This window comes from Polynucleobacter sp. MWH-UH25E, from assembly GCF_018687095.1.
Lineage (GTDB): Bacteria > Pseudomonadota > Gammaproteobacteria > Burkholderiales > Burkholderiaceae > Polynucleobacter.
Genome location: NZ_CP061286.1, coordinates 1,146,528 through 1,259,969, shown reverse-complemented (window position 1 = coordinate 1,259,969; position 113,442 = coordinate 1,146,528). Strand labels below are relative to the sequence as shown.

Genomic DNA, 113,442 nt, shown 5'->3' with positions numbered 1-113,442 from the left:
TGTGGCATGTGATCAACAATCGACAAGCCCATTACTAATTTACGCATTTCTGGCAGCAGATCAGAGAGATGCTTAGGCAAAATCTCGCAGGCAAGCATATCGGCTACGTAGCCACTTTTACCCTCATGAAATCCAATTAAGACTGTGCCCTTTTTAATTGAACGATTGACTGCGCTCAGACGTGCGCGATGTCGATACTCCCATGCAGGTCCACCCATAGGACGCAGAATTTCTTCTGGGGTCACTTTGGCGATGTGCCGCAAATCATCTTCGAGCACGCGCTGCTTCATTGCAACTTGCGCCCGAATATCTAAGTGCTGCATGGTGCATCCACCACAAACACCAAACGCCGCGCACTTGGGTTGAGCTCTAAAGACTGCAGGCTTCAGAATATCGCGCACTTTGGCTTTAGCAAAGCGCGCTTTATCACTGGTAATGGTGTAGGTCACTACTTCTGTAGGTAAAGCGCCTTTAATGAAAATCACTTTGCCGCTAGATTCTGGGTCATCCTGCTCGGTTGGGGTAAGACGCGCAATCCCCTGGGCATCTAAATCGAGGGAGGTAACGGTAATGGGCTCAGTCACCTCAATATTGACTGGCTTATCCCCTCTACGCATCCGGTGCGAAGCCTTGTAGATACTCTTGCCACTGTCCGCCGTTTGGCTCCTTGGCTTCTTTCTCTAAATAGGCTTTAACAAAAGTGATTTCTTCTTGGTATTCTTCTGGAGTAAATCCACCACGCAACAATTGGAAGCGACAGTACATCAAATAGGTATTCACTACGTCTGTTTCGCAATAGCGACGAATGTCATTAATCTTGCCTTCTTGATACGCTGGCCATACTTGACTGCCATCCATCCCCATCTTGCCCGGGAAACCACATAGCTTTGCCAAACCATCTAATGGTGCATTAGCTCTACCGTTAAATTTAGCCAACAAATCCATCATGTCTAGATGACGCATGTGATAACGACTGATGTAGTTGTTCCACTTAAAGTCACGACTATCGGCTTCTTGACTCTCACCCATCTCCCAATAGCGTGACGCTTGAATGTGGTTAGCTAATGCGCGGTAGTGCAAGACCGGCAAATCAAAACCGCTTCCATTCCAAGAGACTAATTGCGGGGTGTACTTTTCGATTAAGTCAAAGAAGGCTTGAACAATGACCTTCTCATCATCTTCTGGTGTGCCCAGCGTGCCCACCTTAATTTGAGGCACACCTTCTTTAGTAGTTCTGCGAATTACACAAGAAATCGCCACTACCTTTTGCAAAAATAGAGGAAGAAACTCACTACCGGTTTTCTCAGCGCGCTCTGCCATGGCCTTAGCGGCCACTTCAGCATCACTCATGGAATCGGGATAGCCCTCGACCCGACGCAGACCCGCTACATCTGGAATGGTTTCAATATCAAAGACAAGAACAGTAGCCATGACAGAGTATGAAAATTTGGCGCTACTGTATTACTGCAAATAAGGCGTTGGGTTTACCGGCTTGCCATTCACACGCAACTCAAAGTGGAGTTTTGGTGCATTGGTATCGGTATCGCCCATCTCGGCAATCTTTTGACCCTTACGCACGCTATCACCCTCTTTAACCAAGAGCTTGCTATTGTGTGCATATGCAGTGAGATAGGTGTTGTCATGTTTAACGATCACGAGGTTGCCGTAGCCACGCAAGCTATTACCTGCGTAAACCACTTTGCCATCGGCTGCGGCCAATACAGGCTCACCAACCTTGCCAGCAATATCAATACCTTTGTTGGTTTCGTTAAATTCACCAGTCACTTTACCTTTGGCTGGCCATGACAAACGAATACCAGGCTCTGCCACCATCTCTGATTTAGCAGGTTCAGGTTTAGCGGTTTCAACTGGCGCCGAAGAATCTGCTTTATCCGTTACAGGGGTTACTGTTTTTTTCTCTACCGGCTTAGCTACTTTTGCGCTTGCTGGTGCCTTAATCAAAATTAAATCACCTACTTCAATCACATTCGGATTGAAGTTCGGATTTTCTGCTTTATTCCACTGCGCTACATCGCGTGGCGCCTGACCATGATCTAAAGCAATCCGCGCTAAGGTATCGCCTTTTTTAACTCGGTAATAGCCAGGAGGGGCTGGTTCGTAGGCATTTCCACCGCTACGATCCGTTACGCTAGCAGGCTTGGTGCGAGGCGTAGAGCATCCTGTCACCAATACGAGGGAAGCAGACACTGTTGCAATCAGAAATACTCTAAATAAATGGGTCATGGAGTGGGAGCTCATCATCAATCTCATACTACCCCTGATTGTAAGGGGACGAAAAAGACCCCGTCCAGAACGGTTCTTTGATAACGCTGGGAACTCATTCTTTCTACCATCACCAATTGCTGCTCTTTTTCATTCTTGGCAACAGGGGCCACTAGGCGACCGCCAATTGCCAACTGATCCAGCAAAGCATCAGGGATGCCCAAGCCAGCGGCAGCCAAGATAATTCCGTCAAATGGTGCTGCTTGTGGCAGACCCAAAATACCATCGCCATAAATTAGGCGCAGATTATTGATTCGAAATGGGCGCAACTTCGCTCTAGCTAAATCATGTAGAGGTCGAATCCGTTCAATGGAATACACCTCATCAGCCAATAAACTGAGTACGGCCGCTTGATAGCCACAACCTGTACCAATCTCTAATACTTTACCTAAGGGATGACGCGGTTTGTGCATGAGCTCAATCATGCGCGCCACTACTGATGGTTTAGAAATCGTTTGCTCATGGCCAATGGGTAAAGCAGTATCTTCGTAAGCCTGCGCATGCAAACCCGGATCCATAAAAGCATGGCGTGGAACCGTTGCAATCGCTTCTAGTGTTTTACCGTGCTTAACGCCAGTAGCATGCACTTTGGCCGCAAGCGCCTGGCGATAGGCTGCGAATCGCTCTACTGGCTGCTTCAACCGCGGTCCCAACCATTTGCACGCATCGCTGCTAAACGCGCGTGATGCGTTAAATCTAATTGCATTGGGGTGATTGAAATACATCCATCATCAATCGCATGAAAATCCGTGCCTTCAGAATTATCTTTGACATGCCCTGCCGCACCAATCCAATAAATCTTGTCACCACGTGGGCTATCTTGCACCACTACTGGTTGTGAATGATGGCGGTTACCCAAGCGAGTTACGCGCCAACGGTACAAGTCCTCATATGGACGATTGGGAATATTGACATTCAGTAAAGCTGCCATGCCATCAGTATGATTTTGGTTCAAGCTCGACACCAGCATTTGCGCCACGATGTCGTGCGCCGCCTTAGCGGCATCGTCAATCCGATTCCAGCCACGATCAATTTGGGAAAAAGCAATCCCTGGCACGCCAAACATTACCCCTTCAATAGCGGCCGCGACTGTACCTGAGTACAGAACGTCTTCACCCATGTTCTCGCCCTGATTGATTCCGGAAATGACGAGGTCAGGTTTCTCGTCCAAGAAACCAGTCATGGCTACGTGCACACAATCTGTGGGCGTGCCATTGATAAAGAAAAATCCGTCACGCTCTCCACCGGCAACGCGATGAATCGAGAGCGGTCTTGAGAGTGTCAGAGAATTAGAAGCGCCGCTATGGTTTTGCTCTGGAGCAATCACAGTAATGCGACCCATAGGACGTACAGCATTTACTAGCGCCAGCAAGCCTGGCGCCAAATAGCCATCATCGTTAGATACCAAGATATGGGGTTGTGTTGACATGCTTATACCAATCCAGGTTTATGCTGACCGCGCGCTCTCATAGCGGCGTAAATAACTGGCAACACTAAGAGAGTCAGAACTGTTGTGGTTACCATACCCCCCACAATTACCAATGCGAGTGGGCGTTGCGCTTCCGAACCAATCGAATGGGAAAGCGCTGCAGGTAATAGACCCAAGCCCGCCAACATCGCAGTCATCAATACTGGACGAACACGCAATGCCGCACCATCCACCATGGCATCTTTCATGGCAGCATGCTCTTCGGCAACGGTCTTATTGATATAAGAAATCAGAATCACACCATCCTGAATCGCGATACCAAACAAAGATAAGAAGCCAAACAAAGCAGAAATACTCAAAGTCTCGCCACCTAGATGCAAAGCGATAATGCCGCCAATCGCAGCGAATGGGACATTAATTAAGACTATCACCGCATCACGGAAGTTCCCTAGCGCGGTTACCAATAGCAAGAAAATAGCCACTAGCGTCAATGGAATGATGACCATCAACTTTTGCTGCGCAGCTTTCATCTGATTGAACTGACCGTCCCAAACAATGTTGTAGTTCGTTGGTAAGGCAACATTCTTTTGCACTAAATACTTAGCGTCTTCTACCGCACTTCCTAGATCTCGACCACGTACGCTAAAGATCACTGCAATGTAGCGCTTACCTGCTTCACGATAGATAAAGAATGGGCCATCGGTCAGTTGCACCTGCGCAACCATGCTTAATGGAACCTTTTGTCCATTGGGCGTATCAATCAAGAGGTTCGCCACATCAGGAATATCGTTACGGCTAGCTTCATTTAAGCGCACAGCAACCCCGAAAGTCTTCTCCTCTTCCAAGAAGTTAGTAACAGGGGCGCCACCAATAGAGTTTGCAACTACCGTTTGAATGTCGCTTACGTTCACACCATAGCGTGCCGCTTGTTCACGATCAATCCGAATGTTCAATGTTGGCTGACCAAGCTCTTTAAGAATGTTCTCATCCTCGATGCCGCGAACTTTTTTGAGTTGCTCCACCACCTCATGCGCTTTTTGGGCTAGCACCTCCAAGTCTGAACCAAAAATCTTGACAGAGTTCTCGCCCTTCACGCCAGATAGAGCCTCATTGACGTTGTCTTGGATATATTGCGAGAAGCTGTACTTAACACCCGGAATCTTGTCGAGCTCCGCCTGCAAATGCTTAATCAAATCATTTTTTGATGTGCCCTTTGGCATTTTGTCAGGGGCTTTAAGGTACAAGCCGTACTCTTGGTTGAATACCCCGGTGGAATCGGTGCCATCATCAGGACGGCCAATCTGTACGGCGACGCGCTCTAGCTCAGGTTGTTTTAAGAAGGTCTCACGCAATTGATTAGCCACTTCAACCGAGTAGTTCAAATCCACTGTATTGGGCAAGACCACACGTAACCAGATATTGTTCTCTTCCAAGGTCGGCAAGAAAGCGGTACCTAAGCGAATCGCGCTTAATAAGGTCACACCCAAAATAAATAATGAGATTGCAATCACATGACGCGGGTGATCCATCCACTTACGCAATAAAGGACGGTAATGCTGCAATATCCAAGTAATAAATTTTGGTGGCTCGTGATGAAAGTTTTGACCAAAGACGTAGGACATCGAAGCGGGCAAGAAGGTCAAGCTGAGTACGATAGAGGCAATCAGCGCAAAACCCATGGTGAATGCCATAGGTTTAAAGATGATGCCCTCAACGCCGCCCATCAAAAATAGTGGTGAGTAAGCAACGATGATGATGCTCGTTGAATACACCATGGCGCGTTGCACTTCACTGGTAGCCAAGATGATGCTTTGATTAACGCGCTTGCCACCCTCTTCCATATGACGCATGACGTTTTCAGTAATGATGACAGCGGCGTCTACGATGACCCCAAAGTCAATTGCGCCCAGAGAAATCAAATTCGCGGGCACATTAAAGAGGTACATCATGATGAACGAGAAGCAAAGCGCTAGCGGTATGACTGCTGCCACCACAGCTGCTGCTCGCAAATTACCTAAGAACACGTAGAGCAATACCAAGACCATGGTGATACCAAAAAACATGGTGTGCTTTACGGTGCCCACCGTAATATCAAGCAATACCTGGCGATCGTAAAAAGGTTTTACCTGAATACCCGGTGGCAAGATGTGGTTGTTGATGTTGTCGATCTTTTCACGAACACGAGCCAATACTTCAGAAGCGTTCTCACCCCGGCGCAGATACACAATACCTTCAACTGAATCTGGATTATCATCAAACTGGAACATGCCTAAGCGAGGCGCATTACCAATCACCACAGTTGCCACATCGCCAATACGAACTGGCACACCCTTATTTACGGCAATCACCACCTGCTTGATGTCATCAATGTTGCGCAATAGGCCAACACCACGAACCACAAACTGCTGCTCGCCACTTGGCAAAATGCCACCGCCAGTATTGTCATTGGCTTTAGATAAGGCATCGATTAACTGCGGAATGGTCACCCCTTTAGATTGCAAGCTCTCTGGACTCACAATCACTTGGTATTGACGCACCTTACCGCCAAATGAAGACACATCAGCAATACCTGGTGTTTGCTTGAGCTCTTTATAGATCTCGTAGTTTTGTAAGGTCTTTAAACGTGTAGGTGATGCGTAGTCAGATGCCACCTGGTAACGCAAAATCTCGCCTGTTGCATCAGAGTCTGGGCTAACGCTAGAACTCACGCCTGGTGGGAATGCCACATTACCTAAATTGGTAATGAAAATTTGACGAACTTTAAATGGATCGGCGTTGTCATTAAATTTCAGGGTAACAACAGACAAACCAAAGAGTGATACCGAGCGAAATGCTTTAACCCCAGGAATACCAGCTAAGGCATTCTCAACCGGGATTGTGACTTGTTGCTCAACTTCAGTCGTACTCCTACCAGGCCATTGCGAAATCGCTTGAATGGTTAATGGCGCCACGCCAGGGTAAGGCTGAATCGGCAGTTGCTTAAGACTAAATGCACCCAGTATTAACAAAACGGCCGCCGCGAACAAAATCACGACGCGCTTGTCTAAGACTCCCCGAATGAAGGAGGTAACAAAACTCAATTATTCCTCCTGCTTGGCAAAACGGTCATTTAATAAGACCGCGCCATCAGTAAGCACCTTCATGCCGGGCTCAAGCCCTTCGGTGACAGCAAAGCGTTTGCCATCAAGGTCATAGCCTTTAACAGCAAATCGTCTATAGGAGTCTTTGCCAATTTTAATGATGGCATAACGCATCTCGCGCACCCGGACAATTGCAGACTGAGGCACCACCACCGCTTCCGCTTCTGCAGTCTTTAGGCGCGCGCTGACATACATATCCGGACGCAATAGACCATCTGGATTTTCTACATCGCAACGAATGAGTAATGCATGAGTCTCTGGATCGATAGTAGGTGCAATGTAGTTAGCCGTTGCCACAAACTCTTTATCAGGATAAGACTCAGTACGCAGAATCATGGTCTGCCCTTTTTGAATCTTCCGAATATCTTGCTCAAAGATATTGCCCAAGAACCACAGCTCTTTTGGATTAGCCAAAGTCACCAGCACATCACCGGCGTTCACAATTGAGCCTGGCTCTACAGCACGCTTGACAACAACACCTTGCAAAGGTGAGCGCATGATGAGGTTAGTTTGGGTTTTGCCACTCTTTTCTAACGCCTTGATATCACCATCACCAGCACCTAAGTTACGCATCCGGTTGGCGGCAGCTTGCTGAGTAATTTGTGCATCGCCCAAGAGATCACTCATCGTTTTATTACTCTCGAGCACCTTAGCGGTTTTAGATGAGAGCAAATACTCTTGCTGCGCGGAGATAAATTCTGGGCTATAGAGCTCGATGACTGGAGAGCCTACTTCAACGGCAGCCCCATCAAATGCGTAGATGCGCTCTACTCTGCCTGGCGCTCTAGCGGAGAGCACTTTAGATTTTTCTGCATTAAACGCCAAGCGACCTGGCACTTTCAATTCAACTGGCACTGTCACTAGAGTTGCGTCTTGGAACACATAAATATTCGGGTTCAGTTCCACACCAGGAAGCTTGAGCTCCATAGCGCCAGTACTTTCCACTTTTAATACTTTGTCACTCTTTTCTAATTTGACTGGGCGATTCACGTTCACGAACAAACCAATCACAATACCGAGCATCAAAATAGAAGTACAAATAATGACTAAGCGTAAACGAGCACGGGTCTCTGGAGGTAAAGCCCAGTAGGAACGATGAATCTCATTGGTATTAGCAGCAATGCGGGCAGAAAGCTTATCCCGAAGCTTTTGCACTTCTGCAATCGCTCGCTTGTAGAGGTGAATGAGTTTGTCCTTCAAAACCACTCCTTAAAAAGGTTCTTTTCCAGCAGTCACCATCAATGCGGCTTGTGCTTGCAGAAGGTTTGCTTCGGCTAGGGCCAATTGCACCTCCAAATTACGTAACTGTGTTTGGGCTGTCAATAAATCATTAAAGCCCTGACCATTATTGGAATACTGAATCAATCCCACCTTGTAAGCAGCATCTGCTTGAGGCACTTGGCGATCCTTTAAGAAGGTAGTCGCTGTTTTGGCTTGCTGATAAGCAGCATAAGCAGAGTTCACTGCCAACACGACTTGCTGACGATTCGAAATCTCACTGGCTTCAGCAGAAGCTTGATTCCGCATGGCTTGCTCGACACCATACTTTTCTTTGGTAAAGAAGTACAGCGGAATAATCAGATCTAATTCAAACTGATAAAACAAGGCGCCATTGTTTGCAGAGAATGGGCCGCGTGGCGTGTATGAAGAACCAATCACCTGAAAGTCTGGCAAGTAAGCTTTCTTTGCCAATGTGACACCTTTGCGCGCGGCATCCAGTTGCAGCGCAGAGCTCTTAAGACTGGGATGACTTGATTCGGCGTAATCTTCTAACTCCAATAGGGTGGGCACTGGTGCTAGCGCACGACGACCATCGCCTTTAAGAATCAATTTTTCTCTGGAGTGACGACCAATCAAAGTGTTGATGTTCTTAATACCCACTTCAAGCTGACGTTCTAAATTAAATTGATCTGCTTCTGCTGCGCTCTGTGCGACTTGTGCATTGAGATACTCAACATAAGCTGCTGCGTTATTGGCATAGCGCGCCTTAGCTACGTTCTTAATCATCTCTAGGCGCACTACAGATTCTTTGAGAACCTGCAATTGCTTTTGGGTTGCTAAGGTGTTGTAGTACAAGGTCGAGAGCTGCGCACCCAACTGCAAGTAAGTAGATTCAGACTGGGCTAATAAGGACTCTGCATTGGTATCAGCAATATCAGCAGCCAAACTCTTCTTGCCAGGAAACTGGAAGGGCTGCGCAACAGAAATCGAGTTATTACTGCTAATGCCTTGTGGGTTTTGCGGTGTTGGCGCGTTCGCACCCCCCAATGCAAATGGAGAATTGACCGGCATACCTGACCACACTAATCCAACTTGAGGATTTGCTGGTGCAGCGATTTGTGGAACAGTTGCTTTAGCAGATAAGTAAGACTCGCGCAGAGATGCTAACTGTGGGTTATTGAGCTTGAGCTCATTCCAAAGTTGACGCAGATCCATTTCAACAGGACCCGATGGAGCGCTCTTCACAAAGTTCTTCGGCGTATTTGCTTTAGTCACTGGTGTAAATAATTCAGAGGCCTTCGATGACTTTTCTACTGGTGCGTTTTGCGCACTGAGTTGCGCACCAATCGATGGCGGTGCTGATAAAGCATCACCGGATTGAACCGTCACACTTGCTGGTGGTGTATCACCAGTTTGCGCAGAAGCAATTAAAGAAAAAGAAAAGGCTGCAGAAAATAGTAGGGGCGCTAGCGCTAGGAAGGCAATTTCCTGATATTTGAATGCGCTAATTTTGCGTGTGCCGAATATCAACAAAGGCAGCTGTCCCTATTTATCTGTCAAATTCAAAAATGCTGTTTTTATAGCCCCTAATGCGGTTTTGCCCAAAAAGAGCGCCCAAATTAGGGGGTTCTAAGGATTATAGGGTAGAAAACGCAAATGTCGAATAATTAGCATTTCCTATCCTATTGATTCTAAAGAGAATAATCATTTATATACCCTGCCAATCGGCTATTCAGACCCTAAAACTCGGCATGAACCCTAAACGAGACCACATTTACTGGGCCGCGAGCGGCGTTATAGGCAGGATTAATGATGTGTTGATAGTTCAAACCCAAGAGTACGTTTTGCACTAACAAGGCGTTGTAATAGAACTCACTCACCCGCTCAGGTTTGTAGCTAATCGTTTGCGCTGGGCTGACATACGGATACGGCGTATCACCAACGAAGTTAGAAATGCCACCTGCTTGTAAGTAAGCGCGGCGATTCACTGAAATGCCATTGAGCATGGCTGATACACCAATCGTATCTTTTGCCCTACCCCATCGCTCACCATTAATGCCCATACCAACTGATAAGGATTGGTCTGCTTCTGCAAATGACATTGTTTCGGTATGGCCATCAGATGTGAAGGCCCTCATATAGATGCCCATATCTTTTGTTAACGCTTGCTCTGCATTCACACCAATACCCGTTTTGTATTGAAAATTATTGCGCACGTTAAATAAAGCCTGCGTACCTCTGGAATCTGGATTAGCAAGTAGGTAATTGGTAGCATCAGAGTAACGCGCCATCAGCATGCGATTGCGATAACCCAGCACACTGACCTTACCAGGTAAATCACCGATAGTATGTTGACGCTCTACTTCAATTTGGTCGCCATAAGCGTTAAAAATTTGCCAATTGAGATTGAGTTGATTTGGAATCTTTGGAGTTAGCATTCGCGATGCTCTAAACACCCAGTTATCACGGTACCATTCACCCGCCAAGCCCCAGCTGTAGCCGCGGGCATCGGCAGCATAGTCATACGCCAAGTAGGTCATATTGCCCCAGTTCATGAACTGCACACGAGGGTCTTTTGCGTAACGACTATCGTCAAAAATATCTAATGTAGAAAATTGACCAGCAGTAATGACAAAACGATTGCTGCTTACCGTCTGGGCAATCTGATTAGCATCGTTTGCTAATTCAACCTTACCACCTTCTTGATTAATTGTTTGACGCAAGAATGCTCTTGCAGAATAAAAATGGGCTTGCGCACCTTGCGCGCGAGTTGCTTCACCGTTGGTAAAACCGCCAAAACCAGTTAACCCAGAAAACGGCACGCCAGAAACCACTTCGGGATTGAAATAAATATCCGTGTCTTGCGCTAAGCGTGCGCCAAAAAATAATGTGCCAGACCAGGTGTAGCTCATCGACTTGAGTGACGATAAGCTATTCTGTCCCTGATATTGAGAATTGAAGTTGTTATAGCGCTGATTAATGTATGTAGTTTGACCATGCACGTTCACAGGTAAACCTAAGAACTCACCTTCGGTTGGCAACCAATCTAAATCATTAGCAAAACTGGCAATCTGGTCGGCACCTGACCCTGCCCTTTGCGCATGCGCAAAAGCACTCAATACACTTAGCAGGAGAATGAGCAAAAATTTGCGAGTCATTCACAGTTTTCAGATTGGGTTGCCCAGCAAACTAGAGAGGCAACAGATTGATGGAAATTCAAGCAAGTCACCGACTGGAATTGAAGCCCAACGGTGGCGCAGCCCAAATTATCCCCAAAACGGAGCAATTTACCTAGTATTTATGTCGAGGAAATGACAATTTGAAGTCATTGGGTCAATTAGTGTGCCCTTGATACCACGCTACAACCCAATGAAATCAGCGGCGATCCATCAAGGCTCTAGCAAGCGTGCCTGCATCCACATACTCAAGCTCACCGCCCACTGGAATACCACGAGCAATGCGGGTAACTTTGATGCCCTTGGTTTTAAGCACTTCACCAATGTAATGAGCAGTAGCCTCGCCCTCACTCGTAAAGTTGGTAGCGAGTACTACTTCCCGAATAGGTACACCCGTATCTGGATTTTCAATACGAGCTAGTAAGCGGTCAAAATGAATTTCATTCGGGCCCATGCCATCGAGCGGTGAAATCCGACCCATGAGTACAAAGTAATTACCTTTGAAACTCAAGGTTTGCTCAATCATTACTTGGTCAGCAGGTGTCTCAACAATACACAGCAAAGACGGGTCACGACGACCATCGGAGCAAGTGGTGCAAATGGGTGTTTCAGAAAAAGTATTGCAACGGGTGCAATGACCTACGGTTTCAACTGCTTCGCCTAAGGACTCTGCTAACACAGCAGCGCCATTGCGGTCATGCTGCAATAAATAGAAGGCCATGCGCTGCGCAGACTTAGGCCCTACTCCAGGCAGTACTCTTAATGCTTCGATCAATCGACCGAGTGCATCAGTAGGTGCTTCGTGACGCGCCATGAACTTAAATGACTAAATGAGAAAGTAAGAGTTACTAATGATTTAGAAAGGCAACTTAAAGCCAGGAGGCATTGGCATACCCGCTGTTGCGCCAGACATCATTTGCGCACTTGCGGCTTCAACTTGCTTAAATGCTTCGGTATATGCCGTCACGATGAGGTCTTCCAACATCTCTCTATCATCCATTGCACCTGGATCGATTTGTACGCGCTTGAGCTCATACTTGCCAGAGACAGTCACTTTTACCAAACCACCAGCAGCTTGGCCAGTCACTTCCAACGCAGCGAGTTCAGCTTGCGCAGTTTTCATCTTCTCTTGCATCTGCTGAGCTTGTTTCATCAAGCCAGCAAGTCCACCTTTCATCATGACTTCTTTTCCTTATTGCTTATGTGTGAATTTAAGAGATTGTCTCAGAGGAGTCTTATAGCGGCTTAACTGAGCCGCCAACCACCTTGGCGCCAAACTCTTTTTCTAATTGCTGAATAAATGGATCGGCTGCAATCATTTGTTCTGCATTTAATCTTTTCTCTTGATGAATCTGTGCATCAACCTTAGCGACGGTCTTACCTTCTACTTCACCCTTTTCAATGATGACTTTGACAGTCTTACCAAAGTGCGCAGTTAGGGCATCAGCCAAACGCGCAATTGATGCATCAGAGGCAAGCTGGGGCATTTGCGTCACAACCACCGCTTTAATGCCGTTTGGTGAATCATTCCAATCTTGCAACTCCGTCTGAAATGCCAACTGCTGTACTAAACCACGCACAGGCAATTGACGCATCAAGCCATGCCAATCAGGACGATCTACTGGGCCAGTGTTTGCTGGAGCGACTGGGGCAGAAACTTTAGCTGCAGGGGCAGCACGGTTTGCTGGCGCCGCTGACTTTGGTGCAGCAGATGTTGTTGATGCTGGACGCGCAGTATTTACTGGTGGCGCTGATGGTGCCGAGCTTCCTACAGTTCCTGCGCTTCCCGAGTTTCCAGGGCGAAACGCGAGCATGCGCAATAAGGTCATCGCAAAGCCAGTTTGCTCATCAGGTGCAAGCGATAAATCAGGACGGCTCGTAATAGTGATCTGATAAAAGAGTTGTGCCTCTTCTTTAGTGAGCTGTCCTGCCAAGCGACGAATCGCTTCGGCTTCAGGCCAATCATCCAATACAGACTCTGGCACGACTTGTGCTGCTGCAATCTTTTGCAACAAACTAGATAAGTCTTGTAATGCGAGTGAGAAAGACATGCTGCGCTCACCCATTTCATTAGCGACTGCTAGAAGACTTGCACCATCTTTAGCAATTAAGCAATCGAGAATACGAATGAGATAAGCATCATCTAATGTGCCAAGCATGCCGCGTACAGACTCTTCAGTCACCTTACCGGCAGCGTAAGCAATCGCTTGGTCAGTTAATGAGAGCGCATCACGCATCGAGCCTTGGGCTGCTTTAGCCAATACGCGCAAGGCATTGACTTCATAGGCGACTTTTTCAGCGGCAAGCACCATTTCTAGGTGCTCAACGATGAGGGGTACGGGCATTTGCTTGAGGTTGAACTGCAAGCAACGAGACAAAATAGTGACCGGAATCTTTTGGGGGTCAGTAGTTGCCAGAATAAATTTGACGTGCTCTGGCGGCTCTTCCAATGTTTTGAGCATGGCATTGAAAGCATGATTGGTGAGCATGTGCACCTCGTCAATCATGTAAACCTTATAGCGACCATTACTTGGTGCGTATGCCGCTTTCTCTAATAAAGAAGCAATGTCATCAACACCACGATTACTGGCGGCGTCCATCTCGATGTAATCCACAAAGCGACCCGCATCGATTTCCATACAGGCGGGGCATTTTCCGCAAGGCTCAGAGGTCATCTTTCCGGAACCATCGGCACCAGTGCAATTAAGTGCTTTTGCCATGATTCGAGAAATCGTGGTCTTACCTACTCCACGGGTACCGGTAAATAGCCATGCATGGTGTAAGCGACCCTGATCCAAAGCATGGGTTAAGGCCTTAACCACATGGTCTTGTCCAATAAGCTCAGAGAATGTTTTGGGGCGCCACGAACGGGCTAATGCCAGTGCTGTCATATCTTACATTCTAACAAGCTAAAATGGAATTGGATGGGCCTCCCCGCATGGTGGGTTGGATAACCTGGTCAGGTCGGGAACGAAGCAGCCAAACCCAATTTCTGCCAGTGCCGGGGGTTTGGCTCATCCACCTTCACCCCCTCACCCGCGGTTACACGTAGAGATTAATTACTGGGCTTCCCTAGGAAGCAGTAGGTTGAAAAACCCGAATTCTTGGAGCAATCTTTTTTTGCAATGTTCGCTTGGCGACTCGCATGTCGTACTCCATTTGGAGATTTAGCCAAAACTTGGGATCAATCCTAAAAAACAATCCCAATCGAATTGCAGTATCCGCAGTAATAGGTCGAGTACCGTTAACAATTTCGCTAATGCGACTTGGAGGAACGTCAATATCAGCTGCAATTTGTCTTGCGGTAATTTTCATGGGTTTCATAAAATCTTCTAGCAAGATTTCACCCGGATGAATTTCTTCTAACAATTTAGTCATCACAACCCCCATCAGTGGTAATCCACTATTGCAACACTAAAGGCACCATCTTCTTTCCACATAAAGCAGATGCGCCACTGCTGATTAATACGAATGCTGTACCAGCCCATGCGATCACCTTTTAATAATTCCAAATGATTACCAGGTGGAATTCTTAAGTCCAATAAATCTGTAGTCGCATGTAACTGCAACAGCTTTCGTCTTGCCACCCTCTCAATACTTCGGAATCTTTGAGAAACCTTGCTGTTGAATAGCGCCTCAGTTTCTCTGCATGAGAATGAATGGATCATGAAATATTATTCTATGAAATAGATTCTGTCAAACAGAATATTATTGATGGCTAGAAGACATGGGCCTAGAAGATCCTCAAAACTCTGAAGATGCCCCAAATCATCCAAATGATGAGCAAAACGACGACGGTTCGTACGTCTAACTGAATCTTGAAAAGACGCAATGTCTTATGGGTGCACTCGACAGATACTTGCAAACCGAACCCTCCTCTATATAGAAAGATTCAGCGTAGCGATTTCAATAGGAAATCAATAGAGGTGATGGATGAAATGAATGTAGGAAAGAGAGGAATATTGCTAGGTCTTATTCAATCTAGTAAAGCTTGCTCAGCAAACTTAGCCAGTTTGAGTAAGGCCTCATCATCCTGGTAATTGCCCATCAACTGAATTCCGAGCGGTAATCCATTGGCTGATTTACCTGCTGGAAGATTAATCGCTGGAATACCTAAGTAGCTACCAAGAGCACAGAACGATGGGTCGCCTGTCCATGTTAGATCTCTAGGGGCCTCGCCCGTTGCCGGCGCTAGTAAGAGCCCATCAAACTCTTTAAATATCTCGCTGACTGATTTGCGTAACTGTGCCTGCTGGCTTAATGCAGCTTCATATTCAGCCCGAGAGTAATCCGCCCCTTTGGCAGCAAGCTCTTTGATGTTTTCGCAAAGAAGTCCTGAATGATTTCGTAGATGCTCGTAGTGTATCTGCGCGGCCTCATAAGCCATAATCGTGGGCATTTGATTCACGCCATCCCAGTATTGGCTAGGTAACTCTAATGTCTCTACACTTGCACCTGCTTGTTGTAATTTTTTGATCGCCGTTTGGATCGTCTGCTCTTGCTCAGCACTCATTAAGTGATCAAACGGTGTTTTGAGCAATGCAATCTTAGGTATATGGTTGATACTCAATTGCGCTACGTCGCTTACCTTTGTTTTGGTACCCCGATAAACACTGCCCTCTTTGAGCAATTGATAGGCATATGCGACATCTTCTACCGATCGAGTAAAGAACCCAATGTGATCCAATGCATATGAAAGTGGATGAGCGCCTTCTTTGGAGATGGCACCAAAACTTGGCTTAAATCCCACGACCCCACAAAATGCAGCAGGTCTGACAACCGAGCCAACTGTCTGTGTACCCAAGGCCAGCGGGACAACACCAGCAGCGACTGCTGCCGCAGATCCACTAGATGAACCGCCAGGGGTATGAGCGGAATTGTGGGGATTGACCGTTGGGCCTGGAGTTTTCCAGGCAAATTGAGTAGTTACTGTCTTACCAAAAACAATTCCGCCTAAAGCCCTGATCTTCAGGACGATTGGCGCATCTTGCGATGGACGATGATTGGTATAGATTGGCGAACCATTGGTGGTTGGCAAATCTTGAGTGTTAATAATGTCTTTGATACCAATTGGGATGCCCGATAAAGGGCCTGGTGCAATCGACTTAATGAGATCTTCTAAGGAATGCCTAGAAACAAAAGCCTTTAAGTTTGGCTCCAATTGATTGGCCAACTCAAATGCATTCTTCAGTAAGTCCTTTGGATCAAGTTGATGCGCGTCAATTTGTTTGGCTGCCGCGATTAAACCTAAAGCTTGGTGACTATTCTTCATTTTCTGGATTGCTGCCAATCGGTAATCAGGTCTTCAAAAATTTGGGTGGCATCGGTAATTTTGTCTACGTAGCAAAATTCATCGGTTTGATGCGCCATCTCTGGCTGTCCAGGCCCCAGAATGACTGTTGGAGGATTACCAATAGCGGGCTTTAGTGCAGAAGCGTCGGTAAAGTAAGAAACTGTTTTTTCAGTTGGTCTAACACCGTTGACTTGCTCACAACGGTCAAATACTTTGGCCATCCAAGGGTCGTTTGCAGGTGTGTATACGCCTTCAATGTCAATGATGGTTTCTAGTTTCACAACCGGGCCTAGAGCTTTACATAGACAGCCGTATATATGTTTGTGACTTTGCCCCGCCACCGTACGAATATCTAAAGTCATTTCGGCAGCATCAGGCACAGAGTTGATATTTAAACCCGCTCTAGCAGTACCCACATTCAACGTACCTTGCCCCATCATGGGATGCGCCGGGGTATCAAAAGTAAATTGCTCAAGAGTGATCGCCGCTTTTGCCAATTTATAGAATGCATTGTCACCACGCTCTGGCATCGATCCATGAGCAGTAACACCCTCAGTAGAAGCTTTGAGCCAATAAGCGCCCTTGTGACCCAGCAGTGGCTCATTGGCGGTGGGCTCTGCAACAACAAAACAGCCAGCAGGGCCTAAAAATTTGAGAATCTCATCACTCGCCGCAAGATGAAACGCCCCTTCACAACCCGTCTCTTCTCCCGCAGTAATAATCATGCTGACGCCACCACCTGCTTTAGGAGTTTGCGCGGTTTTCATGGCAGCAACAATAAAAGCAGCAACGCCGCTCTTCATATCGCTAGAGCCACGACCGAATAATTTGCCATCCTCAATTACACCAGCAAATGGTTCATGCTTCCAAGACCGAGCTCCTAATGGAACTACGTCTACATGACCCGTGAAACAGATGCTTGGAGTTGCAGGAGTACAAGCGCCAATTTTGGCAACTAGACTCATCCGTCGTGGCGCAAACTCAATCTTGCGACACTCAAAACCAGCCGGCTCCAAAATACTCGCTAGAAAATTACAAATCTGGTCTTCATTACCAGGAGGATTGACTGTGTTAAATCGAATGAGCTCTTGGGTTAGTGCGATTGGATCGGGAATAGTCATCATGTGCATTCGAGCAAATTACGTTGAGGATACTTAGTTGAGGAAACTTAGTTGAATAAGCTCACCCAAAATAGGCAGCTTGTACCTCTGAATTTTCAGCAAGCTCAGTGGCGCTACCCTGTGCCACAACCTGCCCTTTCGCAATCACGTAGCCGCGATGCGAAATCGCTAAGGTTTGACGGACATTTTGCTCAACCAGTAAGACTGTCGTCCCCATTTGATTGATTTCTTTGATGATCTTGAAGTTCTCTTTCACAAATAAAGGGGAAAGACCCAAAGAAGGCTCATCAAAAATGAGAAGTTCGGGAGAGCTCATTAAGCTACGGCCAATTGCCAACATGGCTTGCTCACCGCCAGACATAGTTCCCGCTAATTGATTAGAGCGTTCAGCCAGACGCGGAAATAAAGTCTTTACCCGCTCGCGACGTTCCTGTATGACCTTTTGATCGCCGACTAGATATGCACCTGCTGATAAATTTTCATCAACTGTCATTCGAGGAAAAACACGACGCCCTTCCGGCACACAAGCAATACCTTGACCAATAATGCGGTGAGTCGCTAAATGCGTGATGTCCGCACCATTAAAAGTAATCTTGCCGCGATTAGCTGGAGTTAAACCCAGGATAGATCGAATGAGAGTGGACTTGCCGGCGCCATTAGCACCTAAGATGCAAGTGATTTGTCCACGCTCAACTTGAATCGATACGTCTTCTAAAACATCAATCCGATCATAGGCTGTATAGATATGGTCGATTTCTAATAAGGCCATAATTATTCCTGCCCCAAATAGGCAACCTGAACTTCACGGTTGCTCACGATTTCATCATAAGTGCCTTCGGCAATCTTTTTACCGTAATTCAGGACGATACAACGCTCAGTCATACGCTGAATTAAGCCCATCTCGTGCTCGATCAAAATAATCGTAAAGGGCTTGATTTTGCTTCGCACCTGCAAAATATCATTCATTACTTCCGCAGTTTCGTCATGCGTCATACCTGCGGATGGCTCATCCAATAACAAGAGATCAGGCTCGCTGATTAAGGCTCGGCAAATTTCAATACGACGTCGATCAATCATCGGCAAACTGGCAACAGGCTCAAATATTTTGGGAGCCAATTTAGGGTTGAAGGTCTTTAATAAGCTTTCTACCTGCTCGACCACCCTTTCATACTCAGCCTTAAACGCCTTGCGAGAGAGTAAGTTAAAGAGCAAACCCGTATTAAGGCGACGATTATCACCAATGGCAATATTATCAAATACCGTTAATGGCAAGGACAAGCGTGAGCGTTGGAATGTTCTAGTAATGGCATTCAGATAAACCTGCTGCGCACTTGCATCAGTCAAATCATGACCGCGAAAATGCACGCGTCCGGAACTAGCGCGATACAAGCCAGTGATGACATTAAAAAATGTTGTCTTACCAGATCCATTAGGGCCTAAAAGACCTAGAACCTCACCTTCATTCACATGTAAATTCAAGGAGTCCAGCGCTGTAACGCCACCAAAACGCATGGTGAGATCTTGTGCTTCTAGCAATTTAGTCTTGGAATTCAAAGATTGCTGGCTCATTCTTTTTCTCCCGCTTTACCAGAAGGAAAATACTGGCGAACACGCCTTGGTAATAAACCATCGGGACGGAATAGCAAAATCAAAATTACTACGATTGCGTATAGCAGAAAGCGATACTCCTGAATAAACTGCAATTTCTCCGGAAGAATCACCACAATCGCGGCTGCAGGAATAATTCCCCATGGGTTCCCAATGCCACCAAGAATCACAATTGAAACCAGGATCAAAGAATCAGCAAAAGTGAAGTTGTTTGGCGCCACATAGGCCGTCATCATGCCGTAGAGCGCACCAGCCAAGCCCGCGACAAAGTTACCCAAAGTAAATGCAACAATTTTCCAATGGGCGATATTGACCCCAAAAGTAGAAGCGGCAATCTCATCCGTACGAACCATATCCATACTTAAACCAATCCATGAGCGCTCTAAATTGCGAGTAATACGGAAGGTTGCAATCAGCAGAACTAAGGCAATCACTAAATAAGGAATATAGAAGGACAACTCAATACCGACCACCTCAAGCCCATCAGAAAGATTCCAGCCAAAAATGGTTAGCGGTGGAATTTTTAAGCCTTGCGGACCACCCAGGGTGTCGTTTACCTCTAAGAAGTTGCGGAACAAAATACCAAAAGCAATCGTTACTAGCGCAGCATAGTGACCACGCGTTCTCAGAACTGGATAAATCAGGATGGAACCAATTAAGGCCGAGATTGTTGCCGCAATGAATAGTACTAATAAGTGCGGTACTTCGGTATGAGTAGCTAAAACTGCGGCGGTATAGCTTCCAATACCAAAGAATGCGGCACCCGCAAAGTTAACAATACCTACGTAGCCAAATTGAATATTAAGTCCCAAGCAAACAATGGAGTAAATCAATACCGTTGCCAGCATCAACAAAGCAAAGTGGGAGTTATGAAACACGATCATCATGACCAGGACACCGATCACTGACGCAGTTGCTGGAAAGCTTGGATGCTGACTGACTGCAAGAGCCAGACGATCCATGAACCCAGTTTTCTTGCCAACTAAACTCGCGACAAAAGCAATCGCAACTAATGCACCGACTTCCAGTTGATTTTCAGCACCGAGCAACAAGATACAATAGATCAAGCAAACAATGAAAGTAGAGATCAACAATTTCATACTTACACCCGCTCACTGGATTTTTCTGAGATCAAACCGGTTGGCTTTAATCCCATAATGATGATGATCGCCGCAAATGCGAATACATCTTTGTATGCGCTGGGAACGCTAGGCAGTATTGCCGGTAGCAATACTGCCCCAACCGTTTGAAGAGCGGCAAATAAGAAGCCACCAACAATCGCTCCATAGAAATTACCCAAGCCACCAACAACCGCAGCAGAGAATCCAATCACCCCTAAAAGCAAGCCCATACTGAAATTGACTTCGTTGTAATACAAGCCATTCATCAAACCTGCTAGCGCAGCCAATGCAGATCCCAACATAAAAGTGATCAGCACAATTTGTCGAAAATTGATGCCCATAATGCGTGCAGTTTCACTATCTTGCGCAACTGCACGAATCGCTAATCCGATCTTGCTTTTGGTAATCAGCCTCTGCACAGCAACAATCGTAATCACACCGGTAGCTAGAAGAATCAAACTATCCGAGCGCAATATGAATTCTCCAATAGCAATTCCATCGCTCGGAAGGAGTCTTGGGAATGGTTTTGGATTGGATCCATTTGGATAAAACAAGCGAACCAACTCACGCAAAGCCAAGCCCAACATCAAAGTAACTAGCAATGTATTAATTGGGGGTGCTTTTTGGAGAGGCAGAATCAAATAGCGCGCAATGATTGCACCAAGAAATGCTGCTATCGAAAGGCTCACTAACACCAACACAAGCAGTTGTAGCCATGGAGAGTCAAAAGTTCCAGCAATGCCAATATAAGTGGTGAGGCCAGCAAAGGCCCCCACCATCAAGATATCGCCGTGCGAGAACTTAATAACGTCCAGAACACCAAAGTACAGGGTGAAGCCGACCGCCACAATTGCGTAAATGACGCCCAGCATCAACCCATTAAGAAGATACTGCAAAAAAATATCAAATGACACGCTAGAACACTTTCCTCTTAGCTTGAAAATCTATGAAGAATTATTGGCCTAGCTTACGCTGTCCTTTGGCATACAAACTATCTTCCCAAACAACCCATTTACCGTCTTGCGCAACGTATTTGGAAATCAATGGAACGATATTTTGACGATGATCGTCAAAGCTTACCTTGCCAATAATAGTTTCCACATTTTGAGTGTTGTTTAACACTGCCATTACTTTCTTGCGATCTGGTCCAGCCTTTTCGATCGCATCAATAATCAGAGTTGCTGCAGTGTAAGCAAATGGTCCGTATGCCTCTGGAGCATCAGGATATTTTTGTTGATTGTATTTAGCGATAAATCCAAGACCACCTGGCAATTTCTCCCATGGAGCGCCCTCAATAAATGAGAGCGAACCTTCAGAGAGTTTGCCCAAGCCCTCAATGTAGGCATCAGACTTAATTCCAGAGGTGCCTTCAAATACAGCCTTAATACCCAGACGATCCATCTGTGTACGAATGCGAATACCGATAGGAGTTAAACCTCCGAAATAGACTACCTCAGGCTTTAACTCTTTTACTTTGGTCAACTCCGCTGTGAAATCCTGCTGATCTGCAGTAACGCCAAAGGTTCCCAAAATCTGTCCACCATTTTTGGTGAGATATTGAGAAAAATATTTATTGTGACCTTTACCGTAGTCGGTAGTGTCATGAATGATGACCCACTTCTTGTAACCAAGCCCTGTAAGAAACTTTGCTGCAACTTCGTTTTGGTTAATCATGGTGCCATTAACACGATGTACTTCTTTGTAGTTGTTGGCGTAAGTAATTTCAGGCAAAACAGCGCCCCAAACCATGACCGGCAAGCCAAACTTGTGATAAACGTCGACCGTACTCATTGCCACTGCAGAACAGTAGTGAGTAACGCCAGCAATAATTGAACTATCTGAAGCGATCTTGGTTGCAACTTGTACACCTACGTTCGGTTTGCATTCATCATCAGCCGCAACTAGTTCGTACTTGTACTTTGCATTTGGGTCCTGGTTCTTTAATCGAACTGCCAAATCTGCTGAGTTTCGGCCACCAATACCGTTCGCAGAAACTCCCCCTGTCAGGGGTCCAATATAGGCAATTTTGACTGTATCTTTAGCAGATACATTCCCTGAAATACTGATAACTAGGGCTGCAAACAACGTAGAAATACGTGATTTCATGCTTGATCTCCTTATTTATAGGTAGTACTGCTTTTTTCTTAGTGTAGCAAAGCTCTGAGATTTAAATATACAGGGTATAAAAATCACAAAGTAGTACGGACAAGCGTAAATCTGTGCTGTACGCACTCATATAAATCACCCATTACCCAATTTGGTGAGTCCACAGAACCGATTAATTGAGTAATTAGCCAAGAAACTGGGTTTAAGTCTTAGTTTTTTAGAAAATATCCGGCTCAGGTACCGGTTTACCAAAACTGGTTTCTAGGAAATCAAAGTCGCATCCATCTTCTGCTTGCAAAATGTGACGACTAAACATCCACCCATAACCTCTTTCATATTTGGGCTCTGGTGCTACCCACTTTGCTTTTCTCTGGGCTAGCTCTTCATCACTAATCTCTAGATGTATTTTTCTGTTTGGTACATCTACAGTAATCAGGTCACCCGTTTTCACTAAAGCTAAGGGGCCACCAATATAAGACTCTGGTGATGTATGCAAGATGCAAGCGCCATAACTAGTACCACTCATGCGGGCATCAGATAAGCGCAGCATGTCACGCACACCCTGCTTTACTAACTTCACCGGAATGGGCAGCATGCCCCACTCTGGCATACCAGGACCGCCTTTCGGGCCCGCGTTTCTGAGAACCAGGATGTGATCCTCTGTGACATCGAGGTTTTCATCCTCGACGGCTTTTTTCATTTCTGGGTAGCTATCAAATACGAGAGCTGGGCCAGTGTGTTTGAGGAACCTCTCAGCACACGCACTAGGCTTAATCACTGCACCACCTGGTGCGATATTTCCCTTCAGGACTGCTAGCGCACCCTCTTGGTAAATGGCTTTATCTAATGGTCGAATGACATCATCGTTATGCACCTGCGCATCTTTTATATTCTCGCCAATGGTTTTGCTAGTGATGGTCATTGCACTTAGGTTCAGATGACCGCCCATTTGTTTTAAAAGCGCTGGCATTCCGCCTGCGTAATAAAAGTCTTCCATCAGATATTGATCGCCACTTGGCCGAATGTTGGCAATCACTGGAACTTTTCTGCTGGCCTGGTCAAAATCATTTAAGGTCACTGTGCATTCTGCACCTGCACGACGAGACATGGCAATCAAATGAATGATGGCATTGGTACTGCAACCCATCGCCATCGCTGCATTAATTGCGTTTAAGAAATTGGCTTTACTAAGCACCCTTGCAGGTGTGAGGTCTTCCCACACCATTTCAACAATTCTTCTACCGCAAGCAGCAGCCATACGCGGGTGACTCGCATCTGCTGCTGGAATACTCGATGCGCCTGGCAAAGTTAGTCCTAACGCCTCAGTAATGCCCATCATGGTGGCGGCAGTGCCCATCGTCATACAGGTGCCATGGCTACGGGCAATACCGCCCTCCACTTCCAACCACTGCGCTTCAGAGATATTGCCTGCACGGCGCTCATCCCAATACTTCCATGCATCTGAACCTGAACCTAAGACTTTGCCTTTCCAGTTCCCGCGTAGCATTGGACCAGCGGGTAAATAGACAAATGGTAGACCTGCAGATAAAGCGCCCATTACCAAACCGGGCGTAGTCTTATCACAGCCACCCATGAGAACCGCTCCGTCGACTGGATGCGAACGAATCAATTCTTCTGTTTCCATCGCGAGCATATTGCGATAGAGCATGGTGGTTGGCTTAACGTATTGCTCTGCTAATGAAATGGCAGGCAACTCCAACGGAAATCCACCAGCTTGTAATATGCCACGCTTCACATCTTCTACTCGTTGCTTGAAGTGTGTATGACAAGGATTGATATCAGACCAAGTATTAATAATGGCAATAACGGGTTTACCTGCCCAATCCTCTGGCCCATAACCCATTTGCATGGCTCTAGAACGATGTCCAAAGGAACGCAAATCATCTGGTGCAAACCAGCGAGCACTACGCAAGGATTCTTTGGTCTTTTTGGACATAGGCGCCTATGAATCAATATGAAAATAAATGTAAAAGCCTATATTAATGCTGGAAATTGCAGAAAGGGTATTCCTGCACTTGTTTTCTGCCAACCATTTAATTACCCTACTAAAAATAGAGCATCAAGACCTAAATAAAAAACCCAATAACACGGGAATGGAGACTAGATGAAGCTTTCTTTATGGATTAAAACGCTGTGCATTTGCTCTTTAGCTTGCCTTGGCTCGCTTACAGCCATCGCCCAATCGGAATACCCCAATAAGCCCGTCAAAATTATTGTTCCCTTCCCTCCCGGTGGCACCACTGATCTGATGGCACGCATTTCTGCTGAACAACTAACTAAGATCCTCAAACAAGCCTTTGTGATTGAGAACGTCGCTGGTGGTGGTGGCGTCATTGGCGCTGAACGAGCTGCTGGTGCGCAGCCTGATGGCTACACCTTAGTAATGACCGGTGTTGGTCAAAATGCGGTAGCTCACGGCCTTGACCCCAATCTCAAATATGACTCAATGAAAGATTTTGCGCACATCTCTCTCATTGATCTTGGCCCAAATGTCTTAGTAGCTCACCCAGACCGCCCTTTTAAAACACTGAAAGATATTGTTGACTTTGCAAGAGCCAATCCTGGCAAGCTCGACTATGGCTACACCTATGCGTCATCAGGTCATATGGCGATGGAGTTACTACGCCAAGCAACTGCCACCTGCGCAGATCCTAAAAAGAAACTGAACTGCAATCCATTGCCAATCGTTGGCATTCCCTATCGCGGTGGTGGCCCATTAATGAATGCCATTTTGGGCAATGAAATTCCGATGGAGTTTATCAATCAAGACGCTGCATTGCCTTACGTTGCCGCCGGCAAACTGCGCCCAATTGCGGTAAGTAGCTTACAACGCAATCCTTTGTATCCAAATGTCCCCACTGTTGCTGAAAGTGGCTACCCAGGATTTCAGGCACTCTCGTGGGCCGGTATTAGTGCACCCAAAGGAACACCTAAACCAGTGCTCGATAAATTAGAAGCTGCCATGATTCAGGCGCTGCAAACTCCTGAAGTCAGGCAACGGATTGAGTCAGTCGGTTTTGTGATTCCACCATTGGGTGCGAATGCATACAACAATTTCTTGAAATCTGAAATTGAACTCTGGACAAGTCTCATTAAGAAGTCTGGAATTAAGCCAGAGTAATTCAAGCAGAATAGTTATCAAGACAACTATTCTGCTTAGTTACTTTTAGTTATTTTTAGCTTTCAGCGCTTCTTCTAACTGATTGATCTTGTTTTGCATGGCAGCCATCTTGGCATTGAGTGCGCCTACATTTAAGAATGTCTCATCAGTGACAGGTGCTTTGAGGTTGTTACCCCAACCCAGCCAGGATGAATCGTAGACCTTTACCTTTTTAAATCCTAGACTCTTGAGAACCGTTGCCGTCTCAGAGGCACGGACTCCACTTTGGCAATACACCACTGTCTCTTTATCAGGATCTAGATTCTCGTAGAGTTTTTTCAGATCAGTTGTGTTTTTTAGTGCCATTCCTGAGTTGTCGTTTACCTGCTTTTTGCTCAACTTCACTCCTGCAGCTGGGTCCTGCCAGTTATCTTCAAATGGCACATTGATTGCATTTGGAATATGCCCGCCACGAATGGCGCGGATGTCCTTACCAGAATATTCATCAGGTGTTCTTGCATCAATGATTTGCACCGATTTGGACTGCGCCAATTTGAGCATCTCTTCATTGCTCACCACCAGCTGTTTTTGTGGCACCAAGGCTACTGATACAGGCTTGAGACTTATGCGCTCTTTCTGAATGGGTAGGCCTGCTTGCTTCCAGCCATCAATACCATCGTGATAGATCTGGGCGTTTTTTCCACCAAAGTATTTAATGGTGTACAAGCCAAAGTAGCTATAGGGATTTCCTCTTGAGCCATAGACCACTACTTCCTGATTTACATCCAGTCCAGCAGCATTGAAGACCTTCTCAATCTGCTCTATTGGAATGTAGTCTTCCTTATTGGGGTCACGCAATACAGCACCAGCATCGCCAATGTTAATTGCTCCCGGGATATGGCCATCGAGATAACTCTTTTCATCACGAACATCTCAAATGATTGCGCCACGAGCAAGTGCTTGCTGTACTTGATCTGTTTGAACAATCACTGCTGTGTCCTGAGCAAACACGCCACTGGCAATAGATGCCAAGACGATTAATAAGAGTTTTCTCACTGGGTCTTCCTTTTAACAAATAAGATCTATATAGATGATGAATGAGCCTTTACTCATCCTTCACTCATCCTTCATATTGGCGCTCTTCACGATCGGCTGTAGACGCTTACGCTCTTCGTTCAAGAACTTAATGAAGTCTGCTTGTGACCCTGGAGCTGGCTCAATACCCTGCGGAATCAATCGAGACTTGAGCGCATTGGTATCTAAAGCCGCATTAATCGCTTGGTTCATCTTGGCGATAATTTCAGGTGAGGTGCCTTTAGGGGCAAAAATACCTGACCAGTGGCCAATGAAGATATTGGGGTAACCCAACTCTTTCGTAGTTGGCACATTTGGTAAACGAGTAATACGTTTGTTCCAAGTAGAGGCGATTGGTCTGAGTTTGCCGCCTTCGATTTGTGGTAAGACCACAACGCTGGCCTCTGATGTGGCATCTACTTGTTTAGAGACCACTGCAAACACACCTTCTGATCCACTCTTGTAAGGAATGATTTCATAATTACCACCACCAGCATAAATCTTGAGCATCTCTGCCACGAAGTGTGGGGTGCTACCAGAGCCCGCTGTTGCAAATGTGACGCCTGGTTTGTTTTTAGCTTTTGCTAACAGCTCTTTAAAGTTCTGAATCGGTGACTCACTATTCACCACAATGATCGATGGGCTCACCGCCATCATGCCTACTGGCACCAAGTCTTCTTGCTTATATGGCATGCTGTTACGAAGCATCGGAATGGTCACTACGCCACCTGCTGCACCAGCGTAGAAGGTGTAACCATCCGAGGCACTCTTGGCAACGTAGTCGCCACCCAACACAGAACCTCCGCCCGGCTTGTTCTCTACGATTACCGGTTGTCCCAGTTGCTTACCTACGGCTTCCGCAACAGCACGTGCCACTAAGTCATTTGCGCCACCAGGACCAAAGCCCACTACAAATTTAATTGGGCGATTAGGCCATAGATCTGCAGCAAGCGCAGATGTAGCGATAAGTGTAGAAACAAACGCTATAAGAATTTTGGATAGTTTCATGATGGTTTTGGTGTTGGCTAGGTTAGGTTGAAATGAGTGAGGTTAGGCTTGGTTAAATCTGATTTATTTATGAGAACTTCTTTTCTAGGGCGTCAAAGTCTTCTTTTTTAACAACACTTTGACGCTGAGCAAAAGTGGCTACTAAGTTAGGATCTTCTTTGAGTTCGCCCGTTTGCTTTAAATGATTTAGGGCTTGATTCATGCCATGTACTGCGCCTTGTAAGGCAGCATTGGCATACAACACAATTCCAAAACCCATTTGAGCAAGCTCTTGCTGCGGAAGCGATGGAGTTTTGCCCCCAATCACCATATTGATGAGCTGCGGGCAATTGGTTTGCGCAGCAATGATCTTCATTTCTTCTACGCTTTCTGGCGCTTCAATGAAGGTCATATCCGCACCCGCTTGCGCGTAGGCTTGAGCTCTATCTAAAGCATCTTGTAATCCGTTAATGGATCTAGCATCTGTTCTAGCAATGATTAAAAAGTCATCATGCACTCTAGCGTCTGCTGCGGCTTTGATCTTGCCGCACATCTCTTCTTTGCTAATAATGCTTTTGCCAGCGAAGTGACCACAACGCTTCGGCATAGCTTGATCTTCTATTTGTACTGCATTAGCACCAGATCTCTCTAGCACTTTAATTGTGTGATGCACATTTACCGCATTACCAAACCCAACATCGATATCCACAATCAGGGGTAGTTGAATCACATCCCGAATGGCAGCAGTGTGCGACGCAACATCATTCAAGCTAATAAAACCTAAATCCGGAATGCCGTAAAACTGATTGGTGAGACCTGCACCACTTAAATAGACTGCCTCAAATCCAGCATCTTCGATCACTCTTGCTGCTAATGCATTGCCTGCTCCAGGAACTAGCAATCCTCTTCTCTCATTGATGAGGCGGCGCAGCTTGGTGCCCAAATGGGTTGAGCCATCTTGTTGTGGCATGGTAGTCTCCTTTTTACAGAATTATAAATACCTATTAAGAGACAATTCAGAGACAAATGTCAGAAAAATCCGCTATTACTGGCGTAGATTGCCATGCCCACATCATGGCCGTGGATCTACCCTTGGCTCCGGAGATCCATTCTCGACCTGCGCGCGATGTTGGTGCAGAAGAATATCTCGCTGTTTTAGGCTCACACGGCATCTCACATGGGGTATTAACTGCACCCAGTTTTTGTGGTGCCAATAATTCGCTTTTGCTTGATGCTCTTCGTCGTTATCCTGATCGCCTTCGTGGCACTGTGATTGTTGACCCTAGCTCGCCCCGCCTAGAGCAAGAACTAATACAGATGCGTGAGCAAGGTGTTGTTGGCATTCGCTTGAATTGGATTAAGAAAAAAGCCATTCCGGATATTGATAGTGCTGACTATAAAAAACTCCTGGGTATAGCTAAAGACTTGGATCTTCATATTGAATTGTTCCTAGAAGACCAATTACAAGAATTGGTGGTTCCTAAAATTTTGGCTAGTGGCGCCACTTTAGTGTTAGATCACTTTGGCAACCCCGATCCTAAACTTGGAGCTCAAGGCAAGCAGAGCAAGAGTTTTCAGAACACCCTGCATGGTCTCGCTGATGGCAAGGTGTGGGTCAAACTCTCAGCACCCTATCGCCTTGGCTTTTTAGATGGCGTTTCTATTCAAGGCTATGTTGATGCTCTTGTGGCAGTCAACCCCAAACAACTAGTATGGGCTAGTGATTGGCCATGGCTCAGTTATGAAAACCGCTTTACTTATGCTGACTGCATTTCTTGGATTCAATCAGCCATTCCAAATACCAAAGTGTGGAATGACATTTTGATCAATAACCCTAAATCCCTGTTTCATTTTGAATAAGGCTTGATATGCGCAATCTTTCTAAACAATCTCTTTTAAAAACTGTCTTTGCTTGTACGGCAATTTTCTTATTGCAATCGGCTTCTGCTCAGACCGTCACTAAATTGATTGTTCCTACTGCGCCTGGTGGCGGTACTGATGCACTCTTCCGAGTGGCCTCTAAAGATGCACAGCGATTTATTGGTGGCCCGATTAGTGTGCAGAACGTTCCTGGTGCTGGCGGCACGATTGGTGTTGCGCAAATGGTGAACTCTCCACCCGATGGTTACACCCTAGCTGGTGTTTGGCCCTCTCCCGTTACCGTAGTTCCACAAACGAGCAAGGTTCCTTACACCCCGAATGACTACATTCCAGTGATTCAGCTCTCTACTGCGCCTTATGTCTTTTGCGTACACCCTGATTTTCCGGCAAATGATGGCAAATCATTTATGGAAGAGCTGCGCAAGAATCCCAAGAAATACACCTACGGCACTGATGGCTTAGGTGGCCCTGCGCAGCTCGCTACCGAGCGCATCTTTAGACCACAAAATATCCAAGCTGTTGATGTTCCCTACAAAGGTGCCGGTGAAACCATTATTGGTTTTTTATCGAATCAGATAGATATCTATGTGGGTTCTATTCCACCAGTTTTGCAACACGCCAATATTGGTAAAGCCAAGTGCTTGCTAGTCTCTTCTGCAAACAGAAATGCGCAGTTTCCGAATGCCAGCTCCTTGAAAGATATTGGCCTTCCTAAAGAAGAAACCTTATTGTGGCGCGTAGTGCTCGCACCTAAAGGTACTAAGCCTGAGCGCGTTAAACAAATTGCACAGGCCTACACCCAAGCTATGAAAGAGCCCGATACCGTCCGATATTTAGATGAAGTTGGTGAATCTCCTGCCGTCCTCACAGGCAAAGAACTGCAAAACAAACTCGATCAGGAATACGCAGCCTTCAGCCAAATCGCGAAGACGCTGAATTTACGCTAACGAGATGCTAGTCGCTTTTGTTTGGCGACTAGCTGCAGTCGCTCGCAATCTGGGTTGGGCGTTCCATCCTCATTGAGAATATTAAATTCTCGGCAAGGGGTTGGACGGTTCTCATAAATAGAGCAACGCCATTCTTCTTTGGTGTGGCGTAATGCGATACAAGGGGCGCCACCCTTCTCCGTGCCTTTCATACAGGCGAGATGATCTGTGAGCTTGGTAGTCAACTCTGCGGGAACCACACCCACGCCATTACCTTCGATTTCCCCGTGATAAAAACTCACACGAAAATGTTGGCAGCACTGGCCACAGTCAAAGCAGGGATTCGATGTCATGTCGACATTTTAATTCTTTTGCTGCCCATAAAAACAAGGGAATAAGGAATCCGTGATTTCCTTATTCCCCCTCTGCTGACTTTCGCTATTGCAATTGCTTTTATTTTTTCTCTGTTATTGGTACTGACGATTGAACACGTGCTTTGTTTCGCTTTCATGACGCTTGGTATTTTTGAGCACTGCGCAGTACGACAAAATCATGATGGCCGCCAATGAGATGCCGTTGAAGTTGTTCATCAAGTTGCTTAATGTATTCATGTATTTCTCCTCTGCTGTGATTGCTTAGTTGTTGCGTTATTACAAGACTACTGAGTCAAAAGCTCACAAAATGAGCTAGTGAAAAATTGTGGTTTTTTCTGTCTTTTATTCTTATATTTAATGGGTTCTCCTAGCGTGCGATGGGCAACTCATCCCACTTGGTGGTGTAGTTAGGTGATCGATTGTTTGATCTCATTTGCCAAGCTTGTTTACTATCTTGCGTACCCGAGACTGCTGACCGAAGCGCTGCATTTCCAAAGCGGGTATTAATTTCATCCATCACCTTCATAAGGTGCGCTGACTTACCTTTGCTCTCGAGATCTTCAAAGAGTGATTGCTGTACGCTAGGTTTATCGCTAATGCAGTTCAGAATGATTCCCGCCTTCTTATAACGAAACTTCGGTTGATAAATTTGCCTCAGGCCTGCTAGTGCTGCGTTAGTTAATGTCAGCGTGTTGTCTGTTGGATTAGCCAAAGGAACGGTGATGCTTTGATGGTGCTGTGGCTCATATTGCTTAAATGGGTTTGTCTGAATAAACACCGTTAATGCACCAGTCACCCCATCTTGCCCTCTCAACTTCTCTGCGGCTCTCGCGACATGAGTCGCTACTGATTGGGCTAGCTCAGTCTGGCTGGTCACTAGCTTGCCAAAGCTGCGAGAAGCGATGATTTGCTGTTTATCTGGCGCCACTTCTTCTAACTGTAGGCAGGAAGTGCCTCGCAACTCATGGCAAAGGCGCTCCATGACCACACCATATTGCTGGCGCATAGCCTGTGGTGAAGCACACAGTAGGTCAAACACACTATGAATACCCTGCGCTTTAAGTTTTTTATTTAACTGCCGACCAATACCCCACACCTCACCAACCTCAGTCTCGCTCATCCATTGATAGAGTTCTTCTTTGGGCATTGCCTGTACATCACATACGCCAGAGAATGTAGGATGCTTCTTTGCTAAATGATTGGCCAACTTCGCCAAAGTCTTGCTAGCGCCAATGCCAACGCAGACTGGCAAGCCGGTTGTCTCTTTCACGGTTTGTCGAATCGATTGACCAAACTCAATGGTGTCGCGGTAGTGTTTTAAAACACTCTCAATTTGCAAGAAGCTTTCATCAATGCTGTAGATCTCAATCTTGGGTGTAAATGTTTTGAGTACCTGCACTACGCGATTGCTCATATCGCCATATAGCGTGTAGTTTGATGAGTAGGCAGTAATGCCGTGCTTCTTGGCCAGATCTTTCATCTGAAACCAGGGCATACCCATCTTAACCCCTAGGGCCTTGACTTCCGCGCTACGCGCTACGGCGCATCCATCATTATTTGATAGCACGACCATAGGAACGGTTTCAAGCTTGGGCTGAAAAACACGCTCACAAGAAACATAAAAATTGTTCACATCCACCAAAGCAAACAATGCTGGGGTTAAATGAGTGGTAGGTAATTTTTGTGGCGCACTCATAGCTTGATACTCTTGTTGTAACGAGTGCTCGCAGTGCTGTACTTGCGCACCACGCCAACTACTACACCCCAAATCTGCAACTCATTACCCTCACCAAATGTGATGGGCTCATAGCTCGGGTTCTCAGGTTGCAACTCAACGCGGCCACGTGATTGATATAGGCGTTTAATGGTGTACTCACCATCAACGACTGCAACCACGATATCTTTGTGTTTTGGCTTTAACGCTTTATCCACTACGACCTTATCGCCGTCACAAATTCCTGCACCCAACATCGAGTCACCCTTCACGGTGAACATGAAAGTGGCGGGCTTGTTCTCTACGAGGTACTGGTTTAAATCCAAGCCATCCTCAGCATAATCCGCCGCCGGACTAGGGAACCCAGCTGAAATACGGTGACTTAAGAGCTTGAGTTCATAAGTAGCAAAATGACCTGCCAAGGCTTGCGGTGCCTGACTTAAGGTCGTTTTTAGGGGGCTTAACTGCGTTTTCATAGTGATTAATATACTGTATGTTTATACAGTATATATAAAAACCTGAAAAATGAGGCTGTTTTTGTTGTTTTCGAGTCTTTGAGGCGGTTTTTCTAGTCATAAACCCCAATCTCCTCAGGAGGGATTTAACCCATAATGGGTCTTGAGTTTTTGATGAATTTTCATTCCAAAACAACCGATACCGGTGGGGGAGACAAATGAAGGTGTATCAGAAGGCAACTTATATCGTTGCTGGGTTTTGTTTTTTCTTAGGCCTGTGTACAGCAGCGTTTGCGCAATCCGCAGCACCCTTCCCCGATAGAACCATCCAGTACATCATTCCCTTTCCGCCTGCTGGTGAATCGGATCTAGTTGCCCGCTATCAAGCTGATATCTCTGCGAAAAAGTTTGGGCAACCCATGGTGGTAATGAATCGCGCTGGTGCTGGTGGCGCTCTTGTTTGGAGCGCGCTTAATACCTACCCCGCCGATGGCGCAACCGTAGTAGGCGTCAATATTCCGCACACCATCTTGCAGCCACTACAAGAAGGTATTCAGTACAAGACTGACGACATCAATGCGATCTACTACTACCACTTCACCCCAGATGCCTTGATGGTCTCTGCTGATAGTCCGTATAAAACCTATCAAGAATTTATTGCGGCAGCTAAGAAAGAGCCTGGCAAGATGTCCTTGGCTGGCTCGGCCCAATACTCTGCTAACCATATGGCTGTAGAGCGTCTGAATAAATTGGCAGGCGTCAAAATTAATTACGTACCCTTTAAAGGCACAGGCGATTTAATTACCGCGCTTATTGGTATGCACGTTGATGGCGCGATGGGTTATTTGCCATTAGCAATTCAGCAAAAAGGAAAAGTACGCACCCTTGCTATCGCCACCGAGAAACGCAATCCCGCCCTGCCGGATGTACCCACCTTTAAAGAGTTAGGCCTGAACTGGGTAGACGGTGCTTATCGTGGTGTAGCCGTACCGAAATCTACCCCACTAGTGCTACAACAAAAGATGTCAGATTACTTTGCCAAACTCAATGCTGATCCTGAGACTAAGAAAAAACTAGAAGAGTCTGGTTTTGTATTGGTAGATATTCCGCTAGCAAAGATGCCAGCATTTATGAAAGAGAAAACCGCGCAATCTATGGAAGATGCGAAGAATGCGGGAATGATTAAGTAAGCAGTAAGTAGACTTTTTCTTCTACCAATAAAAAACCACCGCTGAAGGTTTCTGACGCGGTGGTTTTTTTAATTTGCACTGATACGATTAGCAAAAAGCAAAAGCGAGTATCGCGGGGTCATCTAGAAATGCATTCGACAGATAAACGCTGACTCTAAAAAGCCAAGGGTTTACGGTCTCAACGATTTCTGAAAGCAGTTCCATGAGGCTATTGTAATAGCCTAGCCCCCAAGGTAGTCAGACTTACCCACCTCTACACCGTTGTGACGCAGGATGTTGTACGCAGTCGCAATATGAAAGTAGAAGTTAGGAATGATCCAGGTTAGCAGGTATTGATCACCTACAAACTCAAAGTTCCATTCTTTAATTGAGAACTTAATTTCTTTAGTCTCGCTACCCTCAAGCTGCGCAGGGGTAATTGTCTTAGCAAAAGCAATGGTTTTAGCAATACGCTCTTGCAACTGCTCAAAAGTACTTTCGTGATCATCGAATTTGGGTGGCTCAACGCCAGCAAGACGCGCCATGCCGTTCTTGACTTGGTCGCAGGCAATTTGGATTTGCTTTGATAGCGGGAACATATCTGGCGCGAGGCGATCATTGACCAACACTGTGCCATCAATATTCTTTTCCTTGGCGAAGGCCTCACCTTTTTTCAAGATGTTGGAGAGATTTGTCAGCATCTTCACAAACTGCGGAATCGATGCTTGATACATTGACATTGCCATATGAATATTTATCCTCCGATTTAAACGTCACTCATGAAATCGCCACCACCACTGTCATCCCAAGAGCTGGCACCAGCGTCATCCCACGAGCTCGCATCGTTCACTCCAAAGTTCGGAGCGTCTGGCGCGATTCCACCGACTTGATTAAAGCCATTGTTGATATTTCCGGGATTAGCGTGTTGGCCGCCACCCATTAAATGGCTAGCCAATGCTTCACCCGCAACCATGCCAGCACCTAAAGCGGCGCCCGTTGCCAAGCTACCCATCAAGCCACTACCTACGCTAGGTGCACCAGGATAACCAGGAGGATAAGCACCAGGAGCACCGGGAGCGCCAGGATATGGGCCATTTGCTGTCGGCGCGTTGTATACCTCTACAGGTTGTTGACGCTTTCTCATGAAGAACATAATTCCGGCGATCAAGATCGCAATCAGAATCCAGAACATGGGGCTGGTGAAGATAGAACCTGCGCCTGCATTTGCGCTTGTGTGGGCAGGCACTGCGCCAGCGCGCAACTCTGCTTGTAGGCGCTGAACAGATTCAGGCTGAGCGAATGGCAATCCAGGCGCTAGATTTTCTGCTTTAACAAAGGCTTGACGCGCGGCATCAATTTTGCCTTCACGCAAATAGAGTTCAGATGCAATGTAATGCGCCTTGGCGCTATTCGGATGGTTTTGTAATACCTCTTTCATCATGGCATCGGCTTTAGCCAATTGACCTGATTGAATGGCTTGAGAAACCTCTGGCAATGTTGCTTCGGCAAAAGCGAGAGAACTCGTTAGCAAGAGCGCGCTTGCGAACACTGTCACAAACATCTTCGTTACCTTCATTACATTACGCATTTTCATTAAAACTCCTTGTAGGAAATTCATTGCGATTTTTATTATCGCTAGTTTGGGTATTTTTGCTATCCCTTAGCTATATGAGGGCTTTTTGGGGAAATTCAAGCCTAAGAATAGAGCTCCTCAAATGGAGTAACCTTATTTTTTGTAGCTATATTAATTCATTGATGTTATGATTTTATGTAACTACAATAATTTGGATGAAATTTACCTATGATTTGGCAAAAAATAATTCCAATTTGAAGAAGCATGGCCTACCCCTCTCGGCCGCTCAGTTACTAGATTGGGATACAGCACTGAAGTGGGTTGACCGCAGAAAAGAGTATGGAGAAGAAAGGTTTGTCGCTTTAGCACTAATGAGTCAACGCTTATATTGCGTGGTTTATGTAGAGTCAAAAGCAACAATGAGAATTATTAGCCTGAGAAAAGCAAACATTCGGGAGATCGATAAATATGAAGAAGAAAATTATTAGACCTAGCGCTAAAGAAGATATTGCAATTACGAAAGCCGCCTTATCTGACCCAGACTCACCTCCGCTCACCGACAAAGAGTGGGATGAAATTAAACATAGAGCTATTCGGGGACGAGGTAGACCTCTTGGTAGCGGCACCAAAGAACAGATCACCCTAAGGATTGATAAGGACACTTTAGATTTCTATAAATCTAAAGGTGAAGGCTGGCAAACCTTCATTAATCAAATATTAGGTGAAGTAAAGAGAGAATCTAAAACCATCTCTACCATTGAGAAAAGAATTAATAAAGGCGTTTTAATGGCCAGCAAGTTAAAGGCGACTGCCTAGACATCTGGGTACATCAAGAAATCTCTTTGATCTCACCCGATGAGGAAATCAAATAAGCCTTATTAGGCTTGTCTTCGCGGATTCGGGTCAATTCATTGCGGTAGTTCTGCAACTGTTCGCGATATTGCTCGTACTTTTTACTACCCAACTCCGGAATAGTTAGCTTGTAATCCAGGATGGCGATGTGATCATCAAATTCCACCAATCTATCCATACGGTAGCTCTTGCCTTCTTTACTAGCAATATCAAGTTCGTTCCATGCGGCAACCCACTGACCTGAGGTGAGATAAGGCTTGAGTTCTGTTGCTGTTAATACTCTAGTTGCCCGCTCAATCACTCTCTTAGCATGATCTTGATCCACGCCCAACCAATTCATCACCTCTTGCTCGGTTGGCATAGGCGGTTTTATGGGACTGCTTGAGTCTGGAGTTAAGAACTCTAGCAATTTATGAAAGTTGGTTCCCTCTTCCAAAATTTCAGGGTCGGGCTGCTCCTGCGCTTGCTCTGTGGATTTTTCTGCAAGCTCTTTTGCAAACTCACCACTCTCAATCTTAGAAATTAACTTCTGGTAATCTTTTTGGGCGTACTCCCACTCAATCGCAAAGTGATCTATCGTGAATGGCATGCTACCGAGCTGCTCTTGAGCATTGCTTGCTTGTGCCGCCACTTCTGGAAGATTGAGAGCAGCCACATCTAGGGTTGCTACCCCAGCCGCCAAGGCTCTGCCATACCAAGAACGCTCTTTAATGCCAGTTTTTGTATTGGATGCAACACCACTGATCCATAAGCCCTGCTTGGCTCTAGTCATCGCTACGTATAGCAAGTTCCAGTTTTCATTTTGACTGACCTCGGCTTCTTTTTGAAAGATCGAATTACGCTCGCCCGTTAAGGTCTTAGCGGTATACAAAGATAAATGGCTTGGACTGGTTTTTTCAGGAGACCAATCCAACAGCACGCCACGATATGGCGCTTTCCATTCCGTGTTGTTCGCATCGAGCATGAAGACGAATGGGGCCTCTAAACCCTTTGCTCCATGGATCGTCATCAAACGTACGCGCCGATGTTGATCCTCTTCAGACATTTCATTATCAACATCAGCTTCGGCAAGATTGTCATCAACATCCGTTTCCACCTCTAGCTCAACATCGCCCTCATCCGGCGTCTCATCATCGTCGCCACGACGCATTGCGTTGATCTCATCAATAAAGCGACTTAAGCTTGGATATCGACCACCATCTTGGTTTAAAGCCAACTCTAAGAAGGCATCTAGATTTGCCAGCACTTGCGCACGCGCCAAGTTTTGGGCAGAAACAGCATATTTAATACGCAAATCACTCTCGTGATAAATCAAATCCAGTAAATCATGCACCGGCAACACCTCGCCCAGGCCGCGCCAGCGCTCTAGATAGCGTGCCACCTTCTGAATTAGAGGGCTTTGATTGAGCTGCAATGCATCCCACCAACTCGGAAGCTCATTACCGACACTCTTGGCAAGTTCTTGCATCTGCCCTTCAGAAAAACCAAATATAGGGCTGCGTAATACCTGCGCCAAAGGCAAATCATGTCTTGGTGAAACCAATGCTGTTAGCAATGCAATCAAATCATCAATCTCAAGGGTATTGAGCAATCCTCCTAAGCGAGAACTGTCATAAGCAAGACCCGCCTCACGCAGCGCTTTTTCATATTGGGGTAAAAATTCGCGCCGCTTTACTAACAAAATAAAGTCACTACCTCTTGCAAGACGCCAAATCGATTTACCCTCTTTTTTATCCATCACTTGACGAGTGGCTAATAGATGATGAATCAAACGACTGACCAGTTTGCCCTCTTCATAGCGCTGCTGAACCGGTGTAGTTTGACCCGCATCTTCAATCGGGCCATCTAGCGCAGTGCCAACTCGTGTTGCGACTATTGGCTCTTCTCGCGAGATCAAAGGCAATAAGTAAGCTTCGCCCTTAGCAGCATATTCTTGCTCGGGAAGCCCATCTAACAGGGGTTTCCAGGCCGTTGTCTGCTCTGCGTAGCGATAACTCTCTGGCAACGATCCAGCTAGAAAAATCTGATTCACGGCATCATTAATACTTGACGCATTACGACGAGTCTCATTTTGATACAGAGGAGTTGCTCCTAGTTTTTCAACTAAGAAATCTCGCGCGCTATCAAATAATCGAGGATCAGCACGACGGAAGCGATAGATCGATTGCTTAGGATCGCCAACGATAAACACGCTCGGCATTGATCCATCATCACCATAGCCCGCAAGCCATGAGCGTAATATCTGCCACTGTAATGGGTTGGTGTCTTGGAATTCATCAATCAAGATATGTTTGTATTTGGCATCTAACCTAGCTTGTAAATAAGCAGCGTTATCCGAGCTTGCCATCAATTGACTTACGCCAATCTCTAAATCATCAAAATCGCGCACTCGCATGGCTTCTTTACTTCTTTCCATATGCGCAAGCATGGCCTCACTCATGGCAAACCAAGCATCGTTTAATTGATGGATTAAATGCTCGCTCTGCCACTTAAATAGAGCTTCGTAGGCCCTTAGCCAATCTGTGCGAATGGCGGTAATCTCCGCGGGATCTTGACCTAAGCCTTCAAGATATTTCTTCATCGGGGCACTCATCTCTGCAATATCTTTTAGAGGAGTGCGCTTTTGCGTAAAGAAATAACTCTCCCATTTGCTGGCGATTTCCATTACGGAACCACCTGCCGCATGATGCGCGATGACATCCAAAATAAATGGGGCTTTGTCTTGTTGAGTTTTAGTGCCATTACTAAAGCACCGGTACATGATTTCTAAATTGGCTTTAGTCTGCGGCTGACTCCAAAAAGCTTCTAGTGGATTTACAGAGCCTAAAGTTGGAAGAAGTTTGTCAAGACAATCAATGGGCTTAACACCCTGATTATTGCAAGTATCTTGAAAAAACGACCATGCACCTCTTTGCTTAAATAGACTGTAGTTACCCATCAAGAATTTTTGCGTCTCAAACGCGCCAAACTCTTCTAGCAAAACGTCGTAGTGTGCTTGTAAATCCTTGGGTAAATTACCCCACCAATCCGACATACACTCTTCTTGCAAGCGCTTCGCATCCTCTCGCAAACGAAAGCCTGGCTGGACTTCAGCCGATACTGGGGCGGCGTCCAAGAGTCGCCCAAACCAACCATGAAAAGTATCGATGACTACCGGTTGCGGGCTTGCCAAAATCTTGAGGTAAAGCGCCCTAGCTTGTGGCAGCAAATCCATCACTTGGTCACAATCTACACCCCTATCAACTAACTGCTCAGCCAAGGTGACATCATCAGCAGTTGAAAACTCTTCTAACAACTGATACAAACGATCGCGCATTTCTTGCGCGGCTTTGCGAGTAAATGTGAGCGCTAGGATTTCTTGCGGTTTAGCGCCTGCTAAAAGCAAGCGAATCATGCGTGAGACTAATAGCCATGTTTTACCACTACCAGCACAGGCAGAAACAATCACTGATTTTGTAGGATCGCAGGCAATCGCGTTATCAAACTTCTCGCTCACCACATCCCCTTTCTGCAAATGCCTCGCGCATCGCAGTATTGGCATACGCTATCAGGTGCAAATGCTTGCATGGGTTTACGCGCCCACAAATCGCTTAAGTCCTGAACAATCTGCACAGAAAATTGCTGCATCAGTTCGGGCATATCTTCGACTGGATGAGCCCGAACCTGTTTCTCCTCATCCTCGCTGATTTTAGCTTTCAGGCTGATCCATTCGGCTTGCTGTACGGCTCGCCCTGGCAGGTGGGCCGCATCTGGATCTTCATTTGCCCCACGCGCATAGATCAGCAACTGTGGATCATCCAGTACATTTTCAGCGCGACTGGCAATCTTCTTCATATCTTGATTTTTATAGTCAATCACAGCAGCAAGTGACTTATCCGATTGATGAATATCGAATCGGTCAGCGCGCCCCGCAATCCGAATTTCTCGATCGACACCATTAGGATCCTTGAGAGTGATAGCAAAGCCTACTGGTAATTCGGCATCGTGGTAACGCCACCCCTCCTTTTCGCGTTTCATTTGCCAATCAATAAAACTCGGAATTTGTTTTTGCCAATCGCGCAATGTGCCTAGCACTCTTGCATCACCAACAACCAATCTTTCAAACTCTTTCTCTGAAAATTGCATGAGATGCTCGATCATCCACTGGCGTCTTGCATCATCTCCATCATGAATCGGTGAGTGCGATTTTTTCTCTTCAGTTTTGAGTGCCTGAAAAAAGTTTTTAAGGAGCGCATGCAGTGTTTGGCCCGCTAATGAGGCATCGAAGCCCTCTTCAAATTCTTTTGCCTTACGTAATCCCAATAAGCTACTGACATAGTAGCGATAAGGGCAATCCCGCAAAGCTTTATAGGCACTCGGTGTAACGGTGGTTGGTATGGCTAAATCGAGATCTGGTTTACCGATTGCCATCTGAATGGGTTGGGACTGCCCCTCGTAGGGCTTTAAGCTTGGCTCAGATACTTTTAATGCATTCTTACCTAGCGCTACTTGCAAACGCGCAATCCAAGCGGAGGGCCTTAAAGGTTCGCCATTCTTACTTTTGCTTTGCCACAGTAAGTCTACATTTGGACAAGAAACCAAGAGCTGAGAAAGATCTCTTGCTTGCTGAATATATTGCGCAGTGATCGTTGATGACTTGAGATAGCGATTAAGCGCATCAGAGAAAAATAGTGGCGGCTGTGAGAATGATGGCAACTGTTGCTCATCACACCCCACCATCACCACTGCATCAAATTCACGCAGCCTTGTTGAGCTGAGTGGCAAGATACTCAATGTCGCTTGCGAATTTTTGCCTGCTTCTTCGTATGAAGCTTCTTCAATGACGGTTTTAAGAAGACTCAGCCACTCAGGCAAACGCATCTTTAGATCGCCATAGGGTCCTGAGCCAAGATCAAAGCGCTTTAAGGCTTCTAATAATTGCTTGCCAGCAGCATCTTTTTCCAATCGCCTAACCATGCCCGTCGCCTCAAGCTGGGCCTGTAGCTTTTCATAAGCGTCTGCGCAGGTAAATATGGAGGTCTGCCACTGCCCATGCAATCCATTTGCAAATCGAATTAACTCGATGAGCTGTTGATTGGGTGAGCCACCATGACTTGTAGCATAGCCATTGGCTTTTTCAATGGCAGCCATAAAAGTTTCCCAACCAGATTTCGCCTGGCTGGCAACTAAAATATCTTCCAACTGCGCAAGCAATCCAATACAAGATTCGGGTGTCTTTTGAAGACAATGCGCAAGATCTAAATACGGGTTTTGTAAAAACTCGAGCAAGATAGTAGCGCTAGGCCCTTCTTTGGGCGCACGCATCAACTCTAAAAGACTATCTAAAGCAGCAGCAGCTCGAGTGGTCGATAACTTCCATCCCGTTTCATCACGAATGCGTAAGGCATTACCAAGACGACTCAACAATGCTCTAGCGCGACGCGCAACTAAACGGTCTTGGGCCACTAATGCAATATGTTTCTTGCCCGCAATTAAATGAGACTCAACGGATTTTGTTGCAGCCCACGCCAATTCTTCAAAACGCTTCGCAGAAATTAAGCGCCAGCCCTCCTTCACGCTTGAGTCAACGTTGTGTTGAATCTGCCGCTCTTGATCTACGTCCGATTGGACGATCCCCTCTTTCGCATCCTGCCCAAATAGAGCCTCGGACCACAAGGCAACTTTCGTCCAATCGAGTGAGACACGCACTACTGGCGCCGATTGAGAATATTCAGCCAAGTAATGATCGATGACTTCCTGATCAATCGGCTTTGGATCTGCAGTTTGAACCCATATGAATGGCCGCACACTATTGCTACTATTTAATGCGATCTCTTTTGCACATTGCAAGTGCACTGCCATTGCGAGATGCTTACGAATGACTGGATCACCAGCGTTAGTGAGATAACGCCAAAATGCGAGCAATACCGCCGCCTCTTCATCAACGACATTTTTAGATAAGCCCACATAGGCTTTTGCGATAGCTTGATCTAGAACTAGCTCGACTTTCTTGAGCCATGCTTGAGTATCTAATGAATGTGTCTGCAGTAAGCCATTGAACTCACCTTGAAGTTGGGGAACAACTAATTCTGATAATGCATCGCATGCTTGAATCACTGCTTGAGCAAGTCCCCATGCTCCCGCCTCACTCTCAGCCTTGAACCACGCTTGTAAGGTTTTGTGTTTGCGCAGATTCACAAACACTGATAACCAACGTTCTAAGTCTGTTTGCTTTTTAGGAAACTTCCATGCGCCTGGCGCTGCCTCTAACCAATCCGTAAAGCTAATGACTTGGGGTAAGAATGCAATCTGAGGGTCCAAGTTTTTGGGTCGGTATTTTTCTAGCGCCGCCCTGACTCCAATTAAAGGGCCCGCAGTACTAAGCACCACTAGCGGGCGAGCTTTAGTTTGCACTGCACAATCCCAAACCCCTTTTGCCAGCTGCTCAAGCGCAGTGGCATCGGGCGTAATTGCCCAAGCTTGCACTTGTTTTTGCTTCGAAATGGTTGGAAATGACTGCGGCATTAAGCGGGATTTTGAGTTTCAGTTTTATGGCTAATTTTGGGTTTTGAGCAAAATGTTTCGCTTATTGCTAATATAAGCGTTGTAGCGCTATAACTAAACACATAAACAAATACGCCCAAATAAGGAATTTTCATGAGTGCCGGCATTAAATATGTAACTGACGCCTCTTTCGAACAAGACGTCCTCAAGTCCGATAAACCTGTTCTGCTCGACTTTTGGGCTGAATGGTGCGGTCCTTGCAAAATGATTGGCCCTATCCTGGAAGAGCTTTCTGGCGAGTACGGCGATAAGTTGCAAATCGCCAAAATGAACGTTGATGAGAACCAAGGCGTGCCCGCCCAGTTCAATATCCGCGGCATTCCGACCTTGATCCTATTCAAAAATGGCACAGTAGCTGCTCAAAAAGTAGGCGCTTTGGCCAAATCCCAGTTGACTGCATTTATCGATAGTCATCTATAAATAGTCCCATGCCACAGGTTCAGGAACTGAGCCTGTGGTTTTAGTGTAGTATTTCAGTAATAGCAGTCCAGTGCCTTTTTCAAAGCGCACCGCTTCCCCGTAATTTATCCCCCATCTGTTTTCTTACTTCCCCTTCTTTTAGCAAAACTTAAATTCTGTTTTTCTACATCTGTGTGACATCGATCAGCACAGCCTCAATTCAAAATCCATTTGTTTAATACCCTTTTTAACACCCGAGAACCACATGCAATTAACTGAACTCAAAGGCCTCCACGTATCCGCTTTGCTTGAAATGGCTGCTGGATTGGAAATTGAAAACACGCAACGGATGCGTAAACAAGAATTGATGTTTGCGATTCTGAAAAAACGCGCTAAAGCTGGTGAAACTGTTTACGGTGATGGCACCTTAGAAGTCTTGCCCGATGGCTTTGGTTTCTTGCGTTCTCCAGAAGCCTCATACATGGCTTCACCAGACGATATTTATATTTCTCCAGCGCAGATTCGTCGCTTTAACTTACATACTGGCGATAGCGTTGAAGGCGAAGTGAGAACACCAAAAGATGGTGAGCGTTACTTTGCATTGGTAAAAGTCGACAAGATCAACGGTTTGGCTCCTGAGGCCCTCAAGAACCGCATCATGTTTGAAAACTTAACGCCACTCCACCCTAACCGCATTATTGGTCTAGAGCGTGATATCAAGGCAGAAGAGAACTTGACTGGTCGCATTATCGATATGATTTCTCCAATCGGTTACGGTCAACGTGGCTTGATTGTTGCTTCTCCAAAGTCTGGTAAGACCGTGATGATGCAGCACATTGCGCATGCAATTTCTGCAAACAATCCTGATGCGATTTTGATCGTGTTGCTCGTTGACGAGCGCCCTGAAGAAGTTACCGAGATGCAACGCTCCGTTCGCGGTGAAGTTGTTGCCTCTACCTTTGATGAGCCTGCAGTACGTCACGTTCAAGTTGCCGAGATGGTGATTGAAAAAGCCAAACGTTTAGTAGAGATGGGCAAAGATGTGATCATCTTGCTTGACTCGATTACTCGTCTTGCACGTGCATACAACACCGTTGTGCCTTCTTCTGGAAAAGTATTGTCTGGTGGTGTGGATGCAAATGCATTGCAACGTCCAAAACGTTTCTTTGGTGCGGCACGTAATATTGAAGAAGGTGGCTCCTTAACCATCATCGCAACCGCCCTGATTGAAACTGGTAGCCGTATGGACGACCTCATTTATGAAGAGTTCAAGGGCACCGGCAATATGGAAGTTCACCTTGAGCGTCGCTTGGCTGAACGTCGTGTTTACCCATCGATTAACCTCAATAAGTCTGGTACCCGCCGTGAGGAATTACTGGTTAAACCAGAAAACCTCCAGAAGATCTGGGTATTGCGCAAATTGCTTGCCGATATGGACGATATCGAGGCCATGAACTTCATTGTTGATAAGCTCAAATCCACCAAAAACAATGGTGAATTCTTCGACCTGATGCGTCGCGGAGGCTAATTTAGACCCACTCTAGGGTGGTTTTAAGTCAAAAAGGGGCTTTTTAGCCCTTTTTTACTAAGCGAGAGAGGGCTTTCTTATTGATTTCATGGCATAATTTCGCTTTTGCAGCACCTTAACCGCTTTTAACTTGGGAAAGTATTTAAGTTAATTAACTTAAACGGCTACCCGCTGATAGGACCTCACATGAAACCTGGCATTCACCCCGAATATCGCGAAATCGTCTTTTTGGACGTTTCCAATAACTTCAGCTTCAAGACTCGCTCCACAATGGCTACTAAAGAGACCATCAAGTGGGAAGATGGCAAAGAATATCCATTAGCCAAGATCGAGACTTCTTCTGAATCACACCCCTTCTACACTGGCACCCAAAAAATCATGGATACCGCTGGTCGTGTTGAGAAATTCCGTCAGAAATTCGGTAGCAAAGCTGTTGCTAAAGCCTCTGGTGATGGCGCTGCTAAAACTGCAGAGAAAAAAGCTGCTGCTGCAGAAGCCAAAGCTGCTGAGAAGTCATCCAAGAAGAAGGCTTAATACACCTCCTTATCGCAGGGTATGGAAATGCCCTTCTCTGCGAGATAATCAAGGCAGCGTTTGCTGCCTTTTTTATTTTTAAGTTGCTTGCTTTAAAGATTGATTTACCTCAAGAGAGTTCATGGTCAAACTAACCGCTGCTGCTACGAGATCGATTCCGCGCATCATTATTTTTGCGCTGACATTGGTTTACGGTTTTGCCGGCCTCTTTTTTCGTGATCCCTGGAAAAATGAAGACGCAATGGGCTTTGGTGGCATGTGGACTTTGTTTCGCGGCAATTCCATAGACTGGATTGTTCCGCATCTGGCTGGTCGCGATGTTTCTTTAGGTGCGCCACTGCCCTACTGGATAGGCGCCACACTCATTAAATTATTTAGCCAATTTATTGGCGCTGCTAATGCCGCGCGTTTGTATTCAGCGATTTGCTTTTTTGCGGCAGCGCTAGCGATTTGGTATGCCACCTACTTACTTGGTCGTCGTCGTGAAGTACAACCGATGGCCTTAGCAGTTGGTGGTCAGCCCGATATGAAGAGCTACGGCATGACCCTAGCTGATGGCGCATTACTCATCTTCTTAGCTTGTGTTGGTCTTGCACAGCGCGCCCATGAGACTACGCCCATGATGGCGCAATTAATGGGTATCAGTATTGTGCTGTATGGCACCGTACGCGGTCTTGATAAACCTTGGCAAGGCGGTTTATGGACAGGCCTCGGTATTGCGATTGTTGCGCTCTCAAGCAATCTCACTTTAAGTTTGATTATTGTTAGCTCAACCATCATTGCAGTGATTGCTAGCAATGCTAAATTGCGTTTTCGTTGGACTCTGACCAGTACGGTATTAGGCCTCATTGGTTTTGCACTTTGGCCCATCGTTTGGTATTTGGCTGATTTACCTGCTGAGTGGCGACATATCGCAGAAGAAGGTTGGCGCAATTCCCCAGAGATGCGTGCAAGACCCTCTATCGAATCCCTAGGTTTTTTAAGCGTGAACTTCTGGGCGTATGCGTGGCCTGTATGGCCTCTTGCAGCCATTTCCTTAGCACACTGGGGTCGCACTAAAACAGCGGGTGCTTGGCGTGCTCCCCACCTTTGCATTCCACTGAGCTTATTTATTGGTAGCTTGATTTACGTATTATTTCGTCTTGAAGCGAATGAACATGATTTGATGATCATGATTCCTAGCCTATCGATCATCGCCGCCTTTAGCTTGCCAATTTTGAAACGCAGTGTCATTAGCTTCATCGACTGGTTTGCATTATTTAGTTTCACCTTAATTGCACTCGCCATTTGGATTATCTGGTTAGCCAAAGTCACTGGTTTCCCAGAATCTACTGCGGCCAATATCACTCGCTTGCTCCCAGGCTTTGAAGGTCAATTTAACTGGCTTGCGTTTATTGTTGCGTTAGCGATTACTGGTGTTTGGCTTTCAGTGGTGCGCTGGAGAACCTCTCGCGCCCCCAAAGAAATTTGGCGCTGCCTGATTATTTCCGCGTCAGGCACTACCTTGATGTGGGTTTTGTTGATGACCCTATGGTTGCCAACCATCAATTACGCCAAGACCTATCGCTTTGTTTCTGCGCGTCTAGCGCAGGTGGTGCCTCCAGGTGGTGGCTGTATTGATACTAGCAATATAGGCCCTGCACAGCTTGCTTCTTTTGATTACTTCACCAAGCTGACTTTGCGTGATGATCCCAATTGCCCATGGATGCTTACCCATAATCAATCAGAGGCTCAAGCTTACGCTCAGCTCAATAATAAAAAACTCCATTTACTATGGGAAGACCGTCGCGCTGCAGACCGTGATGAGCGCTTACGTCTTTACGAAGTTATTCCGGAGTAATCGGTGCTGCACTTTAAAGTATCGCGTCTTCGCGAGGACATCCCCGCTTTATTAAAACTGGCTGGCCCACTGCTTATTGGTCAATTAGCCGTTATTGCCTTTGGTGTTTTAGACACGGCAATGACTGCGCGCTACTCCGCTGATGACTTGGCAGCACTAGCAATGGCTTCGGCGATCTTTATTAGCATCTATGTTGGCTTAACAGGCGTTGTCTCTGCTCTTGCACCAATTGCCGGTCAACTATTTGGTGCTAAACGCCATGAAGATATTGGTGAAGAAGTGCGTCAAGCTACTTGGCTTGCCTTCGGTTTAACCATACTAGGTTGTTTTATTTTGCTCAACGCAGATCATTTACTGGCGATCTCCAGAGTGGCACCAGATATCGAAGCAAAAGCTAGGCTGTATCTCAATATTTTGGCAATTGGTTTACCCGCTAGTATGGGCATGCGTGTCTTAATGGCTTTACACAATGCAGTATCTCGGCCAGCTGTCATCACGGCGGTGCAATTGATTGGCCTATTCCTCAAGCTACCACTCAATCTCCTCTTCATTTATGGCGGTTTAGGTATTGAAGGCATGGGAGGTCCTGGTTGCGCAGTAGCAACGGTGATCATTAACTGGACTTGGTTATTAATGACCTTGGGCTTTGTTCTCTTTGACCGCTTCTATCGCCCCTTCCATATCTTTACGCGCATTAGCATGCCTGACTGGCATCGCATTTGGACCTTACTAAAACTGGGAACTCCAATTGGGTTTAGTTATTTAATTGAAGTAACTTCATTTACCTTCATGTCACTGTTTATTGCCCGCTTGGGTACTACAGCATTAGCGGGTCATCAGATCATTGCCAATATGGGAACGGTTATTTATATGGTACCGCTCTCGTTATCGATTGCTACCATGACTCTAGTGTCACAATCGATTGGCGCCAATCGACCAGAACGTGCCGAAGAGATTGGTTGGTCATCCGTATTCTTTACCACTAGCACCTGCATTTTGATTGGGGTGGCGGTTTGGTTTTTCCGTATGCAGCTATTGGATTTGTATGACCCACCAGAAGCAGTAAAAGTCTTTTCTATTCCGCTTTTTTTGTTTATTGCCTTTTATCAAGTCTTTGATGCTCTACAAGTTACTGCAGCATTTATTCTGCGGGCTTACCGAATCGCATTTTGGCCAATGGTGATTTATGCCGGCTCACTATGGGGCGTTGGTCTTGGTGGCGGCTACCTAATGGGCTTCAATGTTTTAGGATTCACACCAGAGTTTTTACAAGGCGCAAATGGTTTTTGGGCTGGCAACAGCATCAGCCTGGGTTTGGCCGCCTGTTTACTACTCTACCTCTTTAGAAAAACGGCGGAGCGTTACGAAAAAACACATCCGCCTGTTGAGGTCTGAGTTAATACGAGCTTACTGACGATACCCAGGGCCTGACACTGGTGCTGGATAGCTAGGCACCTGATTGCCCTTGGAATACATACACTGTTGGTAAGCAATGTTGTATTGTGTCTGCGCTTGATTTTGCTTGCCAGCAGAATTCATGGCACCCATAGCAGCGCCGCCTAATAAGCCAACACCTGCACCAGTGCCCACATTGGCATGATTTCCGCCCTGAATCACAGCGCCTGCAGCAGCTCCGAGAGCAGCACCGATCGCAGCACTTGTGGCGCCTTCTTTTAAAGCAGCATTACTAGTATCTTTTACGGCATTCGCTGCAAACTCGCGGCACACTTGATCTTCCTGCTGGAATACCTCAAATGGCTTTCCTTCGCGCGGCATGATTGCAATCGTTGGCCCCGTTGGCGCAGACACACATGCACTTAATACGCTAGTGGCAACAGCAGCCAATACGACTACGCGAGTCAATCTTTTCATATACAAATCCTGATTAATAAAACGTAATGAAATTAATACTGTGGGCGGCCATGTGGCGCACTGCTTGTTGGTGGCGAAGCTGCCTGAGTCTGCCATCCACTTGGGCACTCTTGTGCGTACGGATAGTATTTGCCGCTTGCCACGCAGTAATACCAAACCGCAGGCTGTGGTTGCGCAGCTAGAACTACGGGTTGTGGCGGTGGCGAGTAAGCAACTACAGGTGGAGGCGCGTAAACCACGGGGGGAGCATAGTAGCCAGCATATGGGCCGTAGTAAGGGCCCGCATAAGCCCAATTAGCGCGCCAGCCTGGACCCCAACCGTGACCCCAGCCAGGCCCATAGGCGGCAGGACGCCAACCACCATAACCGCCGCCAACCGATACATTCCAAGCGACGTTACCAGCTTGAGCCCGTACTGCTGAGCATGCTAAAACTGAAGCCAAAATAACACCTAAGATGCTGAATTTATTGACTTGTTTCATGATTGACCCCTTCTTATCTTTGGCCTTTATACAGCCTACTTCTTTATTCTAGTTTTTACTAGTCTTACTATCAATAACGCCCGATAAATTATTAAGCTGACAAGAAATTCACTTATTTCTGATGATGAATTGTTCTAGCTTATTGCTATAACTTATTAATCTAACTTCGCGCCTGATTGCTGCACTATCCTGCTCCATTTGGCTGACTCTTGGGCAATCAATTTAGATAGGTCTTTAGCACTACTTGGGGAAGGATCCAGCCCTCCTGCTAGCAAGCGTTTTTTCACTTCTGGATCATTTAGCGCGCGATAGGTGAGTTGATTTAATTGCTTCTGAATTGACGGCGGTAAATTAGCAGGCGCCATCAATGAGAACCATGAGACTGCCTCAAAACCAGGAAGGCCTTGCTCTGCAAAAGTAGGAATCTCTGGTGCGGCATGCGAGCGTTTTAGAGTGGTAACTCCCAGAGCCTGCACCTCCCCCGCTTTGATCAAGGGCAGTGAAGAAGATAGATTGTCAAACAACATGGAGATACGACCACTAACCAAATCAGGCAAAGATTGAGCGCGCCCCTTGTAAGGAATGTGACGAATTTGAATGCCTGCCATTTCCTTAAAGAGCTCACCTGACATATGCAATGAGGTTCCAACGCCTGATGATCCAAATGTGAGTTGATTGGGCTTTGCTTTTGCCAACTCGATCAGCTCATGCAAATTATTAACACCTAGTTTTTTATTGACCACCAATACATTGGGTGTGCTTGCTAGAAAACTAATGGGCGTGAAATCCTTAACAGGATCAAATGACATCTTTTCATACAGCGTGCCATTAATCGCATGAATGCCCACCGTACCAATTAATAATGTGTAACCATCAGGATCACTCTTGGCGACGATTTCTGCGCCAATGTTGCCGCCATAGCCGGGGCGATTCTCAACCAAGACGGGGACACCGAGATTTTGTTGCATGCTCTCTGCCAACACCCGCGCCAAGATGTCAGGCGCACCGCCAGGAGTAAAGCTGACCACAATTCGAATAGCTTGTTTTGGCCAAGCCGCATTTTTAGAAGATTGCGCCCATGATGTATTGCCGCCAAACAATAGGGCGAGGCAAATCAATAAGTATTTGAAAAATGGGCGTTTCGCTACTTTAGCCACTGTAGAAAATTGCATCCTTGCAAACCTAGGATGAACCTAGGCGAACTGAATTAAAAATTGAATCGAGAACGTAACCAGAGCCAACCTTCATACTTGCTTGGATCATCCGCGCATGCTCCAATGCCACACTCGAGTAGCGTTGAAACCAGATTGCCCAATACAAGCAGAATAAAAGCGATGATTAAGGCGTTGGCAAACCAAGAGCGCGAACGCACATCTCGATTAGGCAACATTAATAGAATAGCAATTCCGGCCAACAAACCTAGGTAAGCAACAAAAGCCCAGGTATAAAAATGCAACTCTAAAAAAGTTTTACCGAAGCCTTTATCGCCAGGAAGGATATGAAGCAGAACTTGGCGCAGAGAAACGGTCATTCCCACTAAGCCGCCGATGATGCCCCAACCATAGTGTGCCGAGTGCGCACCGCAACGAATATTAAGAACCAAGGCAAATCCAATAATGACAAATCCGATACGCTGCATTAAACACAGAGGGCATGGCAACTCACCAAAATACAGCTGATCAAAAAAGGCATAGGAGAGTGTTCCAACGATAGCTAATAAAGCCAGTTGATTGCCAAGCGCTGCCAATGAAGGAAAGGAATGTTTGCTCATGCCGACTTATAGGCTGATATTGAGATGACTGCTCGCATGAAAGCGAAACCACACCATCAGAATGGCGACTGTCACCGCAAGGAAAGTGAGCCCCGCGAGACGCTTCTCAAACCAAACCAGAATAAGGCCGATCAACGCTGTCAGAAATGGCAGGAACATATACATAAGGGAATTCTAGCGCAGGACAGTTTGAGATCGGGTAAATCACTAAAACAAGACCCTAAATATGGTCTTTTAAAAGAGTCATTGTTTAGAATGACCTCATGAATAATAGCCTCGACACTAGCACCACACCTCCCTGCCTTAATCTACAGTTAGATGGGTCTATCGCTCGGATTACTTTTAATAATCCAGCTGCACGTAATGCCATGACTTGGCCTATGTATGAAGAACTCAAAACTATCTGTGACTCCTTGGCATCAAACCCATCGATTCGGGTGGCTATTTTTAGGGGCGCTGGTGATAAGGCATTTGTTTCTGGTAGCGACATTCAGCAATTTGTCGATTTGAAAAAAGATGAAGCTTACGAAGTAGCTGTAGATAACATCTTCAGTTCATTACAGCAACTACCAATGCCAACCATTGCACTCATTGAAGGTTTAGCAGTAGGTAGCGGATTGTTAATTGCTACTGCTTGTGATTTTCGAATCTCTACCCAAGAGGCACGCTTTGGCATTCCGGTAGCGCGCACTTTAGGAAACTGTTTATCCCCCAGTAATCTCGCATGGATTAGCGCGCACTTAGGCGTGCCTATGGTCAAGAAAATGTTACTCACCAGTGAGTTAATAAAAGCACCAGAGTTACTCGCATCCGGCTATCTCTATCAAACAGTGGAAGCAGAAGAAATTACTCAGGCAGCTGATGGCCTTGCCAATAAATTGGCCGCCCTAGCGCCCATCACACAAAAGGCGAGCAAGCTAACTCTATCGCGCTTACTGCAAAGTAACCTCCCAGAATGTACTGACCTTATGCGTGAGACCTATAACAGCCAGGACTTTAAAGAAGGTGTTACTGCTTTCTTAGAAGGCCGCCCACCGAAGTGGGCTGGCAAGTAATCTTTGGCTTTAGTTCTTGGTTTGATTTAAGAACTGCACAACCGTAGTTACGAATAAATCGGGCACTTCAACGTGCGGAACGTGGCCCACATTATCAATTGGTACCAGCTTCGCATTTGGAATGGCTGCCTGTGCTTTTTTACCTAGCTCTGGGAAGTTACCCAATGACTTCACGGCCTCTGGTGGAGCAAAGCGTCTGCCAAATACCGTGCGGTCTTTTTGACCAATCACTAGCAATACTGGCATTTTGAGTTCTGGCAAATCATTGACCACTGGCCTCTCAGCAATCATTTGGTAGGTTAATACCGAGGTCATCGCATAAGCAGGATAGTCAGAGCCCTTCTGTACACGAACATACACCTCTACAAACTTTTCGTAGGCAGGCTGCCAGTTAGGGAAATAGCTTTGCAAGAAACGGCGATAGCTTGTCTCAGTTTGCGCCATTTCGAGTTTCAATAAATTGTCGTTCTGCTGTGGCGGTATATCTTTGCTGTAATCTTCTAGACCGAGTGGATTCTCAAGCACAAGCTTTTGTACTGTTTGTGGATACAAGCGTGCAAATCGAATGCCAACCATACCACCCATGGAGTTTGCAATCACAGAAACTTGATTGACACCCAAAGACTTCAACAGGGCTTTGGTATTGGTTGCCAAATCATCAAAGTGATATGGCACATTGGGCTTCGAGGATTTACCAAACCCAATTTGATCAGGCGCAATGACGCGATAACCTGCTTGTGTCAAACCAGCAATCGTTGGCGCCCAGTAATCACTTGAAAAGTTCTTTCCATGAAACAACAACACCACACCCTTCTGCTTGCCTTTGGCCGCAACATCCATATACACCATGCTTGCTGGCACACCCTGCAGGCTAGTCTTAAATTCTTTAGTTGGATATGGATATGGCCAAGTGCTCAAACGCAAATCGAGAGGTGCAGCATTGGCATAAAGAGATGCTGTGGCTGGAGCAGCTGCAGTTGCACTTGATGGTGAATTATTAGCGCAAGAAGCTAATAATCCAGTCAATATAGCGACTACAGCAGCTGTAGCAAGTACGCGAAATGTTTTCATATGTTTCTAAATGAATTACACAATTTTGGTTTTGAGGTTTTTTAATCCCTCAACGCTACCTTCCAAAACATCGCCCTTCTTCACTGGACCAACTCCTGCTGGGGTTCCTGAAAAAATCAGATCACCAGGTTCAAGCGTGAATAAAGTTGAAAGGTAAGCAATAGTGTCGGGCACATTCCAAATTAATTGATTTAAATCGCCGGACTGACGTACTTCACCGTTCACCAATAACTTTACTGCGCCCTTACTTGGATGGCCACATTGAGTCACTGGAGTAATCTCACCACAAGGGGCAGACTGATCAAATGCTTTACCAGTATCCCAAGGACGCCCCATTTTCTTTGCTTCACCCTGTAGATCTCGTCTTGTCATATCAAGACCTACGCCGTAGCCATATACATGGTCCAGGGCTTTATCAGCAGCAATGTTAGAGCCGCCCTTACCAATTGCCACTACCATCTCGATCTCGTGATGAACATCGTTTGATAAATTTGGGTAGGCCATATCTTTACCATCAGTCACGATAGAGTTGGCGGGCTTCATAAAAAAGAATGGTGGCTCGCGATCTGGATCATGACCCATTTCTCTTGCATGATCCGCATAGTTTCGGCCTACGCAATAAATTCGGTTTACCGCAAAGCGACGAGAGTCACCCGTTACAGGCAAAGAAATCTGTACTGGCGGATCAATTACAAATGCTGAACTCATAAAAACCTTTCTAAAAATTATTCTTGTTTCTTCTGTTTTGTAGCAGTATGACGCAATTTCAGCATCAAGATACTCAAGGCCAATGCAAACGTCATAGCATTAGCCAGAATCAATGGCCACTTCTCAATAATCAAACCATACACCAGCCATAAACCCACCCCCACCGTAAATAAAGAATACATCCCTAGCGATATTCCAGATAGATCACGGGTTCTCCATGACCAAATGGCCTGAGGCAAGAACGCAATGGTGGTTAAAAATGCAGCGCAATAACCAATGATGTCTATTTGATAGGGTTCAAGGCTCATGTTTTGATTGTAATTAGAGATGGCAGAACAGGTAAATTCATGAATCTGTCGTATTGACCTCGTTTTTGGAGATAATAAGATCTGCAGTTCAACTATTACTAAAAACATATGAGACAACAACTAATTCGCTGGTTCGGCGTAGCCTTATGCGCTTCCATCTTTACCCTGCCCGCAGTAGCCCAAAATGATGCGGCTGTTAAAAATTATCCGGATAAGCCAATACGACTGGTCATACCCTATCCTCCAGGGGGCGCCACAGACGTCATCGGTCGAATCATGGCACAAGAGCTTTCCAAAACGATTGGGCAACAAGTGGTACCTGACAATCGCGCTGGAGATAGCGGCAATATTGGCGCCGATATGGTGGCTAAGTCTGCACCCGATGGATATACCTTATTAATGGGCGCCCTTACCTCGCACTCCATTAACAGTAATTTAGATAAAGACAAAATCAAGTACAACTTAGAGAAGGATTTCACACCCGTTGCGATTGTGGGTGTCGTACCTCTTGTTTTTGTTGTGAATCCCTCGGTTCCCGTTAAGAACATGAAAGAATTCATTGCCTATGCTAAAGCTAACCCAGGCAAACTTACTTTTGCCTCTTCGGGTGCAGGTGCACCCCAGCGTCTCGCAATGGAAATGTTCCGCTATCAACTGGGATTAGATTTATTGCATGTTCCATATAAAGGTAGTGGTCCCGCCATGACAGATCTTGTTGGCGGACAAGTCTTATCCATGTCAGAAACTGTGCCAGCCGCTTTGCAATTTATTCAAGCAGGTCAGCTGAGAGCGCTAGCAGTCACTACCAATAAACGTATCAGCCAATTGCCTGATGTACCGACTATTACCGAAGCTACTGGCTTGCCGAACTTTGATGTCGTCAGCATGTTTGGTATTGAGGCTCCAGCTGGAACCCCCAAGACCATCGTCAATAAATTGAGTGGAGAAATTAAAACCATCTTGCAGCGTCCAGATGTTCAAGAGCGCATGCTTGCTGCAGGCGTATATGTGAACTACCTATCTCCTGCCGAATCTAGCAAGCGCATTACTCGTGAGATTAATATGTGGGCCAAAGTCATTAAGGATGCCAATGTCAAAGCAGATTAATCATCAATTCATTTGATATTCATATTCGATGTAATAAGGGGCCTCAATGAGGCCCCTTATGTTTATACCGCTAAGAACCCTAATGAAGGTGGCTCAATTTACTCAGCCTCAATCTTTGCTTGCTGAGCTACCTGCTCCCACTTCTTCTTTTCAGCTGCAATAAAGAGCTTGGTGTTTGCTGGGGTATCGCCTACAGCCCAGCCACCCAAATCTTTCCAGCGTTGCTTGATTTCAGGGGTTTCAAGCGACTTCTTCACGGCTGCATATAGCTTGTCAATAATTGGTTTTGGCGTTCCTGCTGGAACAAACAAACCAAACCAAGCTGTCACATCAAAGTTAGGGTAGCCTGACTGAATCATTGTTGGCACATCTGGCAACTCCGCAACACGATTCTTACTGGTCACCGCTAAAGCGCGCAACTTTCCAGATTTAATGTATTGCATTGAACTGGGTAGGTTATCAACCATCATGCTGGTTTGACCAGCTAATAAATCAGCTAAGGCCGGGCCAGCACCTTTGTAAGGCACATGAATAATATCGATACCCGCTTGAGTCTTAAACAACTCTCCAGACATATGAATTGACTGACCACGACCGGAAGATGCAAATGAATATTTACCAGGATTCGCTTTTGCTAAAGCAACTAACTCAGCAACGGTCTTAGCGGGAACTTCAGGGTTTACAACCAATACATTTGGATTGGCAATCACAATAGTGACTGGCTCCATATCTTCCATTTTGTATGGGAGGTTTTTATACAGACTGTAGTTGATGGCGTTTGGGCCAATATTGCCCATCGCCATGGTGTAGCCATCAGCTGGTGCTGCTAGCAAAGCCTGAATACCGATAATGCCAGCGCCACCCGCTTTATTCTCCACAATCACAGGCTGACCCAACTCTTTTCCCAATACATCCGATAAAGCGCGTGAGGCAATATCTGTGGTTCCACCAGGCGCTGCAGTCACAATAATTTTGACTGGCTTGTTTGGGAATGGTTGTGCGAATGCTGATATAGCCATAAATGTGGAAGCAAATATGACCGCACCCAAAGTCGCAAACTTCTTACGCCAAAACATATATTGATTCATCTTGTCTCCAACTGTTTTTATATTGATGAACTAACTAGGTAGCTAATGAGTAGTTAAAACGATTACTTCTTATTCATTCCCGCTTTACGAGCCTCAATCTCTTTATTGATCGCGGCAATAGTTTTGGCATCTGGCGACTTCCAATTTCCGCCCAAGTTATTCACCATATAGACTAGTGCGTCTGAGAATCCCTCAATACTTAAATTGGGATTACCTCCTTTAGGTGGCATACCCCGCACCCCAAAATAGGCATGAGCTGTAAGAGTTACTTGCCCTTCCGCAATGAGTGGCGCCCATTTTGCTTTATCGCCAAACTTCGGCGCATTCAATACACCTGTTCCGTGGCAATTTACACATACTTGCTTATAGGTATTTTCGCCAGACTGTGCATTTGCTATTCCAGACAGAGAAAGCAAAGTAAATATTGTCGCGACAAGCTGTAATGGATGCTGAAATTTCATGATGTGTTTAACTCCAAATTAAGGTTGTGATTTTTTTACACGCTCAGTCCAAAGTTGCCATGGCCTACCAATAGTCTTTTCAATAGTCTCTTGTGAGATCGATGCTTCACCGGGAGTGAGATATTGCACTTGCCCCATCTTCATCGCCTCAGACTGAATACTGGCATTCTGGATCGCATAAATCGCCCTAAACACAGCCTTTTTGATTGAGTCACCACCTGCTGCATAGCCATGACCACGCATCAATACAAAGTATTGCAGGCCCATGGTTTGCGATAAGGCATTACCCAACTCGACATTACTAATAAACATATCCGTATCGGGGTTTGGCTTAGCGAAATTACGAATCTCAAATATCGGCGCACCTTCACCCAAGAAAGAACTCATGTGATACACGGGTTTTAAGGTGGTACCAGTCAAACCATAGGGCAAGATGGGTGGCGCATGACCATGAATCACAGAATTGAGGTCAGGGCGATTCTTCAAAATACCACTATGAATAAAACGCTCGCCATACGCGACTCTAGTATCACCATTAAGCGCTTTGCCGCTCATATCAAACTCAATAATGTCTTCAACTTTGACGGTAGATGGGGCAACGCTTCTGGCTAAAAAGAATGTATTGGGATTGGCTGGGTTACGCACACTGATATGTCCATAGCCATCAACTGCATTTTGGTCATACAAAATGTGATTCGCAATCACTAACTCTTCAATTGCAGCTTTTACTTTTGGATCTTGCTCCATCTGCTCCTGCACTGATGCCGCGAAGGTATTCGTAACACCAAGCAGCAGACATGAAATCAGAATTTTTTTCATTATTCAACCTTACCGATCTTACGAACGACCTCACCCATCTGCGCGGATTCTTTATCCCAATAGACTTTGAATTCTGGCGCATCCATATACTGAATTGGACTTCCTGCGCCATTAATTACAGCACGCACACGTTCGTCATTTGCCGCTTGCTTTGCAGCTTCACGCAACTTATTGGTGATGTAATCAGGGGTAGCGCTTGGTACAAATAGACCAGCCCATTGCGAAAACTCAATGTTCACACCCATTTCTTTAAAGCTAGGCACTTCAGGCATGCTTGCCAATCTGCCATCACCCCAATGCGCCAAAGCGCGCACTTTGCCAGCTTTAATTTGCTGAACAATTGAAGAAGGTCCAGTCGCAATCGCATCAACCTGACCGCCCAAAAGTCCCACAATCGCTGGGCCAGCCCCTGTATAGGGAATATGCACCATGTAAAACTTTTCTGAAGACTTGAGCATCTCCATAGGCACATGCATCGTTCCATAGTTACCTGAAGAGCCAAAGTTATATTTACCAGGATTAGCACGCATCGCGGCTACAAATGATTTGTAATCTTTCCATGGGCTATCAGCCCTAACCACCAACACTGTTGGATCAGCAGTAAATCGTGCGATCGGCTTGAGTTGATTTAATTGAAAGGATTGTTCTCGCCCCACTACTTTGTCAGCCTCAGGAATAATCGAGATAGACGATAAAGCCATCAAGATGGTGTAGCCATCAGGCTTGGATTTAGCTACTGCCGCCATACCAATACCACCACCAGCACCCGCCTTGTTTTCTACAACAACAGGTTGGCCTAGGATACGAGTTAATGCTTCCGCTACAGGTCTACCTACAGCATCAGCAACGCCACCTGGCGGAAAAGGGACAACCATAGTGATGGGTCTTGTTGGCCAAGGCTCAGGCGTTTGCGCAAATGCGGCGATAGAAATAATGGATGCCGCAAAGCAGCTTAGCGCACGGCCAAGTAGGAATATTTGCCTCATTTTTGTCTCTAAATCGTAATTTAGTTATTATTTATGCTCTTAATCCTACTACAAGAATGATCACAATAATCAAGGGTTGGCATAGATATAACCCCCACTGGAGATAGCAACCATGAAATACGCAGCATTTTCTTTAGCCAAAGACCCATCTAAAACTCGCGTTGGCATCGTTTCTCAAGATGAGAAAACCATCCAAGAATTGGATTTAGGGGTTGATGTCAGCGAAGAAGGGATCGTCGCTATTCTGAAGGCGGATCTTGCGGGCAAAACACCTAAGCCTGTGGCAACTCACGCTATGAGTGAAATACGCTTACTTGCACCTGTACCTCGCCCACGTAGAAATATATTCTGTGTTGGTAAAAACTATCACGAGCATGCTAAAGAATTTTCCAATAGTGGCTTTGATGGAAGTGCGAAGCCAGGAGAAGATATTCCATCACATGCTATTTTCTTTACGAAGCCACCAGAGGCTGTAACCGGTCCAAATACAAACGTCATCATTCCAACAGCTGTTTCTACTTGCATTGACTATGAAGCTGAATTAACTATCGTGATCGGTAAGGGCGGCAAAGGCATTAGCGAGGCAGATGCATTGAAGCACGTCTGGGGCTATACAGCGATTAATGATGTCACCGCACGTGACTGGCAACAACGCCACAAACAATGGTTTTTGGGTAAGAGCTTTGATACCTTCTGCCCAATGGGCCCATGGATAGTTACTGCCGATGAAGTGAAACATGATGACATTCCAGTCAAGTGCTGGGTCAATGGTGAACTGCGTCAGAACTCCAATACCAAGGACTTCATTTTTGATATACCGAATATGATCGCCACTGTTTCAGCAGGTATTACCCTCTACCCAGGCGACCTTATTGCTACCGGCACACCAGTTGGGGTTGGCATTGGATTTAAGCCACCAAAATATTTGGTTAATGGTGATGTCGTTGTGGTTGAAATGGGTGGTATCGGTAAGCTTGAGAATACTTTTATTGCCGAATAGATTCTCAAATAAGCAATTCGTTTTCTCAATAAAGAAAGCCACCCTAGGGTGGCTTTTGTTTTGCCTAATAGGCATCAAGCATCCATGCTTATCCCAGTCATCCCAACCCAAAATGAATAGCAATACGATAGGTAATGAAGGAAGCGATATAAGCCAATCCGAATAAGTAACTTAACATCACTGCTGGAATTTTCCAGCCGCCGGTTTCGCGCTTAACTGCAGCAATAGTAGATAGGCACTGTGGAGCGAATACAAACCATGCCAATAAGGAAAGCGCTGTTGCCAAAGACCAATCACTAGAAATTAACGGTATCAATGCCTCGGCAGCGTCAGCGCTTGAGCTAGATAAGGCATAAACCGTAGCCAATGAACTCACTACTACTTCACGCGCAGCCATTCCCGGAACTAAGGCAATGCTGATTTGCCAGTTAAATCCGATGGGTGAAAAGACATGGGCTAACGCCTCACCCAACATACCCGCAAAACTGTACTGAATCGGCGGCAAGCTTGCACCCTCTGGTGGTAGCGGAAAGCTAGAGAGCACCCAAAGACCAATTGTCATTACCAAGATGACGCCACCCACTCGGCGCAAGAATATTTCTGCGCGTTGCCACAAACTAATGGCTAGGTTACCTAAGCGAGGCAGGTGGTAACTGGGCAGCTCCATCATTAATACATTAGTGCGGAACTGTTCACTCGCAAAGCGTTTTAAGACCCAAGCAACTGCCATTGCCCCCAAGATGCCAGCAAGATAAAGCAAGAACAAAACCAGTCCCTGCAAATCAATATTGCCCCATAACTTTTGCTGAGGAATAAATGCCGAGATCAATAATGCATACACTGGCAAACGCGCCGAGCAAGTCATCATAGGCGCAATCAAAATAGTTACCAGCCGATCACGCGCATTGGAAATACTTCTTGTCGCCATGATTCCAGGAATCGCACATGCAAAGCTTGAAAGCAAAGGAATAAATGATCGGCCAGACAACCCTACCGACCCCATCACTCTATCCAAGAGATAGGCGGCTCTTGGCAAGTAACCAGACTCTTCAAGCAACAAAATAAAGAAAAACAAAATCAAGATTTGGGGCAAGAAAATTATTACCCCGCCAAGACCGGCGAGAATGCCATTAATCAGCAAACTACGAAGCCAAGTATCTGGAAGAATATCGCCAATTTGACCGCCAAGGTATTCAACGGAAGATTTAATCATATCCATGGGTACCGTAGCCCAACTAAACACCGCTTGGAATATAAAGAAGAGTAGCGCCACCAAAATAATGGGGCCTAATACTGGATGCAATAAGACTGAATCGAATCGATCACTCAAACGATCGGGGATGATTTGATCTAAGCCTATGTTTTGCAAGATGCGTTGTACTTGCACATTGTCAGCTTCAGCGTGAGCGATATGTGAGGCAACATTTTCTTGGGTAGCATCGCCAGTACCTGTACGTAGAGCATTGAGATTCCGCCAGTCTAATTTAGCTAAAAATGTCTTGATCTCATCAGCGCCATTAGCCTGGATACCCACACTAGTCACGACTGGTAAACCCAGTTCTTTTGAAAGTGCTACCGTATCAATCTCTAAGCCTTGGCGCTTGGCGATATCGAGCATATTAAGAACAACCACACAAGGTAATCCCAAGCGCTTTGCAGCCAATACTAGGCGGAGGTTACGGCGCAAATTCATTGCACTCAAAATACACAGCACTAAATCGGGACGCTTTTCACCCTCTGCTCTGCCCATCAATACATTACAAGTCACACGCTCATCAAGCGATCTGGGATAAAGACTATAAGCACCAGGCAAATCTAATATACGAACGTTTTTCCCTGAGGCTAAAGTTAAGCGCCCTTCTTTACGTTCAACGGTAACACCAGAATAGTTAGCAACTTTTTGTCGACTACCAGTGAGCAAATTGAATAGCGCAGTTTTTCCACAATTGGGATTACCCAATAGCGCAACAAGGGGTTCACTTGGGAAAAAATAGACTGTAGACTCAGCCATCAACCAACTCCACTTCAATCATGCGCGCTTCGGAGTGGCGCAATGCAAATGTCGAGGCACCCACTCGCACAAGATAGGGCCCTTTTTTTAGCAGACCCTTACGCAATAAAGTGACTTGCTCACCAGGTAAAAAACCAATATCTTCCAACTGCCCCTTGATTTGAGGGGCACCCTTGGGTGCATTTACTACGCTCACCCGATAAAGACTGCCTAGACTGACTTGGTCTAAATTCATGCAATATGTTCAATACGCTTGGTTCTGCTTTATTTTGCCTACTAATAGCTCATTATAGCGACAAATGAGAATGACTATCATTCATGTAAAAGCTTGAGAATTCAGGGCAATAATGCTGGATTTTTAGTCATCGAGGCTTGATCCAAAACAAAAGTATGGGCGCTAATGCATACTGATCAAAATTCTTTTCAAACGATAAGCCATGTACCTGCCAAAACACTTTGCTGTAGATGACCAAACCCTACTTGCACAACTCATTCAAGAGTATCCGCTCGCAACACTTGTAGGCAACCTCAATGGTCATTTAGAAGTTAATCACCTGCCCTTGATGTTAAGTGCCGATAAAAAGAAGTTATATGGTCATATCGCTAGAATGAATCCACTCATGAAGATTGCACAGAGTTCAGATACGGCAGTTACTGCGATCTTTAATGGCCCCAATGCTTACATCACTCCTGCATGGTATCCATCAAAAAAGGAATCTGGCAAGGTAGTGCCAACCTGGAACTATGCGGTAGTTCATGCGCAAGGCAATATCAAACTCATTGAAGATGCGCAATGGCTCAGAAATCATGTAGCCCAAATGACCGATATTCATGAGCCCACTTATCAATCTAACTGGAAGCTAGATGATGCTCCAGAAGAGTATGTGCAGACCATGGTGAAAGCGATTATCGGTATTGAAATCGATATTCAGAATCTGGTTGGCAAATTTAAGCTCAGCCAAAATCGCCCTCCCGAGGACTACGCCGCGGTAGTGGAGGAGCTAGACCAATCGCCTCAGGAGATGTTGCAGGCCATGCGCCAATACATGAAGCCTTAAGGCCTTGAAGCATTCAAAATTTAAGGCGTTGCGTAACCATACTTGGTCAAGATCGCCTTAGCCTGAGCGCCCTGCATAAATCGATATAGATCCTTAGCTTCTTGTGGCGCCCCCTTGATCAGAACCATTCTTTGTCTGATAGGTACGTAGAGCTTGGGGTTTAGCAAAATGAAATTGGTTTCTTTAGTCACCTCAGGTGACTTTGCAAGAGAAAGCGCAGTAAAACCGATTTCTGCCGCACCTGTAACAACATAGGTAGTCGCGACCCCAATGTTATCCCCGTAAACCAATTTATCCTTGGCAAGATCCCATAACCCTTCAGACCTAAGATACTCCACGGCCGCCTTTCCATAGGGCGCCAACTCCGGCTTGGCAATAGCAACTTTGTTAGCCCTAGCAATCGCTTTTGCCAACTCCGCTTTGCTATCAAGCAAAACGATTCCTGAATTGTTTTTCGCAATTAAAGCCAATTTACCTATGGCGTAAACAGCTCCTTCATCAATCGTCTTGCCATTCTTATATAGTTCGCTTGGAAAATGCTCATCCGCAGCGATAAACAAATTAAATGGTGCACCATTCATGATCTGAGCGGTGAAATTGCCTGATGAGCCATAAACCACTCTCATATCTGACTTGTTGGAAGATTTAAATGCCAATGCAATCTCAGCAAAGGCATCCTTCATATTGGCAGCAACAGCAACGGCTGTAGTTTGAGCAAATGCTAAGTTTGCGCATAACAAGAATGCGGCTAGCAGTGATGTAGGAAAAATAGACATAGGCAAAGCCATTCTAGATAATTGCCCGCTCTATAGCCAATTTTGAATTTGCCGGTTTAGGCTTATCGCCTTGTAGCCCGAGGTATTTCCTGAATAACTGCGAATCTTGCGAATTAGTTTTGATGACTCAGGGTGGGAGAGCATCTCTTTATGCATTGCGATGAAAAATATTTCGTCTTTTAGCGGTACAAAACCAAGACCATTTTCTAATGCGATGTTTTTAACTCCAATGCCAACGTCAGCCTTACCAGCCAAAATCGCATTCGCTACAGCTGAATGGGTAAATTCTTCATGAAGGTAACCATTAATATCTGCGGGCTCAATACCCTGCTCAAGCAACAAAGTATCAAGCAATAGCCTCGTACCAGAGCTAATCTGACGGTTAATGAAACGAATTCTAGGGTTTAGTAAATCCTCAATCGCTTGAATATTGAATGGATTCCCTTTCTTGACGATAAAGCCTTGTGTTCGCTTCATTACGGGGAATATTTCAATATGGTGTTTGCGTAATCGTTGATGAATTGTCTGCGAACTTTTTTCATCTGATACATGGTACCCAGCAATGTGGGCATTGTTACTCAATAATTGTTCTAAGGACTCTCCGGATCCAGCAATCTTTAAAATAAATCCTTTCACTTCAGTGGCAGCCTTCTGAATAATTGAATCACTACTGGAATAAAAATTCCAGCGAGCATTTTCTATTTTTTGGTATTTTTTGATTTCTCTTTGTAAGGCATCTTGATAGCTCATTCCATGCTGCGCGTATGACTCTTGCATTTCTTCAATGAATTTACACAAAAATGAACCGAACTCTGTCAACTTAGATCCGTGACCTTTGGTGCGAATTATCAAGGGTACGCCAAGACTTGCCTCTACCTGATTCAATTTTCCCCAAACCCCGCGATATGAGATGCCAGAGTTCTTGCTAGCCAAAACCAATGAGTTGCCGCCACGGATGTCCTTCAATAACCCTACTAACCAGTAAAGATCAATGGCATCCTTCGCGGGCTCTTGAGCGTTCAGAATCAAGGTTGGTCGAGCTTCAATTCGCATATGTAATTTTTTGCATATTCATTAAGTATTAATGTATGCGATGATACAAATTTACTCAACCCCCCCAATGTAATTTTTGAGGCATTTCATGAAAAAGTTATTCCAGTCGCTTTTATTGAGTCTTTCCATCCTCGGATTAATTTTTAGCCCGAATGCTCAAGCTCAGGAAAAAAGCATTCTTGTTTCATCAACGACCTCCACCGAGCAGTCTGGCTTATTTGGCTACATCCTACCCATCTTCAAGATGAAATCTGGTATCGATGTCAAAGTTGTCGCAGTTGGGACTGGTCAAGCATTAGATATTGGTCGTCGCGGCGATGCGGATGTGGTCTTTGTGCATGACAAACCTGCTGAAGAGCAATTTGTACAAGACGGCTATGCTACTAAACGCTATGAAGTGATGTACAACGACTTTATCTTGATCGGCCCTAAATCTGATCCTGCGAAAGTGGGTGGCGGGAAAGATATTCAAGCAGCTCTTCAGAAAATTGCCGTAGCACAAGCACCCTTCATCTCTCGTGGAGATAAAAGCGGTACGCATGCTGCTGAACTCCGTTATTGGAAAGGTGCGGGCATTGCCGTTTCACCAAGCCAACCCTGGTACAAGGAAACCGGCTCAGGTATGGGCCCTGCTCTTAATACCGCCTCCGCTATGAATGGCTATATCCTTGCCGACAGAGGTACTTGGTTAAGCTTTAAAAATCGTGGTGACCTGACAATCCTTGTTCAAGGCGACCCCAAACTCTTTAACCAATATGGCGTAATGTTGGTGAACCCAGCTAAATTTCCATCAGTGAAGAAAGCAGAAGGACAAGCATTTATTGATTGGTTGGTTTCCAAGAATGGTCAAGATGTGATTGCCAGCTACCAAATTGGCGGCGAACAACTCTTCTTCCCAAATGCCAAGAAATAATTACTCTGATTAACAATAGAAAAAGCCCGCATTTGCGGGCTTTTCTTTTAACTGGATTGATCCAGCGTATTACATATTAAGAATTACTTCTTAGGTGTTACGAAACCAATCGCGGTATCGTCAACAAACTCAACCATGACATCATCACCAGCTTTGAATTTCTCGAGACCGAGAACGCTTGGGTCAACCTTCACTTTTTGCTTCTCGCCATTCGGCATTGTGAAAGTGACGATACGGGTTTTTTGATCGATTGTGCCGATCTTTACTGTTGCATAAATGGTGTCGGTTGTCTCTTCAAATGGCTTTGCAGATCCTTTTCCAGCAATCACTACTGAACGCACACCAGAAACGCCTGGCTTAGCATCCTTACCAGCAGCAGTTAATCCAACTGCAATCGCTTGAGCATGCTCAACTAAGAAAACATCGCCCTTCTTTACTTTGTCCAAATCATTTACAGACTTAGCAACGTTCATCTGCGCCAAATTTCCGTTCGCGTCTTTCAAGACAACAATGCGCTTTTTTGCATCCACTGAATCTACAGTGGCGTTAAGAACAACTACATCAGCAGCCAAAGGCAACATCTTTGTTGGCAACTGAGCAAAAGCGGAAGCGGTAAAAGCAACGCCAATAATGGCGAATAAGCCAGCAAGTAAAGATTTCTTCAAAGTAACTCCTAATTGAATAAAGGGTTTATGGATTCGGGAACGAATCGCTATTTTTATTGTAACCATAATTAATAAGCCTCCAATCAGGTATTTATTTGATAAATTGAGAGGGTTATCCTTAAAAGATCTACACATTTGGACATCCTCATTAAACCGTGGCAAGAAGCTCAAAAAGATGCCTTTAAGATCAGGCGCGAGGTTTTTATCCTAGAACAGGGTGTACCGGCGGATCTTGAAATCGATGAATTCGATCCCGCCGCCTTCCATGCCCTTGCTTACTCTGAGAGCGCCTACATTGGGACAGCTCGATTACATATAAATGGTGACAGATCAGGTCAAATTGGGCGCATGGCGGTACTGAGCCCTTTTCGCAATAAAGGACTAGGCCGTCAGATTATGAAGGCGCTAATTGAGCTTGCCAAATCAAACGGGATTTCCTCCCTCATATTGCACGCCCAAGTAAGCGCAATTCCATTCTATGAAAAGCTTGGTTTTGTAGCCAATGGGCCCATATACGATGAAGCGGGCATCCCTCACCGTACTATGATGATGGTATTGCCAACCTAGATTCACTTTTTATGACTGCCACAACCAAATCAAACCCTTCCGCCTTCACTTATATTCATCGTGTTTGTTATTCAGATACTGACGCGGCAGGTTTTGTCTATCATGGTCGTTACCTTGAAATCTTTGAACGTAGCCGTGCAGAATGGCTAGCTCAACGTGGCCAGAGCCCAACAAAACTCATGAACGAGTTCAATATTGTGATGCCAGTTCGTGAGCTCACCATGAACTTCTATAAGCCCGGAAGGTTGGATGACCTCTTACATATTGATCAAGTGATTGAGCATCGTGGCCGCACACAAGTGAGCGTCAAACAAACTGCCCAACGCAAGCTTCCAGATAGCGATGAAATGCAAGTGATTGCTAGCGCTACGCTTCACATTGTCTGTGTTGATACCAATACGCTCAAACCCAAGGCTTGGCCTGAGTGGTTATTTCAAGAGTAATAGGCTAGAGCTATTTCTGAGATGGAGAAAAAGATGGCTGATGGCAAGCTTCTCACCTTTGTTAAGCAATTAAGTCAATTACTTGATCAAAATCCTAGTGAAGAAATAATTTTTACTAAAGGTAAAAAGTTGCTGGAGAATCTCATTGCGGTAGATGACTGGCTTCCAGTGGAATTTACAAAACCACATCCGCAGTATTACCAGCAATACCTTCTATATGCAGACCCATTTGATCGTTTCTCCATTGTGAGTTTTGTCTGGGGTCCTGGACAAAAGACACCTGTCCATAACCATTCGGTTTGGGGCATGGTCGGGCAATTACGTGGCGAAGAAAAAGGCACGCCCTACTATCCGCAATCTGCGGGCGGCTTTAAAGCGGGCGACCCTTGCATCTGCCCTCCGGGTCATGTCGATACCGTTTCTCCGAAGACACATGATATTCATGTGGTGGAGAACAACCTTCCAAATCAAACCTCCATCAGCATCCATGTTTATGGTGGCAATATCGGCAGAATTCAGCGCTCTGTCTTTGATCCAATCACTGGCGCCGAGAAATCCTTTGTATCAGGCTACGCTAATACCCTCGTTCCCAATCTTTGGAATCCCTAGTAGCAGTAGCCTGATTGGCTAAAATAGACAGGTTATCGTGGCATGCGGTCTGATGCCTTCGCCATTTCTATTTACCACTCGGAAAACTATGTCTATTTCTCGCCGCTCAGCCATTAAAACCATTGCGGGTGCATTTGCACTACCAACACTCAATCCAATTTCTTCTGTATTTGCTCAAGCCAATCCGAATTGGTCAACTTATGAAATTGTTACAGAAGTCAATTTGGAATCACCTAATGGCTTTGCGGAAACATGGATTCCATTACCTCTCGTTTTGGATACGAACTACTTCCGTACTCTAGCAATCAGACCAGAGTCTAACGATCCTAAATCAGTCAATCAAATTTATGAAACCGCAGATAAACAAGCGCGCATGTTATGGACAAAATGGGACAAGTCTGCAACCAATCATAGCGTCAAAGTATCGATGTTGGTAAGCACCTGCAATCGCAACCTAGAACTCAATACATCTAACCCAGCATTAACTCTTTCAAAAGCAGAGAAGGCCTACTGGACTCGCGGTACAAAATATCTACCGACTGATGGCATCGTGAAAACTAAGGCACAAGAATGTCTCGCAAATATTCCAGTAAACGCAACTGATGTTGAAAAAGCCAAAGCAATCTACAACTGGGTTGTTGATAATACCCATCGCGATCCCAAGACCCGCGGCTGCGGTCAAGGTGACGTGAAGTTGATGCTTGAGACCAACAATCTCGGCGGTAAGTGTGCTGATATCAATGCGGTATTTGTGGCGCTTGCCCGCTCTGCTGGCATTCCTGCTCGTGATGTCTATGGCATTCGTATTGCAGACTCCGCACGTGGTTATAAGAGCCTAGGTAAATCAGGCGACATCACTAAAGCACAACACTGCCGCGCTGAATTCTACGCCGCTGGTTATGGTTGGATGCCTGTGGATCCTGCCGATGTGCGCAAAGTTATCCTAGAAGAAACTGGTGGCCTCCCTGCCAATGATCCAAAAGTATTAGCTATTCGCGACTACCTCTTTGGTAATTGGGAAATGAATTGGATGGCTTACAACTACGGTCATGATATTTCGCTTCCTGGATCCAAATTGGGAAGCAAGGGTGATATTCCATTCTTGATGTATCCACAAGCAGAAAATACAGAAGGCCGTTTTGACTCGCTTGATCCCGATAACTTCAAATACAAGATCACCAGTCGTCAGATCTCTTAATCACTGAAGAGATCCTACTTCATGCGATTCGCCAAGCCAGTTCTAGAGATTGCTCTAGCACTGGCTTTTGCTTTTCTGAGCTTTCTTACTACAAGTGCTAACGCTCAATGGCAACCAGCATCTAAGGTTGGCTTAACTCAGGCACCTCCAACACAACTCAATAACTTGTCGGGTAAGTCAGTTGATTTATCAGAATTCAAGGGCAAAGTTTTAGTAGTCAACTTTTGGGCAAGCTGGTGCGAGCCTTGTCGTGCTGAATTTGAAGAGTTGATTCAGCTACAAAAAAACTATGCTGGTAAGGGACTAAAAGTATTCGCGGTCAATCTTGCGGAAATGAAACCCCGTATCACCCAATTCCTCAAGGGAAGCGGGCTTCCTGAAAATGGCATAGAAATACTGCTCGATCGCAATAGCACTACCTACAAATCTTGGAAGGCACGCGGAATACCAACGACATTCTTGGTGAGCAAGACTGGCAAGATAGAAGCTGTGTGGATTGGCGCTATCGAGAATGTTGATAACGAAGAAGTAAAAGGCAAAATTGAGGCCTTACTTCGTCAATAGCGTAATTTTGATCTTCTGATACTCTAGCCATATGACTACAGCAACGACTCCTATCGAACCACGCCTCACCTCTCTCTCCCACGGAGGCGGCTGTGGCTGCAAAATCGCTCCCGGCGTTCTCTCTGAGATTCTGAAGAACGTTCCTCAATTACCTTTTCCTAAAGAGCTCTTGATTGGCATTGAAACATCGGATGATGCTGCCGTATATCAAATTAATGAAACGCAGGCAATCGTTGCCACGACTGACTTCTTTATGCCTATCGTGGATGATCCATTTGATTTCGGAAAAATTGCAGCGACTAATGCGATCAGTGATATCTATGCCATGGGTGGCACACCACTCTTCGCGCTTGCTTTAGTTGGCATGCCCATCAAAGTGCTCTCCAATAAAACAATTGCCAGAATTTTAGAGGGTGGTGCTGAGGCTTGTCGTAGCGCAGGCATTCCTATTGCTGGTGGTCACACAATCGATTCGGTTGAGCCGATCTATGGACTAGTAGCCATTGGCATTGTTGATCCTCAGCGCGTTAAAAGTAATGCGAGCGCTCAGCCAGGGGACGTCCTCATTCTAGGCAAGCCATTAGGCGTAGGCATTTTGTCTGCAGCCCTCAAGAAAGATCTACTCGGTCCAGACGGGTACCGCGAAATGATTTCTAATACCACGAAACTCAATTCCGCTGGACCAGACTTGGCAAAAATTAGTGGTGTACACGCATTAACTGACGTCACAGGCTTTGGTTTAGCAGGCCACACTCTTGAGCTAGCTCGTGCCTCTAATTGCACTGCTCACATTGACTGGAGTCAGGTACCCCTACTCTCCAATGTTCAGAATCTAGCGGATGAAGGAATCATTACTGGGGCATCTGATCGTAATTGGCTTAGCTATGGCGATGAAGTTAGCATACCTGCGGATTTCACTTCAGCGCAACGCGCCCTATTAACCGATCCTCAAACCAGTGGTGGTTTATTGGTATCGTGTAGCCCTGAATCTGTTAAAGAGGTGCTGGATGTCTTTAACCAACATCACTTTTTGGGTGCCCGCGTGATTGGTCAAATGAGCAAACGCCAAGGCAAGCCTTTGGCTGTTTCGTAGGCCAAGCTTAAGTTAGTCTTTTAGATTAAAGACGCTCGAGAAATCGAGCTGACCATTGCCCGCTTTACTGTGAGACTCATAAAGCTGTCTAGATAATTCGCCAAGGGGAACGCTTGCGCCAAGGTCTTGAGCATTCTCAATTGCTAAGCCCATATCTTTGAGCATGAGATCAACGCTAAATCCACCAGCGTAGCCCTTTGATGAAGGCACATTCTCCATCACTCCAGGACAAGGGTTGTACAACTCAAGCGCCCAATTGCGACCAGAACTCTTGGACATAATGTCCGAGAGCACTTTCGGGTCCATGCCATTCGCAATTCCCAAACGCAAGGCTTCGCTAGTCCCCAGCATCTGAATACCCAAAAGCATGTTGTTGCATACCTTTACCGTCTGACCTGCACCACTACCGCCTGCATGAAAAATATTTTTACCCATCTTCTCCAAGATTGGGCGAATGCATTCCACTACTGAATTTTCTCCACCGACCATGAAAGTCAATGTTCCCGCTTGAGCACCTGCGGTACCGCCTGAGACAGGCGCATCAACCATGGCAAAACCTTTAGCCTTTGCTTGCGCTGCAACCGCTTGCGCAACCTTTGGTGAAATCGTAGAGCAATCAATTAATAGGGTTTTAGGATTAGCGTGCGCCAATAAACCAGATTCACCAAGGTATAGGCCTTCGACGTGACGCGAAGCTGGCAACATGCTAATTAAAAGGTCTGCACCATCAGCAGCGGTATTGGCGCTCTTCGCAATCTTGCCGCCTGCCGCTGCGAATGCATCAATCTGTGCTTGCACCAAATCAAAACCCGTCACTTCATGGCCTGCTTTCAATAAATTGATTGCCATTGGCAAACCCATATTACCTAACCCAATAAATCCAATTTTCATATTGATCCTAGTTATCTCAAGTGCTTGTTTCTTATTTCACTCACTGCTTGCGCGATGCCAAATACTTTACCCCTAGAGGCCCATAGGTTTCCGAATGGGGTTGCTCAAATGCCAACTCAAATACATCTCCTACGCAATATTGGTTTAATCCGTTTTGTGATTCAATTTCAATATACCCATCCACTACGAGGGCTCGCACTGCAAACGGGTGAGTATGATTATCTAAGTGGCCATTTGGGGGCTGCAGCACCTCAACTGGCTCCGGAAAGCCAGACTGCGACAAGAGTTGCAGAAATTGGTCTTGATTCATAATGAAACTATAGCGCGGATATACACTCTTTTCAGAAACCACCATCTTTGGGAATTTGAATCACTATGACAGTCAAAGTTATCGGCTTAATTAAGCTTACCGATCAGTCCGCCTTTGAGCAATATCGCAACCAAGTAGGCAAGACCGTCGAGCATTACAAAGGCAGCATTGAGTATCGTGGATTGCTCACGGAAATCTTTTGGAATGAACTGGGTTGCGATGCCTTTAGCGCGTTTGTAGAACTTCATTTTCTGAGCAAAGAAGATGCTCATGCTTGGGCACATAGCACTGAGTACCAAAGTCTTTTACAAATCCGCGGTCAGGCCATGAAGCTTACCCTCTTTGGGGTGGAAAACTAGAAATAAAAAAGCCCAGCTTTGTGAGCCAGACTTTTTAATCAATTAGGGTAAGAATTATTTCTTAGCTTCCATTGCTTCTTTTGCAGCAGTGATTTCTTTGCGACGCTCTTTGCAAGCACCAGCAATCTCTTGCAAGGCCTTACGGGCGCGTGCAGCAGATGCCTTAATACCTTTTTCAATGAACTTCTCGTTTTCTGCTTTATAAGTTTCAAAAGCGGCTAACAATGTATCGTGTTGTGACATCTCGTCTCCCATTAATCAAGTAAATAGTCATACCTACAGCGAAATCAGTATATCCCTATAAAAACTGTAAAAAATGGTCATTTTCATCAGGGATAACTCTTAGACTCAGCCTTTTGGCTGACATGCTTTAATTAGAGGAAATATTGAAAAACCGCGAAAACAATGAAAAAAATCCTACTTTTATTGGCTATCAGCCTACTTTCTGGCCTGGGATTCGCCCAAACGGGCTCTTGGCCCGCCCCCAATCGCCCAATTACTTTTATCAACCCCTTCCCGCCTGGTGGCGCAGTGGATGCCTTTGGGCGCCCCTTGGCAAAACAACTCTCAGTTCAATTAAACGACTCGATTGTGGTGGATAACCGAGGTGGTGCAGGCGGTACAGTAGGAGCTGCAGCTGCGGCAAAAATGGCGCCGGATGGATACACCTGGTTGCTGGGCGCAGTTCATCACTCCATTGCTCCCAGCATGTATCAAAATCTTTCGTATGACATCACCAAAGATTTTGAGCCAATTGCAATTATCGGCAGCGTACCTCATGTCATTGTTGTGAACCCGACAAAGTTTCCTAAGAATGATTTGAAATCCATCATCGAAGAAATTCGTAAACATCCTGGTAAATACAACTACGCATCTACTGGAAATGGAACTTCACAGCACCTTACTGGCGAGCTATTTAAGATTCAGAATAAATTATTTATTACACATATCCCTTATCGCGGTACTGGGCCAGCACTACAAGATGTTGTCGCCGGTCAAGTGGATATGATGTTTGACACACTTGCAGGTGCTGCGCCTTTTATCAAAAGCGGTCAATTGATCGCAGTTGCTGTCGCTAGTAATCAACGCAGCCCAGCCTTTCCGAATGTACCCACTGCTCAAGAGCTCGGTATTAGCAACTTCGTTGTTTCTAGCTGGTATGCTCTTTGGGCTATCAAGGGCACCCCCAAGGATATCGTCGACAAAATGAGCACTGAAGTACAAGCTGCACTAGCTTCCCCGGATATTAATGAGCGTTGGGCGGGCATGGGCGCGACCGTCCCCAAAATGACCCGCCCTGAATTGAACGCTTTTATCAACCAAGAAGTTGTGCGCTGGCATGATGTAGTCAAGAAATCAGGCGCGAAGCTGGATTAAAAACATTTGATAGAACATAAAACAAAATAAGAGACGCAAAATATAAATGAGCATTTCAACAAAAAACTACTCCTTTGTTCGCAATAAACTTTTAAACAAAGAGGAAATTGCATTTTTAGACGTTAGAGAAGAGGATCCTCATGCGCGCAAGCATCCCCTTTTTGCGGCCAACTTACCTCTCTCTCGTATTGAAATAGATGCTTTTGCAAAGCTTCCCAAGAAAAATGTCCCCGTTGTCACGCTAGATGATGGTGAGGGGTATGCTGAATTAGCAGCAAAAAGATTGATCGATCTTGGCTTTGCTGACGTTTCAGTATTTGAAGGTGGCGTTCAGGGGTGGAAGGATGCTGGTGGAGAGATATTTATAGACGTAAATGTGCCCAGCAAATCCTTTGGTGAGCTTGTGGAATCAAAACGCCACACCCCCTCGCTATCCGCCCAAGAAGTTAAGCAACTACTAGACAACAAAGAAGATGTGGTTGTCGTTGATGTGCGCCGCTTTGACGAATACAACACCATGAGCATTCCGACTGGCATCAGCGTTCCTGGTGCTGAGCTAGTCTTGCGTTTACCTGAACTAGCACCCAACCCCAAGACAAAAGTAATCGTCAATTGCGCCGGTAGAACTCGCAGCATCATTGGTACTCAATCATTGATTAATGCTGGCATTCCAAATGAAGTTAACGCTTTGCGCAATGGCACGATTGGCTGGACTCTTGCGGGACAGGAACTGGATAAAGGCCAAAGTCGCAAGTTCAAGGAAGTTAGTGAGAGCACTACCAATGAGGCAGCTAAGCGTGCTCGCGATGTTGCTGACCGCGCTGGCGTGAAGCGTGCGAATCTGGAAAATGTTCGCGACTGGATGAAGCAGTCGGATAGGACAACTTACTTCTTTGACACCCGCACTCCCGAAGAATATGAACGCAGCCACCTTCCTGGCTTTCGCTCCGTACCGGGTGGTCAGCTCGTTCAAGAAACTGAAATGGTTGCACCTGTTAGAGGTGCCCGCATTGTTCTCGTAGACCCTAGCGGTGGTAGCGTACGCGCAAATATGCCAGCCTCTTGGTTAGCGCAAATGGCTTGGGAAGTGTATGTGTTAGACGACATCAAACCATCCGATCTAACCGAGCAAGGCGCATGGAAGGCGCCCTTGCCTCAACTACCTCAGGTAGCAAACGTAGATGCAAAAACTCTTTCTAATTGGCTTAAATCTGACAGCAATACGATTGTGGTGGATTTCAGTACACATGCAAATTATGTCAAGGGGCATATTCCAGGTAGCTGGTATGCGCTGCGATCTTTACTTCAGGATGGCTTGAGCAAATTACCTAAAGTGGATCGCTATGTTTTAACTAGCTCTCCACACGAACTGAGTATTTTTGCCGCACAAGAATTTAAGGCGCTCACCGATGCCGAGGTATTAATTCTTGATAGTGGTAACGCTGCTTGGGTTAATGCTGGCCTAGAGCTAGAAAAAGGTCCGAGTCATCTTGCCTCGCCACCTCTTGATCGTTACAAGCGCCCTTATGAAGGCACTAACGTAGATCCAGCAGCTATGCAGGCTTATTTAGATTGGGAGTTTGGTTTGGTAGAGCAATTGGGCAAGGACGGAACCCATCACTTCTGGGTTCTCTAAGTCCTTGCATACGCATATATTGGATGCGTATTAACCAATCCTGTTACGCAGGATGCCAATACCGGTGATATTCGTTTCCATAATGTCACCGGGCTTCATAAACTCCTGAGGGGTTCTGCCTGCACCTACCCCAGATGGCGTACCAGTGGCGATGATATCGCCCGGCAAGAGCGTTAGACCTCGAGACAACTCGGAAATGATGGTTGGAATCTTGAAATACATTTGCTTATAACTCGCATTTTGTTTTTCAACGCCGTTTACTTTGCAAATAATTCTGGTGTCATCTAAATTGACACCGCCAGCTGTAACCACCCATGGCCCCATTGGTCCATGTCCATCAATACTCTTTCCTTTAAACCACTGACCTGAATGACGCTTTTGCTGAATGTCACGCGCTGTTGTGTCGTTGTAGGCTGAATAACCAAACACATAATCCATTGCGTTTTCTTCAGAAATATTCTTACCCTTTTTGCCAATCACAACTGCTAGCTCAGCTTCCCAATCGATCATTGTAGAAACACCAGCATCATAGGGAATGCTGTCAAACGGACCGTTCATTGTTTGTGTGCCTTTGGAAAAGAACACTGGTACTTTTGGATACTCTTTCACCGCTGTATCGGCGCGATGTTTTAAGCCCTCTTCAAAGTGATCCAAGTAGTTCCAGCCTACACAGTAAATATTGGCCTGAGGCTTTGGAATAGGCGATAACAAGATGGTTTGATTCACATTCTGCAGATTTGATCCACGACCCTTGAAAAGCGCGGCAAGCTCTACAAGACCTTTATTGCCTGATCCTGCTAGCGAGATCATCGATGTTGGATCAAATGAGAGTTGCACCTTTTGACGCTTTGCTTCAGCTGGAATATCAATTACCAACCCATCATTAGTAACCAAGCCTAACCGAGAGGTAGCACCCATCTTTGGCAAATAATTCGCAACCCGAAAGCCTGCTTTCCCAGTGAGGGGTTCAACCACAATTGGTGGCTGAGCTTCTGAGGCAGCAAGCGCATTCGTCATGATCATGCCACTCAAAGCAGCGGTTGCACTTAATTTGAGCGCATCTCTACGATTTGTATCCACAAGGTCTCCTTTACTTAGCTTTTTATATTTAGATTTTGTTCATTACAAAACAAAGTATATGCCGTAAATATTAATACCAAACTCAAGTCCAGGGCATAAAATCCAAAACTTGGCTATTCTTGAGCCATGCCCCATCAGAAACTTTGCCCTATATCCCGCCTTCTAAGCTGTACGGCTATGTTGATTAGTCTTGCCGCCTGCGAGCGTGAGACCTATACAAGCTGGAACTGCCAATCGGCAGACGAGGCCAAAATTCCCATGGTGCTGAGAAAGGCGCAAATGGAATTTCAAGGGGCTCAATTGAAATACTGCGGTAGCCTAGGGGATCAAAGTTTCTTTGATCCGGCCTGCACAAATCAAACGGAAAAGTCCAGCACCGTCTTTTCCCCTAAAACTGGCTTACTGGTGCAGCAAGGAAAAGAATTCCAATGTGTAGCCTTATAAGTTGGAATATGCACCTTAATGAACACCACACCGAACAAAATTAATCCCAAGAAGCTACTACTTAGCAAGTGGACTGCAGTTCATCCCGTTGCCAAACAAAAGCATTTTTTGGTGAGCAAGGTTATCTTGCCCGAGGCGCCTGAAGAGAAAATTGAGTTTGTTGAAATCGAAGCTGTCTATAGCAAAAAGACCCGACAGATCCCTTGGCGCAATCTCATGAATAGCGAAAAATGGCTGCAGGGCTGGAAATAAAAAACCGCCTCAATCCCAATGGCATATGAGGCGGCTGGACTGATAGGTGATGAGTTAACTATTCATCAGTCTTTTTCTTGGATCCAGATGATTTCTTGACCATATCGTCAATATTCTTTTCAGCAGCTTCAGCTACTTCATTCACAATACGACGACCTTCTTTAAACATTTTCTGGCCTGCCGCTGACATTTCATTTACTACCTTGGACAATTTATCAGCATGAACTGGCACTTTGCTCTCAGCATCCTCTAGCCAATCAACCAAGGAGCTGCGAACTTTTTCTAAATGCTTTTCGGTTTCATCCGCAGCACCCTCGCCCAACTCTTTCAATACTGCTTTTACTTTCTTCTGATATGCAGCCGCACGCTTAGCCGCTTCTTTAGCGGCTTCTTCTTGCAAGCTCTTTAATTTACTTAAATCATTTTTCGCAGCAGATTTGGCGCTGTCCAATGCGTTTTTCATACCCCATTCAATTTCCGCCATATGGTAATCGCTAAGTTTCTTTGCTGCCTCTAAAAGAGTGTGCGAATAATCAAACAACTCTTTGGCTTTTTCACGTTGCCATTTTTGCAAATCTTTTGCATCCATTTTTAGCTCCTGTCTTCCTATGATTAAGGGGGGGGTTTATGAAAGCTTGCACTTCCACTCTATACCGAAATGTACGAGCTGCCAATGCCTCTAATATCCTAGTAATTTAAGGCATTAAAATGACAGAATGACTGCAAGAAGAAGCATTTACGAGGATATTGGGGGCGTCGACAAAATTGATGAATTAGTCGACCGTTTTTATGATTTGATGGCACTGGAACCTCAATTTCAGGGAATTCGAGCCATGCACCCCCAAGACCTTTCCACCTCAAGAGAAAAGCTCAAATTTTTCTTAACAGGCTGGATGGGAGGTCCCGATATTTACTCACCGAAGTATGGACACCCCATGCTTCGGGCAAGACATCTACCATTCAAGATTGGCATTAGTGAGCGCGACCAATGGCTGGCATGCATGTATCGCGCAATGGAAGAATGCGGAATCGAAGGCAATATTGCTAAGCAGCTAGAAGAGTCGTTCTTTAACACCGCAAACTGGATGCGCAATCAAGCGCCTTAATCTAATTTTGCTCCCGCTTGCTTCACTGCTCTCGCCCACTTAGGCATTTCAGCAGCAAGGTACTTGCTAAATTGATCGGGATTTAAATAAGCGGGGTCCGCACCCTGATCAACCATTTTCTTCTGAATGTCAGGAGACTCTAGAGTTTCTTTAAAGGCATGGCTGAGTTGGCTTACCACTTCTGGTGGTGTACCTTTAGGTGCAAGAATTCCATAGAAGCCAACAACTTCCAAATTGGCAACGCCGGTCTCCATCACTGTTGGAGTATTGGGTAAGGCAGGATTCCGTTTGGCACTCGTTACAGCCAAAGCTTTTACCTTGCCTTGTTTGGCATAGTTCGCAGCCTGGGGTACAGACTCCGCCATAAATTGCACATGTCCTGCGATTAAATCTGTAAATGCTGGTGCACTTCCCTTAAATGGAATATGCACCATGAAAATACCCGTCTCATTTTTTAACATCTCTGGAACTAGGTGTGAGATACCACCATTACCAGCAGAACCATAATTTAATTTCCCTGGGTTGGCCTTCGCATAGGCAATGAATTCCTTGAGAGAATTTGCAGGTACATCCTTGTTCACAATCAGTGCCAAAGGTTGTTGAGCTGTTCGAGCAATCGGCTGAAAATCTCTCAGAGTGTCATAAGGTGACTTTGAATAGATTGCCGGATTAATTACCATCGTTCCCGTATTGGCTAGCAATACGGTATAGCCGTCAGCAGGCGATTGCATCACAAACTGCGCACCAACTGCACCGCCTGCACCCGCCTTGTAATCCACAATCACCGGTTGCCCCAAAATCGATTGCAGCTTGTCACTAAGCAATCGAATATGCGCATCTAATGGCCCACCCGCTGGAAAACCAATAATGATCTTGATGGGCTTTTCTGGATAGGCAGCCCAGACCCCAGAGAATGGGATTAAGAGAATAATCGCAAGAAATAATATCCTGATAGTTTGTGTGGGCTTGAACATCATCCTGATCATTTAGCTAAGTTCGATACACTTCATCTTAATACGACTTTTGAATGAGAATATGACGGAAAGCGCCCTACTCTTGTTAAGCGACCCAAACACTTGGATCGCGTTTTTCACACTTTCAGCATTAGAAATCATTCTTGGCATAGACAATATTATCTTTATTAGCGTCATTGCCAATCGCTTACCAGTTGAGATTCGTGAAAAAGTACGTCGCTTTGGTCTTTTATTCGCACTGGGCACTCGGATACTTCTATTGCTGAGTTTATCTTGGGTAATGAGCTTAACTGCGCCACTCTTGACCATATCTGGTCACCCAATCAGCGGTAGGGACCTCATCTTGTTGCTGGGTGGATTCTTCCTCATCTGGAAAGCTTCTAAAGAAATTTATAGCGAAGTAGAGGTGGGAGAGCAAGAGGATGGGGCTTCAAATGACGGTCCGAATAACATCAATAAATCCATGCTTAGTTTATTTGTGGGTTCTATTTTGCAAATCGGCTTACTCGATATCATCTTCTCGCTTGATAGCGTGATTACCGCCGTGGGCATGGTGGATCAAATCAGCATCATGATTGCTGCTGTTATTGCATCCATCTTAATTATGCTTATTGCAGCCAAGCCGATTGGTGACTTTGTGCATCATCACCCTTCTATTAAGGTCCTAGCTTTGTCGTTTTTGACGGTAGTTGGCGTAGTACTCATAGCCGAAGGCATGGGTGTGCATATCCCCAAAGGCTATGTTTATGTGGCAATGGGCTTTTCACTGGTGGTTGAACTCTTGAATATTCGCTCAAGAGAAAAGAAAAAGTGCAAAGCCGAGGACTAAGCGCTCAAAAAGTATTGCTAAATGGCTTGTGCGCAAGCAAATCCGCTAGCCCAGGCCCACTGGAAATTATGACCGCCTAAGTGCCCGGTAACATCAACACACTCACCAATAAAATACAGGCCCTGGTGTTTGCGTGACATCATGGTTTGACCATCGAGGTCCTTGGTGCTAACACCACCTAACATTACCTCTGCCTTTTTCCATCCTAGAGTGCCAGCAGGCTTAACAGACCAGTTTGTTAAAAGCTCCTTTAAGACTTGGCGATCTTTTTTAGAAACCTCCACCCACTTTCGCCCATGCAGATTACTTTGTTCTGCAAAGGCTTTAGCTAAACGCTGTGGTAATACAGAGGCCAATATTGTTTCAGTTAGCTTTAGTCGATGCTCGTCATTATTAAAGATCTCATCGCAACGAACTGCACCAGACTGGTCAATATTTGCGAGCCAATCAATTCGGATGGGTTCACTCTCAGCCCAATAACTACTTGCTTGCAAGATTGCAGGTCCCGACAGACCCTTATGGGTTATCAAAATATCTTCGTTGAAATGACAAGCACCATATCTTGCGCTCTTTAATCCTGAGCTGATCCCGATGGGGACGCTCAGCCCAGCAAGCTCACTCAGACTCGAAAAGGCATCTGCAGTAAATGACAGTGGCACTAAAGCAGGTCGAGGCTCTATGACATTTAAACCAAATTGCTTGGCAATATCTAACGAATAGGCTGTAGCTCCAATAGCCGGCACAGGGAGCCCGCCCGTTGCCATGACGACTGATTTAGATTTTTCAATCCCCGTATTGGTGTTGATCAGCCACTGATTTCCCTCTTGGGCAATCGATTCAATGATTGCTGGATGACGAATGGTGACATTGCCACGAGCGCACTCAGACATGAGCATTTCTACTACCTGCTTAGCAGAATCATCGCAAAAGAGTTGTCCTTGATGTTTCTCGTGATAAGCAATGCGGTATGACTGAATCAGCTTGATGAATTCAGTAGATGGATATCTTGCTAGTGCACTTTTAACAAAATGGGGATTAAGTGATAAGAAATTAGCCGGACTACTATGTATGTTTGTGAAATTACAGCGACCGCCACCGCTAATACGAATCTTTTCACCAAGTACAGATGCATGATCTATCACCAGTACTTTTTTTCCAAGCTGCCCAGCGACTCCCGCACAAAACAAGCCTGCAGCCCCGCCACCAATAATGACGGCATCCCATGTTTTACTCATTGTGATAGGCGCTACTCAAAACGATCAATGATTTCAGAAGAAACATTGAGCTTTTTCATATGAAGCTTGGTGTAAGCCTGACGAAAATTTTTCGTCATCGCAATCATGACAGATGCAGTCCATGCAAAAGCAAACATGCCGGAGAAAGCAATAATCACCGCTAGCATTTTCCAACCCTCAGGCAAGATGTCTTCCATGAAGCCCATCGCGGTATAGGTACTACCACCAAAGAGAATACTCTGCCCCAGGGCAGGCAATAACTTCAAGCTGTAAAGCGCAAATCCCCAAAGCAAAATTTCAGCAATATGCGTTAAAAATAAATACAGCACGCTAATGTAAAAGCAAATTCCAACCTTAGAGTATTTCTGCTCAGCTAGGTAAATAAATGTTTTTACTTCATAGCGTTTTGCAATCTGCAACAATATTGCCCCATGAAATACCATCACCAGCAATAGCATTGCTCCGCCCACAATATATCCAGGTAAATCCATTGCAGTAGCGAGACTGATGTGTGAAGAATTCATATTAAGGTAAAGAGTGTTTTGGGCATTTTACTGAGTGCAAGGGCTTTCAAGCTAATTGATACCAATCTTCAATTAGCTTCCAAGCCTCTTGGGCGGTTTCCACAAAGTGAATGATTTTCATGTCGTCTTCATCAATGACCCCGAACTTCACCATTTCTCTAAAGTTCACCATCTCATTCCAAAAAGATTTACCGACTAATATCACTGGAATACTGACCACTTTCCTGGTCTGAATGAGCGTCAGCACTTCAAATAACTCATCAAATGAACCAAAGCCGCCTGGGTAAGCAACAATTGCTCTAGCGCGCAACATAAAGTGCATCTTGCGAAGAGCGAAGTAATGAAAACGAAAACTTAAACCTGGGCTGATATAAGGATTGGGATGCTGCTCTCTTGGCAAACTAATATTAAATCCAATGGTTTGATCACCACCCTCAAATGCACCACGATTGGCAGCCTCCATAATTCCAGGGCCACCTCCGGTGCAAATATGTAACTTGTTAGCGTTCTCTTTTTGAGTTTTGTTATAGCTTGCAACGAGCGCACCAAACTCTCTGGCTGATTCATAATATTGACTATGAAGTAAGGCTGTTTCGGCTTCCGCTTTTTCTGCGGGGGTCTTCGCATTCTGCACTAGACTCTCTGCTGATTTGCGACTGACAAAGCGCGTAGAACCAAATACAGTAATTGTGTGCTCTATCCCATGTTCTTTTAAAAGAATCTCGGGCTTTAGCAACTCAAGCTCGAAACGAATTCCTATGGTTTCTCTACGAGATAAAAATGCCTCATCATCAAAGGCAAATTTGTACGAATCAATAGACTCCTCTTCGGAGGTCTGCGCTTTATGCAGATTTAAAAACTCAGTAATAGTCTGTGCGTTATTTACCGGGAGCTTTGGGCTCATATTGCTACCTTCAATATGTATGTGATCTCATCTTACTATTTACATCACAAAAATCAGTATTAATACCTAGTTTAGCGAGGTTATTTTTAGGCAAATGCCCTCAAAGATTTACCATGCCCCCAAGTAGCGTTAATATTGACCCAATTTCAACCAAACCGAAGGAAACCCTCATGAGCAATCGTTCAATCATCATTATGGTACTAGTGTTAATTGGTGCTACTGCCTACCTACTCCTCAAGGGCGACGGGAACGTTGATATGAGCGGTGAAAAGCATGGTGCAGAAGCAACTCATGTTGAAGAGGCGAAAAAAGATGCTCCAGCTGCAGCCCCTGCTGCTCCAGCTGCAGCCCCTGCTGCCGATGCTAAGAAGTAATTTTCATTAAACACATTAAAACCGCGGTCCGCCGCGGTTTTTTTATCCTCACAGCATGAAAAAAATTCTTTTTTCCTTTCTGCTAATTTTCTTTTCCTCAATTAGCTACTGCCAAACTACCCGAAATATGAACACCCCCAATACAGCCATGCTTTCTTCATTTGCACCCACAGGCACTTTGCGAGTTGGCATCAATCTTGGTAACCCAATTCTAGCGGGCGAAGATCCAGCAACCCACCAATTACAAGGCGTGACCATTGATATTGCCCGTGAAATTGGCAAGCGGACTGGTCTACCTGTTGAATTGATTCCATTTAAGACCGCCGGTAATACAGTCGATGCCATTAAGACTGGCAATATCGACTTAGTCTTTGTTGCCATCGATCCCATTAGAGGTGCTGATATCAGCTATACCCCGCCCTATATACAGATTGAAGGTGCTTATATGGTGAAGGCAAATTCCCCTCTGAAAGCTAACGAACAAGTCGATGCTGCTGGCAATGAAATCGTAGTCGGCAAAGGAAGTGCTTATGACCTTTATCTGACCCGTGAAATTAAGAACGCTAGCCTCTTAAGGGCAACAAGCTCCCAGGCGGTAGTGGATGACTTTATGTCTGGCAAGGGCAACGTTGCTGCGGGCGTAAAACAGCAGCTAGAGAGTGATGCAAAGCGATATAGCGGATTGCGCATGCTTCCTGGTCGCTTTATGGTGATTAATCAAGCGATTGGCATTCCAAAAGCAAGGCCTCAATACGAAAGTACGACTGCTTACTTAAGTGAAATCATTACCCAACTAAAGCAATCAGGGTTTGTAGCGCAGGCTATGCAACGCCATCACATTGAAGGTGCTAAGGTAGCCGAGTGAAAACTAGCGGCTAACAGTTATACGAATGGAGTCGTTCTGGAATAATCACATTCTTCCAGCTCAACTCCTCGCGAATACATTGAGCTAACACCGAGGCTGACTCCAGTTCACCGTGAACTACAAAGACAGTCTTCGGGGGTGACTGAAAGCCTCGTAGCCAATCCAATAAGCCTGCCTGATCAGCGTGAGCTGAGAGACCCCCAATAGTATGTATCGAGGCTCTGACAGCCACCTCTTCGCCAAACAGCTTCACTTTAGTAGCTTTATCCACCAAGCGACGACCTAAACTTCCATATGCTTGAAAGCCAGTAATCACAATCGCGTTTTGTGCTCTGGGTAAATTATTTGCCAGATGATGAACTATTCGCCCTGCATCACACATACCGCTTGCAGAGATGATAATGGCGCCACCCTTAATCTTATTGAGCGCTTTTGACTCTTCAACATCTGCAATAAATCGAAGATCCACTGCGCTAAGATTCTTTTTATACCAACTCAATGTTGACTGCGAATGTGAATCTAATTGCGAGAAGTAATGTTCAGTCAGCTGTGTTGCAGCAGTTGCCATAGGCGAATCAACCCAAACGGAAAGATGCGGCAATAACTTTCTTCTAACTAAATCAATCAGAATAAATAATATTTCCTGGGTGCGGCCTACAGCAAATGCAGGAATAATGACATTACCTTGATTGGCCATCGTCGATTGAATCACTTCAATGAATTCTTGCTCGGTCTCGCTCAAGCCTCGATGCAATCGATCACCATAGGTTGACTCAATCACCACTACGTCAGCCTTCGCAATCAAATCCGGGTCAGGCATTAGCACCTTACCTTTCATGCCAATATCACCCGAAAAGACGCAACGTTTTGTTGGAGCACCATCCTCTTGCACATCAATTACAGCAATAGCGGAACCTAAAATATGACCCGCATTCTGAAACTGTAGATGAAGTCCTGGCATGAGTTCACGACTTTGGCCATACTCCAATACCTCAAATTGACTTAGAGCAAGGTCAACCTCTTCTCGAGAGTACAGAGTTACTGGCAACTCTCCGCGCCACTTACCCAACTTCATTTTTCGTTCTGCACGCTCTAAATCCGCCAACTGCAAATGTGCGCTATCAGGCAATAAAATCTTAAGTAATTCGTATGTTGCTTTAGTGCAGTAGATGGGTCCCTTAAATCCTTGTGCGCATAAGCGAGGTAGCAATCCACTATGGTCAATATGCGCATGTGTAAGTACAACGAAGTCCAAATCCTGTGGAGCTATGGGCATGGGCTCTAAGTTCTTATTACTTGCCTCGCGCCCACCCTGAAACATTCCATAGTCCACCATGAAATGGTGGACTATGTGAGCGAGCTTAACCTCAACCAAATGTCGAGAGCCAGTTACCTCGCCTGCCGCCCCTAAAAACTGAATCTTCATTCCCTCAGAATACTCTCTCTTACAATTAGCTCAAGTACTCAATGAAGACCACAATGCTCATATGACTTCCATGCCAAGCAAGCCAAATACGCTTAACGCATTAGGGTTAATCTCGCGCTTACGCCGCGCACCAGAAGAACACAAAGGCCATGCTGGCAAAGTGATTTTGGTTGGCGGCTCAGCAGGTATGGCTGGCGCACTTCTGCTTGCTGGAAATGCATGTCTTCATCTTGGAGCGGGTTGGACTATTCTTGAAATGCTAGATCCCGCTTCCGCACACGCAGATCAAGAGCGGCCTGAGCTCATGATTCGTCTAGCCAATCCCAATCCAAAGGAATCATTAAAGGAAGGTTTGCCAGATGTAATAGCGATTGGCCCGGGTCTAGGAACCTCTCATTTTGCAAGCGAATGGCTTCAAGCCTGTCTTGATTCTGAAAACACTCCACTGGTAATTGATGCTGATGCCTTGAACCTGATTGCCGACTCCTCTGAATTATTGAGTGCCCTACAACTTCGCAATCAACGCTATCCAAGTCAAACTGTTTTAACGCCCCATCCTGGAGAAGCAGCAAGACTATTGGGTCAGTCGACTTCTGATATTCAGGCAGATCGCATGAGTGCCGCTGAAAAACTAGCTTCCTTAACTCAATCTATCGTCATCCTTAAAGGACAACACACTTTAATTACCGCGCCAGGCAAAGACATACTGCAATGCGAACAAGGCAACCCAGGTATGGGCATTGGCGGTATGGGGGATGTATTAACAGGCAGCATTAGCGCCATTGCCGCCCAAGGAGTGCGACATCATCTGAATCTTTGGAAAGCAAGCTGCTTAGCAGTTCAGTTGCACGCGTCAGCTGCAGATAACCTCGTGCAAAAAGGAACTGGCCCTATTGGCCTTACTCCCTCAGAAATCATTCTTGAGATGCGAAGTCTTTTGAATAACCTGTTATAAAACAGCATGCAATCAGCTAGCTCCGCACATCATCACCAACGTTACCTTTATGGCATTCTGATGGCCGCTGTTGGGGCCATGCTGTTCTCTGGTAAAGCCGTATTAGTGAAGCTAGCTTTTACATATGGTGCAAATGCTGAAACTTTATTGGCCTTACGCATGCTCATGGCACTACCGCTGTTCTTAGCCATTTTTTGGTGGGAAACCAGAAGAAAACCCATGGACCCTATTACATGGCTCGACCGCGGCAAACTATTTTTCCTGGGATTTCTTGGTTACTTTCTCTCGAGCTATGTTGATTTTTTAGGCCTTCAATATATCTCCGTTGGATTAGAGCGTATTGTTCTTTACCTCACCCCGACAATTGTGCTCTTGATCTCCTATTTTGGTTTGGACAAACCCATCTCTCGCATGCAGTGGTATGCATTGGTTGTTGGCTATGTCGGCGTCTTTGTTGTCTTTATCCAAGATGCCAGCTCTACTGGGCTGCATGCATGGCTAGGAATGTTGCTGGTATTTGGCAGTGCCTGTAGTTATGCCTTGTACATGATTGGCTCAGGCGAGATGGTCAAGCGCATCGGCAGCGTGCGCCTAGTGGTCTATGCTAGCTCAGCTTCAATGGTATTTAGTGTGATTCAATCTACCTTACATAACCCGAGGGCAATCTTTGAACAGGTCGCTGCAATTTATTGGCTCAGCCTGCTCAATGCTAGCTTATGCACTGTAATTCCAATGCTACTGATCATGATTTCGATTAATCGCATTGGCTCACCGCTAGTCGCACAAGCGGGCATCCTCGGACCAGTTTCAACTATTTTCCTGGGTTACTTTGTTCTATCTGAACCCATTACAAGTATGCAAATTGGTGGCATGATCCTAGTGATTGCCGCAATGTGGTTACTAGTGCGCAATGATCCACCAACAAAAAAGTCGCCGAACTCGCAAAAGTCGGGCGACTTGGATGTTGAGCTATTAAATTAATAATGGCTCAAAAGTAGAAATCAATTACTGAGCTGCAGGTTCTGCTGCTTTAGCTTTCTTCTTAGACTTCTTCTTTGCTTTCTTCTCTGCTTTCTTCTGTTGCTTAGCCTGCTTCTTGGCTTTCTTCGCCTCTGCTTTATCCGTTGGCGCTGCGGCCGGTGCTGGAGCAGCTGTAGGAGCTGAGGCTGGAGCTACCGCAGGCGCTGGAGCTGGCGCAGGATCAGCTGCCAAAACGGAGATCGGTGACAAAGCAATACTGGCTGAAACCAAAGATGCCAAAGTGAAACGAGCAGTACGAGAAATCATGCGGTTCTCCAAAAAGGTTTTAGATGTAACCATAATACCCAAAAAAAATAGATAAACACCAAATCTATGATTTTTGTTAGCTGGGTTGGGTCTGTTCAGGGCAAATAAAAAGGCCATCATTGATGGCCTTTAGTTCTAATCAATTAGCAGGTTTTATGCAGGCTGAGCTTGAGCCTCTGAGATCTTTTCTAGGGCACCAGCAAGATGATCAACTGTGCGGTCAACATGACCAAGCTTTTCTAGACCAAACAAACCGATACGGAATGTGCGGAAATCAGGACGCTCATCACATTGCAAAGGTACACCTGCTGCTGTCTGCAATCCTAATGCGATGAACTTCTTGCCCGACTGAATATCCGGATCTGTGGTGTAGCTCACGACTACGCCTGGGGCTTGGAATCCTTTAGCGGAAACAGAGTGATAGCCTTTGGACTCTAAAAGTTTGCGCACCTTTTCACCCAACTCAACCTGTTTTGCTTTGAGTTTGGCAAAACCAAGTGATTGCGTTTCCTTCATTACATTGCGCAAAATTTTCAGTGCATCAGTAGGCATTGTGGTGTGATAAACGTGACCGCCTTTTTCATAGGCTTCCATGATTTGTAACCACTTCTTTAAATCCATAGAGAAGCTGCTGCTTTGAGTTGCATCAATACGCTCACGAGCGCGCTCGCCCAAGGCAATTAAGGCACAGCAAGGAGAGCTGCTCCAACCTTTTTGAGGCGCAGTAATCAATACATCAACATTGCAGGCCTTCATATCAACCCACATCGCACCAGAGGCGATGCAGTCCAAGACAAATAATCCATTCACAGAACGTACAGCTTCGCCTACCGCTTTAATGTAATCATCCGGCAAAATGATTCCAGCAGATGTCTCAACGTGAGGCGCAAAAACTACCGCTGGCTTTTCTTTCTTGATAAAGGCGACAACCTCTTCAATTGGCGCGGGTGCAAATACACCTTGAGCAGAATTATCTAATTGACGACCTTTGAGTACTGAAACCTCACTGGCAATATTGTCCAAGTCGAAAATTTGTGTCCAGCGATAACTAAACCATCCATTGCGCAACACCAAGCACTTTTGCTTATTGGCAAATTGACGCGCAACCGCTTCCATACCAAAAGTACCGCTACCAGGAACGATTACTGCTGAGCTTGCGTTGTATGCATCTTTCAATACGCTAGAGATATCAACCATCACGCGCTTGAACTCTTCAGACATATGATTCAAAGAGCGGTCGGTGTAAACCACTGAGAACTCTAGCAATCCATCTGGATCAACATTAGGGAGTAAGCCTGGCATAGTAATTTCCTGGGAATTTCTGTGAATAGTCCTAAATGATACTGATTTACGTATTTATTGCACCGCAACCTTGTCCTACTTGCCTAATTTGACCCTTTTGAAGCCGTCAACACCCAAAACCTAGGTTTGCCTCTTGCTAATCCGCGCCAAATTGAAGGCTATTCTTCTGACGCTTCTCAATCGAATTCTTGAACAAAGCAGCCATCCGATAGAAGCCATGCGCAAATTTGCTATACGGCATTGTCAAGAAGAATGCCATCACGAAGCCCAAATGAATGGTCAATAGCAGCGTCATTACTGAACTATCACGATAGGCTAATAGCGCTAAACCAGATGCGCTGATTAAAAATAGCAACGCAATGAATGTCCTATCCATTGGTTTTTGAGTGGCATCGCCGTGAGCAGCATTTCTGCGTAAATTCAAATACAGCAAGCCTGCTGGTCCAATCAGCAAACCAATTCCGCCCAATGTTCCCAGTATCACAGGCAAACTAGTTAAATCATAGGGCGCATGCAAATCAAGGAAGTAGTGATAAATCGTAGCTACGCCCGTAGCAGCAAAGCACAACATGAAGCCATAGAAAGTGAAATGGTGGAAACGTTTTCTCCATAGAGAAAAAGCATCGTCCTCGTTATTACAACCTTCCCCATGTCCACCGCCGAGATATTTCAAGGTCAAGGCATCATGAGTGGCCTCCGCAAACGCATCACCTGAGATGTTGCCAGGAGTAATGCCGCGCCAAAAATGAACCAAGCCTATTGTCAACGCTAGCAATGAAAAACCAAAGACTGCGCCAAACATCAGGGCTAGAGTGTTATGTGAAAAGACTGCGTAGAAATTTCCATTCAGAGGCGCTGATGAAAGCGAGCCATTAAGTGCAGCACTGAGCAATAAGAAAAAGCTAATTGAAATAGCTGTTGCTAACGACAATACCAAACCATTCTTTTGATATAGACCACCTAGGGCTCTTGGCCAGGCATAGGTCATATAGGTTTCTTTGCGGACTTGGGCCATGACCTGCGGAATATTCACCCCAAACTCATGTGGGGGAGCATATTGACAAGCATGCAGACAGGCGCCGCAGTTGTGACATAGATTCGCCAAATAGTTAACAACGCTTGGAGTAAATTCAATACGACGCGTCATCGCTGGGAATACTGCACAGAATCCTTCGCAATAACGACAGGCATTACATATCTGCAACATGCGGTCCGCTTCAGACTCTGGAGTAATAGCTATAGTTCTAGCCTCTTGAATTAGCGTATTAAGCGCTTGCATGTCCAAGCTCCATTGATTGTTTTCTTGCGGCTTGCGCTGCTTGAACTCCAGCAGCGCGACCAAACACCGTACCAATCGCCATGCCTATTCCAGCCGCATAACCTTTGCCCAAGACATTGCCAGCCATCATCTCGCCAGCAACAAATAAATTCGGACTTGGTGCACCATTAAATCGAACGGCAGCGGTTTCATCAGTCTTTAATCCAAGATAAGTAAATGTCACACCAGGGCGCACTGCGTATCCATAGAAAGGACCTTGGTCAATTGGCAAAGCCCAATGAGTTTTTGCAGGCTCAATTCCCTCTGTATGACAGTCATCCAGAATGGTGTGATCAAAGCTACCTACTTTGCATGCCGCGTTATAAGTCTTTATGGTTTCTAGGAGTGCTTGTGGATCGAGACCTAGTTTGTTAGCGAGCTCCTCGAGAGTATCGGCTTTCTCACCCGGAAAAACGGGAGGCATAAAACGTCCCAGCACTTTTGAATCAATAATCGAATATCCAATCTGCCCTGGCTGTTGCGCTACCAATCTGCCCCAAAAGGCGTAGCGCTTTGGCCAAAAATCTTCACCCTCATCCGAGAAGCGCCGTGCATTTTTATTTACAACAATTCCGAATGAAACCGCATCGATACGAGTACAAATGCCGCCATCATACAAAGGGGCACGAGCATCAATCGCAACCATATGGGCCTGTGTTGGATCACTAACGGAATCAGCTCCCAACTCAATCATCTGCTTAATCAGGACGCCCTGGTTATAGCGTGTGCCACGAATGAGAAAATTCTCCGCAGGTGACTCACCGTATTGATTGACGCCCCACGCTTCTTTTAACCACTCGCGATTCGATTCAAATCCTCCAGCAGCCATGACACAGGCTTTTGCTTCAATACGTTCGCTGCCTACGTATGCTGCGACAAACTTACCATCCTTAATTTCTACGGATGATACGGGCGACTCATAATGTATTTGCACGCCCAACTTTTCCGCGCTGCGATAGTAGGCGTTGACTAAAGCTTTACCGCCACCCATAAAGAACGCATTGGTACGTGAGAGATTTAATGTGCCAGAAAGCGGAGGTTGAAAACGAACACCATGATGTTGCATCCACTGACGACATTGTGAAGAAGCACGAATCACAAAGCGAGCTAATTTTTCATCAGTGTGGCCACTAGTAACTTTTAGTACGTCTTGCCAATACTCTTCTTCCGGATAGGATTGCAGCATCACATCTTCAGGCTGATCGTGCATTGCGCGAATATTGCGGGTGTGCGAAGAATTACCACCGCGCCACTCTTTTGGGGCAGCCTCTAAAAGAAGAACGCTAGCGCCTGCTTCCCTAGCCATTAGGGCGGCACACAGAGCGGCATTACCACCGCCAATCACTAGAACATCAACCATGAGGCTTCTTGAAGAAAAGAAATTACTTTACTGTTTTTTTGGCTTATTTACCAAGACCCAAATCAAGCATTAGAAGACCGGCCCTTAGTTGAAGATACCCAGATGCCAAGGGCGATGAGGGCAAATGCCACTCCATGAAAGAGCTGCGGAGGCTCACCTAACATCGCAGCGGATAAAAGAGCGGTGAATAAAGGAATAAAGTTCGCAAAGAAAGCGGCGATGGTGGGGCCCGCACCATTAACACCCAACCCCCAACAACGGTAAGCAATCAAGGAAGGGCCTACCGCGACAAACAAAATGAGTGAGCCAGTCCAAGCATTAAGCTCAAGATGGGCATGTCCCATGACTATCTCAAAGCCATCAAAGAAACTAGTCCACAACAAACCAACTAACACCTGCGCCATTAAGAATTCTGCCCATGGCCACTGCCGCTCAGTACTAGATCCGGGGCGACTCAACATCCAACTGTAGAAGGCCCACAAGATAGTGGCCAACATAATCAATAAGTCACCCACCACCATTCCCATAGAAAGTAATGCGGATAACTCGCCCCGAGTTAATACTATCGCTACCCCTACCAATGAAACGATTGCACCTAACAACTGCAAAAGCGTAGGTTTGACTTGATACCAAACAGCGCCAATGAACAGCATCCAAATTGGCATACTTGCACCAATTAAGGTGACATTAATTGCAGTGGAAGTCTGGAGAGCTAGGTAAAGCAGTACGTTGTAACTACCTACTCCAAAGAGCCCCAATAGAATGAAGCGTTTTTTGTTTTGCCACAAAGCGCTATCAGGTTTAAATACGCGCCAACCTAAGGGCAACAATAATAAAGCGGCCAAACCCCAGCGGACAGCACTTAACGTAATTGGCGAAACGCTGCCTACCAATAGACGACCTGCAATAGCATTGCCCGCCCACAGGGCTGTGGCAATTAGCAAATAGGCAACGGTGGCAAGGGTGAGTTTAGGCATTTAGGCTTAACGGGTTAGGCGCTATCTAGCATTGTAGAAACAATTCCTTGGTATTGCTAAGATAGAGCTTGTAGACGCATACAAATACATTAGAAGGATTGATTGTGCCAGTTATTACCAACATCGAAGACTTACGGGTTCTTCACAAAAAACGCACCCCCAAGATGTTCTACGACTATGCAGACTCTGGATCTTGGACCGAGTCTACCTATCGTGCCAATGAATCTGACTTTCAGAAAATCAAGTTACGTCAACGTGTAGCCGTTGATATGACAAACCGCACCACCAAAACCAAAATGGTGGGGCAAGAAGTGGCTATGCCAGTAGCGCTTGCTCCAACTGGACTCACTGGTATGCAACATGCCGATGGTGAAATCTTGGCAGCAAAAGCCGCTGAAAAATTTGGTGTGCCATTTTGCCTCTCAACCATGAGCATTTGCTCTATTGAAGATGTTGCCGAACGTACCACTAAACCATTTTGGTTTCAGCTATATGTGATGAAAGACCGTGGTTTTATTGAGCGCTTGATTGAACGTGCGAAAGCCGCAAAATGTTCCGCACTTGTGTTAACGCTAGATCTGCAAATTCTTGGTCAACGCCATAAGGACTTGAAGAATGGTCTATCAGCTCCACCTAAATTAACCATCGCCAATATGATCAATATGGCCACCAAGCCACGTTGGTGTTTGGGCATGGCAATGACTCCTCGTAGAACCTTTAGAAATATTGTTGGTCACGCTACTGGCGTGGGCAATATGTCTTCACTCTCCTCTTGGACGGCCGAGCAATTTGACCCAGGCCTCAATTGGGGCGATGTAGAGTGGATTAAAAAACTCTGGGGTGGAAAGCTCATCATCAAAGGCATCTTAGATGAAGAAGATGCAAGAATGGCTGCGAACTCTGGTGCTGATGCATTGATTGTTTCCAATCATGGCGGTCGCCAACTAGATGGCGCTGTCTCTAGTATTCAGGCATTGCCAGGAATTGTGAATGCGGTTGGCAAAGATATTGAAGTGTGGATGGATGGTGGCATTCGCTCCGGCCAAGATGTCCTCAAAGCCTGGGCACTGGGTGCTCGTGGCACGATGATTGGCCGCCCTTTCCTCTATGGCTTAGGCGCTATGGGCGAAGCAGGCGTAACAAAATGCCTTGAGCTCATTCACAATGAATTGGATATAACCATGGCCTTTACAGGTCATCGCGATATTCAGAACGTAACCAAAGATATTTTGTATCCTGGGACTTTCTAAATTTCTTACTTACTTAATCACCCCGTCCTAGTCTTTGGAGCTTCGCTCCTTGCCTTTTGCCTATCTGTTTGGTTTGGCAATGCTGTGCTGAGCCGTTATAGAAGCAAAGACACTGAAACATCACAAGATTTAGGAGTGATTCAAACAGCAACACTGACATTGCTGGGCCTGATCATTGGCTTTACCTTCTCTATGGCGATCGACCGCCATGACATACGAGAAACTCTGGAAGAGAGTGAAGCCAATGCTATTGGTACCGAGTACCTGAGATCGGATCTCCTGCCACCACAGGCATCCGCAAGAACAAAAGGCCTGCTTCAACAGTATTTGGAACAGCGCATCCTGTTCTATTCAAAACAGGACAAGGAAAAGATTCAGGAGATTCGCAAAAAAACGGATGAACTTCAAGATGCCTTATGGAATGAAGTTCTTCCCATTGCGCGTAATCAGCCAACTCCAACTAATGCGCTCATCCTCAGCGGCATGAATGATGTGCTGAACTCTCAGGGCTACGTTCAGGCAGCCTGGTGGAATCGCATCCCCTATGCCGCATGGTCTTTAATGGCTGCTATTGCTGTCTGTGCAAACTTACTGGTTGGCTTTGGTGCTCGCAATTTCAAAAAGAATGTGGGCCTATTTATGATTTTCCCATTCGTTACATCAGTTTCTTTCTTCTTGATTGCGGATATCGATAGCCCAAGAGGTGGAGTTATTCGAATTGAACCTCGAAACCTCATCACCCTCCAAAATAGCCTGACAACTAAGGGCGCCCCTCTTAATAAATAATATTTAATGGGGTTATGAGCCCCATATCAGGGATTTTCCCCTAATGTTGATAGTGTTAATGAGATTGATTATCATTTGTGATATTTGATGATTCATACCAATACCGCGATGAAAACTCAGTACCACCCTATATCGATCCTATTTCATTGGCTTGTCGTAGTCTTGCTGATTGCTGCATTTGTAGTTATTGAACTCAAGGGGCAATTTCCAAAGGGGAGTGAAGCGCGAGAACTCACCAAAACAATTCACGGCTTCATTGGGCAAATTATCTTTGTCATCATGGTTTTGCGTTTATTTGCTCGAATTCTATTTGGGGCACCAGAACCCAAAAACCCCAGCCAAGCACTAGCAATGCTCTCCAAAGTAATGCATTGGCTACTCTACGCAATACTATTGATAGCGCCGATCTTTGGCATTCTGTATTTCCAATACGCTGGCAAGGAAATTCATTTCTTTGGCTTTACATGGCCCCAGTTGGTTACCCCTGACCCTGTAATGAAAAAATCAGTCGAAAATATTCATGAGCTTCTAGGAAACAGCTTGTATTTCCTCATCGGAATTCATGCGCTTGCCGCCCTATGGCACCATTACTTTTTAAAGGATGATGTACTCACCCGCATATTGCCTAAAATGAAAGGTGTCAGGAATTAACCCAATAGGAAATAGGCAATGAAGCCACTATCTAAAAAAGCCAAAATGGCTGTAGGTTGGACTGTATTAATGACTGTAGTGGGCACCGCAATGTTGCATCAATGGCAATTTTTCGCTATGGGATGCGCCTCTCTAGCCTTGCTATTGGTCGCGAACCACTATGACCTTCTCAAAGATCCTGAAGACAAAAAATAATTCGGCCTTTTTATAGGCACGAAAGTTTTATTTCTGTTGTTTTACTTTTTTCAAATGCGCGCCAAACTGATCACGAATGCAGTTTGATAAAGCCTTAAACTCCGCAATATGAGCTGTTGAAGATCTTGCGACTAGAGCAATAACTCTTTTAGGCGCTGGCGCACTTAATTCTTTAGCAAGCAAATCCGTATTTTTTAAAAGGCTGCTCTTCACAGCCATCTCCGGTAACAAAGCAATCCCCAATCCGGACTCAACCATTTGCAATAAAGTTAAGAGGCTTGTCGCTTCCATACTTTCGTCTTTACGGATATCAACCTTCCTACATGCTTGCAAACTGTGTTCACGTAAGCAGTGCCCTTCTTCCAAGAGTAATAAGCGCTCTGCCATTTTGGCTGGCAGGGTGACTTCCTTTCCTTTAAGAGCGGGATCGCCTTCTTTTGCAACTAACCAAAAACCATCGTCAAATAATTCTTCTACCAATAGACCATCAACGTCATAAGGCAAGGCAATTAATGCGAAGTCTAATTTATGATCGGCGATCCTGGAAAGTAAGTTAGCAGTTAAATCTTCGCGCAAAGTAATTTTCAGATTTGGAAAGCGCTTACGAACTTCTGGTAATGCAGTAGGCAATAAAAATGGAGCAATAGTGGGAATCACTCCCAGTCGAATAGATGCCGTCATTGGCTTGCCTGAAGCGCTCGCATACTCAACCAAATCTTCAGAGGCAGTCAGAATCGTTTTTGCTCGTTCCAGGACCTCCATGCCGGCTGGAGTAATAGAAACGTTTTGTCGGTCACGCTCTACCAACTGAATCCCAAGACCATCTTCTAACTCTTTTAAGCCCGCACTGAGAGTGGATTGGCCAACAAAACAGACCTGGGCCGCTCGCGTGAAATTCAGCTCTTTCGCCAATGCAACGAGATAGGTTAACTGCTTTAATGACGGTAAATAAGCCATCTTGCCCCCTTATCGAATATTTAGATAAATATTACCATAATTATTTATTGGACTGATTATGGAATAAGCCTCAGAATTCATTCCACAGTTGAGCAAGCAATAAATAACGGTACGAGCCCAACACAATTTTTAACAATGATTACAAAGGAATTAAAAAATGGCACGCCCAGAAATTAAAACCATCCAAAATTTAGAGTCTGCTTTTGCAGGTGAATCTATGGCCCACATTAAGTATCGCTATTTCGCCAAATTGGCACGAGCTGCTGGCGATGAAGAAACTGCAAAGATCTTTGAGGCAACTGCTGATCAGGAAGTGATGCACGCTTTCGGACATTTAGATTTACTCTACCCCGCAAACACTATCACCCCAGCTCGCGCATTAGAAATCGCGATTGAAGGTGAGACTTATGAGTACACCGAAATGTATCCTTCTTTCCGCAAAACAGCAGTGGAAGAAGGCAATGCAGAAGCAATTAAAGAAATTGATGAGCAAATCGCAGAATCTAAAGAGCATGCTGAGCAATTTAAGGCTGTATTGGCAAAAGCAGCTAAACGCTTTGCTGCCTTAGCAAATGTGGAAGAGCGCCATGCTAATCACTATAAGCAAGCTTTAGTAAAAGCAAAAGAATTTGCTGCAAATTAAGCGCAGATCGTCAACTGAATTTAAACTTACTTCTATTATTAAAGGAATCAACATGAAATCTTGGCAATGTATTGTGTGCGGCTTCATTTATGACGAAGCAAAAGGCTTGCCTGAGGACGGTATCGCACCTGGCACAGCTTGGGCTGACGTCCCAGAGGACTGGGAGTGCCCTGATTGCGGCGTAGCCAAATCTGACTTTGAAATGGTTCAGATTAGCTAACCCCCCACTCCACCATTTAGAAACATCCAAATATTTAAAGCATTAATAAGGAGCCCGGCTTTGAATCCAAACGCGCCACAATCCTCATCCGCTATCGTCATTATTGGTAGCGGTTTGGCTGGGTATACATTAGTCCGTGAAATTCGGAAGCTAGATAAGACAACTCCCATTACCCTCATCACGCGTGAGCCTGGCTACTTTTATTCAAAGCCAATGCTATCGACAGCATTTGCCAGCAAGAAAAAAGCTGCTCAACTCATATCAACGCCCGCCGAGGGAATGGCTGGTCAACTTGAAATCACTATCTTTTCACAAACTGATGTAAGTGCAATTGATGCAGGCAAAAAAGTAGTCTCCACCAGCAAAGGGGAGATTCCCTTTGGCAAGCTAGTTTTAGCACTAGGCGCAGATCAGATACGCATCCCACTACAAGGCAATGCTGCCAATGAAGTGATGACTGTGAATGATCTTGAGGAATACGGTCAATTTCGCGAAGCCATTAGCGATAAAAAGAGAATTGCGATTCTTGGCGCAGGCTTGATTGGATGCGAGTTTGCCAATGATTTAACACTAGGCGGCTATGAAGTTGATGTGATTGATCTTGCTCCACAGGCCTTAGGACGCTTAATCCCAGAAACAGCTGCAGCTGCGCTACAAACCAAACTTAGTGAAGCGGGAGTTCGTTGGCATTTCAGTACCACGGTGCAATCCATAGATCGTCATGGTAATGAATTGATCGTTACTTTAACCAATGGATCCAATATCACTTGTGAGTTTGTGCTCTCTGCGGTTGGCTTAAAACCTAGACTGGATTTAGCTAAGGCTAGCGGCATTAATACTGGCGCCGGCATTCACGTGAATCGAGAGTTGCAAACTAATCTACCCGACGTCTATGCATTGGGTGATTGCGCTGAAGTAGAGGGCCTAGTTCTTCCTTATGTGATGCCCATCATGCAAGCTGCTAGAGCACTAGCCCAAACACTTACTGGTCCACGTACCGCATTAAGTTACCCAGCAATGCCGGTCATGGTAAAAACGCCTGCACTACCTACGGTTGTTTCGCCTCCCGCCAAAGGTGCGAATGGGCAATGGAGAACCCAAGATATTGAGGGCGGCCTAGAGGCACGCTTTGAATCTGATGACGGAAAATTATTGGGATTTGTATTGATGGGCACGGCCACTGCTCAAAGAGCCACCTTGAGCAAAGAGCTTCCTCCTATTCTTGCTTAAGTCTTCCAACTCCTTTGTACGCTTCAAAACAAAAAGGCCCGCATAGCGGGCCTTTTTAATACCTGATTACTTGATTAAGAAACAATCACGAACCAAGTAGTGTTGTGAGATTGAGCAACCATCAAGAACAACATTGGTACTGAGAGTAATGTGTTCAAGCGTGATGTCAACATCGCTACGCGAGCAGACTTTGCTTTTGTATCAGCATCTACAGTAACAATACCGAGGGCACGTTTCTGATTTGGCCAAATGATGAACCAAACGTTGAATGCCATTACCAATGCAATCCACATACCTAGACCAATTGCGCGGAATGGAGCTTGCAATGTAAATGCTTGGTGCGCGTAACCGTTCAATGTTGCTAAGATCAGGCCTGATAATACTGTGAACAAGGCTGCATAACGGAACCAAAATAATGCGGTTGGCGCAATCACTTTACCAATCGCTGGTTTCTGCTCATCAGGAATCTTTGGCATGGATGGAATTTGCACAAAGTTGAAGTACCAGAGCAAACCAATCCACATTACACCAAACATTACGTGCAACCAACGGAATACGAATGGCAATTCAGCAGAACTGAAGTTGCCGCCCAAAGCGAGAATAATCAAAACGAGAAGCACAAAACCAGCAAATACAGTGCGTCCCAATGAAGACAAAATTGAAGCCATGAATGGATCTCCTATATATAAAAATGCGTTCTAACTATAAACGATTCTGCTGATTTTGTTCGACAGGGCAAATTTTTGAAAATCCAGCCCAAAATAGCGAGCCAAATAGTGACTTGGTGCCTATTCAAGGGCAAAATCTCTAAAAACTGACTAATTAAAACAATGAGACACGACTTATGACTCGATCTAGATCTTCGCGCTTACTAAGCAGCCTAATCTTGCTGGGACTCACCTATCTTTCACAAAACACCTACGCTCAGGAATTTCCACCAAAGAAAACCATCACGATTGTGGTTGGCTTTGCTGCCGGAGGTTCAGCCGATAGTGCGGCACGTGTGATCGCCAAAAAGCTGAGTGAAGATCTGGGTCAAAACGTCATTGTTGATAACAAACCTGGTGCTGGCGGCAATATCGCACACGCCTATACTGCGACCGCCCCAGCCGATGGCTCAGTAATTTTGTTTGGCTCAGTTGGTCCGCTGTCCATTGCGCCTCATCTCATGAAGTTACCCTATGACCCCCAAAAAGATCTGGCGCCACTCACCATGGGCGTTACCTTTCCGAATGTCTTAGTAGTCATTCCAGAACTTGGCGTTAAGAATTTCAAAGAATATGTTGCCTTGGCGAAAAAGAATCCTGGCAAAATTACCTTCGCTTCAACAGGAAGCGGATCTGCCTCTCACTTGCAGGGAGAGCTTTTGAATGTGCGTGCTGATATCGATACTGTCCACGTACCTTATAAGGGTGGCAGCCCAGCGATGGTCGATCTATTGGGTGGGCGAGTCTCTTCTTACTACTCCGCACTTGCTACGGCTGATCCCTATATTAAAAATGGTAAGCTCATTCCAATTGCGACAACGGGATTAAAACGCGCGCCCACCCTTCCAAATGTTCCTACGATTGCAGAGTCTGGATACCCTGGCTTTGATGCAAGTAACTGGTATGCATTTGTTGCGCCTGGAAAAACGCCAGATGTCATTCTAGAAAAATGGAACAAGGCTTTGGTTGCCGCATTAAAAGATAAGACAACCAATGCGCAATTAGCTGAGCATGGCCTTACGCCGAATCCAGGCAGTCGTGAAGATTTGCAGAAATATATCGCGAGTCAATCCGCGATGTGGGGGAAAATTATTGCTGATAGAAAAATCACCGCTGAGTAAACATCCAGCGGTGATATGAGCAAAACTGAACAGTTCTTTATTGAGCCGTCCAGCCTCCATCCATATTCCACGCTACCCCACGCACTTCCGATGCATCGGGGCCGCATAGGAATACAGCCAATGCTGCCAATTGCTCAGGGGTTACAAACTGTCCAGACGGCTGCTTCTCAGACACCAATGCAATCTTAGCAGCCTCATTTGAAATACCCTCACGCTCTGCGCGAGCATCCACCTGCTTTTGTACTAATGGCGTCAATACCCAACCAGGGCAAATCGCATTACAAGTAATACCAGTGCGCGCATTTTCGAGTGCAGTCACTTTGGTTAAACCAACAATGCCATGCTTAGCCGCTACATAAGCAGCCTTTTGTGTTGATGCAACTAGACCATGCACGGATGCAATATTAATGATGCGACCCCAGTTGCGTTTTTTCATGCCAGGTAGGGCATGGTGTGTTGTATGAAACGCTGAGCTGAGATTAATGGCAATAATCGCATCCCACTTATCAGTGGGAAATTCTTCAATGCTCGCAGTGTGTTGAATACCAGCGTTATTCACCAAAATATCTAGAGACCCAAAACGTTTTTCTGTCTGCTTAATAAGATCTTCAATTTCTGCTGGCTTACTCATATCAGCACCGTGGTAATCAACCTCCACGCCGCACGCTTTGATCTTGGCAATTGCCTCGTCTTTTTCACCAAAGCCATTCACCATAATATTGGCGCCCTGCTTGGCCAATGCAATCGCCATTCCGAGGCCAATGCCACTTGTTGAGCCTGTGACTAACGCTGTTTTACCTTTTAAAGAAGACATATTCATTACCGTATCGAGTTAAAAATAGACCCAGCCATATATAAAGGAGGGTCAAAATTGGATGTTACAGGAACTGCAAACCCCCGCTAGAGGGGTTTGCACCATGAGATCAAGGAAACTGCAGAATTAGATCTTTTTAAGAGCTCTTAAGATCTTCTCAGAGGTGATTGGCTGCTCAAATACGGTCGCATTGAATGGAACCAAGGCATCATTAATCGCATTTTGTACTGCACCAGGGGCACCTGCGGTTCCGGCTTCTCCAGCACCCTTAGCACCTAATTTGGAAGACTGTGTAGGCGTTTCAACGTGGGCCACTTCAATGTCAGGCATCTCATTTGCCATGGGCACCAGATAATCTGCCATGCTGCCATTACGTAGCAAGCCACTGTCATCGTACAGACACTCCTCAAAGAGGGCTCCGCCAATACCTTGAACAATTGCGCCTCGCACTTGTTCATTCACTAACATAGGATTAATCACTCGACCACAATCCTCTACAGCCCAATGCTTTAAGAGTTTTACAAATCCAGTATCGGGATCAACCTCAACATAGGAAGCTTGCACACCATTCGTAAAAATAAATGGATAGTCTTTTTGCGTATAGTGGCGCGTCACCATCAGATCCGCTGAAAATCCTGCAGGCAAGGTATCTGTTCGGAAATAACCTATCCGTCCAATTTCACTGAATGGTAATAGTTGCTCACCAGTAGCCTTATCCAACACATGACTGCGATGGACACTCAGTTCGGATACTGGACGATTCAAAATTGCGCCAGCCAACTTCAAAATATTTTCTTGTAAAGCTTGGCATGCAAGTAATACTGCTTCACCGCCAACGCCGGCGCCACGTGAAGCCCATGTGCCACCACCATAAGGAGTCACATCGGTATCGCCTGTCACTATACGCACTTGATTGATAGACACACCAACAGCATCTGCCGCAATTTGTGCATAGATACCCTCGGTACCCTGCCCTTGCTCACCAACACCTACCAATACAGAAACAACGCCTGATGGATCTAAACGAACTGAGGCGCCATCTTGTGAGGCAATGCGCGCACCACCAACACCATAGAAAGCTGGGCTTGGATTGGTTAATTCAATCAAAGTAGCAAAACCGATACCTCGGTATATGCCCTTCTTACGTAACTCAGCCTGTTCTTTACGTAAGGCTGGGTAGTCCATCATTTTTTCAATAGTGCGCAAGCACTGCTCATGCGAAAGTACTTCTAATTTAATTCCGGATATTCCAGAACATGGATATGCGTCATCTGGAATCACATTGCGTTTACGGAACTCTAGCGGATCCATTTGCAGTTTTTGGGCGGCCAAATCCACCAAGCCTTCTGTAACTGCGCAAGCAATCGGATGCCCCACGCCACGGTACTGGCAAGTAGGTGTTTTATTTTGAAAAACTACATTCAAATGCGCACGATAGTTTTGGTGCTTGTAAGGGCCGCCAACCAGATTCACGACTTGATTACCCTCAATCGCACTGGTTCTTGGAAACATTGAATATGGGCCGATACCAGTTAAATCATCGATTTCAAAAGCGAGAATATCTCCAGCCTTATTTGCCGCAATACGCCCTTTGATACGATGTTCGCGAGCATGGATATCGCTTGTAAATGACTCAAGTCGATCCGCAACAAACTTAACAGGACGCTCTAACATCATAGATAGACCCACTGTTGCAAAATCATCAGGATATGCATGCACTTTGATGCCAAATGAGCCGCCTACATCTTTGCAGATCACATGAACGTCAGATTCTGAGAAGCCAAACTGACGACAGTACAGGTCTTGCATCATGTGTGGTGCCTGCTGCGAGTGATAAACCGTTAAGCGTCTTTCTCCAGGGTTATAGTCAGCAATCTGACAGCGGGGCTCTAAGGTTACGCCCGTATGACGGCCAAAACCAAATGTTGCTTCCGCCACAACATCGGCTGAGGCAAATACCTGATCTACATTGCCAACATCCAAGCTACGAGTGAAGCAGAGGTTATCACCCAACTCAGGATGAATTAATGGGGTCTCTGGATCCAAAGCAGATTCCATCGAAATGACCGCGGGTAGCTCCTCCCATTCAACATCAACTAACTGCAAAGCATCTTCGGCTTGCACTCTTGTTTCAGCAACTACTGCCACTACCGGCTCACCCTGCCAACATGCGCGATCTACTGCCAACGCATGTTGAGGAGCTGACTTCATGCCAGCCAAATGACCCAAGGTAGCCACCCAGGGTTTGCAGATTTTTGCCATCTGCAAACCATCGACTACCGCTAAAACTCCTGGCATCTTGCTTGCTTGTTCGGTATGAATTTTATTAATCTTCATGTGCGCAACAGGCGAGCGCCAGAAAACCACATGACCCATCCGCGGCAATTGAATGTCGTCAATGTAAGTTCCCTGACCTTCTAGCAAACGGCGAGCGCCATGCCTTGGTTCGCTGTTGCCAATGTAGCGTTGATCATTGGTAACAGGATCGAGAACGAGTCCTTTTAAATCTGTTGGCTTATTCATAATGCGTTTCCTAAAATGCTTATGCGTGAGCTGTAACTGGTTTAATTTTTTGACCCTTAGCGCGCGCATCCAATACATCTACGATGGCATCAACAATAGAGTGATAACCAGTGCAACGGCAATAATTTCCAGAAATCCATTCGCGAACTTCTTCGCGATTCGCCTTTGGCTGCTTTTCAACTAGCTCGGCTGCAGCGAGCAACATACCGGATGAACAGAATCCGCATTGCATCGCGTTATGACGCATAAAAGATTCTTGCAGATCAGCCAATACACCGCTCTTGGTAAGTCCTTCAACGGTTTCTACCACGCAACCATCAGCTTGAACTGCAAGATATAAGCAACCACGAATAATTTGCCCATCAACCTTTACCGTGCAAGCGCCACAGGCACCCTGCTCGCATCCTAAATGCGGCCCCTTTAAATGCAAATCTTCACGCAAGAAATCTACCAGGTGACGTCGCGGCTCAATTTCAGCATTCACCAAAGTGCCATTAACAGTCAAAGATATTTTTTTCTTCAAATTCATCTCTACTCTCCAACTAATTTGGATAACTATGAAACCAAATGCTTGAGTCCACGCTCAAGCAGAACGCCAATTAAATGTTTCTTTGCCTCGGCGCTATTGGTAATGTCAGCAATCGCATCGATTTCATTACGAGCCGTATTAACAGCTTCTGCAATCAGCTCAGAATTTAATGTTTTGCCATTTATTAAATCTTGCGCAGCTGTTGCCATCACCGGAGTAGAACTCACTGAGAAAAAAGTAAATGCACACTTGCTCAAGACATTTCCATCTTTTTGTGCCACCGCCGCTAAACCAGCGACCGCATAATCCCCATGCCTTCTTGCAAGCTCATGAAAATAAAAAACTTGATTGCTTGGTGCCAATGGAATTTCTGTTGCCACCAAAATCTCATCAGACTCTAAGGCAGTGGTGTAAAGATCAATGAAAAAATCTTTTGCTGAAACTTTTCGTTCTCCTGCTTGACCATGAATAACCATCGTGGCTTGCAAGGCGAGACTGCAGGCTGGCCACTCTGCAGCGGGATCGCCATAAGCAAGAGAACCGCCCCAGGTACCTAGATTACGGATGGCGCGATGCGCAATGTGAGGTGCGGCAGCTTTTAAAAGCGGCGCATGCTTTGCAACTAATTCTGAATCTTCAATTTCCGTATGGGTAACTAGCGCGCCAATTCGCAGCTTATCACTCACCACTGAGATACCTTTGAGCTCTTCAACATCGGTAATGTCAATCAGAACGCTAGGCTCTGATAAACGCATATTTAGTGTCGCTAAAAGCGTTTGACCACCAGCAATCAATCTAGCGTCATCGCCACCCTGCTTCAGCAAAGACAAGGCATCGCTTAAAGCCTTGGGCTTTACATAATCAAATGCAGCTGCTTTCATTTTGTCTCCTCCACCACTAAATAACGCAAGCCTTTGCGGCTTTTTCTAATATTTACTACTTCAATGCTATTTTTCTTTTTTAACTACTCACTACTAGCGTCAGATTCCAACGCTACTGTCTCCCCGCCTAATTCTTTTGCAAATTTTTGAAAAAAATCATCTGCGATCTTTTTTGCGGATGCGCTAATTAAACGCCCGCCTATCTGCCCCAACTTTCCACCGATAGAAGCTTCGGTTGTGTAAGACACTAACGTGCCTCCATCAGCAGGTTTGAGCTCAACACGCGATTTCCCTTTTGCAAAACCCGCCGCGCCACCTGAACCCTCAAACGCCATTGAGCAAGATTGATCGGGCACGATGTCACTTAAAAGAAGCTTTCCCGAGAATCTCGCCCTGACAGGCCCAATCTTGAACATCACCTTCGCATGGACCTCTTCTGGCGATACACGGCTTATTTCTTCGCAACCTGGAATGGACTTGGCTAGAACATCAATATCGTTCAAACCCCGCCAAACATCAGGGATTGAAGCTGATATGAGTTGCTCGCCATTAAGTTCCATTGAATCTCCTTCGGGTTTGTACGGATAGAGTCTTATCTACCAATTGTTCAACAATGTACCATTATTTAACTTTTGGTCAATAAGTCTTAATTCGGATAAACCCTGAGAACCCATGCGATTCACAGAAGACCGCGTTTCTACCCCTAATCCAGAGGAAATTTCTACTGGGTCGGCAGCGCCAGCTCGTCGAAGGATGAATACGGCCGATCGTAAGCGCCAGATCTTGGATCGCGCTATCCAGTTCTTCGCTCGCTATGGAATTGATGGACAACTCAGAAACCTGACCAAAGAGTTGGGTGTGACCCACACCCTCCTCTATCACTACTTCCCAACAAAAGACGCCCTTATTCAAGAGGTATACAAGGAGGTTTTCGAATCACGTTGGAAGCCTGAGTGGGAGCAACTCCTTGATGATGAGAAGCTGACACCCGAAGAGAAATTTATCGCTTTTTACATCGACTACTCAAACACCGTTCTAACTTATGATTTTGTGCGGATCCTGATTTTCTCAGGCTTAAGTGATCATTCAATCAGTGACCGCTTCTTTGAGTTGATTCGCTTACGCCTTCTGCCGAGACTCATTCGTGAAACTCGCAAGTTCTGCAAGCGACCTTTAACCTCGAAACCGAGCGAACGTGAATTAGAGTTTTTAATGGGCCTGCATGGCGGTATCTTCTACATTGGCATGCGCCGCTGGATATATGGTCAAGCTATTTATGCAGCGGATGTACCAGATACTCAAGAGGAAATTATTCGCGATCGCGTTCAATCCTATTTGCAGTCAGCCAAAACCATTTTTGCTTAACCAATAAGGGAATCATGTCCAATTTAAGCCTAAATCACTTCTCTATTCGCAGTCTTGAGATTGATAAAACTACCGAGTTCTTTAGCAAAGTATTAGGTTTAACAGTTGGGCCAAGACCTGAATTTCCTTTTCCGGGAGTTTGGTTGTATAACGGCGATGAAAATGATTGGGCAAACGCAGTTCTGCATTTGATTGCAATTGATAAAAATGATCCTGATGGTTTAAAGAAATATCTCGGCGATCGCGATCCTAGCTCATTGCATGGATCTGGCGCTGTAGACCATATTGCCTTTTTTGCAAAAGGTTTAGAAGAAAAAATTGATTTACTGAAGTCACTTCACATTCCCTATCGCGAGCGAACAGTTCCAGTATTAAAGCTGCATCAAATCTTTTTAGATGACCCAAACGGGGTTGTGATTGAGCTTAATTACCCCGCAGCCGAGAAAGCTGCCCTAGACGCGAAGGCGGCCTAAGAGACTTATGGCAAAAATACTCGTCGTCGGCGGCTCCTTAGGCGGCTTGTTTGTAGCGAATATTTTGCTCAGACAAGGTCACGACATCACCCTGCTTGAGAAGGCAACTGGCTCTTTAGATGGCCGAGGCGCAGGAATTGTTACTCACGATGCTTTAGCACAAGCTCTCAAGGCTGCTGGTGTAACCGTAGACCATACGCTTGGAGTACCCGTTTCACAGAGAGTGACGCTCGGCAGAGATGGCAATAATTTAGGCGAAATGGAGTTGCCCCAAATACTGACATCCTGGAGTAGGCTGTATCACATGCTCAAGGAGAGCTTTCCTGCTGAACGCTATCTTCAAGGCAAAACAGTTAACTTGCTTATTCAAAATACAAATTCAGTACGAGTTCAATGCGAGGATGGAAGCCAATATGAAGCGGAACTCTTAATTGCTTCCGATGGAATTCGCTCAGGAGTTCGGGCACAAGTTGCGCCTCAGGTTCAACCTGAATACGCAGGCTATATTGCGTGGCGTGGCGTATGTGACGAGGCGTGTCTATCGCAACATACACTAGACACCTTATTTAATTATTTTGGCTTTTGCCTGCCTGATGGCGAGCAAATGTTGGGGTACCCAGTAGCGGGTTCTGGAAACGACACCCGCCCCGGTAAACGTCGCTATAACTTCGTTTGGTATCGCCCTGCCCCCGAGGACGAAGAACTTATTAGCTTACTGACGGATGACGATGGGCAGTATTACCCTACAGGTATTCCGCCACTCAAGGTGTCATGGAAACATATTGCCCATATGCGTCAGGTAGCTCGCGAAATATTGGCTCCTCAATACGCTGAGATACTTGAGAAAACAGCTGCGCCATTTTTACAAGCTATCTACGATGTTCGCTCCGAGCAAATCGTATTTGATAGAGTTGCCCTGATGGGCGATGCGGCATTTGTTGGCAGACCCCATGTTGGCATGGGCGTTACTAAGGCGGGTGATGAGGCGATGGTGATTGCAAAATACATTGCGCAGTTAGGTGCGACCCCACAAGCTTTACAAGCCTACAGCGATGAGCGCCTCAAATTAGGTCAACAGGTTGTTGCTAGGGCGCAGTACCTTGGCCGCTATATGCAAGCACAAGGCGCTAAAGGCACAAGAGATACAGACAATCTAAAACGAAATGCCAGCACCGTAATGGCAGAAACGGCTATCGATATTAGTGATTTATTAGCACAAGGAAAGGCAGTGCCTGAGTCTGCCCACTAAGAAGAGCGCATTCAGTTAAGATTTAAAAAAACAAAAAGAAGTTCATTCAAACCAGTTTTTGGAGGAGACAAGCATGAAACAAAAAGTAACGAATCAAACTAGAAGAAAGATGTTAATCGGCGGTGCAGCAGCTGCAAGCACACCACTTTGGCTCAACGTTGCTAATGCCCAAGCCGATACAATCAAGATTGGCTTCCCGACACCTTTAACCGGCCCATTCTCAGCAGAAGCGCAAGACCAGGTTAAGGCGGCTGAATTAGCCATTAAAGAATTTAATGATGCCGGCGGCTTTAATGGTCGTAAAGCAGAACTGTTAGTTCGCGATGACAAGCTCAATCCGGGCGAAGCAGCGACTCGCACACTCGAGCTCATTGAAAAAGATAAGGTGAATTATTTGGTGGGCTCACTCTCTGCAGCAACTCAGTTATCTATCAATGCAGTCTGCAAAGAACGTAAAGTACTCTTCAATTCCATTAGCCAATCAGATGCAATTAATGAAGCTAAAGATTGGAGCGTCTATACATTCCACGAATCCTTAAACCCTACGATGACAGCTGGCGCTGTAGCGCGTTACTCGATTCCACGCTATGGCAAAAAGATTGTTTTCTTAACAGCTGACTATGCCTATGGCCATGAAATGGTTCGCGCATTTGAACGCGCAGGCAAAGAACTAGGTGCCACCACCCTCGCCGATATCCGCCATCCATTAGGCGCTTCAGACTATTCCGCATTCTTGCCACGCATTAAAGCACTGAATCCAGACATCTTGGTGCTCTGTAACTTTGGTCGCGATTTGGTGAACGCCGCAAAACAATGCACCGACTTTGGTCTCAAGTCCAGTATGAAGATTGTGACGCCAGTATTGCTGTACACCGCTCGTCTAGCGGGCGGTCCAGAAGCGTTTGAAGGCATCCTTGGTGGAACTGGATACTACTGGGGCTTAGAGGATCGCATTCCTACAGCCAAAGCATTCAATGATGCTTTCCGCAAAATGTATAACGGCTCAGTTCCATCAGACTACGGCGCATTGGGATATGCTGGTATCAAGAGCGTGCTCGCTTCAATCAAGATTGCAAAGTCGACTGAGACCATGAAAGTTGTCTCCGCTATGGAAAATCTGAAGTATGACTGGTACAAAGGTCCTGAATACTATCGTAAGTGTGACCACCAAGCCGTTCAAACCGTCATCATCGTGGAATCCAAATCGAAGAATATGAAAGACAAATACGATGTCTTCAATATCTTGACGATTGAACCTACCACCGAGAAAAACATGCGCAGCTGCGCAGAGTTGGGCCACAAAGCCTAATACCTAAATCAGAGAAGGTCCCCAAACCTTCTCTGCCCCCTCTCTTATTTTGATTGGGGAGAATTTTGAGTACATTTATGACTGGTCTGACATTTGAACTTTTATGCATGCAGCTGCTTACGGGCATTGCCCTGGGTAGCATCTATGCTCTACTAGCATTAGGTTTATGCCTGATTTTTGGCATGCTCAATGTAGTGAACTTCGCCCACGGCGCATTCTTTATGGTGGGGGCTTTTATAGGCGTTTACTTCCTTGGTGTGACAGGAAACTTTTGGTTTAGCCTTCTGCTAACACCGCTTCTTACAGGTTGCCTTGGTCTATTGACTGAGCGATTCTTGGTAAGACCCCTCTACGGTCGAGGATTGGACTATCCATTGCTACTCACCTTTGGTCTTTCATATGTATTGATTGAAGTGATGCGGATTACTTTTGGCATTGAAGGCTTGCCTTCAATCACCCCAGATGGTCTAGGTGGATCCATCAATGTAGGTATTGGTTACTTTCCGAAATATAGACTCTTCTTGATTGCAGCAACCGCACTAATTATTCTGGGCGTTTGGTTTCTTATTCAAAAAACGCGTTACGGCCTCATTATCAAAGCTGGCGCTGCCGACCAAGAAATTGTTAAGGTTCTTGGGGTTGATATCGCCAAGGTTTGGCTATTGGTATTTGGTTTAGGTTGCGCTATTGCGGGGCTTTCGGGGATCCTGGCATCACCCACTCGCTCAGTCAATCCAGAAATGGGCGTTCCTATCTTGGCCGAATCTTTTGTAGTAACTGTCGTTGGCGGAATGGGCTCCCCAGTAGGCGCAGTTGTCGCTGGTTTATTAGTCGGCGTTGTATACAGTATGACTTCATTATTTTTTCCAGATCTTGCCGAACTTTCTATTTTTGTATTAATGGCTGTGGTTTTATTAATTCGACCACAAGGTCTCTTCGGCAAAGCGGGAGCAATGGGCTAAGAGCTCGGTATATTTATGAATTCATTATTTCAACTCATTGCTCGTCACCGTGTTTTAACAAGCACGATATTTTTAGCAATCTTTCCATTCGTCATGCCCTATGAGGCATTGGCAATCAATATCCTGATCTTTGGCTTGTTTGCCATGGGCTTCAACCTTTTGTTTGGTTATATGGGCCTTCTCTCATTTGGTCATGCTGCTTTTCTTGGAATTGGTAGCTACCTTACCGGAATCGGGATTGTTCATTATGGCTTGCCATGGGGTATTGCAATCCTCGCTGGAGTAATTGGCGCCGCTATCGGCGGCCTCATCATGGGATTCTTGGCCATCCGTACACGTGGAATCTATTTCTCGATGGTGACTTTAGCGCTAGGACAGATTGTTTATTACATCTTCTATAAAGCGGAAAGTCTTACTGGTGGCGAAAACGGTCTGCGAGGTGTTCGCGTAGACCCATTCAACATTCTTGGAATACCCGTAGATTTTCTTAACCCCGTGGTGAAGTACTACATCATTTTATTTTTTGTTGTCATTGCAATTTGGTTAATTTCTCGGATTCTTAACTCACCACTAGGGGCTGTCATGGAAGCCATTCGTGAGAACGAGAAACGTGCAGCTGCTTGTGGTTTTGATGTAGCCAAGACAAAACTCTTAGTATTTATTCTCTCCGCCGGAATTTGTGGCTTAGCCGGCTCGTTGCGCGCGCTACACCTTTCCATTGTACCGATCGACTCCCTGCACTATCTGCAGTCAGGACAAGCGGTGATGATGAGCATCTTGGGAGGCATGGGAACTTTCTTTGGCCCCTTTGTTGGCGCAGCAGTGATGCTGTATTTAGAGGATGTCGTTACCACCTTTACAAAGCACTGGATGGCGGTGGTTGGTTTGGTATTTATGTTCTTTGTGCTGTTCTTCCCGAAAGGAATTTGGGGAACTATTTTGAGCAAGCTACAAATTAATCAGGATTCAAAATAATGAGCGGCGCATCTACAACACCTATTCTTGAAGCACGCAATGTCAGTAAAAGCTTTGGGAAATTTAAAGCACTGCAGAACGTTTCAACAAGCTTCATGCCCGGAACCCTTACTGCAATTATTGGCCCCAACGGTGCTGGCAAAAGCACTTTCTTTAATGTCTTAAGTGGTGCGTTTCCTCCATCGAGCGGTCAGATCCTATTTAATGGCAAAGACATTACCGGAATGCAGCAATATGAATTTGCACGCATCGGTATTTCCAAGAGCTTCCAGATTACCAATGTGTTTAAGCAACTCAGTGTTCATGAAAATGTTCGGGTTGCCGCCCAAATGGAAACAGCACGCTACAATTTCCTACGAAACGCACAATCCTATCCCGGTCCCATTGAAATTGCCGATCAATTATTAGAACGCGTCAACCTACAGCATCTTCGCAATAAGAAAACAGGTGATTTAGCTCATGGTCAACAACGTGCCCTAGAAATTGCGATGGCTTTAGCTTGCAACCCAAGCCTGCTCCTACTAGATGAGCCAACCGCCGGTATGTCACCCGAAGAAACGCTTGTCATGATGGAGCTTATTCGCACACTGGCAAATGAACGCACGGTGATTTTGGTTGAGCACAAAATGAAACTCATTATGGGGTTATGCAAGCGAATCATCGTTTTGCACCATGGTGAATTTCTGGCCGAGGGTACCCCTGAAGAAATTCAAAATAATGCCGAAGTACGTCGCGTCTATCTCGGCCATGGTTAATTCGAAAGCTATATATGCTGCATATTGAAAACTTAAACGCATGGTACGACCGTAGTCACGTACTCCAAGGTATTTCTTTGCAAGTGAATAAGGGTGAAATCGTTACCTTAATGGGCCGCAATGGCGCGGGTAAAACTACTACCCTGCGTTCCCTCATGGGGCTACTGTCAAAGCGCCAAGGAAAAGCCTCTATCGACGGAATCTCTTTTTTAGATTTGCCTGCGCATGAACGATTTCATCTTGGGCTGGCTTATGTTCCAGAAGATCGACGAATTGTTCCGGGGCTAACCGTCAAAGAAAATCTGGAGTTGGGCGTCATCGCTCAAAAAAATCGTGGGGACATGGCCGCTCTCGTAGATGAAATCGCTGAAACATTCCCAAGACTTAAAGAGCGACTCCATCAGGATGGAACTTCCATGTCAGGCGGAGAGCAACAGATGTTAGCAATTGCCCGTGCCATGATTGCTAAGCCTAAAGTCATTTTGCTAGATGAGCCTTCAGAAGGCATCATGCCGGTACTTGTTGATGAAATGTTTGAGCTATTTGCCAAACTCAAGCAACAAGGCCTGACTATTTTGCTGGTAGAACAGAACGTACAACAAGCATTGAAAATTTCAGATCGGGCCTATATTCTCGATCAAGGTGAAATTGTTTTTCATGACACCGCACAGAATCTTCTAAACAATGATGAGATTCAACAGAAATACTGCGCCGTCTAATCTTGTACTAGATTAAATGCAGCCAATGACCTAGCTGGTGCCAAAAACTCTCTGGCACCAAGGTCAGCAACCAAGTCATTGTCAAATAGCGCAACAATTTCCCGATAAACATATAGATTAAGCAGGGCTGCCATGCCAGCTTGAGCCACCCTGCCGCTAAGCATAGAGGATCACCAAAGCCAGGAAACCAAGAAAGC

General features: G+C 45.7%; 122 protein-coding genes, 1 other RNA gene and 2 pseudogenes (2 of these 125 running past the window's edge). 50 read left to right on the top strand and 75 right to left on the bottom strand.

Annotated elements, in window-relative coordinates; all coding sequences use genetic code 11:
• From rlmD to dnaX, 12 genes and pseudogenes are all read right to left on the bottom strand, one after another.
• On the bottom strand, positions 1-617 hold the start of the coding sequence (gene rlmD / locus ICV39_RS06660; protein ID WP_215389358.1) for a 23S rRNA (uracil(1939)-C(5))-methyltransferase RlmD. Its footprint begins 808 nt before the window's first position; the window shows 617 of its 1,425 coding nt (coding positions 1-617); it begins with the start codon at positions 615-617; the stop codon falls past the left edge of the window.
• Positions 610-1,431: a 3'-5' exonuclease gene (locus ICV39_RS06655; RefSeq protein WP_215389357.1), complete on the bottom strand. Its 822-nt coding sequence runs from the start codon at positions 1,429-1,431 to the stop codon at positions 610-612. Before ICV39_RS06655 ends, rlmD begins: the two co-directional genes overlap by 8 nt.
• 30 nt (positions 1,432-1,461) lie before the next feature.
• Positions 1,462-2,259, bottom strand: a complete 798-nt coding sequence (locus ICV39_RS06650) for a peptidoglycan DD-metalloendopeptidase family protein (RefSeq protein ID WP_371816575.1) — start codon at positions 2,257-2,259, stop codon at positions 1,462-1,464.
• Between the two features lie 8 nt (positions 2,260-2,267).
• Positions 2,268-2,891 (bottom strand): annotated as a pseudogene (locus ICV39_RS06645) (protein-L-isoaspartate(D-aspartate) O-methyltransferase); the annotation flags it as partial.
• A 29-nt stretch (positions 2,892-2,920) separates the two neighbouring features.
• A complete protein-coding gene (gene surE / locus ICV39_RS06640) occupies positions 2,921-3,712 on the bottom strand; it encodes a 5'/3'-nucleotidase SurE (RefSeq protein WP_215389354.1) in 792 nt (263 codons plus the stop codon).
• Between the two features lie 2 nt (positions 3,713-3,714).
• Positions 3,715-6,792: an efflux RND transporter permease subunit gene (locus ICV39_RS06635; protein WP_215389353.1), complete on the bottom strand. Its 3,078-nt coding sequence runs from the start codon at positions 6,790-6,792 to the stop codon at positions 3,715-3,717.
• Entirely contained in the window at positions 6,793-8,058 is a 1,266-nt protein-coding gene (locus tag ICV39_RS06630; protein WP_251372645.1) for an efflux RND transporter periplasmic adaptor subunit, read from the bottom strand.
• A 3-nt stretch (positions 8,059-8,061) separates the two neighbouring features.
• Positions 8,062-9,606 carry a TolC family protein gene (locus ICV39_RS06625; RefSeq protein ID WP_215389351.1) on the bottom strand — a complete coding sequence of 515 codons (1,545 nt, stop codon included), beginning with the start codon at positions 9,604-9,606 and terminating at the stop codon, positions 8,062-8,064.
• Between the two features lie 206 nt (positions 9,607-9,812).
• Positions 9,813-11,231 carry a carbohydrate porin gene (locus ICV39_RS06620; RefSeq protein ID WP_215389350.1) on the bottom strand — a complete coding sequence of 473 codons (1,419 nt, stop codon included), beginning with the start codon at positions 11,229-11,231 and terminating at the stop codon, positions 9,813-9,815.
• A 217-nt stretch (positions 11,232-11,448) separates the two neighbouring features.
• Positions 11,449-12,063 (bottom strand): recombination mediator RecR, encoded by a 615-nt coding sequence (gene recR / locus ICV39_RS06615; RefSeq protein WP_215389349.1) that lies wholly within the window; start codon positions 12,061-12,063, stop codon positions 11,449-11,451.
• 42 nt (positions 12,064-12,105) lie between these two features.
• Positions 12,106-12,429, bottom strand: coding sequence for a YbaB/EbfC family nucleoid-associated protein (locus ICV39_RS06610; RefSeq protein ID WP_215359808.1), 324 nt, complete (start codon positions 12,427-12,429; stop codon positions 12,106-12,108).
• A gap of 55 nt (positions 12,430-12,484) precedes the next feature.
• Positions 12,485-14,140, bottom strand: coding sequence for a DNA polymerase III subunit gamma/tau (dnaX, locus tag ICV39_RS06605; RefSeq protein WP_215389348.1), 1,656 nt, complete (start codon positions 14,138-14,140; stop codon positions 12,485-12,487).
• Positions 14,141-14,172: 32 nt separating this feature from the next.
• On the opposite strand from dnaX, the gene ffs reads away from it, so the two are divergent.
• Positions 14,173-14,271, top strand: an RNA gene (gene ffs, locus ICV39_RS06600) — signal recognition particle sRNA small type.
• A 50-nt stretch (positions 14,272-14,321) separates the two neighbouring features.
• On the opposite strand, the gene ICV39_RS06595 is transcribed toward ffs, so the two are convergent.
• The 10 genes from ICV39_RS06595 to araD all read right to left on the bottom strand — a co-directional run bounded on the left by ICV39_RS06595 (position 14,322) and on the right by araD (position 24,455).
• Positions 14,322-14,627 carry a HigA family addiction module antitoxin gene (locus ICV39_RS06595; RefSeq protein WP_215389347.1) on the bottom strand — a complete coding sequence of 102 codons (306 nt, stop codon included), beginning with the start codon at positions 14,625-14,627 and terminating at the stop codon, positions 14,322-14,324.
• 11 nt (positions 14,628-14,638) lie between these two features.
• Positions 14,639-14,917, bottom strand: coding sequence for a type II toxin-antitoxin system RelE/ParE family toxin (locus ICV39_RS06590; protein ID WP_215389346.1), 279 nt, complete (start codon positions 14,915-14,917; stop codon positions 14,639-14,641).
• 308 nt (positions 14,918-15,225) lie between these two features.
• Positions 15,226-16,521 (bottom strand): amidase, encoded by a 1,296-nt coding sequence (locus ICV39_RS06585; RefSeq protein WP_215389345.1) that lies wholly within the window; start codon positions 16,519-16,521, stop codon positions 15,226-15,228.
• Entirely contained in the window at positions 16,518-17,672 is a 1,155-nt protein-coding gene (locus ICV39_RS06580) for a M20 family metallopeptidase (RefSeq protein WP_215389344.1), read from the bottom strand. The genes ICV39_RS06585 and ICV39_RS06580 overlap by 4 nt, the downstream gene beginning before the upstream one ends.
• 52 nt (positions 17,673-17,724) lie before the next feature.
• Complete coding sequence (locus ICV39_RS06575; protein WP_215389343.1) at positions 17,725-18,432, bottom strand: ABC transporter ATP-binding protein; 708 nt, start codon at positions 18,430-18,432, stop codon at positions 17,725-17,727.
• A 2-nt stretch (positions 18,433-18,434) separates the two neighbouring features.
• Entirely contained in the window at positions 18,435-19,232 is a 798-nt protein-coding gene (locus ICV39_RS06570) for an ABC transporter ATP-binding protein (protein ID WP_215389342.1), read from the bottom strand.
• A complete protein-coding gene (locus tag ICV39_RS06565) occupies positions 19,229-20,371 on the bottom strand; it encodes a branched-chain amino acid ABC transporter permease (protein WP_215389341.1) in 1,143 nt (380 codons plus the stop codon). Before ICV39_RS06565 ends, ICV39_RS06570 begins: the two co-directional genes overlap by 4 nt.
• A gap of 2 nt (positions 20,372-20,373) precedes the next feature.
• Positions 20,374-21,306 carry a branched-chain amino acid ABC transporter permease gene (locus ICV39_RS06560; protein WP_256437345.1) on the bottom strand — a complete coding sequence of 311 codons (933 nt, stop codon included), beginning with the start codon at positions 21,304-21,306 and terminating at the stop codon, positions 20,374-20,376.
• A gap of 40 nt (positions 21,307-21,346) precedes the next feature.
• Positions 21,347-22,498 carry a branched-chain amino acid ABC transporter substrate-binding protein gene (locus ICV39_RS06555; RefSeq protein WP_215389340.1) on the bottom strand — a complete coding sequence of 384 codons (1,152 nt, stop codon included), beginning with the start codon at positions 22,496-22,498 and terminating at the stop codon, positions 21,347-21,349.
• 217 nt (positions 22,499-22,715) lie between these two features.
• Positions 22,716-24,455, bottom strand: a complete 1,740-nt coding sequence (araD, locus tag ICV39_RS06550) for an L-arabinonate dehydratase (protein WP_215389339.1) — start codon at positions 24,453-24,455, stop codon at positions 22,716-22,718.
• Positions 24,456-24,623: 168 nt separating this feature from the next.
• Between araD and ICV39_RS06545 the strand changes: the two genes are divergently transcribed.
• On the top strand, positions 24,624-25,640 hold the full coding sequence (locus ICV39_RS06545) for a tripartite tricarboxylate transporter substrate binding protein (RefSeq protein WP_215389338.1): 1,017 nt from the start codon (positions 24,624-24,626) through the stop codon (positions 25,638-25,640).
• Positions 25,641-25,685: 45 nt separating this feature from the next.
• Here ICV39_RS06545 and ICV39_RS10100 read toward each other — a convergent pair whose 3' ends face one another.
• The 5 genes and pseudogenes from ICV39_RS10100 to ICV39_RS06530 form a co-directional block, all read right to left on the bottom strand.
• Positions 25,686-26,306, bottom strand: coding sequence for a sulfurtransferase (locus tag ICV39_RS10100; protein WP_371816574.1), 621 nt, complete (start codon positions 26,304-26,306; stop codon positions 25,686-25,688).
• Positions 26,286-26,540: pseudogene (locus ICV39_RS10095) on the bottom strand (rhodanese-like domain-containing protein); the annotation flags it as partial. The pseudogene ICV39_RS10095 and the gene ICV39_RS10100, both read right to left, overlap by 21 nt.
• 12 nt (positions 26,541-26,552) lie before the next feature.
• Positions 26,553-26,675 (bottom strand): hypothetical protein, encoded by a 123-nt coding sequence (locus ICV39_RS10090; RefSeq protein WP_256437343.1) that lies wholly within the window; start codon positions 26,673-26,675, stop codon positions 26,553-26,555.
• 60 nt (positions 26,676-26,735) lie between these two features.
• Positions 26,736-27,701, bottom strand: a complete 966-nt coding sequence (locus tag ICV39_RS06535) for a tripartite tricarboxylate transporter substrate binding protein (RefSeq protein ID WP_215389336.1) — start codon at positions 27,699-27,701, stop codon at positions 26,736-26,738.
• Between the two features lie 67 nt (positions 27,702-27,768).
• Entirely contained in the window at positions 27,769-28,650 is an 882-nt protein-coding gene (locus tag ICV39_RS06530) for an oxaloacetate decarboxylase (protein WP_215389335.1), read from the bottom strand.
• A gap of 56 nt (positions 28,651-28,706) precedes the next feature.
• On the opposite strand from ICV39_RS06530, the gene ICV39_RS06525 reads away from it, so the two are divergent.
• Together ICV39_RS06525 and ICV39_RS06520 are read left to right on the top strand one after the other, a co-directional pair.
• On the top strand, positions 28,707-29,540 hold the full coding sequence (locus tag ICV39_RS06525; RefSeq protein WP_215389334.1) for an amidohydrolase: 834 nt from the start codon (positions 28,707-28,709) through the stop codon (positions 29,538-29,540).
• Positions 29,541-29,548: 8 nt separating this feature from the next.
• Positions 29,549-30,508: a tripartite tricarboxylate transporter substrate binding protein gene (locus ICV39_RS06520; RefSeq protein ID WP_215389333.1), complete on the top strand. Its 960-nt coding sequence runs from the start codon at positions 29,549-29,551 to the stop codon at positions 30,506-30,508.
• Here the strand turns inward: ICV39_RS06520 and ICV39_RS06515 are convergent.
• The 4 genes from ICV39_RS06515 to ICV39_RS06500 all read right to left on the bottom strand — a co-directional run bounded on the left by ICV39_RS06515 (position 30,505) and on the right by ICV39_RS06500 (position 33,051).
• A complete protein-coding gene (locus tag ICV39_RS06515) occupies positions 30,505-30,840 on the bottom strand; it encodes a YkgJ family cysteine cluster protein (RefSeq protein WP_215389332.1) in 336 nt (111 codons plus the stop codon). The genes ICV39_RS06520 and ICV39_RS06515 overlap by 4 nt on opposite strands.
• Before the next feature lie 114 nt (positions 30,841-30,954).
• Positions 30,955-31,098, bottom strand: a complete 144-nt coding sequence (locus ICV39_RS06510; protein WP_215389331.1) for a hypothetical protein — start codon at positions 31,096-31,098, stop codon at positions 30,955-30,957.
• Between the two features lie 130 nt (positions 31,099-31,228).
• The gene (locus tag ICV39_RS06505; RefSeq protein ID WP_215389330.1) at positions 31,229-32,557 is read right to left on the bottom strand and encodes a Y-family DNA polymerase; all 1,329 of its coding nucleotides are present in this window, start codon (positions 32,555-32,557) and stop codon (positions 31,229-31,231) included.
• Positions 32,554-33,051, bottom strand: a complete 498-nt coding sequence (locus ICV39_RS06500) for a LexA family transcriptional regulator (RefSeq protein ID WP_215389329.1) — start codon at positions 33,049-33,051, stop codon at positions 32,554-32,556. The genes ICV39_RS06505 and ICV39_RS06500 overlap by 4 nt, the downstream gene beginning before the upstream one ends.
• A gap of 197 nt (positions 33,052-33,248) precedes the next feature.
• On the opposite strand from ICV39_RS06500, the gene ICV39_RS06495 reads away from it, so the two are divergent.
• Complete coding sequence (locus tag ICV39_RS06495) at positions 33,249-34,220, top strand: tripartite tricarboxylate transporter substrate binding protein (RefSeq protein WP_215389328.1); 972 nt, start codon at positions 33,249-33,251, stop codon at positions 34,218-34,220.
• Positions 34,221-34,441: 221 nt separating this feature from the next.
• On the opposite strand, the gene ICV39_RS06490 is transcribed toward ICV39_RS06495, so the two are convergent.
• A complete protein-coding gene (locus ICV39_RS06490) occupies positions 34,442-34,945 on the bottom strand; it encodes a DUF1993 family protein (RefSeq protein ID WP_215389327.1) in 504 nt (167 codons plus the stop codon).
• Between the two features lie 20 nt (positions 34,946-34,965).
• The gene (locus tag ICV39_RS06485) at positions 34,966-35,793 is read right to left on the bottom strand and encodes a tetratricopeptide repeat protein (protein ID WP_215389326.1); all 828 of its coding nucleotides are present in this window, start codon (positions 35,791-35,793) and stop codon (positions 34,966-34,968) included.
• Positions 35,794-35,987: 194 nt separating this feature from the next.
• On the opposite strand from ICV39_RS06485, the gene ICV39_RS06480 reads away from it, so the two are divergent.
• Together ICV39_RS06480 and ICV39_RS06475 are read left to right on the top strand one after the other, a co-directional pair.
• Positions 35,988-36,260, top strand: a complete 273-nt coding sequence (locus ICV39_RS06480) for a BrnT family toxin (protein ID WP_215389325.1) — start codon at positions 35,988-35,990, stop codon at positions 36,258-36,260.
• Complete coding sequence (locus tag ICV39_RS06475; protein ID WP_215389324.1) at positions 36,241-36,588, top strand: BrnA antitoxin family protein; 348 nt, start codon at positions 36,241-36,243, stop codon at positions 36,586-36,588. The genes ICV39_RS06480 and ICV39_RS06475 overlap by 20 nt, the downstream gene beginning before the upstream one ends.
• A gap of 13 nt (positions 36,589-36,601) precedes the next feature.
• Here ICV39_RS06475 and ICV39_RS06470 read toward each other — a convergent pair whose 3' ends face one another.
• Positions 36,602-40,120, bottom strand: a complete 3,519-nt coding sequence (locus ICV39_RS06470) for an exodeoxyribonuclease V subunit beta (protein WP_251372644.1) — start codon at positions 40,118-40,120, stop codon at positions 36,602-36,604.
• Positions 40,117-43,128 carry a PD-(D/E)XK nuclease family protein gene (locus tag ICV39_RS06465; RefSeq protein ID WP_215389322.1) on the bottom strand — a complete coding sequence of 1,004 codons (3,012 nt, stop codon included), beginning with the start codon at positions 43,126-43,128 and terminating at the stop codon, positions 40,117-40,119. Before ICV39_RS06465 ends, ICV39_RS06470 begins: the two co-directional genes overlap by 4 nt.
• A 132-nt stretch (positions 43,129-43,260) precedes the next feature.
• Between ICV39_RS06465 and trxA the strand changes: the two genes are divergently transcribed.
• From trxA to ICV39_RS06440, 5 genes are all read left to right on the top strand, one after another.
• Positions 43,261-43,587, top strand: coding sequence for a thioredoxin TrxA (trxA, locus tag ICV39_RS06460; protein WP_068948270.1), 327 nt, complete (start codon positions 43,261-43,263; stop codon positions 43,585-43,587).
• Positions 43,588-43,831: 244 nt separating this feature from the next.
• Positions 43,832-45,094: a transcription termination factor Rho gene (gene rho, locus ICV39_RS06455; protein ID WP_173956026.1), complete on the top strand. Its 1,263-nt coding sequence runs from the start codon at positions 43,832-43,834 to the stop codon at positions 45,092-45,094.
• A gap of 186 nt (positions 45,095-45,280) precedes the next feature.
• Positions 45,281-45,628, top strand: a complete 348-nt coding sequence (locus ICV39_RS06450) for a type B 50S ribosomal protein L31 (RefSeq protein WP_215389321.1) — start codon at positions 45,281-45,283, stop codon at positions 45,626-45,628.
• A 121-nt stretch (positions 45,629-45,749) separates the two neighbouring features.
• The gene (locus ICV39_RS06445) at positions 45,750-47,468 is read left to right on the top strand and encodes a glycosyltransferase family 39 protein (RefSeq protein WP_215389320.1); all 1,719 of its coding nucleotides are present in this window, start codon (positions 45,750-45,752) and stop codon (positions 47,466-47,468) included.
• A 3-nt stretch (positions 47,469-47,471) separates the two neighbouring features.
• A complete protein-coding gene (locus tag ICV39_RS06440) occupies positions 47,472-48,863 on the top strand; it encodes an MATE family efflux transporter (protein WP_215389319.1) in 1,392 nt (463 codons plus the stop codon).
• 12 nt (positions 48,864-48,875) lie between these two features.
• On the opposite strand, the gene ICV39_RS06435 is transcribed toward ICV39_RS06440, so the two are convergent.
• The 5 genes from ICV39_RS06435 to ICV39_RS06415 form a co-directional block, all read right to left on the bottom strand.
• Positions 48,876-49,340 (bottom strand): glycine zipper family protein, encoded by a 465-nt coding sequence (locus tag ICV39_RS06435; RefSeq protein WP_215389318.1) that lies wholly within the window; start codon positions 49,338-49,340, stop codon positions 48,876-48,878.
• A 32-nt stretch (positions 49,341-49,372) separates the two neighbouring features.
• Positions 49,373-49,822, bottom strand: a complete 450-nt coding sequence (locus tag ICV39_RS06430) for a hypothetical protein (protein ID WP_215389317.1) — start codon at positions 49,820-49,822, stop codon at positions 49,373-49,375.
• A 155-nt stretch (positions 49,823-49,977) separates the two neighbouring features.
• Complete coding sequence (locus ICV39_RS06425) at positions 49,978-50,994, bottom strand: tripartite tricarboxylate transporter substrate binding protein (protein ID WP_215389316.1); 1,017 nt, start codon at positions 50,992-50,994, stop codon at positions 49,978-49,980.
• A 35-nt stretch (positions 50,995-51,029) separates the two neighbouring features.
• The gene (locus ICV39_RS06420) at positions 51,030-51,593 is read right to left on the bottom strand and encodes a disulfide bond formation protein B (protein WP_215389315.1); all 564 of its coding nucleotides are present in this window, start codon (positions 51,591-51,593) and stop codon (positions 51,030-51,032) included.
• 6 nt (positions 51,594-51,599) lie between these two features.
• Complete coding sequence (locus ICV39_RS06415; RefSeq protein WP_215389314.1) at positions 51,600-51,758, bottom strand: DUF5993 family protein; 159 nt, start codon at positions 51,756-51,758, stop codon at positions 51,600-51,602.
• A gap of 98 nt (positions 51,759-51,856) precedes the next feature.
• Here ICV39_RS06415 and ICV39_RS06410 point away from each other — a divergent pair, with 98 nt between their 5' ends.
• Positions 51,857-52,648 carry an enoyl-CoA hydratase/isomerase family protein gene (locus ICV39_RS06410; protein ID WP_215389313.1) on the top strand — a complete coding sequence of 264 codons (792 nt, stop codon included), beginning with the start codon at positions 51,857-51,859 and terminating at the stop codon, positions 52,646-52,648.
• Between the two features lie 9 nt (positions 52,649-52,657).
• On the opposite strand, the gene ICV39_RS06405 is transcribed toward ICV39_RS06410, so the two are convergent.
• From ICV39_RS06405 to ICV39_RS06395, 3 genes are read right to left on the bottom strand one after another with little or no spacing between them, the layout of a single operon-like run.
• A complete protein-coding gene (locus ICV39_RS06405; RefSeq protein WP_215389312.1) occupies positions 52,658-53,719 on the bottom strand; it encodes an alpha/beta fold hydrolase in 1,062 nt (353 codons plus the stop codon).
• Positions 53,720-53,734: 15 nt separating this feature from the next.
• Complete coding sequence (locus tag ICV39_RS06400) at positions 53,735-54,427, bottom strand: fumarylacetoacetate hydrolase family protein (protein ID WP_215389311.1); 693 nt, start codon at positions 54,425-54,427, stop codon at positions 53,735-53,737.
• 17 nt (positions 54,428-54,444) lie between these two features.
• Complete coding sequence (locus ICV39_RS06395; protein WP_215389310.1) at positions 54,445-54,735, bottom strand: SemiSWEET transporter; 291 nt, start codon at positions 54,733-54,735, stop codon at positions 54,445-54,447.
• Positions 54,736-54,843: 108 nt separating this feature from the next.
• On the opposite strand from ICV39_RS06395, the gene ICV39_RS06390 reads away from it, so the two are divergent.
• Positions 54,844-55,842 carry a tripartite tricarboxylate transporter substrate binding protein gene (locus ICV39_RS06390; RefSeq protein WP_215389309.1) on the top strand — a complete coding sequence of 333 codons (999 nt, stop codon included), beginning with the start codon at positions 54,844-54,846 and terminating at the stop codon, positions 55,840-55,842.
• A gap of 98 nt (positions 55,843-55,940) precedes the next feature.
• Here the strand turns inward: ICV39_RS06390 and ICV39_RS06385 are convergent, their stop codons facing one another.
• The 4 genes from ICV39_RS06385 to ICV39_RS06370 all read right to left on the bottom strand — a co-directional run bounded on the left by ICV39_RS06385 (position 55,941) and on the right by ICV39_RS06370 (position 59,196).
• Complete coding sequence (locus ICV39_RS06385; protein ID WP_371816527.1) at positions 55,941-56,930, bottom strand: Bug family tripartite tricarboxylate transporter substrate binding protein; 990 nt, start codon at positions 56,928-56,930, stop codon at positions 55,941-55,943.
• A 62-nt stretch (positions 56,931-56,992) separates the two neighbouring features.
• Positions 56,993-57,391, bottom strand: coding sequence for a cytochrome c5 family protein (locus ICV39_RS06380; protein ID WP_215389308.1), 399 nt, complete (start codon positions 57,389-57,391; stop codon positions 56,993-56,995).
• 18 nt (positions 57,392-57,409) lie between these two features.
• Positions 57,410-58,210, bottom strand: coding sequence for a class II aldolase/adducin family protein (locus tag ICV39_RS06375; RefSeq protein WP_215389307.1), 801 nt, complete (start codon positions 58,208-58,210; stop codon positions 57,410-57,412).
• On the bottom strand, positions 58,210-59,196 hold the full coding sequence (locus ICV39_RS06370; RefSeq protein ID WP_215389306.1) for a tripartite tricarboxylate transporter substrate binding protein: 987 nt from the start codon (positions 59,194-59,196) through the stop codon (positions 58,210-58,212). Before ICV39_RS06370 ends, ICV39_RS06375 begins: the two co-directional genes overlap by 1 nt.
• A gap of 112 nt (positions 59,197-59,308) precedes the next feature.
• On the opposite strand from ICV39_RS06370, the gene ICV39_RS06365 reads away from it, so the two are divergent.
• The gene (locus ICV39_RS06365; protein WP_215389305.1) at positions 59,309-60,196 is read left to right on the top strand and encodes a fumarylacetoacetate hydrolase family protein; all 888 of its coding nucleotides are present in this window, start codon (positions 59,309-59,311) and stop codon (positions 60,194-60,196) included.
• 97 nt (positions 60,197-60,293) lie between these two features.
• Here the strand turns inward: ICV39_RS06365 and ICV39_RS06360 are convergent, their stop codons facing one another.
• Positions 60,294-62,207 (bottom strand): ferrous iron transporter B, encoded by a 1,914-nt coding sequence (locus ICV39_RS06360; RefSeq protein ID WP_215389304.1) that lies wholly within the window; start codon positions 62,205-62,207, stop codon positions 60,294-60,296.
• Positions 62,200-62,442: a FeoA family protein gene (locus ICV39_RS06355; protein ID WP_215389303.1), complete on the bottom strand. Its 243-nt coding sequence runs from the start codon at positions 62,440-62,442 to the stop codon at positions 62,200-62,202. Before ICV39_RS06355 ends, ICV39_RS06360 begins: the two co-directional genes overlap by 8 nt.
• Positions 62,443-62,644: 202 nt before the next feature.
• Here ICV39_RS06355 and ICV39_RS06350 point away from each other — a divergent pair, with 202 nt between their 5' ends.
• Positions 62,645-63,265, top strand: a complete 621-nt coding sequence (locus ICV39_RS06350) for an FMN-binding negative transcriptional regulator (RefSeq protein WP_215389302.1) — start codon at positions 62,645-62,647, stop codon at positions 63,263-63,265.
• Positions 63,266-63,285: 20 nt separating this feature from the next.
• Here ICV39_RS06350 and modA read toward each other — a convergent pair whose 3' ends face one another.
• Together modA and ICV39_RS06340 are read right to left on the bottom strand one after the other, a co-directional pair.
• A complete protein-coding gene (gene modA / locus ICV39_RS06345; RefSeq protein WP_215389301.1) occupies positions 63,286-64,041 on the bottom strand; it encodes a molybdate ABC transporter substrate-binding protein in 756 nt (251 codons plus the stop codon).
• A gap of 30 nt (positions 64,042-64,071) precedes the next feature.
• Complete coding sequence (locus tag ICV39_RS06340; protein WP_215389300.1) at positions 64,072-65,094, bottom strand: substrate-binding domain-containing protein; 1,023 nt, start codon at positions 65,092-65,094, stop codon at positions 64,072-64,074.
• An 88-nt stretch (positions 65,095-65,182) separates the two neighbouring features.
• On the opposite strand from ICV39_RS06340, the gene ICV39_RS06335 reads away from it, so the two are divergent.
• On the top strand, positions 65,183-66,007 hold the full coding sequence (locus ICV39_RS06335; RefSeq protein WP_215389299.1) for a substrate-binding domain-containing protein: 825 nt from the start codon (positions 65,183-65,185) through the stop codon (positions 66,005-66,007).
• Between the two features lie 83 nt (positions 66,008-66,090).
• Here ICV39_RS06335 and ICV39_RS06330 read toward each other — a convergent pair whose 3' ends face one another.
• Positions 66,091-66,672 carry a hypothetical protein gene (locus tag ICV39_RS06330; protein WP_251372643.1) on the bottom strand — a complete coding sequence of 194 codons (582 nt, stop codon included), beginning with the start codon at positions 66,670-66,672 and terminating at the stop codon, positions 66,091-66,093.
• A gap of 135 nt (positions 66,673-66,807) precedes the next feature.
• Between ICV39_RS06330 and ICV39_RS06325 the strand changes: the two genes are divergently transcribed.
• The 6 genes from ICV39_RS06325 (at position 66,808) to selD (ending at position 71,146) form a co-directional block, all read left to right on the top strand.
• Positions 66,808-67,239, top strand: a complete 432-nt coding sequence (locus tag ICV39_RS06325; RefSeq protein ID WP_215389298.1) for a GNAT family N-acetyltransferase — start codon at positions 66,808-66,810, stop codon at positions 67,237-67,239.
• A gap of 11 nt (positions 67,240-67,250) precedes the next feature.
• Positions 67,251-67,682, top strand: a complete 432-nt coding sequence (locus ICV39_RS06320; RefSeq protein WP_215389297.1) for a YbgC/FadM family acyl-CoA thioesterase — start codon at positions 67,251-67,253, stop codon at positions 67,680-67,682.
• Between the two features lie 33 nt (positions 67,683-67,715).
• On the top strand, positions 67,716-68,291 hold the full coding sequence (locus ICV39_RS06315) for a hypothetical protein (protein WP_215389296.1): 576 nt from the start codon (positions 67,716-67,718) through the stop codon (positions 68,289-68,291).
• Positions 68,292-68,379: 88 nt separating this feature from the next.
• Positions 68,380-69,489 carry a transglutaminase family protein gene (locus tag ICV39_RS06310; protein ID WP_215389295.1) on the top strand — a complete coding sequence of 370 codons (1,110 nt, stop codon included), beginning with the start codon at positions 68,380-68,382 and terminating at the stop codon, positions 69,487-69,489.
• A 21-nt stretch (positions 69,490-69,510) separates the two neighbouring features.
• Entirely contained in the window at positions 69,511-70,053 is a 543-nt protein-coding gene (locus ICV39_RS06305) for a TlpA disulfide reductase family protein (protein ID WP_215389294.1), read from the top strand.
• A 31-nt stretch (positions 70,054-70,084) separates the two neighbouring features.
• Entirely contained in the window at positions 70,085-71,146 is a 1,062-nt protein-coding gene (selD, locus tag ICV39_RS06300) for a selenide, water dikinase SelD (RefSeq protein WP_215389293.1), read from the top strand.
• A 12-nt stretch (positions 71,147-71,158) separates the two neighbouring features.
• Here selD and mmsB read toward each other — a convergent pair whose 3' ends face one another.
• Both mmsB and ICV39_RS06290 read right to left on the bottom strand, forming a co-directional pair.
• On the bottom strand, positions 71,159-72,037 hold the full coding sequence (mmsB, locus tag ICV39_RS06295; RefSeq protein ID WP_215389292.1) for a 3-hydroxyisobutyrate dehydrogenase: 879 nt from the start codon (positions 72,035-72,037) through the stop codon (positions 71,159-71,161).
• Between the two features lie 40 nt (positions 72,038-72,077).
• Positions 72,078-72,347 (bottom strand): cupin, encoded by a 270-nt coding sequence (locus ICV39_RS06290; RefSeq protein ID WP_215389291.1) that lies wholly within the window; start codon positions 72,345-72,347, stop codon positions 72,078-72,080.
• 65 nt (positions 72,348-72,412) lie between these two features.
• On the opposite strand from ICV39_RS06290, the gene ICV39_RS06285 reads away from it, so the two are divergent.
• Positions 72,413-72,706 (top strand): DUF1330 domain-containing protein, encoded by a 294-nt coding sequence (locus tag ICV39_RS06285; RefSeq protein ID WP_215389290.1) that lies wholly within the window; start codon positions 72,413-72,415, stop codon positions 72,704-72,706.
• 54 nt (positions 72,707-72,760) lie between these two features.
• Here ICV39_RS06285 and ICV39_RS06280 read toward each other — a convergent pair whose 3' ends face one another.
• A complete protein-coding gene (locus ICV39_RS06280; protein ID WP_028819023.1) occupies positions 72,761-72,949 on the bottom strand; it encodes a hypothetical protein in 189 nt (62 codons plus the stop codon).
• Positions 72,950-73,111: 162 nt separating this feature from the next.
• On the opposite strand from ICV39_RS06280, the gene ICV39_RS06275 reads away from it, so the two are divergent.
• Together ICV39_RS06275 and ICV39_RS06270 are read left to right on the top strand one after the other, a co-directional pair.
• Positions 73,112-74,083 (top strand): tripartite tricarboxylate transporter substrate binding protein, encoded by a 972-nt coding sequence (locus ICV39_RS06275; protein WP_215389289.1) that lies wholly within the window; start codon positions 73,112-73,114, stop codon positions 74,081-74,083.
• Positions 74,084-74,129: 46 nt separating this feature from the next.
• Positions 74,130-75,719: a rhodanese homology domain-containing protein gene (locus tag ICV39_RS06270; protein ID WP_215389288.1), complete on the top strand. Its 1,590-nt coding sequence runs from the start codon at positions 74,130-74,132 to the stop codon at positions 75,717-75,719.
• A 30-nt stretch (positions 75,720-75,749) separates the two neighbouring features.
• Here ICV39_RS06270 and ICV39_RS06265 read toward each other — a convergent pair whose 3' ends face one another.
• The gene (locus ICV39_RS06265; protein ID WP_215389287.1) at positions 75,750-76,799 is read right to left on the bottom strand and encodes a fumarylacetoacetate hydrolase family protein; all 1,050 of its coding nucleotides are present in this window, start codon (positions 76,797-76,799) and stop codon (positions 75,750-75,752) included.
• A gap of 177 nt (positions 76,800-76,976) precedes the next feature.
• On the opposite strand from ICV39_RS06265, the gene ICV39_RS06260 reads away from it, so the two are divergent.
• On the top strand, positions 76,977-77,243 hold the full coding sequence (locus ICV39_RS06260) for a hypothetical protein (protein WP_215389286.1): 267 nt from the start codon (positions 76,977-76,979) through the stop codon (positions 77,241-77,243).
• 18 nt (positions 77,244-77,261) lie between these two features.
• A complete protein-coding gene (locus ICV39_RS06255) occupies positions 77,262-77,495 on the top strand; it encodes a TIGR02450 family Trp-rich protein (protein ID WP_215389285.1) in 234 nt (77 codons plus the stop codon).
• A 58-nt stretch (positions 77,496-77,553) separates the two neighbouring features.
• On the opposite strand, the gene ICV39_RS06250 is transcribed toward ICV39_RS06255, so the two are convergent.
• Positions 77,554-78,084 carry a phasin family protein gene (locus tag ICV39_RS06250; RefSeq protein ID WP_215389284.1) on the bottom strand — a complete coding sequence of 177 codons (531 nt, stop codon included), beginning with the start codon at positions 78,082-78,084 and terminating at the stop codon, positions 77,554-77,556.
• A gap of 127 nt (positions 78,085-78,211) precedes the next feature.
• On the opposite strand from ICV39_RS06250, the gene ICV39_RS06245 reads away from it, so the two are divergent.
• The gene (locus tag ICV39_RS06245; protein ID WP_215389283.1) at positions 78,212-78,601 is read left to right on the top strand and encodes a group II truncated hemoglobin; all 390 of its coding nucleotides are present in this window, start codon (positions 78,212-78,214) and stop codon (positions 78,599-78,601) included.
• On the opposite strand, the gene ICV39_RS06240 is transcribed toward ICV39_RS06245, so the two are convergent.
• Positions 78,598-79,575 (bottom strand): tripartite tricarboxylate transporter substrate binding protein, encoded by a 978-nt coding sequence (locus tag ICV39_RS06240; protein ID WP_215390916.1) that lies wholly within the window; start codon positions 79,573-79,575, stop codon positions 78,598-78,600. The two genes, ICV39_RS06245 and ICV39_RS06240, sit on opposite strands and share 4 nt — an antisense overlap.
• Before the next feature lie 61 nt (positions 79,576-79,636).
• Here ICV39_RS06240 and ICV39_RS06235 point away from each other — a divergent pair, with 61 nt between their 5' ends.
• On the top strand, positions 79,637-80,404 hold the full coding sequence (locus tag ICV39_RS06235) for a TerC family protein (RefSeq protein WP_215389282.1): 768 nt from the start codon (positions 79,637-79,639) through the stop codon (positions 80,402-80,404).
• 17 nt (positions 80,405-80,421) lie between these two features.
• On the opposite strand, the gene ICV39_RS06230 is transcribed toward ICV39_RS06235, so the two are convergent.
• From ICV39_RS06230 to ICV39_RS06220, 3 genes are read right to left on the bottom strand one after another with little or no spacing between them, the layout of a single operon-like run.
• Complete coding sequence (locus tag ICV39_RS06230; RefSeq protein ID WP_215389281.1) at positions 80,422-81,639, bottom strand: NAD(P)/FAD-dependent oxidoreductase; 1,218 nt, start codon at positions 81,637-81,639, stop codon at positions 80,422-80,424.
• Between the two features lie 11 nt (positions 81,640-81,650).
• On the bottom strand, positions 81,651-82,163 hold the full coding sequence (locus ICV39_RS06225; RefSeq protein ID WP_215389280.1) for a hypothetical protein: 513 nt from the start codon (positions 82,161-82,163) through the stop codon (positions 81,651-81,653).
• 46 nt (positions 82,164-82,209) lie between these two features.
• On the bottom strand, positions 82,210-83,067 hold the full coding sequence (locus ICV39_RS06220; RefSeq protein ID WP_215389279.1) for a TIGR00730 family Rossman fold protein: 858 nt from the start codon (positions 83,065-83,067) through the stop codon (positions 82,210-82,212).
• A gap of 170 nt (positions 83,068-83,237) precedes the next feature.
• On the opposite strand from ICV39_RS06220, the gene ICV39_RS06215 reads away from it, so the two are divergent.
• Both ICV39_RS06215 and ICV39_RS06210 read left to right on the top strand, forming a co-directional pair.
• Complete coding sequence (locus ICV39_RS06215; protein ID WP_215389278.1) at positions 83,238-83,441, top strand: hypothetical protein; 204 nt, start codon at positions 83,238-83,240, stop codon at positions 83,439-83,441.
• A gap of 127 nt (positions 83,442-83,568) precedes the next feature.
• Positions 83,569-84,306, top strand: coding sequence for an ABC transporter substrate-binding protein (locus tag ICV39_RS06210; RefSeq protein ID WP_215389277.1), 738 nt, complete (start codon positions 83,569-83,571; stop codon positions 84,304-84,306).
• Positions 84,307-84,316: 10 nt separating this feature from the next.
• On the opposite strand, the gene ICV39_RS06205 is transcribed toward ICV39_RS06210, so the two are convergent.
• A complete protein-coding gene (locus ICV39_RS06205) occupies positions 84,317-85,732 on the bottom strand; it encodes an MBL fold metallo-hydrolase RNA specificity domain-containing protein (RefSeq protein ID WP_215389276.1) in 1,416 nt (471 codons plus the stop codon).
• Between the two features lie 61 nt (positions 85,733-85,793).
• Between ICV39_RS06205 and ICV39_RS06200 the strand changes: the two genes are divergently transcribed.
• Together ICV39_RS06200 and ICV39_RS06195 are read left to right on the top strand one after the other, a co-directional pair.
• Positions 85,794-86,687 (top strand): NAD(P)H-hydrate dehydratase, encoded by an 894-nt coding sequence (locus ICV39_RS06200; protein ID WP_251372642.1) that lies wholly within the window; start codon positions 85,794-85,796, stop codon positions 86,685-86,687.
• Positions 86,688-86,693: 6 nt separating this feature from the next.
• Complete coding sequence (locus ICV39_RS06195; RefSeq protein WP_215389275.1) at positions 86,694-87,668, top strand: DMT family transporter; 975 nt, start codon at positions 86,694-86,696, stop codon at positions 87,666-87,668.
• Positions 87,669-87,692: 24 nt separating this feature from the next.
• Here ICV39_RS06195 and ICV39_RS06190 read toward each other — a convergent pair whose 3' ends face one another.
• The 5 genes from ICV39_RS06190 to ICV39_RS06170 form a co-directional block, all read right to left on the bottom strand.
• Positions 87,693-87,974, bottom strand: coding sequence for a protein tyrosine phosphatase (locus ICV39_RS06190; protein WP_215389274.1), 282 nt, complete (start codon positions 87,972-87,974; stop codon positions 87,693-87,695).
• A gap of 153 nt (positions 87,975-88,127) precedes the next feature.
• Positions 88,128-89,276 (bottom strand): aminotransferase class V-fold PLP-dependent enzyme, encoded by a 1,149-nt coding sequence (locus tag ICV39_RS06185; RefSeq protein ID WP_215389273.1) that lies wholly within the window; start codon positions 89,274-89,276, stop codon positions 88,128-88,130.
• A 136-nt stretch (positions 89,277-89,412) separates the two neighbouring features.
• Positions 89,413-90,555, bottom strand: a complete 1,143-nt coding sequence (gene tcuB, locus ICV39_RS06180; RefSeq protein ID WP_215389272.1) for a tricarballylate utilization 4Fe-4S protein TcuB — start codon at positions 90,553-90,555, stop codon at positions 89,413-89,415.
• Positions 90,542-91,954: an FAD-dependent tricarballylate dehydrogenase TcuA gene (tcuA, locus tag ICV39_RS06175; RefSeq protein WP_215389271.1), complete on the bottom strand. Its 1,413-nt coding sequence runs from the start codon at positions 91,952-91,954 to the stop codon at positions 90,542-90,544. The genes tcuB and tcuA overlap by 14 nt, the downstream gene beginning before the upstream one ends.
• Before the next feature lie 62 nt (positions 91,955-92,016).
• On the bottom strand, positions 92,017-92,931 hold the full coding sequence (locus ICV39_RS06170) for a DMT family transporter (protein ID WP_215389270.1): 915 nt from the start codon (positions 92,929-92,931) through the stop codon (positions 92,017-92,019).
• Positions 92,932-93,035: 104 nt separating this feature from the next.
• Between ICV39_RS06170 and ICV39_RS06165 the strand changes: the two genes are divergently transcribed.
• The 4 genes from ICV39_RS06165 to ICV39_RS06150 all read left to right on the top strand — a co-directional run bounded on the left by ICV39_RS06165 (position 93,036) and on the right by ICV39_RS06150 (position 95,813).
• Positions 93,036-94,181 carry an alpha-hydroxy acid oxidase gene (locus ICV39_RS06165; protein WP_173956080.1) on the top strand — a complete coding sequence of 382 codons (1,146 nt, stop codon included), beginning with the start codon at positions 93,036-93,038 and terminating at the stop codon, positions 94,179-94,181.
• An 84-nt stretch (positions 94,182-94,265) separates the two neighbouring features.
• Complete coding sequence (locus ICV39_RS06160) at positions 94,266-94,967, top strand: hypothetical protein (protein WP_251372641.1); 702 nt, start codon at positions 94,266-94,268, stop codon at positions 94,965-94,967.
• Positions 94,968-95,054: 87 nt separating this feature from the next.
• Positions 95,055-95,618 (top strand): cytochrome b, encoded by a 564-nt coding sequence (locus ICV39_RS06155; RefSeq protein WP_215389269.1) that lies wholly within the window; start codon positions 95,055-95,057, stop codon positions 95,616-95,618.
• A gap of 18 nt (positions 95,619-95,636) precedes the next feature.
• Positions 95,637-95,813, top strand: a complete 177-nt coding sequence (locus ICV39_RS06150; RefSeq protein ID WP_215367362.1) for a hypothetical protein — start codon at positions 95,637-95,639, stop codon at positions 95,811-95,813.
• 27 nt (positions 95,814-95,840) lie between these two features.
• Here the strand turns inward: ICV39_RS06150 and ICV39_RS06145 are convergent, their stop codons facing one another.
• On the bottom strand, positions 95,841-96,770 hold the full coding sequence (locus ICV39_RS06145) for a hydrogen peroxide-inducible genes activator (protein ID WP_215389268.1): 930 nt from the start codon (positions 96,768-96,770) through the stop codon (positions 95,841-95,843).
• A gap of 157 nt (positions 96,771-96,927) precedes the next feature.
• Here ICV39_RS06145 and ICV39_RS06140 point away from each other — a divergent pair, with 157 nt between their 5' ends.
• Genes ICV39_RS06140 through ICV39_RS06130 form a run of 3 tightly spaced genes read left to right on the top strand, consistent with a single transcriptional unit; the run spans position 96,928 to position 98,863 of the window.
• A complete protein-coding gene (locus ICV39_RS06140; RefSeq protein ID WP_215389267.1) occupies positions 96,928-97,413 on the top strand; it encodes a rubrerythrin family protein in 486 nt (161 codons plus the stop codon).
• 52 nt (positions 97,414-97,465) lie between these two features.
• Positions 97,466-97,633: a rubredoxin gene (locus ICV39_RS06135; RefSeq protein WP_251372640.1), complete on the top strand. Its 168-nt coding sequence runs from the start codon at positions 97,466-97,468 to the stop codon at positions 97,631-97,633.
• Between the two features lie 60 nt (positions 97,634-97,693).
• Positions 97,694-98,863: an NAD(P)/FAD-dependent oxidoreductase gene (locus ICV39_RS06130; RefSeq protein ID WP_215389266.1), complete on the top strand. Its 1,170-nt coding sequence runs from the start codon at positions 97,694-97,696 to the stop codon at positions 98,861-98,863.
• A gap of 74 nt (positions 98,864-98,937) precedes the next feature.
• Here ICV39_RS06130 and ICV39_RS06125 read toward each other — a convergent pair whose 3' ends face one another.
• Positions 98,938-99,531 (bottom strand): urate hydroxylase PuuD, encoded by a 594-nt coding sequence (locus ICV39_RS06125; protein WP_215389265.1) that lies wholly within the window; start codon positions 99,529-99,531, stop codon positions 98,938-98,940.
• A 176-nt stretch (positions 99,532-99,707) separates the two neighbouring features.
• On the opposite strand from ICV39_RS06125, the gene ICV39_RS06120 reads away from it, so the two are divergent.
• The gene (locus tag ICV39_RS06120) at positions 99,708-100,691 is read left to right on the top strand and encodes a tripartite tricarboxylate transporter substrate binding protein (RefSeq protein WP_215389264.1); all 984 of its coding nucleotides are present in this window, start codon (positions 99,708-99,710) and stop codon (positions 100,689-100,691) included.
• 37 nt (positions 100,692-100,728) lie between these two features.
• On the opposite strand, the gene ICV39_RS06115 is transcribed toward ICV39_RS06120, so the two are convergent.
• The 5 genes from ICV39_RS06115 to ICV39_RS06095 all read right to left on the bottom strand — a co-directional run bounded on the left by ICV39_RS06115 (position 100,729) and on the right by ICV39_RS06095 (position 105,998).
• Complete coding sequence (locus ICV39_RS06115) at positions 100,729-101,505, bottom strand: 3-hydroxybutyrate dehydrogenase (RefSeq protein ID WP_215315656.1); 777 nt, start codon at positions 101,503-101,505, stop codon at positions 100,729-100,731.
• Between the two features lie 126 nt (positions 101,506-101,631).
• A complete protein-coding gene (locus ICV39_RS06110; RefSeq protein WP_215389263.1) occupies positions 101,632-104,028 on the bottom strand; it encodes a xanthine dehydrogenase family protein molybdopterin-binding subunit in 2,397 nt (798 codons plus the stop codon).
• A gap of 19 nt (positions 104,029-104,047) precedes the next feature.
• A complete protein-coding gene (locus tag ICV39_RS06105) occupies positions 104,048-104,557 on the bottom strand; it encodes a (2Fe-2S)-binding protein (RefSeq protein WP_215389262.1) in 510 nt (169 codons plus the stop codon).
• Between the two features lie 26 nt (positions 104,558-104,583).
• Positions 104,584-105,438 carry a xanthine dehydrogenase family protein subunit M gene (locus tag ICV39_RS06100; protein ID WP_215389261.1) on the bottom strand — a complete coding sequence of 285 codons (855 nt, stop codon included), beginning with the start codon at positions 105,436-105,438 and terminating at the stop codon, positions 104,584-104,586.
• Between the two features lie 83 nt (positions 105,439-105,521).
• On the bottom strand, positions 105,522-105,998 hold the full coding sequence (locus ICV39_RS06095; RefSeq protein ID WP_215389260.1) for a CoxG family protein: 477 nt from the start codon (positions 105,996-105,998) through the stop codon (positions 105,522-105,524).
• 112 nt (positions 105,999-106,110) lie between these two features.
• Between ICV39_RS06095 and ICV39_RS06090 the strand changes: the two genes are divergently transcribed.
• The 8 genes from ICV39_RS06090 to ICV39_RS06055 all read left to right on the top strand — a co-directional run bounded on the left by ICV39_RS06090 (position 106,111) and on the right by ICV39_RS06055 (position 113,245).
• Entirely contained in the window at positions 106,111-106,803 is a 693-nt protein-coding gene (locus ICV39_RS06090) for a TetR/AcrR family transcriptional regulator (RefSeq protein WP_215389259.1), read from the top strand.
• 14 nt (positions 106,804-106,817) lie between these two features.
• On the top strand, positions 106,818-107,276 hold the full coding sequence (locus ICV39_RS06085; protein ID WP_215389258.1) for a glyoxalase: 459 nt from the start codon (positions 106,818-106,820) through the stop codon (positions 107,274-107,276).
• Between the two features lie 7 nt (positions 107,277-107,283).
• Complete coding sequence (locus tag ICV39_RS06080; protein WP_215389257.1) at positions 107,284-108,525, top strand: FAD binding domain-containing protein; 1,242 nt, start codon at positions 107,284-107,286, stop codon at positions 108,523-108,525.
• A 73-nt stretch (positions 108,526-108,598) separates the two neighbouring features.
• Entirely contained in the window at positions 108,599-109,834 is a 1,236-nt protein-coding gene (locus ICV39_RS06075; protein ID WP_251372639.1) for an ABC transporter substrate-binding protein, read from the top strand.
• Positions 109,835-109,911: 77 nt separating this feature from the next.
• Positions 109,912-110,796, top strand: coding sequence for a branched-chain amino acid ABC transporter permease (locus ICV39_RS06070; protein ID WP_251372638.1), 885 nt, complete (start codon positions 109,912-109,914; stop codon positions 110,794-110,796).
• Between the two features lie 15 nt (positions 110,797-110,811).
• Positions 110,812-111,771: a branched-chain amino acid ABC transporter permease gene (locus ICV39_RS06065; protein ID WP_215389256.1), complete on the top strand. Its 960-nt coding sequence runs from the start codon at positions 110,812-110,814 to the stop codon at positions 111,769-111,771.
• Positions 111,771-112,526: an ABC transporter ATP-binding protein gene (locus tag ICV39_RS06060; protein ID WP_215389255.1), complete on the top strand. Its 756-nt coding sequence runs from the start codon at positions 111,771-111,773 to the stop codon at positions 112,524-112,526. Before ICV39_RS06065 ends, ICV39_RS06060 begins: the two co-directional genes overlap by 1 nt.
• Positions 112,527-112,540: 14 nt before the next feature.
• Positions 112,541-113,245 (top strand): ABC transporter ATP-binding protein, encoded by a 705-nt coding sequence (locus ICV39_RS06055; RefSeq protein ID WP_215389254.1) that lies wholly within the window; start codon positions 112,541-112,543, stop codon positions 113,243-113,245.
• Positions 113,246-113,252: 7 nt separating this feature from the next.
• On the opposite strand, the gene ICV39_RS06050 is transcribed toward ICV39_RS06055, so the two are convergent.
• Positions 113,253-113,442 carry the 3' end of a YqaA family protein gene (locus ICV39_RS06050; protein WP_251372763.1) on the bottom strand. Its footprint extends 314 nt past the window's final position, so 190 of the gene's 504 nt are visible here — the last part of the coding sequence; its start codon lies beyond the right edge, outside the window; its stop codon occupies positions 113,253-113,255.

Excerpts from the sequence above, each read along its gene's own strand:
- ICV39_RS06255 (WP_215389285.1), top strand. The coding sequence starts at position 77,262 with ATGAACACCACACCGAACAAAATTAATCCCAAGAAGCTACTACTTAGC.
- ICV39_RS06090 (WP_215389259.1), top strand. The coding sequence starts at position 106,111 with ATGCGATTCACAGAAGACCGCGTTTCTACCCCTAATCCAGAGGAAATT.
- ICV39_RS06375 (WP_215389307.1), bottom strand. The coding sequence starts at position 58,210 with ATGAAAAAAATTCTGATTTCATGTCTGCTGCTTGGTGTTACGAATACC.
- ICV39_RS06350 (WP_215389302.1), top strand. The coding sequence starts at position 62,645 with ATGTACCTGCCAAAACACTTTGCTGTAGATGACCAAACCCTACTTGCA.
- ICV39_RS06280 (WP_028819023.1), bottom strand. The coding sequence starts at position 72,949 with ATGTCACAACACGATACATTGTTAGCCGCTTTTGAAACTTATAAAGCA.
- ICV39_RS06565 (WP_215389341.1), bottom strand. The coding sequence starts at position 20,371 with ATGAAATTGTTGATCTCTACTTTCATTGTTTGCTTGATCTATTGTATC.
- ICV39_RS06510 (WP_215389331.1), bottom strand. The coding sequence starts at position 31,098 with ATGAATACATTAAGCAACTTGATGAACAACTTCAACGGCATCTCATTG.
- ICV39_RS06580 (WP_215389344.1), bottom strand. The coding sequence starts at position 17,672 with ATGCACATGATGACTATTCCCGATCCAATCGCACTAACCCAAGAGCTC.
- ICV39_RS06485 (WP_215389326.1), bottom strand. The coding sequence starts at position 35,793 with ATGAAAATGCGTAATGTAATGAAGGTAACGAAGATGTTTGTGACAGTG.
- ICV39_RS06060 (WP_215389255.1), top strand. The coding sequence starts at position 111,771 with ATGAGCGGCGCATCTACAACACCTATTCTTGAAGCACGCAATGTCAGT.
- ICV39_RS06545 (WP_215389338.1), top strand. The coding sequence starts at position 24,624 with ATGAAGCTTTCTTTATGGATTAAAACGCTGTGCATTTGCTCTTTAGCT.
- ICV39_RS06425 (WP_215389316.1), bottom strand. The coding sequence starts at position 50,994 with ATGCAATTTTCTACAGTGGCTAAAGTAGCGAAACGCCCATTTTTCAAA.
- ICV39_RS06235 (WP_215389282.1), top strand. The coding sequence starts at position 79,637 with ATGACGGAAAGCGCCCTACTCTTGTTAAGCGACCCAAACACTTGGATC.
- ICV39_RS06505 (WP_215389330.1), bottom strand. The coding sequence starts at position 32,557 with ATGAGTGCGCCACAAAAATTACCTACCACTCATTTAACCCCAGCATTG.
- ICV39_RS06520 (WP_215389333.1), top strand. The coding sequence starts at position 29,549 with ATGCGCAATCTTTCTAAACAATCTCTTTTAAAAACTGTCTTTGCTTGT.
- ICV39_RS06590 (WP_215389346.1), bottom strand. The coding sequence starts at position 14,917 with ATGATCCATTCATTCTCATGCAGAGAAACTGAGGCGCTATTCAACAGC.
- ICV39_RS06225 (WP_215389280.1), bottom strand. The coding sequence starts at position 82,163 with ATGAATTCTTCACACATCAGTCTCGCTACTGCAATGGATTTACCTGGA.
- ICV39_RS06595 (WP_215389347.1), bottom strand. The coding sequence starts at position 14,627 with ATGACTAAATTGTTAGAAGAAATTCATCCGGGTGAAATCTTGCTAGAA.
- ICV39_RS06155 (WP_215389269.1), top strand. The coding sequence starts at position 95,055 with ATGATTCATACCAATACCGCGATGAAAACTCAGTACCACCCTATATCG.
- ICV39_RS06200 (WP_251372642.1), top strand. The coding sequence starts at position 85,794 with ATGACTTCCATGCCAAGCAAGCCAAATACGCTTAACGCATTAGGGTTA.
- ICV39_RS06185 (WP_215389273.1), bottom strand. The coding sequence starts at position 89,276 with ATGCCAGGCTTACTCCCTAATGTTGATCCAGATGGATTGCTAGAGTTC.
- ICV39_RS06245 (WP_215389283.1), top strand. The coding sequence starts at position 78,212 with ATGACTGCAAGAAGAAGCATTTACGAGGATATTGGGGGCGTCGACAAA.
- ICV39_RS06360 (WP_215389304.1), bottom strand. The coding sequence starts at position 62,207 with ATGGCTGAGTCTACAGTCTATTTTTTCCCAAGTGAACCCCTTGTTGCG.
- ICV39_RS06065 (WP_215389256.1), top strand. The coding sequence starts at position 110,812 with ATGAATTCATTATTTCAACTCATTGCTCGTCACCGTGTTTTAACAAGC.
- ICV39_RS06610 (WP_215359808.1), bottom strand. The coding sequence starts at position 12,429 with ATGATGAAAGGTGGACTTGCTGGCTTGATGAAACAAGCTCAGCAGATG.
- ICV39_RS06260 (WP_215389286.1), top strand. The coding sequence starts at position 76,977 with ATGTTGATTAGTCTTGCCGCCTGCGAGCGTGAGACCTATACAAGCTGG.
- ICV39_RS06120 (WP_215389264.1), top strand. The coding sequence starts at position 99,708 with ATGACTCGATCTAGATCTTCGCGCTTACTAAGCAGCCTAATCTTGCTG.
- recR (WP_215389349.1), bottom strand. The coding sequence starts at position 12,063 with ATGGCGCGTCACGAAGCACCTACTGATGCACTCGGTCGATTGATCGAA.
- mmsB (WP_215389292.1), bottom strand. The coding sequence starts at position 72,037 with ATGAAAATTGGATTTATTGGGTTAGGTAATATGGGTTTGCCAATGGCA.
- ICV39_RS06210 (WP_215389277.1), top strand. The coding sequence starts at position 83,569 with ATGAACACCCCCAATACAGCCATGCTTTCTTCATTTGCACCCACAGGC.
- ICV39_RS06275 (WP_215389289.1), top strand. The coding sequence starts at position 73,112 with ATGAAAAAAATCCTACTTTTATTGGCTATCAGCCTACTTTCTGGCCTG.
- ICV39_RS06420 (WP_215389315.1), bottom strand. The coding sequence starts at position 51,593 with ATGAGCAAACATTCCTTTCCTTCATTGGCAGCGCTTGGCAATCAACTG.
- ICV39_RS06435 (WP_215389318.1), bottom strand. The coding sequence starts at position 49,340 with ATGAAAAGATTGACTCGCGTAGTCGTATTGGCTGCTGTTGCCACTAGC.
- ICV39_RS06620 (WP_215389350.1), bottom strand. The coding sequence starts at position 11,231 with ATGACTCGCAAATTTTTGCTCATTCTCCTGCTAAGTGTATTGAGTGCT.
- ICV39_RS06570 (WP_215389342.1), bottom strand. The coding sequence starts at position 19,232 with ATGAGCCAGCAATCTTTGAATTCCAAGACTAAATTGCTAGAAGCACAA.
- ICV39_RS06530 (WP_215389335.1), bottom strand. The coding sequence starts at position 28,650 with ATGCCACAACAAGATGGCTCAACCCATTTGGGCACCAAGCTGCGCCGC.
- ICV39_RS06335 (WP_215389299.1), top strand. The coding sequence starts at position 65,183 with ATGAAAAAGTTATTCCAGTCGCTTTTATTGAGTCTTTCCATCCTCGGA.
- dnaX (WP_215389348.1), bottom strand. The coding sequence starts at position 14,140 with ATGACAGCACTGGCATTAGCCCGTTCGTGGCGCCCCAAAACATTCTCT.
- ICV39_RS06240 (WP_215390916.1), bottom strand. The coding sequence starts at position 79,575 with ATGTTCAAGCCCACACAAACTATCAGGATATTATTTCTTGCGATTATT.
- ICV39_RS06230 (WP_215389281.1), bottom strand. The coding sequence starts at position 81,639 with ATGAGTAAAACATGGGATGCCGTCATTATTGGTGGCGGGGCTGCAGGC.
- selD (WP_215389293.1), top strand. The coding sequence starts at position 70,085 with ATGACTACAGCAACGACTCCTATCGAACCACGCCTCACCTCTCTCTCC.
- surE (WP_215389354.1), bottom strand. The coding sequence starts at position 3,712 with ATGTCAACACAACCCCATATCTTGGTATCTAACGATGATGGCTATTTG.
- ICV39_RS06070 (WP_251372638.1), top strand. The coding sequence starts at position 109,912 with ATGACTGGTCTGACATTTGAACTTTTATGCATGCAGCTGCTTACGGGC.
- ICV39_RS06125 (WP_215389265.1), bottom strand. The coding sequence starts at position 99,531 with ATGGCTTCAATTTTGTCTTCATTGGGACGCACTGTATTTGCTGGTTTT.
- ICV39_RS06390 (WP_215389309.1), top strand. The coding sequence starts at position 54,844 with ATGAGACAACAACTAATTCGCTGGTTCGGCGTAGCCTTATGCGCTTCC.
- ICV39_RS06575 (WP_215389343.1), bottom strand. The coding sequence starts at position 18,432 with ATGGCCTTATTAGAAATCGACCATATCTATACAGCCTATGATCGGATT.
- ICV39_RS06365 (WP_215389305.1), top strand. The coding sequence starts at position 59,309 with ATGAAATACGCAGCATTTTCTTTAGCCAAAGACCCATCTAAAACTCGC.
- ICV39_RS06135 (WP_251372640.1), top strand. The coding sequence starts at position 97,466 with ATGAAATCTTGGCAATGTATTGTGTGCGGCTTCATTTATGACGAAGCA.
- ICV39_RS06215 (WP_215389278.1), top strand. The coding sequence starts at position 83,238 with ATGAGCAATCGTTCAATCATCATTATGGTACTAGTGTTAATTGGTGCT.
- ICV39_RS06150 (WP_215367362.1), top strand. The coding sequence starts at position 95,637 with ATGAAGCCACTATCTAAAAAAGCCAAAATGGCTGTAGGTTGGACTGTA.
- ICV39_RS06250 (WP_215389284.1), bottom strand. The coding sequence starts at position 78,084 with ATGGATGCAAAAGATTTGCAAAAATGGCAACGTGAAAAAGCCAAAGAG.
- ICV39_RS06055 (WP_215389254.1), top strand. The coding sequence starts at position 112,541 with ATGCTGCATATTGAAAACTTAAACGCATGGTACGACCGTAGTCACGTA.
- ICV39_RS06285 (WP_215389290.1), top strand. The coding sequence starts at position 72,413 with ATGACAGTCAAAGTTATCGGCTTAATTAAGCTTACCGATCAGTCCGCC.
- ICV39_RS06075 (WP_251372639.1), top strand. The coding sequence starts at position 108,599 with ATGAAACAAAAAGTAACGAATCAAACTAGAAGAAAGATGTTAATCGGC.
- ICV39_RS06095 (WP_215389260.1), bottom strand. The coding sequence starts at position 105,998 with ATGGAACTTAATGGCGAGCAACTCATATCAGCTTCAATCCCTGATGTT.
- ICV39_RS06085 (WP_215389258.1), top strand. The coding sequence starts at position 106,818 with ATGTCCAATTTAAGCCTAAATCACTTCTCTATTCGCAGTCTTGAGATT.
- ICV39_RS06370 (WP_215389306.1), bottom strand. The coding sequence starts at position 59,196 with ATGAGGCAAATATTCCTACTTGGCCGTGCGCTAAGCTGCTTTGCGGCA.
- ICV39_RS06480 (WP_215389325.1), top strand. The coding sequence starts at position 35,988 with ATGAAATTTACCTATGATTTGGCAAAAAATAATTCCAATTTGAAGAAG.
- ICV39_RS06475 (WP_215389324.1), top strand. The coding sequence starts at position 36,241 with ATGAAGAAGAAAATTATTAGACCTAGCGCTAAAGAAGATATTGCAATT.
- ICV39_RS06115 (WP_215315656.1), bottom strand. The coding sequence starts at position 101,505 with ATGTCTTCTTTAAAAGGTAAAACAGCGTTAGTCACAGGCTCAACAAGT.
- ICV39_RS06585 (WP_215389345.1), bottom strand. The coding sequence starts at position 16,521 with ATGAAGAATAGTCACCAAGCTTTAGGTTTAATCGCGGCAGCCAAACAA.
- ICV39_RS06410 (WP_215389313.1), top strand. The coding sequence starts at position 51,857 with ATGAATAATAGCCTCGACACTAGCACCACACCTCCCTGCCTTAATCTA.
- ICV39_RS06430 (WP_215389317.1), bottom strand. The coding sequence starts at position 49,822 with ATGAAACAAGTCAATAAATTCAGCATCTTAGGTGTTATTTTGGCTTCA.
- ICV39_RS06555 (WP_215389340.1), bottom strand. The coding sequence starts at position 22,498 with ATGAAATCACGTATTTCTACGTTGTTTGCAGCCCTAGTTATCAGTATT.
- ICV39_RS06100 (WP_215389261.1), bottom strand. The coding sequence starts at position 105,438 with ATGAAAGCAGCTGCATTTGATTATGTAAAGCCCAAGGCTTTAAGCGAT.
- ICV39_RS06395 (WP_215389310.1), bottom strand. The coding sequence starts at position 54,735 with ATGAGCCTTGAACCCTATCAAATAGACATCATTGGTTATTGCGCTGCA.
- ICV39_RS06495 (WP_215389328.1), top strand. The coding sequence starts at position 33,249 with ATGAAGGTGTATCAGAAGGCAACTTATATCGTTGCTGGGTTTTGTTTT.
- ICV39_RS06315 (WP_215389296.1), top strand. The coding sequence starts at position 67,716 with ATGGCTGATGGCAAGCTTCTCACCTTTGTTAAGCAATTAAGTCAATTA.
- ICV39_RS06380 (WP_215389308.1), bottom strand. The coding sequence starts at position 57,391 with ATGAAATTTCAGCATCCATTACAGCTTGTCGCGACAATATTTACTTTG.
- ICV39_RS06405 (WP_215389312.1), bottom strand. The coding sequence starts at position 53,719 with ATGAAAACATTTCGCGTACTTGCTACAGCTGCTGTAGTCGCTATATTG.
- ICV39_RS06385 (WP_371816527.1), bottom strand. The coding sequence starts at position 56,930 with ATGAATCAATATATGTTTTGGCGTAAGAAGTTTGCGACTTTGGGTGCG.
- ICV39_RS06400 (WP_215389311.1), bottom strand. The coding sequence starts at position 54,427 with ATGAGTTCAGCATTTGTAATTGATCCGCCAGTACAGATTTCTTTGCCT.
- ICV39_RS06355 (WP_215389303.1), bottom strand. The coding sequence starts at position 62,442 with ATGAATTTAGACCAAGTCAGTCTAGGCAGTCTTTATCGGGTGAGCGTA.
- tcuA (WP_215389271.1), bottom strand. The coding sequence starts at position 91,954 with ATGGTTGATGTTCTAGTGATTGGCGGTGGTAATGCCGCTCTGTGTGCC.
- ICV39_RS06655 (WP_215389357.1), bottom strand. The coding sequence starts at position 1,431 with ATGGCTACTGTTCTTGTCTTTGATATTGAAACCATTCCAGATGTAGCG.
- ICV39_RS06190 (WP_215389274.1), bottom strand. The coding sequence starts at position 87,974 with ATGATTTCTCGTACTGCTCGTTTCACTTTGGCATCTTTGGTTTCAGCC.
- ICV39_RS06305 (WP_215389294.1), top strand. The coding sequence starts at position 69,511 with ATGCGATTCGCCAAGCCAGTTCTAGAGATTGCTCTAGCACTGGCTTTT.
- ICV39_RS06465 (WP_215389322.1), bottom strand. The coding sequence starts at position 43,128 with ATGCCGCAGTCATTTCCAACCATTTCGAAGCAAAAACAAGTGCAAGCT.
- ICV39_RS06415 (WP_215389314.1), bottom strand. The coding sequence starts at position 51,758 with ATGTATATGTTCCTGCCATTTCTGACAGCGTTGATCGGCCTTATTCTG.
- ICV39_RS06145 (WP_215389268.1), bottom strand. The coding sequence starts at position 96,770 with ATGGCTTATTTACCGTCATTAAAGCAGTTAACCTATCTCGTTGCATTG.
- tcuB (WP_215389272.1), bottom strand. The coding sequence starts at position 90,555 with ATGCAAGCGCTTAATACGCTAATTCAAGAGGCTAGAACTATAGCTATT.
- ICV39_RS06080 (WP_215389257.1), top strand. The coding sequence starts at position 107,284 with ATGGCAAAAATACTCGTCGTCGGCGGCTCCTTAGGCGGCTTGTTTGTA.
- ICV39_RS06445 (WP_215389320.1), top strand. The coding sequence starts at position 45,750 with ATGGTCAAACTAACCGCTGCTGCTACGAGATCGATTCCGCGCATCATT.
- ICV39_RS06270 (WP_215389288.1), top strand. The coding sequence starts at position 74,130 with ATGAGCATTTCAACAAAAAACTACTCCTTTGTTCGCAATAAACTTTTA.
- ICV39_RS06340 (WP_215389300.1), bottom strand. The coding sequence starts at position 65,094 with ATGCGAATTGAAGCTCGACCAACCTTGATTCTGAACGCTCAAGAGCCC.
- ICV39_RS06450 (WP_215389321.1), top strand. The coding sequence starts at position 45,281 with ATGAAACCTGGCATTCACCCCGAATATCGCGAAATCGTCTTTTTGGAC.
- modA (WP_215389301.1), bottom strand. The coding sequence starts at position 64,041 with ATGTCTATTTTTCCTACATCACTGCTAGCCGCATTCTTGTTATGCGCA.
- trxA (WP_068948270.1), top strand. The coding sequence starts at position 43,261 with ATGAGTGCCGGCATTAAATATGTAACTGACGCCTCTTTCGAACAAGAC.
- ICV39_RS06105 (WP_215389262.1), bottom strand. The coding sequence starts at position 104,557 with ATGAATTTGAAGAAAAAAATATCTTTGACTGTTAATGGCACTTTGGTG.
- ICV39_RS06490 (WP_215389327.1), bottom strand. The coding sequence starts at position 34,945 with ATGGCAATGTCAATGTATCAAGCATCGATTCCGCAGTTTGTGAAGATG.
- araD (WP_215389339.1), bottom strand. The coding sequence starts at position 24,455 with ATGTCCAAAAAGACCAAAGAATCCTTGCGTAGTGCTCGCTGGTTTGCA.
- ICV39_RS06290 (WP_215389291.1), bottom strand. The coding sequence starts at position 72,347 with ATGAATCAAGACCAATTTCTGCAACTCTTGTCGCAGTCTGGCTTTCCG.
- ICV39_RS06140 (WP_215389267.1), top strand. The coding sequence starts at position 96,928 with ATGGCACGCCCAGAAATTAAAACCATCCAAAATTTAGAGTCTGCTTTT.
- ICV39_RS06515 (WP_215389332.1), bottom strand. The coding sequence starts at position 30,840 with ATGACATCGAATCCCTGCTTTGACTGTGGCCAGTGCTGCCAACATTTT.
- ICV39_RS06195 (WP_215389275.1), top strand. The coding sequence starts at position 86,694 with ATGCAATCAGCTAGCTCCGCACATCATCACCAACGTTACCTTTATGGC.
- ICV39_RS06110 (WP_215389263.1), bottom strand. The coding sequence starts at position 104,028 with ATGAATAAGCCAACAGATTTAAAAGGACTCGTTCTCGATCCTGTTACC.
- rho (WP_173956026.1), top strand. The coding sequence starts at position 43,832 with ATGCAATTAACTGAACTCAAAGGCCTCCACGTATCCGCTTTGCTTGAA.
- ICV39_RS06650 (WP_371816575.1), bottom strand. The coding sequence starts at position 2,259 with ATGAGCTCCCACTCCATGACCCATTTATTTAGAGTATTTCTGATTGCA.
- ICV39_RS06170 (WP_215389270.1), bottom strand. The coding sequence starts at position 92,931 with ATGCCTAAACTCACCCTTGCCACCGTTGCCTATTTGCTAATTGCCACA.
- ICV39_RS06525 (WP_215389334.1), top strand. The coding sequence starts at position 28,707 with ATGTCAGAAAAATCCGCTATTACTGGCGTAGATTGCCATGCCCACATC.
- ICV39_RS06205 (WP_215389276.1), bottom strand. The coding sequence starts at position 85,732 with ATGAAGATTCAGTTTTTAGGGGCGGCAGGCGAGGTAACTGGCTCTCGA.
- ICV39_RS06535 (WP_215389336.1), bottom strand. The coding sequence starts at position 27,701 with ATGAAACTATCCAAAATTCTTATAGCGTTTGTTTCTACACTTATCGCT.
- ICV39_RS06320 (WP_215389297.1), top strand. The coding sequence starts at position 67,251 with ATGACTGCCACAACCAAATCAAACCCTTCCGCCTTCACTTATATTCAT.
- ICV39_RS06310 (WP_215389295.1), top strand. The coding sequence starts at position 68,380 with ATGTCTATTTCTCGCCGCTCAGCCATTAAAACCATTGCGGGTGCATTT.
- ICV39_RS06220 (WP_215389279.1), bottom strand. The coding sequence starts at position 83,067 with ATGAGCCCAAAGCTCCCGGTAAATAACGCACAGACTATTACTGAGTTT.
- ICV39_RS06500 (WP_215389329.1), bottom strand. The coding sequence starts at position 33,051 with ATGAAAACGCAGTTAAGCCCCCTAAAAACGACCTTAAGTCAGGCACCG.